The 114,357-nt window shown below is 44.5% G+C and carries 106 protein-coding genes, 5 pseudogenes and 1 riboswitch (2 of these 112 only partly in view); of the genes and pseudogenes, 81 read left to right on the forward strand and 30 right to left on the reverse strand.

Going from position 1 to position 114,357, the window contains the following annotated elements; translation table 11 throughout:
- Positions 1-177, forward strand: the 3' portion of a protein-coding gene (locus HMPREF9389_RS0111260; protein ID WP_032906328.1) for a GBS Bsp-like repeat-containing protein. It extends 1,779 nt beyond the left edge of the window; the window shows 177 of its 1,956 coding nt (coding positions 1,780-1,956); its start codon lies beyond the left edge, outside the window; the stop codon is at positions 175-177.
- Positions 178-261: 84 nt separating this feature from the next.
- Positions 262-1,362, forward strand: a complete 1,101-nt coding sequence (locus tag HMPREF9389_RS07235) for a DUF3114 domain-containing protein (protein ID WP_002929025.1) — start codon at positions 262-264, stop codon at positions 1,360-1,362.
- 20 nt (positions 1,363-1,382) lie between these two features.
- On the opposite strand, the gene tpx is transcribed toward HMPREF9389_RS07235, so the two are convergent.
- The 4 genes from tpx to HMPREF9389_RS07215 all read right to left on the reverse strand — a co-directional run bounded on the left by tpx (position 1,383) and on the right by HMPREF9389_RS07215 (position 4,544).
- On the reverse strand, positions 1,383-1,874 hold the full coding sequence (gene tpx, locus HMPREF9389_RS07230) for a thiol peroxidase (RefSeq protein ID WP_002929028.1): 492 nt from the start codon (positions 1,872-1,874) through the stop codon (positions 1,383-1,385).
- 151 nt (positions 1,875-2,025) lie between these two features.
- On the reverse strand, positions 2,026-2,955 hold the full coding sequence (gene ssaB / locus HMPREF9389_RS07225; protein WP_002929029.1) for a metal ABC transporter substrate-binding lipoprotein/adhesin SsaB: 930 nt from the start codon (positions 2,953-2,955) through the stop codon (positions 2,026-2,028).
- Between the two features lie 19 nt (positions 2,956-2,974).
- Positions 2,975-3,823 carry a metal ABC transporter permease subunit gene (locus HMPREF9389_RS07220; RefSeq protein WP_032906330.1) on the reverse strand — a complete coding sequence of 283 codons (849 nt, stop codon included), beginning with the start codon at positions 3,821-3,823 and terminating at the stop codon, positions 2,975-2,977.
- A gap of 1 nt (position 3,824) precedes the next feature.
- Positions 3,825-4,544, reverse strand: a complete 720-nt coding sequence (locus tag HMPREF9389_RS07215; RefSeq protein WP_032906333.1) for a metal ABC transporter ATP-binding protein — start codon at positions 4,542-4,544, stop codon at positions 3,825-3,827.
- 149 nt (positions 4,545-4,693) lie between these two features.
- On the opposite strand from HMPREF9389_RS07215, the gene HMPREF9389_RS07210 reads away from it, so the two are divergent.
- On the forward strand, positions 4,694-6,586 hold the full coding sequence (locus tag HMPREF9389_RS07210; RefSeq protein ID WP_002929032.1) for a M13 family metallopeptidase: 1,893 nt from the start codon (positions 4,694-4,696) through the stop codon (positions 6,584-6,586).
- A 231-nt stretch (positions 6,587-6,817) separates the two neighbouring features.
- A complete protein-coding gene (locus tag HMPREF9389_RS07205; RefSeq protein WP_002903651.1) occupies positions 6,818-7,714 on the forward strand; it encodes a PEP phosphonomutase in 897 nt (298 codons plus the stop codon).
- Between the two features lie 88 nt (positions 7,715-7,802).
- On the opposite strand, the gene HMPREF9389_RS07200 is transcribed toward HMPREF9389_RS07205, so the two are convergent.
- Positions 7,803-8,999, reverse strand: a complete 1,197-nt coding sequence (locus HMPREF9389_RS07200) for an ROK family protein (protein WP_002929037.1) — start codon at positions 8,997-8,999, stop codon at positions 7,803-7,805.
- A 204-nt stretch (positions 9,000-9,203) separates the two neighbouring features.
- Here HMPREF9389_RS07200 and HMPREF9389_RS07195 point away from each other — a divergent pair, with 204 nt between their 5' ends.
- The 6 genes from HMPREF9389_RS07195 (at position 9,204) to HMPREF9389_RS07170 (ending at position 15,460) form a co-directional block, all read left to right on the forward strand.
- Positions 9,204-9,521: a PTS sugar transporter subunit IIB gene (locus tag HMPREF9389_RS07195; RefSeq protein WP_004188921.1), complete on the forward strand. Its 318-nt coding sequence runs from the start codon at positions 9,204-9,206 to the stop codon at positions 9,519-9,521.
- Positions 9,522-9,529: 8 nt separating this feature from the next.
- The gene (locus HMPREF9389_RS07190; protein ID WP_002929039.1) at positions 9,530-9,847 is read left to right on the forward strand and encodes a PTS lactose/cellobiose transporter subunit IIA; all 318 of its coding nucleotides are present in this window, start codon (positions 9,530-9,532) and stop codon (positions 9,845-9,847) included.
- Between the two features lie 5 nt (positions 9,848-9,852).
- The gene (locus HMPREF9389_RS07185; protein ID WP_002929041.1) at positions 9,853-11,214 is read left to right on the forward strand and encodes a PTS sugar transporter subunit IIC; all 1,362 of its coding nucleotides are present in this window, start codon (positions 9,853-9,855) and stop codon (positions 11,212-11,214) included.
- Positions 11,215-12,993: a glycoside hydrolase family 35 protein gene (locus HMPREF9389_RS07180; RefSeq protein ID WP_002929043.1), complete on the forward strand. Its 1,779-nt coding sequence runs from the start codon at positions 11,215-11,217 to the stop codon at positions 12,991-12,993.
- 9 nt (positions 12,994-13,002) lie between these two features.
- The gene (locus HMPREF9389_RS07175) at positions 13,003-13,932 is read left to right on the forward strand and encodes an aldo/keto reductase (RefSeq protein ID WP_002929045.1); all 930 of its coding nucleotides are present in this window, start codon (positions 13,003-13,005) and stop codon (positions 13,930-13,932) included.
- Positions 13,933-14,050: 118 nt separating this feature from the next.
- Positions 14,051-15,460: an LPXTG cell wall anchor domain-containing protein gene (locus HMPREF9389_RS07170; RefSeq protein ID WP_002929046.1), complete on the forward strand. Its 1,410-nt coding sequence runs from the start codon at positions 14,051-14,053 to the stop codon at positions 15,458-15,460.
- 50 nt (positions 15,461-15,510) lie between these two features.
- Here HMPREF9389_RS07170 and HMPREF9389_RS07165 read toward each other — a convergent pair whose 3' ends face one another.
- Positions 15,511-16,482, reverse strand: coding sequence for a nuclease-related domain-containing protein (locus HMPREF9389_RS07165; RefSeq protein ID WP_002929047.1), 972 nt, complete (start codon positions 16,480-16,482; stop codon positions 15,511-15,513).
- Between the two features lie 210 nt (positions 16,483-16,692).
- Between HMPREF9389_RS07165 and HMPREF9389_RS07160 the strand changes: the two genes are divergently transcribed.
- Entirely contained in the window at positions 16,693-17,562 is an 870-nt protein-coding gene (locus HMPREF9389_RS07160) for a glycosyltransferase family 2 protein (RefSeq protein WP_002929048.1), read from the forward strand.
- Positions 17,563-17,633: 71 nt separating this feature from the next.
- On the opposite strand, the gene HMPREF9389_RS07155 is transcribed toward HMPREF9389_RS07160, so the two are convergent.
- Positions 17,634-18,410: a glycyl-radical enzyme activating protein gene (locus HMPREF9389_RS07155; protein WP_032906337.1), complete on the reverse strand. Its 777-nt coding sequence runs from the start codon at positions 18,408-18,410 to the stop codon at positions 17,634-17,636.
- 124 nt (positions 18,411-18,534) lie between these two features.
- On the opposite strand from HMPREF9389_RS07155, the gene HMPREF9389_RS07150 reads away from it, so the two are divergent.
- From HMPREF9389_RS07150 to leuS, 10 genes are all read left to right on the forward strand, one after another.
- The gene (locus HMPREF9389_RS07150; RefSeq protein WP_002929050.1) at positions 18,535-19,278 is read left to right on the forward strand and encodes a DeoR/GlpR family DNA-binding transcription regulator; all 744 of its coding nucleotides are present in this window, start codon (positions 18,535-18,537) and stop codon (positions 19,276-19,278) included.
- Positions 19,279-19,294: 16 nt separating this feature from the next.
- Positions 19,295-20,266, forward strand: a complete 972-nt coding sequence (locus tag HMPREF9389_RS07145; protein WP_002929052.1) for a sugar-binding transcriptional regulator — start codon at positions 19,295-19,297, stop codon at positions 20,264-20,266.
- A gap of 101 nt (positions 20,267-20,367) precedes the next feature.
- Positions 20,368-20,859 (forward strand): hypothetical protein, encoded by a 492-nt coding sequence (locus tag HMPREF9389_RS07140; protein ID WP_002929054.1) that lies wholly within the window; start codon positions 20,368-20,370, stop codon positions 20,857-20,859.
- Positions 20,860-21,187: 328 nt separating this feature from the next.
- Entirely contained in the window at positions 21,188-21,511 is a 324-nt protein-coding gene (locus tag HMPREF9389_RS07135; RefSeq protein ID WP_002907360.1) for a PTS lactose/cellobiose transporter subunit IIA, read from the forward strand.
- Between the two features lie 20 nt (positions 21,512-21,531).
- On the forward strand, positions 21,532-21,843 hold the full coding sequence (locus tag HMPREF9389_RS07130; protein WP_002929056.1) for a PTS sugar transporter subunit IIB: 312 nt from the start codon (positions 21,532-21,534) through the stop codon (positions 21,841-21,843).
- Positions 21,844-21,860: 17 nt separating this feature from the next.
- On the forward strand, positions 21,861-23,162 hold the full coding sequence (locus tag HMPREF9389_RS07125) for a PTS sugar transporter subunit IIC (RefSeq protein ID WP_002929057.1): 1,302 nt from the start codon (positions 21,861-21,863) through the stop codon (positions 23,160-23,162).
- A 168-nt stretch (positions 23,163-23,330) separates the two neighbouring features.
- On the forward strand, positions 23,331-25,772 hold the full coding sequence (locus HMPREF9389_RS07120) for a glycyl radical protein (protein ID WP_002929058.1): 2,442 nt from the start codon (positions 23,331-23,333) through the stop codon (positions 25,770-25,772).
- Between the two features lie 14 nt (positions 25,773-25,786).
- Positions 25,787-26,455 carry a fructose-6-phosphate aldolase gene (locus tag HMPREF9389_RS07115; protein ID WP_002929063.1) on the forward strand — a complete coding sequence of 223 codons (669 nt, stop codon included), beginning with the start codon at positions 25,787-25,789 and terminating at the stop codon, positions 26,453-26,455.
- A gap of 45 nt (positions 26,456-26,500) precedes the next feature.
- Entirely contained in the window at positions 26,501-27,595 is a 1,095-nt protein-coding gene (locus HMPREF9389_RS07110) for a glycerol dehydrogenase (protein ID WP_002929065.1), read from the forward strand.
- Between the two features lie 165 nt (positions 27,596-27,760).
- Positions 27,761-30,262 carry a leucine--tRNA ligase gene (leuS, locus tag HMPREF9389_RS07105; protein WP_032906343.1) on the forward strand — a complete coding sequence of 834 codons (2,502 nt, stop codon included), beginning with the start codon at positions 27,761-27,763 and terminating at the stop codon, positions 30,260-30,262.
- A 114-nt stretch (positions 30,263-30,376) separates the two neighbouring features.
- Here the strand turns inward: leuS and HMPREF9389_RS07100 are convergent.
- Positions 30,377-30,961: pseudogene (locus HMPREF9389_RS07100) on the reverse strand (low temperature requirement protein A); the annotation flags it as partial.
- Between HMPREF9389_RS07100 and HMPREF9389_RS07095 the strand changes: the two are divergent.
- The 15 genes and pseudogenes from HMPREF9389_RS07095 to HMPREF9389_RS07030 form a co-directional block, all read left to right on the forward strand.
- A pseudogene (locus HMPREF9389_RS07095) lies at positions 30,953-31,516 on the forward strand (helix-turn-helix domain-containing protein); the annotation flags it as partial. The pseudogenes HMPREF9389_RS07100 and HMPREF9389_RS07095 overlap by 9 nt on opposite strands.
- Before the next feature lie 154 nt (positions 31,517-31,670).
- Positions 31,671-32,387, forward strand: a complete 717-nt coding sequence (locus tag HMPREF9389_RS07090; protein ID WP_002929072.1) for an ABC transporter ATP-binding protein — start codon at positions 31,671-31,673, stop codon at positions 32,385-32,387.
- A 1-nt stretch (position 32,388) separates the two neighbouring features.
- On the forward strand, positions 32,389-33,471 hold the full coding sequence (locus HMPREF9389_RS07085) for an ABC transporter permease (protein WP_002929074.1): 1,083 nt from the start codon (positions 32,389-32,391) through the stop codon (positions 33,469-33,471).
- Between the two features lie 44 nt (positions 33,472-33,515).
- Positions 33,516-34,139, forward strand: a complete 624-nt coding sequence (locus HMPREF9389_RS07080; RefSeq protein ID WP_002929075.1) for a TetR/AcrR family transcriptional regulator — start codon at positions 33,516-33,518, stop codon at positions 34,137-34,139.
- A gap of 169 nt (positions 34,140-34,308) precedes the next feature.
- Positions 34,309-34,998 carry a VIT1/CCC1 transporter family protein gene (locus HMPREF9389_RS07075; protein WP_002929076.1) on the forward strand — a complete coding sequence of 230 codons (690 nt, stop codon included), beginning with the start codon at positions 34,309-34,311 and terminating at the stop codon, positions 34,996-34,998.
- Between the two features lie 245 nt (positions 34,999-35,243).
- Positions 35,244-36,440, forward strand: a complete 1,197-nt coding sequence (locus HMPREF9389_RS07070) for a phosphoglycerate kinase (RefSeq protein WP_002918189.1) — start codon at positions 35,244-35,246, stop codon at positions 36,438-36,440.
- A 314-nt stretch (positions 36,441-36,754) separates the two neighbouring features.
- Positions 36,755-41,320: an antigen I/II family LPXTG-anchored adhesin gene (locus HMPREF9389_RS07065; RefSeq protein ID WP_002929077.1), complete on the forward strand. Its 4,566-nt coding sequence runs from the start codon at positions 36,755-36,757 to the stop codon at positions 41,318-41,320.
- Positions 41,321-41,646: 326 nt separating this feature from the next.
- The gene (locus HMPREF9389_RS07060) at positions 41,647-42,312 is read left to right on the forward strand and encodes a COG3942 and LysM peptidoglycan-binding domain-containing protein (protein WP_002929078.1); all 666 of its coding nucleotides are present in this window, start codon (positions 41,647-41,649) and stop codon (positions 42,310-42,312) included.
- A gap of 177 nt (positions 42,313-42,489) precedes the next feature.
- Positions 42,490-43,014, forward strand: a complete 525-nt coding sequence (locus HMPREF9389_RS07055) for an FUSC family protein (protein ID WP_002929079.1) — start codon at positions 42,490-42,492, stop codon at positions 43,012-43,014.
- Between the two features lie 80 nt (positions 43,015-43,094).
- Entirely contained in the window at positions 43,095-43,460 is a 366-nt protein-coding gene (locus HMPREF9389_RS07050) for a MerR family transcriptional regulator (RefSeq protein WP_002896641.1), read from the forward strand.
- Positions 43,461-43,491: 31 nt separating this feature from the next.
- Positions 43,492-44,838, forward strand: coding sequence for a type I glutamate--ammonia ligase (gene glnA / locus HMPREF9389_RS07045; protein WP_002929080.1), 1,347 nt, complete (start codon positions 43,492-43,494; stop codon positions 44,836-44,838).
- Positions 44,839-44,892: 54 nt separating this feature from the next.
- Positions 44,893-45,297, forward strand: a pseudogene (locus tag HMPREF9389_RS0111265) (GNAT family N-acetyltransferase).
- A 104-nt stretch (positions 45,298-45,401) separates the two neighbouring features.
- Positions 45,402-45,821 (forward strand): VOC family protein, encoded by a 420-nt coding sequence (locus HMPREF9389_RS07040; protein WP_032906347.1) that lies wholly within the window; start codon positions 45,402-45,404, stop codon positions 45,819-45,821.
- On the forward strand, positions 45,814-46,401 hold the full coding sequence (locus HMPREF9389_RS07035) for a TetR/AcrR family transcriptional regulator (protein WP_002929084.1): 588 nt from the start codon (positions 45,814-45,816) through the stop codon (positions 46,399-46,401). Before HMPREF9389_RS07040 ends, HMPREF9389_RS07035 begins: the two co-directional genes overlap by 8 nt.
- Positions 46,385-47,131, forward strand: coding sequence for a DNA alkylation repair protein (locus HMPREF9389_RS07030; RefSeq protein ID WP_002929087.1), 747 nt, complete (start codon positions 46,385-46,387; stop codon positions 47,129-47,131). The genes HMPREF9389_RS07035 and HMPREF9389_RS07030 overlap by 17 nt, the downstream gene beginning before the upstream one ends.
- 28 nt (positions 47,132-47,159) lie before the next feature.
- Here HMPREF9389_RS07030 and rnjA read toward each other — a convergent pair whose 3' ends face one another.
- The 4 genes from rnjA to HMPREF9389_RS07010 all read right to left on the reverse strand — a co-directional run bounded on the left by rnjA (position 47,160) and on the right by HMPREF9389_RS07010 (position 51,625).
- Complete coding sequence (gene rnjA, locus HMPREF9389_RS07025) at positions 47,160-48,842, reverse strand: ribonuclease J1 (protein WP_002929089.1); 1,683 nt, start codon at positions 48,840-48,842, stop codon at positions 47,160-47,162.
- A gap of 3 nt (positions 48,843-48,845) precedes the next feature.
- On the reverse strand, positions 48,846-49,076 hold the full coding sequence (locus tag HMPREF9389_RS07020; RefSeq protein WP_032906349.1) for a DNA-dependent RNA polymerase subunit epsilon: 231 nt from the start codon (positions 49,074-49,076) through the stop codon (positions 48,846-48,848).
- A 232-nt stretch (positions 49,077-49,308) separates the two neighbouring features.
- Positions 49,309-50,346 (reverse strand): SDR family oxidoreductase, encoded by a 1,038-nt coding sequence (locus HMPREF9389_RS07015; RefSeq protein ID WP_002929091.1) that lies wholly within the window; start codon positions 50,344-50,346, stop codon positions 49,309-49,311.
- A 226-nt stretch (positions 50,347-50,572) separates the two neighbouring features.
- Positions 50,573-51,625: an SDR family oxidoreductase gene (locus HMPREF9389_RS07010; protein ID WP_002903702.1), complete on the reverse strand. Its 1,053-nt coding sequence runs from the start codon at positions 51,623-51,625 to the stop codon at positions 50,573-50,575.
- Positions 51,626-51,757: 132 nt separating this feature from the next.
- On the opposite strand from HMPREF9389_RS07010, the gene HMPREF9389_RS07005 reads away from it, so the two are divergent.
- The 8 genes from HMPREF9389_RS07005 (at position 51,758) to HMPREF9389_RS06970 (ending at position 57,103) form a co-directional block, all read left to right on the forward strand.
- Positions 51,758-52,219, forward strand: a complete 462-nt coding sequence (locus HMPREF9389_RS07005) for a MarR family winged helix-turn-helix transcriptional regulator (RefSeq protein WP_002929093.1) — start codon at positions 51,758-51,760, stop codon at positions 52,217-52,219.
- A 10-nt stretch (positions 52,220-52,229) separates the two neighbouring features.
- A complete protein-coding gene (tsaB, locus tag HMPREF9389_RS07000) occupies positions 52,230-52,916 on the forward strand; it encodes a tRNA (adenosine(37)-N6)-threonylcarbamoyltransferase complex dimerization subunit type 1 TsaB (protein ID WP_032906351.1) in 687 nt (228 codons plus the stop codon).
- On the forward strand, positions 52,913-53,365 hold the full coding sequence (rimI, locus tag HMPREF9389_RS06995) for a ribosomal protein S18-alanine N-acetyltransferase (protein ID WP_002929097.1): 453 nt from the start codon (positions 52,913-52,915) through the stop codon (positions 53,363-53,365). Before tsaB ends, rimI begins: the two co-directional genes overlap by 4 nt.
- Positions 53,355-54,365: a tRNA (adenosine(37)-N6)-threonylcarbamoyltransferase complex transferase subunit TsaD gene (gene tsaD / locus HMPREF9389_RS06990; protein WP_002929101.1), complete on the forward strand. Its 1,011-nt coding sequence runs from the start codon at positions 53,355-53,357 to the stop codon at positions 54,363-54,365. The genes rimI and tsaD overlap by 11 nt, the downstream gene beginning before the upstream one ends.
- A gap of 9 nt (positions 54,366-54,374) precedes the next feature.
- Positions 54,375-55,070, forward strand: a complete 696-nt coding sequence (locus HMPREF9389_RS06985) for an AzlC family ABC transporter permease (protein WP_002929104.1) — start codon at positions 54,375-54,377, stop codon at positions 55,068-55,070.
- Positions 55,060-55,398 (forward strand): AzlD domain-containing protein, encoded by a 339-nt coding sequence (locus tag HMPREF9389_RS06980; RefSeq protein WP_002914424.1) that lies wholly within the window; start codon positions 55,060-55,062, stop codon positions 55,396-55,398. Before HMPREF9389_RS06985 ends, HMPREF9389_RS06980 begins: the two co-directional genes overlap by 11 nt.
- A gap of 113 nt (positions 55,399-55,511) precedes the next feature.
- On the forward strand, positions 55,512-56,258 hold the full coding sequence (locus tag HMPREF9389_RS06975) for a class I SAM-dependent methyltransferase (RefSeq protein WP_002929106.1): 747 nt from the start codon (positions 55,512-55,514) through the stop codon (positions 56,256-56,258).
- A gap of 104 nt (positions 56,259-56,362) precedes the next feature.
- Positions 56,363-57,103, forward strand: a complete 741-nt coding sequence (locus tag HMPREF9389_RS06970) for a MerR family transcriptional regulator (protein WP_002929108.1) — start codon at positions 56,363-56,365, stop codon at positions 57,101-57,103.
- 31 nt (positions 57,104-57,134) lie between these two features.
- On the opposite strand, the gene HMPREF9389_RS06965 is transcribed toward HMPREF9389_RS06970, so the two are convergent.
- A complete protein-coding gene (locus tag HMPREF9389_RS06965; RefSeq protein ID WP_002919740.1) occupies positions 57,135-57,590 on the reverse strand; it encodes an 8-oxo-dGTP diphosphatase in 456 nt (151 codons plus the stop codon).
- A 44-nt stretch (positions 57,591-57,634) separates the two neighbouring features.
- Positions 57,635-58,810 (reverse strand): NAD(P)/FAD-dependent oxidoreductase, encoded by a 1,176-nt coding sequence (locus HMPREF9389_RS06960; RefSeq protein ID WP_002929110.1) that lies wholly within the window; start codon positions 58,808-58,810, stop codon positions 57,635-57,637.
- A gap of 300 nt (positions 58,811-59,110) precedes the next feature.
- Between HMPREF9389_RS06960 and HMPREF9389_RS06955 the strand changes: the two genes are divergently transcribed.
- Complete coding sequence (locus HMPREF9389_RS06955; protein WP_002896624.1) at positions 59,111-59,605, forward strand: DUF536 domain-containing protein; 495 nt, start codon at positions 59,111-59,113, stop codon at positions 59,603-59,605.
- Between the two features lie 90 nt (positions 59,606-59,695).
- Entirely contained in the window at positions 59,696-61,450 is a 1,755-nt protein-coding gene (locus tag HMPREF9389_RS06950; protein ID WP_002929112.1) for a glycerophosphoryl diester phosphodiesterase membrane domain-containing protein, read from the forward strand.
- 116 nt (positions 61,451-61,566) lie between these two features.
- On the opposite strand, the gene HMPREF9389_RS06945 is transcribed toward HMPREF9389_RS06950, so the two are convergent.
- On the reverse strand, positions 61,567-61,866 hold the full coding sequence (locus HMPREF9389_RS06945; protein ID WP_032906355.1) for a YbaB/EbfC family nucleoid-associated protein: 300 nt from the start codon (positions 61,864-61,866) through the stop codon (positions 61,567-61,569).
- A gap of 198 nt (positions 61,867-62,064) precedes the next feature.
- Positions 62,065-64,383 (reverse strand): Xaa-Pro dipeptidyl-peptidase, encoded by a 2,319-nt coding sequence (locus HMPREF9389_RS06940; protein WP_002929118.1) that lies wholly within the window; start codon positions 64,381-64,383, stop codon positions 62,065-62,067.
- Positions 64,384-64,487: 104 nt separating this feature from the next.
- On the opposite strand from HMPREF9389_RS06940, the gene gla reads away from it, so the two are divergent.
- The 8 genes from gla to fni all read left to right on the forward strand — a co-directional run bounded on the left by gla (position 64,488) and on the right by fni (position 72,415).
- Complete coding sequence (gla, locus tag HMPREF9389_RS06935; RefSeq protein WP_002929119.1) at positions 64,488-65,351, forward strand: aquaglyceroporin Gla; 864 nt, start codon at positions 64,488-64,490, stop codon at positions 65,349-65,351.
- A gap of 63 nt (positions 65,352-65,414) precedes the next feature.
- Positions 65,415-66,698, forward strand: coding sequence for a hypothetical protein (locus HMPREF9389_RS06930; protein ID WP_002929120.1), 1,284 nt, complete (start codon positions 65,415-65,417; stop codon positions 66,696-66,698).
- A 95-nt stretch (positions 66,699-66,793) separates the two neighbouring features.
- The gene (locus tag HMPREF9389_RS06925; protein WP_002929122.1) at positions 66,794-67,528 is read left to right on the forward strand and encodes a CppA N-terminal domain-containing protein; all 735 of its coding nucleotides are present in this window, start codon (positions 66,794-66,796) and stop codon (positions 67,526-67,528) included.
- The gene (locus HMPREF9389_RS06920; protein WP_002929124.1) at positions 67,525-68,460 is read left to right on the forward strand and encodes a serine hydrolase domain-containing protein; all 936 of its coding nucleotides are present in this window, start codon (positions 67,525-67,527) and stop codon (positions 68,458-68,460) included. The genes HMPREF9389_RS06925 and HMPREF9389_RS06920 overlap by 4 nt, the downstream gene beginning before the upstream one ends.
- Before the next feature lie 150 nt (positions 68,461-68,610).
- Complete coding sequence (gene mvk, locus HMPREF9389_RS06915; protein WP_002929127.1) at positions 68,611-69,489, forward strand: mevalonate kinase; 879 nt, start codon at positions 68,611-68,613, stop codon at positions 69,487-69,489.
- Entirely contained in the window at positions 69,471-70,418 is a 948-nt protein-coding gene (gene mvaD, locus HMPREF9389_RS06910; protein ID WP_002929129.1) for a diphosphomevalonate decarboxylase, read from the forward strand. The genes mvk and mvaD overlap by 19 nt, the downstream gene beginning before the upstream one ends.
- On the forward strand, positions 70,408-71,427 hold the full coding sequence (locus HMPREF9389_RS06905; RefSeq protein ID WP_002929131.1) for a phosphomevalonate kinase: 1,020 nt from the start codon (positions 70,408-70,410) through the stop codon (positions 71,425-71,427). The genes mvaD and HMPREF9389_RS06905 overlap by 11 nt, the downstream gene beginning before the upstream one ends.
- Positions 71,408-72,415, forward strand: a complete 1,008-nt coding sequence (fni, locus tag HMPREF9389_RS06900; RefSeq protein ID WP_002929134.1) for a type 2 isopentenyl-diphosphate Delta-isomerase — start codon at positions 71,408-71,410, stop codon at positions 72,413-72,415. The genes HMPREF9389_RS06905 and fni overlap by 20 nt, the downstream gene beginning before the upstream one ends.
- A gap of 49 nt (positions 72,416-72,464) precedes the next feature.
- On the opposite strand, the gene HMPREF9389_RS06895 is transcribed toward fni, so the two are convergent.
- The 5 genes from HMPREF9389_RS06895 to pflB all read right to left on the reverse strand — a co-directional run bounded on the left by HMPREF9389_RS06895 (position 72,465) and on the right by pflB (position 78,773).
- Positions 72,465-73,730, reverse strand: coding sequence for a hydroxymethylglutaryl-CoA reductase, degradative (locus HMPREF9389_RS06895; RefSeq protein ID WP_002929137.1), 1,266 nt, complete (start codon positions 73,728-73,730; stop codon positions 72,465-72,467).
- On the reverse strand, positions 73,727-74,905 hold the full coding sequence (locus HMPREF9389_RS06890) for a hydroxymethylglutaryl-CoA synthase (RefSeq protein WP_002929139.1): 1,179 nt from the start codon (positions 74,903-74,905) through the stop codon (positions 73,727-73,729). The genes HMPREF9389_RS06895 and HMPREF9389_RS06890 overlap by 4 nt, the downstream gene beginning before the upstream one ends.
- Before the next feature lie 144 nt (positions 74,906-75,049).
- Positions 75,050-75,517, reverse strand: coding sequence for a threonine/serine exporter family protein (locus HMPREF9389_RS06885; RefSeq protein ID WP_002929141.1), 468 nt, complete (start codon positions 75,515-75,517; stop codon positions 75,050-75,052).
- Between the two features lie 4 nt (positions 75,518-75,521).
- Positions 75,522-76,298, reverse strand: coding sequence for a threonine/serine exporter family protein (locus tag HMPREF9389_RS06880; protein ID WP_002901514.1), 777 nt, complete (start codon positions 76,296-76,298; stop codon positions 75,522-75,524).
- 159 nt (positions 76,299-76,457) lie between these two features.
- A complete protein-coding gene (pflB, locus tag HMPREF9389_RS06875) occupies positions 76,458-78,773 on the reverse strand; it encodes a formate C-acetyltransferase (protein ID WP_002896602.1) in 2,316 nt (771 codons plus the stop codon).
- 369 nt (positions 78,774-79,142) lie between these two features.
- Between pflB and dinB the strand changes: the two genes are divergently transcribed.
- The 6 genes from dinB (at position 79,143) to HMPREF9389_RS06845 (ending at position 84,148) form a co-directional block, all read left to right on the forward strand.
- Positions 79,143-80,207: a DNA polymerase IV gene (gene dinB / locus HMPREF9389_RS06870; RefSeq protein ID WP_002929143.1), complete on the forward strand. Its 1,065-nt coding sequence runs from the start codon at positions 79,143-79,145 to the stop codon at positions 80,205-80,207.
- 211 nt (positions 80,208-80,418) lie between these two features.
- Positions 80,419-80,745, forward strand: a complete 327-nt coding sequence (locus HMPREF9389_RS06865; protein ID WP_002929144.1) for a hypothetical protein — start codon at positions 80,419-80,421, stop codon at positions 80,743-80,745.
- Positions 80,746-81,042: 297 nt separating this feature from the next.
- Entirely contained in the window at positions 81,043-81,837 is a 795-nt protein-coding gene (locus tag HMPREF9389_RS06860; protein WP_002929146.1) for a CPBP family intramembrane glutamic endopeptidase, read from the forward strand.
- Positions 81,838-81,894: 57 nt separating this feature from the next.
- Complete coding sequence (locus HMPREF9389_RS06855; protein WP_032906701.1) at positions 81,895-82,689, forward strand: CPBP family intramembrane glutamic endopeptidase; 795 nt, start codon at positions 81,895-81,897, stop codon at positions 82,687-82,689.
- Positions 82,679-83,434 carry a CPBP family intramembrane glutamic endopeptidase gene (locus tag HMPREF9389_RS06850; protein WP_002929148.1) on the forward strand — a complete coding sequence of 252 codons (756 nt, stop codon included), beginning with the start codon at positions 82,679-82,681 and terminating at the stop codon, positions 83,432-83,434. Before HMPREF9389_RS06855 ends, HMPREF9389_RS06850 begins: the two co-directional genes overlap by 11 nt.
- Before the next feature lie 75 nt (positions 83,435-83,509).
- Positions 83,510-84,148 carry a TetR/AcrR family transcriptional regulator gene (locus tag HMPREF9389_RS06845; protein ID WP_002929151.1) on the forward strand — a complete coding sequence of 213 codons (639 nt, stop codon included), beginning with the start codon at positions 83,510-83,512 and terminating at the stop codon, positions 84,146-84,148.
- A gap of 53 nt (positions 84,149-84,201) precedes the next feature.
- On the opposite strand, the gene HMPREF9389_RS06840 is transcribed toward HMPREF9389_RS06845, so the two are convergent.
- Genes HMPREF9389_RS06840 through rnhC form a run of 3 tightly spaced genes read right to left on the reverse strand, consistent with a single transcriptional unit; the run spans position 84,202 to position 88,151 of the window.
- Positions 84,202-86,568: an ATP-dependent RecD-like DNA helicase gene (locus HMPREF9389_RS06840; RefSeq protein WP_002929153.1), complete on the reverse strand. Its 2,367-nt coding sequence runs from the start codon at positions 86,566-86,568 to the stop codon at positions 84,202-84,204.
- Positions 86,569-86,627: 59 nt separating this feature from the next.
- The gene (gene lepB / locus HMPREF9389_RS06835; RefSeq protein WP_002929155.1) at positions 86,628-87,257 is read right to left on the reverse strand and encodes a signal peptidase I; all 630 of its coding nucleotides are present in this window, start codon (positions 87,255-87,257) and stop codon (positions 86,628-86,630) included.
- Between the two features lie 3 nt (positions 87,258-87,260).
- Positions 87,261-88,151, reverse strand: coding sequence for a ribonuclease HIII (rnhC, locus tag HMPREF9389_RS06830; RefSeq protein WP_002929157.1), 891 nt, complete (start codon positions 88,149-88,151; stop codon positions 87,261-87,263).
- A 188-nt stretch (positions 88,152-88,339) separates the two neighbouring features.
- Between rnhC and HMPREF9389_RS06825 the strand changes: the two genes are divergently transcribed.
- From HMPREF9389_RS06825 to trxA, 5 genes are all read left to right on the forward strand, one after another.
- Positions 88,340-88,630 (forward strand): hypothetical protein, encoded by a 291-nt coding sequence (locus HMPREF9389_RS06825; protein WP_002896593.1) that lies wholly within the window; start codon positions 88,340-88,342, stop codon positions 88,628-88,630.
- A gap of 10 nt (positions 88,631-88,640) precedes the next feature.
- On the forward strand, positions 88,641-89,192 hold the full coding sequence (locus HMPREF9389_RS06820; protein ID WP_002929159.1) for a CvpA family protein: 552 nt from the start codon (positions 88,641-88,643) through the stop codon (positions 89,190-89,192).
- Positions 89,193-89,246: 54 nt separating this feature from the next.
- A complete protein-coding gene (locus tag HMPREF9389_RS06815; RefSeq protein WP_002929161.1) occupies positions 89,247-91,580 on the forward strand; it encodes an endonuclease MutS2 in 2,334 nt (777 codons plus the stop codon).
- 78 nt (positions 91,581-91,658) lie between these two features.
- On the forward strand, positions 91,659-93,077 hold the full coding sequence (locus HMPREF9389_RS06810) for a C69 family dipeptidase (protein WP_002929163.1): 1,419 nt from the start codon (positions 91,659-91,661) through the stop codon (positions 93,075-93,077).
- 84 nt (positions 93,078-93,161) lie between these two features.
- Positions 93,162-93,476 carry a thioredoxin gene (trxA, locus tag HMPREF9389_RS06805; RefSeq protein WP_002929164.1) on the forward strand — a complete coding sequence of 105 codons (315 nt, stop codon included), beginning with the start codon at positions 93,162-93,164 and terminating at the stop codon, positions 93,474-93,476.
- A 154-nt stretch (positions 93,477-93,630) separates the two neighbouring features.
- On the opposite strand, the gene HMPREF9389_RS06800 is transcribed toward trxA, so the two are convergent.
- A complete protein-coding gene (locus tag HMPREF9389_RS06800) occupies positions 93,631-94,149 on the reverse strand; it encodes a DUF4865 family protein (RefSeq protein WP_002929165.1) in 519 nt (172 codons plus the stop codon).
- A gap of 108 nt (positions 94,150-94,257) precedes the next feature.
- On the opposite strand from HMPREF9389_RS06800, the gene HMPREF9389_RS06795 reads away from it, so the two are divergent.
- The 3 genes from HMPREF9389_RS06795 to HMPREF9389_RS06785 all read left to right on the forward strand — a co-directional run bounded on the left by HMPREF9389_RS06795 (position 94,258) and on the right by HMPREF9389_RS06785 (position 97,264).
- Positions 94,258-95,016, forward strand: a complete 759-nt coding sequence (locus tag HMPREF9389_RS06795; RefSeq protein WP_002929166.1) for a LysR family transcriptional regulator — start codon at positions 94,258-94,260, stop codon at positions 95,014-95,016.
- 90 nt (positions 95,017-95,106) lie between these two features.
- Complete coding sequence (locus HMPREF9389_RS06790) at positions 95,107-95,514, forward strand: hypothetical protein (RefSeq protein ID WP_002916024.1); 408 nt, start codon at positions 95,107-95,109, stop codon at positions 95,512-95,514.
- Between the two features lie 234 nt (positions 95,515-95,748).
- Positions 95,749-95,841, forward strand: a riboswitch (glycine riboswitch).
- Between the two features lie 85 nt (positions 95,842-95,926).
- Entirely contained in the window at positions 95,927-97,264 is a 1,338-nt protein-coding gene (locus HMPREF9389_RS06785) for an alanine/glycine:cation symporter family protein (RefSeq protein WP_002929167.1), read from the forward strand.
- A 65-nt stretch (positions 97,265-97,329) separates the two neighbouring features.
- Here the strand turns inward: HMPREF9389_RS06785 and sstT are convergent, their stop codons facing one another.
- On the reverse strand, positions 97,330-98,547 hold the full coding sequence (gene sstT, locus HMPREF9389_RS06780) for a serine/threonine transporter SstT (RefSeq protein WP_032906358.1): 1,218 nt from the start codon (positions 98,545-98,547) through the stop codon (positions 97,330-97,332).
- Between the two features lie 143 nt (positions 98,548-98,690).
- On the opposite strand from sstT, the gene HMPREF9389_RS06775 reads away from it, so the two are divergent.
- The 4 genes from HMPREF9389_RS06775 (at position 98,691) to HMPREF9389_RS06760 (ending at position 101,712) form a co-directional block, all read left to right on the forward strand.
- Entirely contained in the window at positions 98,691-99,554 is an 864-nt protein-coding gene (locus tag HMPREF9389_RS06775) for a mechanosensitive ion channel family protein (protein ID WP_002929169.1), read from the forward strand.
- Between the two features lie 21 nt (positions 99,555-99,575).
- Positions 99,576-100,205 carry a DUF4352 domain-containing protein gene (locus tag HMPREF9389_RS06770; protein WP_002929170.1) on the forward strand — a complete coding sequence of 210 codons (630 nt, stop codon included), beginning with the start codon at positions 99,576-99,578 and terminating at the stop codon, positions 100,203-100,205.
- Positions 100,206-100,378: 173 nt separating this feature from the next.
- Positions 100,379-101,281 (forward strand): DUF2268 domain-containing protein, encoded by a 903-nt coding sequence (locus HMPREF9389_RS06765; protein ID WP_002929171.1) that lies wholly within the window; start codon positions 100,379-100,381, stop codon positions 101,279-101,281.
- A gap of 62 nt (positions 101,282-101,343) precedes the next feature.
- Positions 101,344-101,712 (forward strand): EXLDI protein, encoded by a 369-nt coding sequence (locus tag HMPREF9389_RS06760; protein ID WP_002929172.1) that lies wholly within the window; start codon positions 101,344-101,346, stop codon positions 101,710-101,712.
- Between the two features lie 56 nt (positions 101,713-101,768).
- Here the strand turns inward: HMPREF9389_RS06760 and HMPREF9389_RS06755 are convergent.
- The 3 genes and pseudogenes from HMPREF9389_RS06755 to gdhA form a co-directional block, all read right to left on the reverse strand.
- Positions 101,769-101,924, reverse strand: a pseudogene (locus HMPREF9389_RS06755) (NADP oxidoreductase); the annotation flags it as partial.
- Positions 101,925-101,939: 15 nt separating this feature from the next.
- A complete protein-coding gene (locus HMPREF9389_RS06750) occupies positions 101,940-102,425 on the reverse strand; it encodes a GNAT family N-acetyltransferase (protein WP_002929175.1) in 486 nt (161 codons plus the stop codon).
- Positions 102,426-102,456: 31 nt separating this feature from the next.
- Entirely contained in the window at positions 102,457-103,803 is a 1,347-nt protein-coding gene (gene gdhA, locus HMPREF9389_RS06745) for an NADP-specific glutamate dehydrogenase (RefSeq protein ID WP_002929177.1), read from the reverse strand.
- A gap of 352 nt (positions 103,804-104,155) precedes the next feature.
- Between gdhA and HMPREF9389_RS06740 the strand changes: the two genes are divergently transcribed.
- The 8 genes and pseudogenes from HMPREF9389_RS06740 to HMPREF9389_RS12370 all read left to right on the forward strand — a co-directional run bounded on the left by HMPREF9389_RS06740 (position 104,156) and on the right by HMPREF9389_RS12370 (position 112,627).
- The gene (locus HMPREF9389_RS06740; RefSeq protein WP_002929179.1) at positions 104,156-105,094 is read left to right on the forward strand and encodes a dihydroorotate oxidase; all 939 of its coding nucleotides are present in this window, start codon (positions 104,156-104,158) and stop codon (positions 105,092-105,094) included.
- A 163-nt stretch (positions 105,095-105,257) separates the two neighbouring features.
- Entirely contained in the window at positions 105,258-106,193 is a 936-nt protein-coding gene (gene msrB, locus HMPREF9389_RS06735) for a peptide-methionine (R)-S-oxide reductase MsrB (RefSeq protein ID WP_002929181.1), read from the forward strand.
- Positions 106,194-106,351: 158 nt separating this feature from the next.
- On the forward strand, positions 106,352-107,224 hold the full coding sequence (locus tag HMPREF9389_RS06730; RefSeq protein WP_002929182.1) for a MetQ/NlpA family ABC transporter substrate-binding protein: 873 nt from the start codon (positions 106,352-106,354) through the stop codon (positions 107,222-107,224).
- A 259-nt stretch (positions 107,225-107,483) separates the two neighbouring features.
- Positions 107,484-108,551: pseudogene (locus tag HMPREF9389_RS0111270) on the forward strand (methionine ABC transporter ATP-binding protein).
- Positions 108,551-109,243: a methionine ABC transporter permease gene (locus tag HMPREF9389_RS06725; RefSeq protein ID WP_002898357.1), complete on the forward strand. Its 693-nt coding sequence runs from the start codon at positions 108,551-108,553 to the stop codon at positions 109,241-109,243. Before HMPREF9389_RS0111270 ends, HMPREF9389_RS06725 begins: the two are co-directional and overlap by 1 nt.
- 137 nt (positions 109,244-109,380) lie before the next feature.
- Entirely contained in the window at positions 109,381-110,652 is a 1,272-nt protein-coding gene (locus HMPREF9389_RS06720; RefSeq protein ID WP_002929185.1) for a TRZ/ATZ family protein, read from the forward strand.
- 207 nt (positions 110,653-110,859) lie between these two features.
- Complete coding sequence (locus tag HMPREF9389_RS06715) at positions 110,860-112,242, forward strand: CapA family protein (RefSeq protein ID WP_032906361.1); 1,383 nt, start codon at positions 110,860-110,862, stop codon at positions 112,240-112,242.
- A 184-nt stretch (positions 112,243-112,426) separates the two neighbouring features.
- Positions 112,427-112,627, forward strand: a complete 201-nt coding sequence (locus HMPREF9389_RS12370; protein WP_002929187.1) for a hypothetical protein — start codon at positions 112,427-112,429, stop codon at positions 112,625-112,627.
- 151 nt (positions 112,628-112,778) lie between these two features.
- On the opposite strand, the gene HMPREF9389_RS06710 is transcribed toward HMPREF9389_RS12370, so the two are convergent.
- Positions 112,779-113,651, reverse strand: coding sequence for an AraC family transcriptional regulator (locus tag HMPREF9389_RS06710; protein WP_002929196.1), 873 nt, complete (start codon positions 113,649-113,651; stop codon positions 112,779-112,781).
- A gap of 105 nt (positions 113,652-113,756) precedes the next feature.
- Here HMPREF9389_RS06710 and HMPREF9389_RS06705 point away from each other — a divergent pair, with 105 nt between their 5' ends.
- Positions 113,757-114,357 carry the 5' end (the start) of a glycoside hydrolase family 1 protein gene (locus HMPREF9389_RS06705; protein ID WP_002929197.1) on the forward strand. Its footprint extends 845 nt past the window's final position, so only the first 601 of its 1,446 coding nucleotides appear in the window; the start codon lies at positions 113,757-113,759; the stop codon falls past the right edge of the window.

Raw genomic sequence — 114,357 nt, forward strand, 5'->3', positions numbered from 1 at the left:
TATCCAGTCACTCATGAGCTGGTTCTTAAAGGCTATGACAATGGAAAAACCTATGTCCGTGACCCTTATAATGCAGCTAATAATGGCTGGTACCCCGTAGACTATCTCTTTGGAGTCAAGAGTGTAGATCCGACGGATAATACAGAAGGATCACCCTTTATTGCCATCAAAGGATAAGAAATTCGTGAATAAGAAGACCGCTCGTTGCTTGACGAGCGGTTTTCTATGTAGGTATAATAGAAAAAAGAAAGGAGGGGAGCCATGTATCCAAAAGAAGGGAAAGAAGAGCTCTTTCAGCAATTGCAATCAATCGGTTGGTCTCAGTCAGCGCTGGAACAAGTTTTTGCAGGGTTCAATAACGGGCAAGGAAAAACAGTGTCAGAAGAAAGAAATTACCTGCAGGAGGCTCAGCTTTTTGGCAGTCCCTTCTTTCAAGAGCTTTGGCTGGCTGAGGATGCTCAGAACAGCAGGTTAGGAGCTCAGGAGCTGCTGGTTTTGGCTATGAATCTTGTTAATATGCCTGAGGAGTTGAGCGGGGACAAGGCAGAGACAGATTTTTTGCTGGCTCGGATTGCTCCAAACCTAACACCGCATGATTGCTTTTGGAAGATTTTTTCAAGCACCTTGCGCCAGGCTTTCCCGGCAGATGATTTTAGCCAAAGGGATGGCAATCAAAAGCTTAAGAGACAGCTACATCAGTTTCGCTATATCATTTCCTGCCAGCAGGCCCAGTGGGTCAGAGATCACTATCGTCAGACTGGTATGACAGATGCAGAAGCCTTTACCTCCTATCTAAAGGCTTTTCCAGCGCTGCCTTATAGCTTTCAAGAATCCTCTCGCTTGCACAATAAAGCCTATATTCATAAAAAGTCAGAGCAAGCTATCTATCCGGATGATCAAGTTAGTCAGGCCAATATAAAAATCCTGATTGATTTTCATACAGAGTTTATTCTGGATCAGACAGGTCGTTTTCTCAATATTATCGATCCAGAGGGGACTAGCCAAAATGGTATTGTGAATGGCGCCAGCTTTAACTACGGTGAGCGCAATCGTCCGGTCAATCAAGCTTCTCATACTCGCTACGATGTCAAAACGCCAGCAGTCTGGGATCCTCGCTTTCGCAAGCTTGCCATAGAAAATGGCGGCCGCAAGTTCAAATCACCTCAGAATAATCGTGGTCCGCTGGGCTATCGTTCGGCTAAGAGCCCTTATGCTCGAAAGGGGCAGAGTGCTTATAAACAGGTAAAGGCAGAGATTGCTCGATTCAAGAAATTGCTGAATCGACCATCCTTTCTCTTGCGTTCCTGGGCTTGGTTCCGTCAGTTTTGGAAGAAGTTTTTCGCACAAAAAAATACGGACTAGCAGGTCCGTATTTTTATCTCTTATAAACTCTTAACTGCAGCAATCGCTGCTTCAAAGTCTGGCTCGGTGTTGATATTGTCGACATATTCAGCATAGGTCACAGTGTTATTTTCATCCAGAACTAGAACTGCGCGGGCTAAAAGGTGCCATTCATTGATGAGGACAGCATAGTCACGGCCGAAAGAATGGTCGAAGTAGTCAGAGAGCATGACAGCATTTTCAATGCCTTCAGCAGCACACCACTTGCCTTGAGCAAAAGGCAAGTCAACTGAAACCGTGATAACAACGGTATTGTCCAAGTCAGAGAGCTCTTGGTTGAAACGGCGAGTCTGAGTCGAGCATACACCAGTATCGATAGATGGGATGATGCTCAGGACTTTCTTTTTGCCAGCAAAATCAGCCAGAGTTTTCTTTGAAAGGTCAGTGGTTGTCAAGCTAAAATCGTGGGCTGTGTCGCCGACTTGCAGTTGCTTTCCAGTAAAAGTTACAGGATTTCCGAGAAAAGTTGTCATAGGAAGTCTCCATTCATGTTTGATAGCTTCATTGTACAGCGAATAGTGATTTTTTTCGAATAATTTGACCGGAAATTTGAGAGCGACTCCATGTGGAGCTCCTTCTCCAAAAATAAAGAGGTTAGGATTTTGTCTTCCTAACCTTTTATCGTTATTTGGCCAATCCTTCAGAAATTTTATCCAGATTGTATTTCATCATGCTGTAGTAGCTGTCGCCTTCTTCTCCTTCATCAGCGATTGAGTCAGTAAAGATTTTAGCGTGGATTGGGATCTTGGTGTCTTTAGAAACAGTCTTCATCGGACGGTCGTCCACACTTGATTCGACAAAGAGAGATGGCACTTTGGTCTTGCGTAGTTTTTCAACTAAGCTTTTGATTTGATCTGGAGTTCCTTCTTCCTCGGTGTTGATTTCCCAAATGTAGGCTGATGGCACGTTGTAGGCCTTAGAGAAGTACTTGAAGCAGCCTTCGCTTGTCACAATCATTTTCTTTTCTTCTGGAATATTGTTAAATTTCTCCTTGGCTTCCTTGTCCAAAGCAGTCAATTTTTCCACATAAGCTTTGAGATTTTTCTCGTAAGTGGCCTTATTGTCAGGGTCTTTTTCGATCAAACGTTTGGCAATGTTTTGCGCATAGATAATGCCGTTTTCCAAGTTGAGCCAAGCATGGGGGTCTTCCTTGCCTTTTTCACTTTGCCCTTCTAGGTAAATGACGTCAACGCCATCGCTGACAGCATAGTAGTCCTTGTTTTCTTCCTTATTGGCATTTTTGACCAACTTGGTAAACCAAGCATTGCCGCCGGTTTCTAGGTTGATACCATTGTAGAAGATGAGGTCTGCTTGAGAAGTCTTTTTTACATCTTCAGGCAGGGGCTCGTATTCGTGGGGGTCTTTGCCGACTGGTACAATGCTGTGCAGGTCAATCTTATCGCCAGCTATATTTTTGGTAATATCAGCGATAATTGAGTTGGTCGCAACAACCTTGAGCTTGGACGAGTCACTGGACGCGTTCTTCTGACCGGAGCAGGCAAAGAGAGTGCAGACTGCTAGCAAAAGCAGGGATAAAAAACCTAATTTTTTCATGGGATTCCTCCATTGATTTTTATTTTAGTTTAGGTCGGTTTTTAAGTTTTAAATAGCGTTGCTTAGGGGCAATAAAGAAAGAGGTGAGAAAGATGAGGGCTGAGGTCAGGACAATGCTGGATCCTGCAGCAACATTAAAACTATAGCCAATAAAGAGTCCCAGCACAGAAGCCAGAGCTCCTAAACCCGAGGACAGCAGAATCATAGTTTTCAGACTGTTGGCATAGAGGTAGGCCGTTGCTGCCGGCGTTATCAAGAGAGCGACAATCAGAATGGTTCCCACGCTCTGCATAGCTGTCACAGAGACCAAGGTCAAGAGAATCATCAGTAAATAGTGATAGAAATTCACCTTCATCCCCATAGCCTGAGCTAGCAGCGGATCAAATGATGTAATTAGGAGCTGTTTAAAGAAAATGGCGATAACTAGTAGAACTAGAAGGGCTACTCCGATACTAATCCACATATCAATATCCTGTACAGCCAAGATATTCCCAAAGAGGATATGGAAGAGGTCGGTAGAACTTTTAGCAACACCAATCAAAATGACTCCCAAAGCCAAGAAAGAAGAAAAAGTTATCCCGATGGCTGTGTCACTCTTGATAATAGAATTTCCCTTGATGTAGGTGATAATAATTGAGGCCAAAAGTCCAAATGTGATGGCTCCAATGAAAAAATTAATCCCTAGAATATAGGACAGAGCCACACCGGGCAGAACCGCATGAGAGATAGCATCCCCCATGAGTGACATCCCCCGCAGTATAATAAAGCAGCCGACAGCCCCAGCAACAACTCCAATAACGATAGATGTAATCAAAGCGTTTTGTAGAAAGTGGAAGTCATGCAATCCTTGAATAAATTCTTGAATCATCTTAGGCACCTCCATTCATAAAGAGCTGGGCACCATAAGTTTTTTGCATATTCTCTTTAGTGAAAGTAGCCTCGGTTGGTCCAAAGGCAATGACCCTCTTATTGAGCAGGAGCACCTGATCGAAATAAGCCGTCACCTTGCTTAAATCATGGTGCACAATCAAAATGGTCTTCCCTTCTTCTTTTAGACGTCGCAAAGTCCCCATGATAATTTCTTCGCTGACAGAATCAATGCCAACAAAGGGTTCATCAAGGAAAATATATTCCGCCTCTTGTACTAGGCAGCGCGCAATCAAAACCCGTTGGAATTGACCACCGGATAGCTGACTGATTTGACGTTCAGCAAAATCTTCCAATCCAACAATTTTCAAGGCCTGCTTGACCTTGCCCCAGTCAGAAGTTTTTAATCTTTGGAAGAGTTTAATCTTAGGGTAAAGCCCAAGAGAAACACACTCTTTTACCTTGATAGGAAAGTTATAGTCAATATTAATTTTTTGTTCTACATAGGCAATTCGTTTTAGTTCTTTGTCTAAAGGCTGACCATCCAGTAAAGCTTGGCCTTGGTGGTCGACAATTCCCAATAAACCTTTAATAAGGGTGGATTTTCCAGCCCCGTTTGGACCGATAATTCCCGTAATAGTAGGGCCATTTATATTTAAGTTTGCCTTGTCTAATGCCAGCTGGCCCTGATAGCTGACAGTCAAATCTTTAATCGTAATCATCTCATACACCTCTATGATTTTAATATACATTAAAACAAAAATTAAGTCAAGTTAATTTTTAATAAATCTCTAAAATTAATATAAGAAATGTTTGAAAAAACAAGTAGATTTTGATAAGGTTATATCAAAAGCATGAAAGCGAGAAAAAGATGACAAGACTGCAAGATGATTTTTATGATGCGATAAATGGCGAATGGGCTAAGACAGCTGTTATTCCCGATGATAAGCCAGTTACAGGTGGCTTTATGGACTTAGCTGAGGAAATTGAAGACCTCATGCTCTCTACGACCGACAAATGGCTGGCTGGAGATAGAGTGCCAGAAGATGCCATTCTGCAGAACTTTGTTGCCTACCATCGCTTAGCAGCGGATTATGACAAGCGGGAAGCGGCAGGGATTGAGCCTGCGCGTGCTTACATTGATGAAATTCGCAACCTAACATCTTTTGAAGACTATGCTTCTAAGATTGCAGATTTTGAGCTGGCTGGTAAGCCGACTTATTTCCCCTTTGGTGTGGCGCCTGACTTTATGGACGCCCGAATCAATGTCCTCTGGGCAGATGGACCGGGAACGATTTTGCCAGACACGACTTACTATGCTGAGGACCATCCACAGAAGGAAGACCTGCTTGCAAAATGGCGCAAGGCTCAGGAAGATTTGCTGGCAAAATTTGACTTTGCTGAAGAGGCAATCAAGGATCTTTTGGATAAGGTTTTGGAGTTGGATGCTGTTTTTGCCCAGTATGTTCTGTCTAGTGAAGAAAGCTCTGAGTATGCAAAACTCTACCATCCTTATAAGTGGGAAGATTTCAAAGCCTTGGTACCGGAGTTGCCTCTGGCGGATATTTTCACCAAGTTGATCGGTCAAGAACCCGACCAAGTCATTGTGCCGGAAGAGCGTTTTTGGCAGGCAGCTAAGGATATCTATACAGCCACTAACTGGGACAAGCTCCATGCTCTGCTGATTCTGTCTGCGGTCCGCAATACGACACCTTATCTAACGGATGACATCCGTGTCTTGGCAGGAGCTTATCATCGTGCTCTATCAGGGACTCCTCAGGCTCAGGACAAGAAAAAAGCGGCATTTTACCTGGCCCAAGGTCCCTTTAATCAAGCTGTTGGTCTCTGGTATGCCGGTCAGAAGTTCTCTCCAGAAGCCAAGGCTGATGTGGAGCAGAAAGTGGCGACGATGATTGAAGTTTATAAAAATCGCCTGGCTCAGAATGACTGGCTGACACCAGAAACTCGGGACAAGGCTATTGTCAAACTCAATGTCATCAAGCCTTATATTGGTTATCCTGACGAGCTTCCTGAGCGCTATTCTCGCAAGGTCGTGGATGAAAAGCTGACTCTCTTTGAAAATGCTCAGAAGCTGAGCCAGATTGATATTGCTTACAGCTGGAGCAAGTGGAATCAACCAGTGGATTACAAGGAATGGGGAATGCCAGCCCACATGGTCAATGCCTACTACAATCCGCAGAAAAACCTGATTGTCTTTCCAGCGGCTATCCTGCAGGCGCCTTTCTATGATCTGCACCAGTCCTCGTCAGCAAATTACGGTGGTATCGGAGCGGTCATCGCCCATGAGATTTCCCATGCTTTTGATACTAATGGTGCTTCCTTTGATGAAAATGGCAGCCTCAACAACTGGTGGACGGAGCATGACTACCAAGCCTTTACCGAACGGACTCAAAAGGTCATTGACCAGTTCGAAGGGCAAGATTCTTATGGTGCTAAGGTCAATGGCAAGCTGACCGTTTCAGAAAATGTGGCAGATCTGGGCGGTATTGCAGCAGCCCTAGAAGCAGCCAAGAAAGAAGCGGATTTCTCTGCTGAGGAATTCTTTACCAACTTTGCCCGCATCTGGCGAATGAAGGGCCGGGAGGAATATATGAAGCTCTTGGCAAGCGTCGATGTCCATGCGCCAGCCAAGCTTCGGACCAATGTGCAGCTGCCTAACTTTGACGATTTCTTTACAACCTTTGATGTCCAAGAGGGAGATGGCATGTGGCGGAGCCCAGAAGAGCGGGTGGTCATCTGGTGATGTCGAGATAAGACGCTTATCGAATCTTGCTCAAATCAAAAATAATCGAGTTTATTTCAAGAGTCTGCTTTTGTTTGTGAAAGCAGACTATTTTGTTAAAGAAAATTAAAGCGTTTACATTTTTCTAGACTTGTGCTATACTGTAGTTGATAACAAAAAATAAACAAAATATCCAAATAGAATAGATTTCAAAGTGTTTATTAATGAATAATAAAGAAAAGAGATGTTCTTATGGTAAAACGATTCATTAGTTCAAATGCTTCAGAAATTTTAAGTATGACTGCGCCGGAGCTGAAACAGAGCATCAAGGCCAGTGAGGGCCGCGTTATCCTGTCTGAAAACGTAGCTTTCAAAGAATCTTATATCGGTGATGTGACCAATGCAGAGATTGCTCGGTCTTTTGGTGCTGACTTGATTCTGCTGAATGGGATTGATATCTTCCAGCCTTTTGTGGCTGGTCTGGATGCCAAGGAAGATTTTGTTGAGGAGCTGCACCGCTTGGTTGGTCGTCCTATCGGTATCAATCTAGAGCCGGTGGATAGTCAGGCCCAGATGGCGGGAGAGCGCCTGATCATCGATGAGGGGCGTCAGGCTAGTCTAGCAACCATTCAGAGAGCAGAAGAGCTGGGCGTTGACTTTATCTGTCTGACGGGTAATCCGGGGACTGGTGTCACCAATCAGGCTATTATCGACACCATTCGAGTGGTCAAGGAGAATTTTTCAGGCCTCCTGATTGCAGGTAAAATGCATGCTTCAGGTGTGGACGAGCCGGTAGCAGACCTAGAAGCAATCGCTCAATTTATCGAGGCTGGTGTTGATATTGTCCTAGCACCGGCAGTCGGCAGTGTGCCTGGCTTTGACGAGCAGGACTTGAAGCAGATTGTCCGACTGGCCCATCAAAAGGGGGCTCTGGTTATGAGTGCTATCGGTACCAGCCAGGAGAGTGCTGATGAGGATATCGTCAAGCAAATGGCCATCCGTAACAAAATCTGCGGTGTAGATATCCAGCATATCGGGGATTCTGGTTACGGCTGTCTGGCTCCGGTGGAAAATATCTTTGCCATGAGTAAGGCTCTCAGAGGACAGCGCCACACCATTTCCATGATTTCACGTTCGATTAATAGATAGTAAAATGAGACAGACTTTTAGGGGGTAAGCTCCTAGAAAGCCTGTCTCTTTTTTTGTGAAAGAAAGACCGAGATGGATTTCTCGGCCTTTATAGGTTTCCTTTTTTATCTAAAAATTCATGATAAACACAGAGGCTGACTGCAGAGCGGGCAATGCTGTATTTAGAGTAGGGGATAATGACAATCTCTGCTTGTTTTTGCTTGGGAAAGAGAGGTGCTTTCTGCTCTAACTGAGCCAGAACCTGCTCGGCAATCACCGGGTAGGAGAATATTTGGCCGTCCAGATAAATCCTTTCGCTATCAATAAGCTGGCAGAGGTTGGAAATAGAAATGGCCAGATAGCGGCAGGCAGTATGAATCAACTCAATGCTGCCCAAATCTCCTAAGCGATAGGCGGTCATCAGACTTGTTAAATCAATGTCATTGACGTCCTCTACAAGGGTCTTTAAGAGCGAGGTCTGGGAAGCCCGATACAGGATAGCTGCTTTATCAATCAGAGCACTCTCGCTGGCATAAACCTGCAGGCAGCCGTGCTTGCCACAAGGACAGCGCTCGCCTTCAGGATTGATGACGGTATGCCCCACCTCCCCGATAAGATAATTATCCTGACTGTAAATGCTGCCCTTGTACATGTAAGAGCAATGAATACCTCTGGCGACATGATAGACGATAAAATTACTGTCTGTAGGATGATAGCTAAAGAGGCGTTCAGCCAGTGTCAGGCAGTGGGACTTATTGGCAAAGTAGACAGGGAGGTCAAAGGCTTCTTGAATAGTCCGCAGGTTAATCTGTCCCCAGTGGGGATTTTTAGAAATGATAAAATCACTCTCAGAGAGATTCACATGCCCCGGCAGCCCGAGGGCAATCGCTGAGATAGAGTATTGGCTGTTCTTTTTCAGAAAATCTTGAATGAGTCGGATGATTTCCTGGTCAGACGGGCCGCCGGTCACCTCGACCTGATAAGTCCGAATACTGCTTTCTGCAATCTCACCGGTATTGTCAGCAATGACGATGGCTAGCTGTTTTTCAGAAATCTCAAAGCCCAGATAGTAGCGGCTATGAGGCGCAATGTCTAGCAGGGTTTTCTTGCGGCCTACGCTCTCGTCATTGAGCTCGCCCAGCTCCAGTACCAAGCCTTCCTTGATCAGTTCATTGATGATGCTGCCGGTCGTGGCTGGTGTAATTTGAGTTTCTTTTGAAATATCAATCCGGGAAATCGGTCGTTTGGCATAGAGCCGATCCAGGACAGTTGCCCTTAGCTCATTTTGTTTTCTAGTTCGTGTCATCTTATTTCCTCTGCTGCTATACTATCAAAAAAAGCTAGAAATCTCAAATGTAAGCGTTGACATAATACAGAAAAATAGTTATAATCTTTATAGAATATTAATAACATGGTTGAAAATATTCTTTTTTTGGATTTTTGTTTATATATTGAAAATAAATAGCAAGCGTCGTTGCAGGCTAGGTCAGATTCATAAAGGAGGATGCCGATGGAAACAAAACAGATTATGTTAGTCTGTGCGGCTGGGATGAGCACCAGTCTCATGGTCAATAAAATGCAGAAAGCTGCAGAGGAGCGAGGTTTAGCTGCGACGATATTTGCGGTGCCAGTATCAGAAGCAGAAGACTATCTAAGCGAGAAAAAGGTTGATGTCCTTTTGCTGGGGCCTCAGGTCCGCTATCTATTGGAGGATTTACAGGAAAAACTAGCTTCAAAAGGCATTCCGGTGGATGTTATCCCTATGACGGACTACGGAATGATGAAGGGGGATAAGGTCCTGGATCTGGCAGAGTCGCTCATGAAGTAGGTATTCTTATGGAAAATAAAGATTCCTTAGAGGTCGCTATGACCCTCATTATGTATGGCGGAGAGGCTAAGTCTTGTGCTATCGAAGCCATTGCTGCAGCTAAAAAGCAGGACTTTAATCGAGCTCAGGAGAGGCTGAGTCAGGCTCAAAAGGCCCTGCTGCAAGCCCATCACGCTCAGGCTGAAATGCTGAGCAAGGAGGCACAAGGAGAAAAGACAGAACTTAGTTTATTTATGGTGCATGGGCAGGATCATCTCATGACCAGTATCGCCTTTGTTGATTTGGCAAAGGAGATTGTTGATTTGCATAAAAAATTTGATGAATAGGAGAAATGCAGATGAGTAGTTTGGTTGATAAATGGCAAGCACGTCTCATGCCTATTGCCAATAAAATCGGCAACCAAAAATTTCTGGTTGCCCTGCGGGATTCCTTTATCGGGACCATGCCTGTGATTATGACGGGCTCTTTCGCCCTCATGGTCAACGCTTTTCTATCTGACTTGCCAGGACAGTTTGGCTGGACCTGGATTTCCTCTACCTTCCAGTGGCTGATTGATATTAACTGGCTGGTATTTAAGGGCAGTATTCCTATTGTTACCCTCTTGTTCCTCTTTACCTTCGGGGTCAATATTGCTAAGATTTACAATACTGATAAGGTATCTGCCGGTCTGGTAGCTGTTGCTTCCTACATCATTACCATTGGTGGATCAGTTACTAAAACCTTTGAGTTGGCTGGCAAAACACCAGGGCTGAGCAAGGCAATTTCAAAACTTCCAGAGCTAAAACTTGACGGCAGTGACCTGTCTGTGACGATTAACAGTGTCATTCCAGGTGACCAGATCAGTGCGCGTGGTTATTTTACTGCCATTCTGATTGGTTTTGTGTCTGTCATTATCTTCTGTAAGGTTATGAATCGTAACTGGACGATCAAGCTTCCAGATTCTGTTCCGCCAGCTATCATGAAGCCGTTCCTGTCTATCATTCCAGCTGCGATTGCCATGTATGTCGTGGGAATTGCGACCTATCTCTTTAATCTGGTGACAGGCGAGCTCTTGATTGACTGGATTTACAAGATTCTTCAGGCGCCGCTTCTCAGTTTGTCTCAAAGCTTCTGGGCTGTGCTGCTCATTGTCTTTCTCAATAAGATTTTCTGGTTCTTCGGACTGCACGGCGGTAATGTGCTAGCGCCAGTTATGGCCAGTCTCTTTGGTGTGACCATGCTGGCCAATCTGGAAGCTTATCAGGCTGGGCATGCGATTCCTTACATGTGGACGGATAATTCTTTTGGTGCTTTTGTCTGGTTTGATGCGATTGGGGTTGCCATTGCCATTCTCTGGCAATCTCGAAACAAGCACTACCGCGAAGTGGCCAAGTTGGGAATTTTCCCAATGGTCTTCAACATCGGTGAGCCGGTCATGTACGGTCTGCCAATCGTTTTGAATCCAATTATGTTTATTCCATACGTCCTGACGCCAATGGTCATGGTGACAGTAGCCTACTTTGCAACCTCTATGGGCTTAGTTGCGCCGGTTACTCAAAACGTCACCTGGGTAATGCCGCCGGTTCTCTACGGTTTCTTTGCGACAGCCTTCGACTGGCGGGCAATTATTCTTTCGCTGGTTAATATCGCTATTTCAACCGCTATATATCTGCCCTTTGTCAAGATGGCAGATAAACAGGAGGAGCTTGGATAGATGGCAAAATTTGAAATTAAAGAAGAATTTTACCTGGATGGCAAGCCTTTTAAGATTTTATCGGGAGCTATTCAGTATTTCCGGCTTCATCCAGACCAGTGGCGAGATACCCTTTACAATCTTAAAGCTTTAGGCTTTAATACGGTAGAAACCTATATTCCTTGGGCATTGCATGAACCTCAGGAAGGTCAGTTTCAGGCAGAGGGCATGCTGGATTTTGAAGCATACTTCAAGTTGGTTGAGGAGATGGGGCTTTATCTCATTGTCCGTCCGACGCCTTACATCTGTGCAGAGTTTGACTTTGGCGGCCTGCCGGCTTGGCTCTTGAGATATCCTTCAATGCGCCTGCGGGTCAATCATCCGCTTTTTCTGGAAAAGGTCAGTCATTTCTATGACTGGCTCTTTCCCAAGCTTCTGCCCTATCAGAGTGATCAAGACGGACCTATCCTCATGATGCAGGTGGAAAATGAATACGGTTCTTACGCCGAGGACAAGGCCTACATGCGTAGCATTGCGCAGATGATGAAGGTACGTGGAGTTACGGTTCCCCTCTTTACCTCTGATGGGACTTGGATTGAGGCCCTGGAGTCTGGCACCTTGATTGAAGACGATATTTTTGTGACGGGGAATTTCGGCTCTCAGCCCAAGGAAAACACGGATAATCTGCGAGCTTTCATGGAGCGGTACGGCAAGAAATGGCCGCTTATGTGTACAGAGTTCTGGGATGGCTGGTTCAGCCGCTGGAGCGAGGAAATCGTTCGGCGAGAGGCAGAAGATTTGGCTCAGGATGTCAAAGAAATGCTGCAGCTAGGCAGCATGAACCTCTTCCTATTGAGAGGTGGGACAAACTTTGGCTTTATCAGCGGCTGTTCGGCCCGCAAGACCAAGGATTTGCCGCAGATTACCTCCTATGATTTTGACGCACCCATTACTGAGTGGGGGCAGCCAACAGAGAAATACTACGCTGTTCAGCGGGTGACCCACGAGGTCTTTCCAGAGCTTGAGCAGATGGAGCCTATTAGCCGACAGGCTAAGGCCTATGGCAGTTTTCCGCTGCTTGGGACTGCAAATCTGCTGGATGTTGTAGCGGACATCACAGAGGAAATTCAGCTGGATTATCCGCAGCCTATGGAGCAGATTGGGCAGAATCATGGCTATATTCTCTACCGTTCCGATATCAAAAATCAATACCATGAGGAAAGGCTCAAGGCATTGGAGACTCATGATCGCTGCCATTTCTATGTCAATCAGGAGCACCTAGCTACCCAGTATCGGGAAGAAATCGGTGATGAAATGCTCTTCTCAGCTGACACCGAACGGATTCAGATTGATGTGTTGGTGGAAAATATGGGGCGGGTCAACTATGGTTACAAGCTGGGTGCACCCAGTCAATCCAAGGGAGTCAAGGGTGGTATCATGATTAACCACCAGTTCCGCAAGGGTTGGAAGCATTATGCGCTCAAGTTTGACCAGGAAATGCTGGCCAAGCTAGACTGCTACTCAGCTCCACCTGAAAGAGTTAAAGCACCGACCTTCTATCGCTTTGAAGCAGAGTTAGATGATATCGCTGATACTTTCATTGACTGCTCTAAGTATGGGAAGGGCTGTATTTCGGTCAACGGCTTCAACCTTGGCCGCTACTGGAATGAAGGACCAATTCACTATCTCTATGTGCCGTCTGGCCTACTTAAGGAAAAGAATGAATTTATCGTCTTTGAAACTGAAAATGTCAAGATTGAAGAGTTGACCTTGCTTGATCATCCGGTCTATAAGAAATGAGGTGTTGCGATGAAATATATGACAGTCGGGAATGAACTGAAAGAAGCCAGTCAGCTGATTTTGGGCTGCATGCGATTGGCAGAGCACGATCCTAAAGAGGTCGTTTCCGTTCTTGAAACAGCATTAGAAGTGGGAATTAATTTCTTTGACCACTCAGATGTTTATGCTGGTGGGCAATCTGAAGCCAAGTTTGCGCAGGCTCTTCGCTCAGCTAAAATTCCCCGAGACCGAGTTCTCATCCAGTCCAAGTGCGGACTGCGGGATGTTCACACCAACTACCATTTTGACTTTTCTAAGGATTATATCATCAGCTCGGTTGAAGGCAGCTTGGAGCGTTTGCAGACAGACTATCTGGATGTGCTCCTCCTACACCGGCCAGATGCTCTTGTGGAGCCGGAAGAGGTGGCTGAAGCTTTCTCACAGCTGCACCAAGCTGGGAAGGTCCGCTATTTCGGAGTCAGTAATCAAAATCCTTATCAAATCGAGCTGCTGCAGAAAAGTGTGGAGCAGCCTTTGATTGCCAACCAACTGCAGTTTGGTCCTGCCCATACTCCGATGCTGGATGCTGGGCTGAATGCCAATATGCTCAATCCTTTGGCAATCGTCCGGGATGGTAGTGTATTGGACTATTGTCGATTGCATCATATCACGATTCAGCCTTGGTCACCATTTCAGGTTGACTTGAACCAGGGACTTTTTATGGAGCATCCTAAATATGCTCCGCTTACAGAAACTCTGCATGCCTTTGCGTCAGACTATCAAGTTTCCTTTGAAGCCTTAGTTCTGGCCTGGATTTTGCGTCATCCGGCTCAGATGCAGCCAATTGTTGGCTCCATGAATCCACAGCGAATTCGCTCAATGGTGGCTGCTTTTGATATTGAGCTCTCTCGGGCTGACTGGTATAAGATATACAAGAGCGCAGGGAATCCTCTGCCCTAAGCTTGTTTTTGCAGGGAGATTATTTGTTATTCAGAATCAATGAAGGCTAAGAGCAGTGAATCGGTCTGCTTGTTTCATTGATTAAGCTAGATTCTGTGTCTTATGAAAGGAGAATGATATGAATAATAAGTTTTCTTGGCAAGGCCTAGCAAAATCTGCTTCTGCTGCCAAGTATGGAAGCGGCTTGCTGCTATGTGCTTCCCTCTTGTCCTTAGCAGCTTTGACGTGCGTCTCAAGAGTTAAAGCAGAAGATGTTGCGCCTGCCCCTGCCGCAGTAGCTGAAACGCCGGCTTCTCCAGCAGCCCAAGCAAGTCCTGAGGCTGAAAATCCAGCTGTGGTTGAACCCCAAGCAGCTCCTGCAAGTCAGGCCGAATCAGCTGCTAGTGAGTTGCCAGCTAGTCAGGTTATGTCCGATGAGCAGAAGCAGCGCGCCATTGCTCAGATGGGAGCCAATCAAGGGGATGTCTGGGTTTGGTCGGAGGAAAATGTCGTTGAAGAAAATGGGGAGCGTCAAAAGCGCGGTCCTAATGGCGGCCCCGGCCAATTTAATGGCGGAGCCGTCGTGTTAGGCGGTCGTCCGACTTATGACCCCGCAGCTGATTGGTACTACCTAGCTTATAAAGGCGAAGGGATGACCGACGAAGAAGCACAGGCTGTCTTTGACAAGGAACGCGGCAAATGGATGAATGAATTTGATCCTTGGGGTGTTGTGATGGAAATGACGGACAATAAGGCCAGCAATGCTTGGGCAGATGTTCGTAACATGCAGGCTTTCGTCCTTCGGAAGGACTCCAATGTCTGGGAGAAAATTGTGGATCACCCTCAAGGGGTTCAATGGGTTGCTCAGTTCAAGGGGAATATGTCCAGCTACGTAGGAGATGCGCGGCAGGAAGCCTTGGCTGGCGGGGGAACAGCTATTGAGGTATTACCTAAGCAGGATAGGGTTGCCCACTGGGGTTCTGATCAGGCTCGTGATATTCCGAATCCTCAGACCATTCGGGCTGTTCTGGTTTCTGTCGAAGCGCGTATTTCTGAAAAATCTGACCCAGATGCCAAGCTTGGTATTCAAGTTGGCGGTGACTGGAAATTTGCTGAAGAAGTGAGTAAGCCGCTCTGGTATCCAGGAGCTGGTTTGGCTGGTATTCAGCGACTGACCAAGGATTGGGCTCGTTACTATTTTGTTAGCCTCACTGGTATTCAAGATGCAGTCGAAGAAAGGGCCATTTCACAAGATGAGTTTATGAAGAGTATCGTGCCGCTGGCCGATATGGAGCAGGATCCCCAAAATCAAGCCCAGCAGCCAACTCCTGCAAGACCTGATCCAAAGGGGAGCCAAGTGGAAAATCTGACCTACAAAACAAGCGGCCAGACGGACCCTCAAGCAGCGTCTCAAGAGCCAACTCTTGAGCAAGCTTCTTCCAAACAATTGCCTAAGACCGGCAGTCAAAGCAGTCTATTGACCAATCTGCTTGGGCTCGGACTCTTAGGGCTGGGTGCTGGCTTCCTTGGCTTGAAGAAAAAATCTTAGGTTTTGCAAGCTAGAGGGGAAAATAATCTACAAAAAAGCAACAGCAGATTCTAGCTGTTGCTTTGTGTTTGATTTAGGTTTTGCACGACAGGCTGTCCAAAATTAGGTGCTTGCGCAGCAGGCGGACTGCAGACAGGTTTCTGGTATTTTTGAGTAAAGCGGCATCTTGGGAAGTTGGAGCAGCCCCAAAATTTCTGACCGGCCTTAGAACCTTTGGATGCTGTACGGAGCACCAATCCATGCTGGCAGCGAGGGCAGATCTTTTCTGCGTCTCTTCGTTGCTTATTCTGAGCAATACTGTTAATATGGCGCTCTTTGATGACCTGCTTTCGCTTGGTCAAAGGCAGGAGCATACGATAAAGGTCGTCAATCTGCTCGGGCGACAAGCAGACTGGACTTTGGCAGGCCTGTCGGTCAATTGCCCCAATCACTTGCCAGGTCTGAATAACCTTATGCCTGTCACTGTTTAGATGGATTTCCTTGAGCTGACAGTCATTGCCAAAGACGATATAGGAATACAGGTTTGGCGTGTATTGGTTGAGATAGTAGCTGAGCCATTTGAGATGGACTTTATTTTGAATAATGGGATTGAAAAAAGAATGCTTGTAAGATTTTCCGCGGCCACCGGAAAGAACCTGAGTCCAGTATTGCTGGCTTTCTGAGCCGAAAATCCAGCCCTTGTAGTTTTTGGACTCAAAAATGTAAATTCCAGATGGATGAATCAGCAAGGCATCAATCTCAGTGGTAGTGCCATCTTCTTTGAAGATGTAGAGATTGTATAAAATCTTTTTATAGCCATAGAGCTGGTTCAAGACCTGACCAAGCTGGTACTCTCCCTGTTTTCCCTTGTTGTATTTGAGTTCCCAAGGGGCAGTCTGGGTTTGCTGGAAATAGTCAGGCTCTGGGCTTTGGCTGGATGACCAATCCGAGTCCGTATCTTCCCTGTCTTCAAGTAGCTTATAACTGATAAAAAAGACGATGCCAAAGACAGCCACAAATGCGACGAAAAAGAATCCAAACATTTCCTAATCTCCCTTAAAATCCCTAATTCGAGTATAGCACAAAATAAAGAACGAAAGATTTTTATAAGTGTAAAAACACAGCAATTGAACAACTAACAAAAATGTGTCTAAAAAACGGAAACTATCCTTTAAAAACTTATTTTCTAAAAATACCTCACAAACCTAAAAAATCATGTATAATAAAAAGACAGGAAAAGAATAGGAGTTATTATGCCTCAGGAATTAATCAGTGTTATCATCCCTGTTTACAATGTTGAGCAGTATTTAGCAGAATGTGTGAACAGCGTCTGTCGTCAGACCTATCAAAATCTGGAAATTATTCTAGTCAATGATGGTTCAACAGATGCTTCTGGTCAGATTTGCCAAGAACTGGCAGACCAGGATGCGAGGATTCGTCTCATTCATCAGGACAATCAAGGCTTGTCCGGTGCCCGCAACACAGGGATTGAGCACTCTAGTGCAGACTATTTGATTTTTGTGGATTCGGATGACTGGCTGCCTGAGCAACATGTTGCCCGTCTTTATGAAAAGCTGAAAGAGTACGATGCAGATATTGCCATTGGTCACCACTGTAGCTTCCGTGCAGAGGATTCAGCTTTCCTCTACTATTCGACAGAGCATTTTGAAACCCTCTATACGCGAGAAGAGATAATCGAGGAGTACCCTAGACGGCGCATGGTAGATGGTGTCTTTCTCTGCGCTTGGGCCAAACTCTATAAGCGTAAGCTCTTTGATACAGTGCGCTATCCAGTCGGCCGAGTGGCCGAAGATGCCTTTACGACTTATAAGCTGTACCTTCAGTCAGAAAAGATTATCTACCTTAATGAACCGCTCTATTACTATCGCTTGCGGCCAAATAGCATCTCCATGACTTGGAATGAGCAGTGGTTCCGAGACTTGATTGTAGGTTTTGAGGAGCAGCTAGCCATTTTGGGTAAGCTGGGCTATGATCTCAGCTTCTACTACAAGTACTACACCTTCCTGCTCCAGTATTGTCGCGACAGCGCTGCAGCCGTCGGTATGCAGTCCAGTCGGGTCTATCAGGAAATTGAAAGTAAACTCAAACTATTTGGAGAATAAATAAAACAAGCTACCTTTCAATCATAGGACTGAAAGAGTAGCTTGTTTTTTAGTGTTTTAAAAATTAAAGACTAAAAATAACAATTAATGCCATGCTTCAAAAAGACATCTTGGTATTCAAATAAGTCTTCAGGGTGCAAGGCCTTGACATCTTCCATGGCATACTTTCGGCCGAGTAATTTGTATTTATTTTCGCCAAATTGATGGAAAGGCAACAGTTGGACTTGATTGATGGATAGTTCATTAAACAAAGTCGCAAACCGCTCTGCATCTTCTAAGGAGTCGTTAAAATCTGGAATGACAGGAATGCGGAGAACAATCGTCTTTTGATGAGTAAAGGCGTAGTGGATATTCTGAACAATTAATTCGTTTTTTACTCCAGTCACCTTGCGGTGGTTGACAGAGTTATAATGTTTCAGGTCTGTATAGATAAAATCAACGTACTGGATGAGATCCACGAATTTTTCATGTTCTACAAAGGCAGTTGTTTCAATAGCGGTATGAATCCCTTTTTCCTTAGCCGCTTTGAGAATGGCCTTGGCAAATTCAAACTGGGCGAAAATCTCTCCGCCAGATAAGGTTAGGCCACCGCCAGATTCTTCATAAAAATCTCTGTCCTTTAGGACTTCGTTGATAATCTCCTCGACACTTCTTTCCTCCCCCATAGTGATGCTTTTTTTGGTAGTGGCATCCAGCATAGGCTCGGGTCTGAATTGCTGTGATTCTGGGTTAGAGCACCAAGGGCAGCGCAGAGGACAGCCCTTGAGGAAAACCGTTGTACGAATCCCTGGTCCATCATGAATACTGAAATGTTGGATGTTGAAAATAATTCCTTTTGTTGCTTCCATACTCAGGCCTCCTTTGGATACAATCATTATAACTTATTTTAGAAAGAAAAACAATTACGAATGAAAGTTATTTTTATTTTATTTTTAAGGCGTCTTTTGTTACAATAATAGCAGAGGTGATAGAATGGAACGTTTAGATGAAATTGTTAAATTAGTATCTGAATTTGAACGAATCGATGTCAATACTTTATCTGACCGCTTAAAAGTGTCCAAAGTAACGATTCGCAAGGACTTGGATAAGCTGGAAACCAAAGGTCTGCTGCGCAGAGAGCATGGCTATGCTGTTTTAAATAGCGGCGATGATCTGAATGTCAGACTTTCCTTTCATTATGATACCAAACGTCGGATTGCCCAGGAAGCAGCAAAAATCGTTCAGGATAATGAAACCATTATGATTGAATCTGGTTCGACCTGTGCCTTGCTAGCTGAGGAAATCTGCCTAACGAAGAAGAATGTCAAGATTATTACCAATTCTTATTTTATTGCGGATTATATAAAACAAACTGATTCTTGTAAAATTATCTTACTGGGCGGAGAATTTCAGAAAGATTCGCAGGTGACAGTGGGGCCTCTTCTCAAGGAAATGATCCGCTTTTTCCACGTAGAACATGCTTTTGTCGGAACAGATGGCTATGATGAAAATCTAGGCTTTACAGGCAAGGATCTGATGCGGAGTGAGGTTGTGCAGTATATGTCAGATGCATCTGACCAGATGATTGTCTTGACGGACTCAAGTAAGTTTACCAGAAAAGGTACGGTAAAGAGATTTGGCTTCAAACAGATTGCCCAAGTGGTGACTGACAAGGCGATTCCGAAAGAGGCTGTTGAGCGCTTGAAAGCTGCCGATATCAAGCTGACTCTGATCTAGCAGAGAAGGAGATAAGATGAAAAATGAAAGAAAAAAACTATTGGCAAAAATTGCTTATCTCTACTACATAGAAGAAAGAAGCCAGTCTGACATTGCGGCTGAGACAGGGATTTATCGCACCACTATCAGCCGAATGCTGGCAGAAGCTAAAAAAGAAGGCATTGTGAAGATTGAGATTGAAGATTTCGATACCCGCTTGTTCCATTTGGAAAACTATGTAAAAGAAAAATACGGGCTCAAGGGAATAGAAATTGTCAGTAACTTAGTAGATGAATCTCCAGCAGACCTGGAAGAGAGGTTGGCTCAAGCTGCTGCAGGTATGCTGCGCGGCCTGATTAAAGACAATGATAAAGTGGGATTTTCTTGGGGAAAGAGCTTGAGCCTTTTAGTAGAGCACTCCAGCAGCAAGCATTTGACAAATGTTCATTTCTTTCCTTTGGCAGGTGGTCCCAGTCATATCCATGCACGCTACCATGTGAACACCCTCATCTATAGCATGGCTGGAAAATACCATGGGGACTGCCGTTTTATGAATTCCACGATTATTCAGGAGAACGAGCAACTGACAAATGGAATATTGGCTTCTAAATATTTTGAAGATCTGAAAAGTAGCTGGCAGGAGCTGGATGTGGCTGTGGTTGGTATTGGTGGGCAGGTTGACACGAGAAATCGTCAATGGCTGGACATGCTGACCTCAGAGGATTTTCTTGCTCTAGAGAGTCAGGATGCTGTCGGAGAAATCTGCTGTCGCTTCTTTAATAAAAAAGGGGGCATAGTCTACCAGCATTTGCAAAATCGAACGATTGCCATCTCTTTGGAAAATTTGAAAAAAGTGCCGCTTAGTCTAGCCTTTGCTTATGGCAGTCAAAAGTCTGCTGCTATATTAGCGGTGTTGCGAGCTGGCTATGTTAATCATTTGATCACAGATGAAGCGACTATTTTGAAAATGCTAGACTTGGACGGAGATAGGAGTTTCTTCACTTCTTGATGGCAGTAGAATCTCAGGTGAAATAAGACTTCCAAGACGGGATTCAGGGATCCTATTTTTTATAGTAAACTAGCACTTATATATGGAGGTGGATTGTTGACTTGAAAAAGCTTATGAAACAAAAATTGACTAGTTTAGCCACAGGAGAGCTAGTCGCTGTGCTAGTATTTTGGATGAATTTTTTCCTGCTCAAAAAATGGATTCTTACTACTGGAGCTTTGATTTCTATTTCTTTCTCCTTGTTTGTACTTAGTTTTATTCTGATACAGGGCTCTGTTTTCTGGTGGATTTTGATAAAAAGGATTTCCAATCCAGGATTTGCTGAAAGATATACAGGCAAGATTTACAGGATACTAAAGATTTTAGACCTTATTTTACTGGGTGTGGGAGCCCTGATAATTATTTTAAATTCCAGCGAATTTTCCACAGGCATAATCTCTTTAGCAATTTGGTTTTTTGCTGTCATCGAGTGGATTAATTATTTTAAATTGCAATTATCCTACAGTCTGAATCCTGCTGTTTTATTGAAATACATCTTCCAGAGGAAATTGCGGAAAAGTAAAATAGCAAAGGAAATTGAGAAAGCCGTTTAAAAAGATAAGTTTCGGTTTCTTAAAATAGCATATATGAGGAAGTAGAAGCAAATAGCTGCTGCTTCTTTTTTTGTGTCGAATCTGCTTATCGTTCGTATCTAATAGAGTGCCTTAGGTTCGCAGATGAATACAGCTGTATAGGAGTTGTTTTTTGTGGAGGCTCCTTTTTGCACAAATGTGCGAAAAAATATAAAAAAGCTAATTTGTTCTATAATATATTGACGGACTGAGCTAAAGGTGATACATTCTAATTACAAACAAAAATAAATCACTTTCAAACAAAAGAACAAGTTTTTGTTAATTATAAAGATAGGAGCGGTTGTAACATATGGAAATGATTGTAGCAGATCAAATTATCATGGGCCTTATCTTAGACGCTGGTGATGCCAAGCAGCATATTTATCAAGCTTTATCACTAGCTAAAGATGGTAAGTTTTCAGAATGCGATGAGCAGATTGAGCTTGCAGATAAGGCGCTGTTAGAGGCCCATAACTTGCAGACCAAGTTCCTAGCTCAGGAAGCTGGAGGAACGAAAACAGAGATCACAGCGCTGTTTGTTCATTCTCAGGATCATTTGATGACCAGCATTACAGAGATTAATCTCATCAAGGAAATCATCGACTTGAGAAGAGAATTACAAGGGAAAAAATAAATCATCAGGAGGATGAAAAGATGGTTAAGATTGGTTTGTTCTGCGCGGCAGGTTTTTCAACAGGGATGTTGGTCAACAATATGAAGATAGCTGCAGCTGAAAAAGGGGTAGAAGCTGAGATTGAAGCCTACTCTCAGGCTAAGCTGGCTGATTATGCAGCGGATCTGGATGTCGCTTTATTGGGCCCGCAGGTAGCCTATACACTAGACAAATCTACAGCTATTTGCGACAGCTGCCATACTCCGATTGCAGTTATTCCAATGGCTGATTACGGTATGCTAGATGGTAAAAAAGTGCTAAACCTCGCTTTGAGTTTGTTGGATAAACATTAAAATCAAGGAGCTTCGTTATGTCTAAAGTAGATACTCAAAAAATCATTGCGCCGATTATGAAGTTTGTCAATATGCGCGGGATTATCGCCTTAAAAGACGGTATGTTGGCAATTTTGCCTCTTACAGTTGTGGGAAGTCTATTCTTGATTGTAGGGCAATTGCCGTTTGAAGGTCTAAATCAAGCCATTGCTGGTGTATTTGGAGCAGACTGGACTGAACCGTTTATGCAGGTTTATTCAGGAACCTTTGCCATTATGGGGCTGATTTCCTGTTTTTCAATTGGTTATTCTTATGCTAAGAACAGCGGTGTGGAGCCTCTGCCAGCAGGGGTGCTGTCTCTTTCTTCCTTCTTTATCCTTTTGAAATCCTCCTACATACCAGAAAAGGGTGAAGCGATTGGAGATGCGATTGCCAAGGTCTGGTTTGGCGGTCAAGGAATCATTGGGGCCATTCTTATTGGTTTGGCAGTTGGTAGTATCTATACGATTTTCATTCAAAAGCATATTGTCATCAAAATGCCAGAGCAAGTCCCTCAAGCGATTGCCAAGCAGTTTGAAGCCATGATTCCAGCTTTCGTTATTTTCTTGCTGTCGATGGTTGTTTATATTATTGCCAAGATAGCGACTGGTGGCGGTACCTTTATTGAAATGATTTACGATGTCATTCAGGTGCCTCTGCAAGGTCTGACGGGCTCTCTGTATGGAGCGATCGGTATTGCTTTCTTCATTTCTTTCCTGTGGTGGTTCGGCGTCCACGGCCAGTCTGTTGTCAATGGTGTCGTAACAGCCTTGCTGCTGTCAAACTTAGATGCCAATAAGGCCCTGCTTGCTGCAGATAAGCTGTCTGTTAGTCAAGGCGCTCATATTGTGACCCAGCAATTTTTGGATAGTTTTCTTATCTTGTCGGGCTCTGGTATTACTTTCGGAGTGGTCGTAGCCATGCTCTTTGCTGCCAAGTCCAAGCAGTATAAGGCTCTAGGAAAAGTTGCTGCTTTCCCAGCAATCTTTAATGTCAATGAGCCAGTTGTCTTTGGTTTTCCAATTGTGATGAATCCGGTCATGTTCCTGCCCTTCGTTTTGGTACCGGTTCTGGCTGCTTTGATTGTCTACATGGCGATTGCGGTTGGCTTTATGCAGCCATTCGCAGGAGTGACTTTGCCTTGGAGTACACCGGCTATCATTTCTGGCTTTATGGTCGCTGGCTGGCAAGGGGCAGTCATTCAAATTGTCATCCTAGCCATGTCCGCCTTTCTCTATTTCCCATTTGTGAAGTTTCAGGATAAGATTGCCTACAATAACGAATTGGAAAATGAAGAATAATCTGGCTTTGATGAATAAAAACACAAAAGTTTCTTGGCTCAGTTGGCACAAATGTGCAAAAAATCTTTAATTCTGTAATCGCCTATAAATGATTGAATTCTAAGATTTTGCATGTTACAATAGTTACGAAAGAAATAAATTAAATTTCATAAGAAAGGTTGTGGCCAAATGATCCAAGTAAAAGAAGTAGAAAGAACAACAATAAAAACAGACTATTTTGGCAGCTTAACAGAGCGGATGAATAAGTATCGGGAAGATGTTTTAAATAAAAAGCCCTATATTGACGCAGAGCGTGCTGTCCTAGCTACTAAGGCCTATGATGAGCATAAGGAAAAACCAAATGTGTTGAAACGTGCTTACATGCTCAAAGAGATTTTGGAAAATATGACGCTTTATATCGAAGATGAAACGATGATTGTTGGTAATCAGGCTTCATCTAATAAAGACGCGCCTATCTTCCCAGAGTATACTTTAGAGTTTGTACTCAATGAACTAGATCTTTTTGAGAAACGGGACGGAGACGTCTTCTACATTACAGAAGAAACCAAAGAGCAGCTCCGCAGCATCGCTCCTTTCTGGGAAAACAATAACCTCCGTGCTCGAGCAGGGGCTCTACTTCCAGAAGAAGTTCAGGTTTATATGGAAACTGGCTTCTTTGGTATGGAAGGAAAGATGAACTCTGGGGACGCCCACTTGGCGGTCAACTATCAAAAACTCTTGGCCTATGGGCTGAAAGGTTTTGAAGAAAAAGCTCGTGCAGCTAAGGAAGCTTTGGATTTGACCGATCCAGCTAGTATTGACAAATACCACTTCTATGATTCCATTTTCATCGTTGTGGATGCTGTGAAAGCTTATGCGGAGCGTTTTGTGGCCTTGGCAAATCAGCTGGCTGAAAAAGCAGAGCCTAAGCGCCGTCAGGAGCTCTTAGAAATCGCTAGAATTTGTTCTAAAGTACCGTACGAGCCAGCATCAACCTTTGCTGAAGCTGTTCAGTCTGTTTGGTTTATCCAGTGTATCCTTCAGATCGAGTCTAACGGACATTCACTCTCTTATGGACGCTTTGACCAGTACATGTATCCTTATGTCAAGGCAGATTTGGAAGCTGGACGTGAGACAGAGGCTAGCATTGTAGAACGCTTAACCAATCTCTGGATTAAGACGATTACCATTAATAAAGTCCGCAGCCAGGCCCACACATTCTCATCTGCGGGCAGTCCCCTTTATCAAAATGTGACAATCGGGGGCCAAACGAGAGATAAGAGAGATGCAGTTAACCCACTTTCCTACCTTGTGTTGAAATCTGTAGCTCAAACTCATCTTCCTCAGCCGAATCTGACTGTTCGCTATCATGCAGGCCTAGATGCTCGCTTTATGAATGAGTGTATTGAAGTCATGAAGCTTGGCTTCGGTATGCCGGCCTTCAATAATGATGAAATCATCATCCCGTCCTTTATCGCCAAAGGCGTTTTAGAAGAAGATGCATATGACTACAGTGCTATCGGCTGTGTGGAAACTGCTGTGCCTGGTAAATGGGGCTACCGTTGTACAGGCATGAGCTATATGAACTTCCCTAAGGTACTCCTTATCACTATGAACGATGGAATTGATCCAGTATCTGGCAAGCGCTTTGCGCCAAGCTTCGGTCACTTTAAAGATATGAAGAGCTTTGCAGAGCTGCAAAGGGCTTGGGACAAGACCTTGCGCCACTTGACCCGCATGAGTGTCATCGTGGAAAATTCTATCGACCTGTCTCTCGAAAGAGAAGTACCGGATATCCTCTGCTCAGCTTTGACAGATGATTGTATCGGACGCGGTAAGCATTTGAAAGAGGGTGGAGCTGTCTATGACTATATTTCCGGTCTTCAAGTCGGTATTGCCAATCTATCAGACTCACTAGCGGCCATCAAGAAGCTGGTCTTTGAGGAAGGCAGGCTGACTCCGGCTGAACTCTGGCATGCACTTGAAACAGACTATGCAGGTGAGCGTGGTAAAGAAATTCAAGAGATGCTGATTCATGATGCACCAAAATATGGTAATGATGATGATTACGCAGATAAGCTAGTGACAGATGCTTACGATATTTATGTGGATGAAATCGCTAAATATCCAAATACCCGCTATGGACGTGGTCCAATTGGCGGTATTCGATACTCAGGAACATCTTCTATTTCAGCCAATGTTGGACAAGGTCGTGGTACCTTGGCGACACCAGATGGCCGTAATGCCGGAACACCGCTTGCTGAAGGCTGCTCTCCATCCCACAATATGGACAAGAACGGCCCGACCTCTGTATTAAAATCTGTTTCCAAATTGCCGACAGATGAAATCGTAGGAGGCGTTCTGCTCAATCAAAAAGTCAATCCTCAGACCCTGTCTAAGGAAGAAGATAAAGTGAAACTTATTGCCTTGCTTCGTACATTCTTTAACCGTCTGCATGGCTATCATATCCAATACAATGTCGTTTCTAGGGAAACCTTGATTGATGCTCAGAAGCATCCTGAAAAACACCGCGATTTGATTGTTCGCGTTGCAGGCTACTCTGCTTTCTTCAATGTGCTTTCCAAGGCGACGCAAGATGATATTATCGGACGTACGGAGCACACATTGTAAAAGAGGTCCAATTTATGGAATTCATGCTTGATACCTTAAATTTAGAGGAGATAAAAAAATGGTCGGAAGTCCTCCCCTTGGCGGGAGTGACCTCCAATCCGACCATCGCAAAAAAAGAAGGAGAAATAGATTTCTTTGAACGGATTCGCGCTGTTCGGGAAATCATAGGAGAAGGTCCATCTATCCATGTGCAGGTTGTTGCCAAGGATTATGAGGGAATCTTGAAAGATGCTGCTGAAATTCGAAAAAAATGCGGCGATGCTGTCTATATTAAAGTTCCAGTCACACCGGCTGGGCTGGCAGCTATCAAAACTCTCAAAGCAGAAGGCTACAAGATTACAGCGACAGCCATTTATACAACTTTTCAAGGGCTATTAGCTATTGAAGCGGGGGCGGACTACCTTGCTCCTTACTATAACCGCATGGAAAATCTCAATATTGATTCAGATGCTGTAATTAGCCAGCTGGCTCAAGCGATTGAGCGGGAACATTCCGTCAGCAAAATATTGGCAGCGTCCTTTAAGAATGTTAGCCAAATTAATCGTGCTTTTGCTGATGGGGCCCAAGCCATTACAGCCGGACCAGATATCTTTGCAGCAGCCTTTGCCATGCCGTCTATCGCTAAGGCAGTAGATGACTTTGCCGCAGACTGGTCAGCAATTCACAATCAGGAATACATTTAAAAGGCATGTATAATGCTCTATCTATAAAAAGGAAAGAGGTGCTCTATGAAAATTTTTGCAAGTCCGTCTCGTTATATTCAGGGAGAAAATGCTCTGTTTGAGAATGCAAAACAGATTCTTCAGTTAGGCAACCATCCAGTCTTGCTTTGTGATGATGTGGTTTACCAGATTGTTGGGGAAAAATTCAATGACTACCTTACCCGTTATGGCTTTCATGTGCTGCATGTCGCTTTCAATGGAGAAGCTTCTGACGCTGAAATAGATCGGGTCGTTGCTTTGGCTGAAAAAGACGGAGCGGATTTAGTTATTGGCCTAGGCGGTGGAAAAACGATTGACAGTGCGAAGGCGATTGCAGACATACTAGGACGTCCTGTGGTCATTGCGCCAACCATTGCCTCTACAGATGCCCCAACCTCAGCACTTTCTGTTATCTATACAGAAGATGGAGCCTTTGAAAAATACATTTTCTATAGTAAAAATCCTGAACTCGTCTTGGTGGATACGAAAGTGATTGCTGGAGCGCCAAAACGACTTCTGGCTTCTGGGATTGCAGATGGTTTAGCGACTTGGGTAGAAGCGCGTGCTGTCCAGCAAAAAAATGGCACTACCATGCTGGGACAAAGACAGAGCCTAGCTGGTGTAGCGATTGCGAAGAAGTGTGAAGAAACACTATTTGCAGATGGCCTGCAGGCTATCGCAGCCTGTGAAGCGAAAGTCGTGACCCCAGCTCTGGAAAATATCATTGAAGCCAATACCCTTCTCAGCGGTGTGGGATTTGAGAGCGGCGGTTTAGCGGCAGCCCATGCTATCCACAACGGCTTTACAGCTCTCACAGGCGATATTCACCACCTGACCCACGGCGAAAAAGTTGCCTATGGGACCTTGACCCAACTCTTCTTAGAAAACCGACCTAAAGAAGAATTGGAAAAATATATTCGCTTCTATCAAAAGATTGGTATGCCGACAACTCTGAAAGAAATGCATTTAGAAAATGCCAGCTATGAAGATTTGTTCAAAGTTGGTCAGCAAGCGACAATTGAGGGCGAAACCATCCATCAGATGCCATTTGAGATTTCAGCTTCTGACATTGCAGGTGCTATCCTAGCAGTCGACCAATATGTCAGGGATTTGGATAAATAAAAGCAAAATACAAAACAAGCCACCTTTCAACCGTAAGGCTGACAATGTGGCTTGTTTTTTGATGGAGAGCTTCCTTGTCTGATGTGTCTGGCAGTCATGAAATTCCGTCTTTCAAAATCCCTTGAAAATGGTATAATAGAAACAGTACAAAAAATGGAGAAAAGAATGGCTTATTATAATCACAAAGAAATTGAGCCCAAGTGGCAGAAATATTGGGCGGAGCACCATACATTTAAGACAGGTACGGACAAGGACAAGCCTAACTTTTATGCGCTGGACATGTTTCCTTACCCATCAGGAGCGGGGCTCCATGTAGGGCATCCGGAGGGCTACACGGCGACAGATATCCTCAGCCGCTACAAGCGAGCTCAGGGCTATAACGTCCTTCATCCTATGGGCTGGGATGCCTTTGGCCTGCCGGCTGAGCAATACGCCATGGATACAGGAAATGATCCGGCTGACTTTACAGCGGAAAACATTGCCAACTTTAAGCGTCAAATCAACGCTCTTGGCTTTTCCTATGACTGGGACCGGGAGGTCAATACAACTGACCCTAACTACTACAAGTGGACCCAGTGGATTTTTACCAAGCTTTACGAAAAAGGCCTGGCTTATGAAGCTGAAGTGCCAGTAAACTGGGTTGAAGAGCTGGGAACGGCTATTGCCAATGAGGAAGTCCTGCCAGACGGAACATCTGAGCGCGGTGGCTATCCAGTCGTCCGCAAGCCCATGCGTCAGTGGATGTTGAAAATCACAGCCTATGCAGAACGTTTGCTCAATGACTTAGAGGAGCTGGACTGGCCAGAGTCTATCAAGGATATGCAGCGCAACTGGATCGGCAAGTCAACCGGTGCCAATGTAACCTTCAAGATTAAGGATACAGACAAGGACTTCACCGTCTTTACGACTCGTCCGGACACCCTTTTTGGTGCGACCTATGCTGTTTTGGCTCCAGAGCATGCTCTCGTTGATGCCATTACAAGTGCAGAACAAGCCCAAGCAGTTGCAGACTACAAACATGCAGCTAGCCTCAAATCCGACCTAGCTCGGACTGATTTGGCTAAGGAGAAGACCGGTGTCTGGACAGGAGCTTATGCTATCAATCCTGTCAATGGCAAGGAAATCCCAATCTGGATTGCCGACTATGTACTTGCAAGCTACGGAACAGGGGCTATCATGGCCGTTCCTGCGCACGATGAGCGCGACTGGGAGTTTGCTAAGCAGTTTGATTTAGAGATTATTCCGGTTCTAGAGGGTGGCAATGTTGCTGAAGCTGCTTATACAGAAGACGGTCCGCATATTAACTCCGGCTTCCTAGATGGCTTGGACAAGGCTGCCGCGATTGACAAGATGGTTGCTTGGCTGGAAGCAGAAGGTGTCGGAAATGAAAAAGTCACCTATCGCTTGCGCGACTGGCTCTTTAGCCGTCAACGCTACTGGGGTGAGCCGATTCCCATCATTCATTGGGAAGACGGGACTTCAACAGCAGTTCCTGAAAATGAATTGCCGCTAGTCTTGCCTGTAACCAAGGATATCCGTCCTTCTGGTACCGGTGAAAGCCCTCTGGCTAATCTGACTGACTGGCTGGAAGTGACTCGGGAAGATGGTGTCAAAGGACGCCGCGAAACCAACACCATGCCTCAATGGGCTGGTTCTAGCTGGTATTACCTGCGTTACATTGACCCACACAACAATGAGAAATTAGCAGACGAAGAGCTGCTCAAGGCTTGGCTGCCAGTTGACATTTATATCGGTGGCGCAGAGCACGCTGTGCTCCATCTCCTCTATGCTCGCTTCTGGCACAAATTCCTCTATGATATCGGAGTGGTTCCGACCAAAGAGCCTTTCCAAAAACTCTTTAACCAAGGAATGATTCTGGGGACTAGCTACCGTGACAGCCGTGGTGCTCTTGTGGCGACAGATAAAGTAGAGAAACGCAACGGTTCTTTCTTCAACATCGAAACGGGAGAAGAACTGGAGCAAGCACCAGCCAAGATGTCTAAATCTCTGAAGAATGTGGTCAACCCTGACGATGTAGTAGAGCAGTATGGTGCCGATACACTGCGTGTCTATGAAATGTTCATGGGGCCGCTGGATGCTTCCATCGCTTGGAGCGAGGAAGGTCTGGAAGGCAGCCGTAAGTTCCTGGATCGGGTCTATCGTCTCCTTAACTCTAAGGAGCTGGTCTCTGAAAATAGCGGAGCTTTGGACAAGGTCTACCATGAAACAGTCAAGTCTGTCACAGAGCAGATTGAGGAGCTCAAGTTTAACACAGCCATTGCCCAGCTCATGATCTTTGTTAACGCAGCCAACAAGGAAGAAAAACTCTATGTCGAATATGCTAAAGGTTTCATTCAATTGCTTGCGCCTTTTGCACCGCACTTGGCTGAAGAACTCTGGCAGGCAGTAGCTCAAACTGGCAAGAGCATTTCCTACGTAGCTTGGCCAACTTATGACGAAAGCAAGTTGGTTGAGGCAGAGGTCGAAATCGTAGTGCAAATCAAGGGTAAAGTCCGTGCTAAGCTAGTTGTAGCTAAGGACTTGAGCCGTGAGGAATTGCAGGAAATCGCTCTGGCAGATGAGAAAATCAAGTCAGAAATTGCCGGCAAAGAAGTTGTTAAAGTGATTAGTGTGCCGAATAAACTAGTTAATATCGTGGTGAAATAATTAGTTTGTTTATTGCATTTGCAGGAGATTTCAATCAAGTCCTCATTAGACAACAAAATGCTATTGCTATCAACTACAAAGAAGACCTTGAGAAAATTTTCTCAAGGTCTTTTGTTAGAACAATTCCCAATTAGGTGTTGAGAATTTCTTGGTTTGGGTCATATAAAAATATGTGAAATGGATTTCCATTGCCAAGGTCATCAGGGTTGCGATAGCAATGACGATGGTTGGGTTGTCTGAGAACAGAAGGGAAAGAAGCAGTCCGATAAGGAAGAATGTAGCTTGTAAGCCATAATAGATTTTGTCATACTTGAGGTAACTCTTGTTGAAGCGACCATTTGACAAGACCGTAGCTTGGAAGAGCCCGATACCAGCATAGAAGAAGCTAGTCGCAAAGAGGTGGTGAGCTTCAGGATTGACCAAGAAACTCATAGAAACAGTGACCATAATCAAACCAATGAAAATCGGATAGTGGCTGTAAATCAAGAAGATTCCTTTATTCTCCCCTTCCTCATCAATAGCATGGTCAAACTGACCGAAATAGTTCATAAAGAGGTTGATCATGATGATGAAGTAAAGGATAGAATGAATGGAGAAATGTTCAAGGGTAAAGAAATCAGCTAGTCCCATAATCATCTCACCAAAAGTGATGATAACTAAAAGCGAAATGCGTTCAATCAGGTGGGGCAGGTTGATTTGATTCGGACGGGAACAGGCGAAGCGATTGTCCCAGTGCATGTCGGGACTCCTTATACTTATGAAGAAGCCGGCGCTAGTATTTTTGGATGCCAAGTGGAAGTAATGGAAGGGAATGAACTGGTCTTTAAAAAAGCTGACTTAGAGAAGCCTTTCCTCATGGCCAATAATGTCATGTTAGACTACCTAGAACCTCAACTCAAGGAACGCTTAGCAGAAGCAATGACCAGTGAAAGTTTCACAGGTATCGTCCAGCAGAAACTTTACCAGGCTATTCCAAGTGGTTCCTTTACCATCGAAGATATAGCAGCATCATTAGGTATTAGCAGTCGTACCTTACAACGGAACCTGACTGCAGAAGGAACCAAATTTAATCAAGAATTGCAAAATGTTCAAAAAATCCTAGCCTTTGGTTATTTCAAAAATCCTGACATGACAACGGATGATGTAGCCTATTTGCTTGGTTATTCGGAAGTATCTTCCTTCTCACGAGCCTTTAAAAAGTGGACAGGAAAGACGATATCGGAGTATCGAGAAGAGATTCAGAAGCAATCCTAAAATCAGAAATATTTTTAATAAGCATAAGATAATACCATCTGGTGTTTTTATTTTTTTAAAGAATTTCAACCTTTTTGCTTGACAAGTGAGTAATCACTCACTATAATAGGTTCATATTTAGTAAGTGAGTAATCACTCACAAAGGAGGAAGTAAATGAAAACATTACTACATTTACAAGATTTAGTAAAATCTTTTGACCATCAAATAGTTCTGAATCATGTCAGCTTTGAATTGCAGACAGGAGAAATTATAGGCTTAATTGGTCCGTCTGGTGCTGGTAAATCAACTATGATTAAGACCACGTTAGGAATGGAAAAGGCTGATGGAGGCGTAGCTTTAGTGTTAAATCACACTATGCCCAATCGCTATATTTTAGGAGATATTGGCTATATGGCCCAATCAGATGCCTTATATGAGGCTTTGTCAGGTCAAGAAAATCTGGAATTTTTTGGTCAGCTAAAAGGGCTATCCAAAAGAGATCTGACAGCTGAAATTGCCCATGTGGCTCAAGTTGTGGATCTGACAGAGCATTTGAATAAAACTGTATCCGGTTATTCTGGAGGGATGAAACGACGCTTGTCTTTAGCCATCGCGCTTCTGGGAAATCCTCAGCTCTTGATTTTGGACGAACCGACAGTTGGAATTGACCCTTCTCTTCGGAAGAAAATCTGGAAAGAATTATTCGCGCTTAGAGACAATGGGGTTGGGGTATTAGTTACTACCCATGTTATGGATGAAGCAGAGTTAACGGATAAGGTCGGCTTATTATTAGGTGGAAAAATCATTGCTTTTGATACACCGCAACACTTAAAAGAAAGTTATCAAGTTTCAAGTATTGAAGAAGTATTTTTGAAAGCAGAAGGAGAGTAAGATGAGAACCATTGCTATTGCTAAAAAAGTTATCAAAGAATTGCTTCGTGATAAACGAACCTTGGCTATGATGTTTGTAGCGCCGGTATTTATTATGTGGCTGATGAACCTCATGTTTTCAGCTAGTACAACCGTGAATGTCAAGTTAGCGACACAAGATCTACCAACTGGTTTGGTAACGAAAATGGATGAGCTCGATCATGTGGACATCGAGACTTATCAAGACTTATATCAGGCCAAAGAAGCGCTAGCAAATGAAAAAGTCGATGCTGTGATTTCTTATAAAGATGGTGAGTATCAGGTCGACTACGCAAATACAGATGCCTCCAAGACATCTATGATACGACAAGTGTTACGAACAAGTATCGCCAGTGAAGGCACCGATCAGTTACTATCTCGTGTCAAACAAGCTCTTCCACAATTGAAATTAGATGCAAAGGCGCCTGAAATCAAAGAATCTTACCAATATGGAGATAAAAATACTGGATTCTTTGCACGTATGATTCCAATTTTAATTGGCTTTGTGGTCTTCTTCTTTGTCTTTTTGATTTCTGGTATGGCACTTTTGAAAGAGCGCACAAGTGGAACCTTGGATCGCTTGTTAGCAACCCCAGTGAAACGTTCTGAAATCGTCTATGGCTATATGTTGTCTTATGGTATTATTGCGATTTTTCAAACGGCAGTTGTCGTCTTAGCAGCAATTTGGCTACTAGATGTAGAAGTTGTAGGAAATATTTTAAATGTTATAATAGTTAATGTGGTACTGGCTCTTGTAGCACTAGCTTTTGGGATTCTCTTGTCTACTCTAGCAAAATCAGAATTCCAAATGATGCAATTTATTCCTCTCGTGATTATGCCTCAACTCTTTTTCTCAGGGATTATTCCATTGTCATCCATGGGAGAATGGGCTCTAACTGTGGGAAGATTTTTGCCATTAACCTATTCTGGTGATGCAATAAGCCAGATTATTCTTTACGGACACAATCTTGGTGATATTTTGTCAAATCTTGGTGCTTTAATGATTTTCCTGATCATTTTAACAATTCTCAATATTGTTGGATTGCGTCGTTATCGTAAAGTATAATAAGTGATAGATAAGAACAAAAGAGGAAGACGTGAGGGAACGAAATGACTGAAAATATTTTTGACTCTTTTGAGGATTACTTAGAGGGAGCTGCCTACCCCAAGGGAAAAAAGAAAATCATGCAAGCAGCAGTTGATCTCATATCAACAAAGGGCTACAATGGAACTTCCACTCTGCAAATTGCGGAGTATGCTGGACTCAGTCAGGCGACTCTGTTCAAGTATTTTAAAACTAAGGAAGACCTTTTAACAGCTATTTTGCATCCTGTCCTTCCTAGTCTGTTTGGAAGTTTTTTAGACCAGCTGTTGATTTTACAGACAACCGAGGAGAAAATTCACTATTTAGTCCATGATCGAATGGCTTACCTCAAAACAAATCAAGCCTTGTTGAAAATAATTTTGCAGGAGATGTTATCAAATAATAAATTGAAGCAAGAACAGACACTTATTTGGAATCTTCTTCAGGATAAAATTATAGAGCTTCGTACTCAATTAGGGATCGATGCACGTGTCAATCCAGAAATCTCAATTGAACAAATGATTCGGATCTTTACAGGTCCTTTAATAGCTTACTTTGCTCAATTATATATCATTGGGGACAATGGCGAAATAAGGGAAGAAGACTTAGATTTGTTAGAAAAACAGATCTTAGGTGGCTTGTGGAGATGATACTTGCATTATATTAATGAAGTTTAAGATTTATCTTTGAGAAATATTTTTATTAATCTATTCTTTCTCTTAAATAGTAGAACTTTTCTCATTTTTCTATTTTCTCTTGTATTAGTTCTAGACTTTATTTATAATCATTATAAATAAAAAGAAAGAGAAAATTTAAATAGTGGAAGAACATAAAATTGATACGAACTTTAGTGGTCGGTTGAATATATTGCGGGCCGGGGTTTTAGGAGCTAATGACGGCATTATTTCCATAGCAGGTGTGGTTATTGGGGTGGCTAGTGCGACGGACGATGTCTGGATTATCTTTCTGTCTGGTTTAGCGGCAGTCTTTGCGGGTGCCTTTTCTATGGCTGGAGGAGAGTATGTTTCTGTTTCTACTCAAAAGGATACAGAGGAAGCTGCTGTTGCCAGAGAGCGGGAGCTTTTAGAGAAAAATCCAGATATTGCTAGGCAGTCTCTCTATGCTGCCTATGTTCAAAATGGCGAGTGTGAGACTTCTGCCCAGCTCATGACTAATCGGGCTTTTCTCCAAGATCCGTTGGAGGCTTTGGTAGAGGAAAAATATGGAATCGAGATTGAGGAGTTCACTAATCCCTGGCATGCTGCCGTATCAAGCTTTTTAGCCTTTGCTGTTGGTGCGCTTTTTCCTATGATTACCATTATCATGCTTCCAGCCAGCATTCGTATCTGGGCAACCGTACTAATCGTGGCCTTGGCCCTTTTGGGAACAGGTTATACCAGCGCTAGATTGGGCAAAGCACCACTCAAAAATGCTATGATTCGCAACCTCGTTATTGGTCTTTTAACCATGGCGGTCACCTATGCAGTAGGGCAGGTGTTTGCAATTTAGATAGTAGAAAAAATTGAAATCAGTAGTTTTACTGGCTTTTTGCATTATCGAATCTAGAGAAAAATCGAGCTTTAACTATTATCTGAATGAGTTTAGCGCCCTTTTTCCTATTCTCTAATTCCCAAGTTCGAGAGAAAGAAGTGCGTGGCACTTCTTTTTTGTGAAAATTTTCTTTATATCAAGAAAACTTTTGGAAAATATGATATAATAGGTGCGTATAAAATATGAAAAGGAGTTTTTGTAACATGGCAAAACTTACTGTTAAAGACGTTGATTTGAAAGGTAAAAAAGTCCTCGTTCGTGTAGACTTTAACGTACCATTGAAAGACGGAGTGATTACAAATGACAACCGTATCACTGCTGCTCTTCCAACTATTAAATACATCATTGAGCAAGGCGGTCGTGCAATTCTCTTCTCTCACCTTGGACGTGTCAAAGAAGAAGCAGACAAAGAAGGTAAATCACTTGCACCAGTTGCTGCAGACTTGGCTGCTAAACTTGGTCAAGACGTTGTTTTCCCAGGTGTCACTCGTGGTGCTGAATTGGAAACAGCTATCAATGCTCTTGAAGATGGACAAGTTCTTTTGGTTGAAAACACTCGTTTTGAAGATGTGGACGGCAAGAAAGAATCTAAAAACGATCCTGAACTTGGTAAATACTGGGCATCACTTGGAGATGGTATCTTCGTAAATGATGCATTTGGTACAGCTCACCGTGCACACGCATCTAACGTTGGTATCTCGGCAAACGTTGAAAAAGCTGTTGCTGGATTCCTTCTTGAAAACGAAATTGCCTACATCCAAGAAGCTGTTGAAACTCCAGAACGTCCATTCGTAGCCATTCTTGGTGGTTCAAAAGTATCTGACAAGATCGGTGTTATCGAAAACTTGCTTGAAAAAGCTGATAAAGTCCTTATCGGTGGTGGTATGACTTACACATTCTACAAAGCACAAGGTATCGAAATCGGTAACTCACTTGTAGAAGAAGACAAATTGGATGTTGCGAAAGCTCTTCTTGAAAAAGCAAACGGCAAATTGATCTTGCCAGTTGACTCTAAAGAAGCAAATGCTTTTGCGGACTACACTGAAGTACGTGATACTGAAGGTGAAGCAGTGGATCCAGGCTTCCTTGGCCTTGATATCGGTCCTAAATCTATCGCTAAATTTGATGAAGCCTTGACTGGTGCGAAGACTGTTGTTTGGAATGGACCTATGGGTGTATTTGAAAACCCTGACTTCCAAGCTGGTACAATCGGTGTTATGGACGCTATCGTGAAACAACCTGGCGTAAAATCAATCATCGGTGGTGGTGACTCAGCTGCCGCAGCCATCAACCTTGGCCGTGCAGACAAGTTCTCATGGATTTCTACTGGTGGTGGTGCATCAATGGAACTCCTTGAAGGTAAAGTATTACCAGGACTTGCAGCATTGACAGAGAAATAAGCAACAAGCTTAGAAACTTTGATTTTGTAGATAACAAGTACAAAACTGTAATAAGGAAAGACTAGTGAAAGCTGGTCTTTTTCTTGTATTCTCATTGTCCTGCTGTAGGGAAAAATCCTACAATAAAAATACGTTTTTCCTTGGATGTCTAAATCTGCATAAAGGTAAATAAAACGAGCATAAAATGCTTGCAAAACTGAGAAAAACTTGTTAGGATATAAGATATATATATTTATTCTGATGCTTAAAGAGGGTCAAAATGAGAAAGAAACTTCTGATTGGTGGTTTCCATTACTTTTTGATTTTCTGAAGGCATGAGAAAACTGCAGACTGTAAAAGTTAGCAGAGGGAGGAGAAAAATGAAGAAAAAAGAAGTTTTTGGTTTTCGGAAAAACAAGGCTGTTAAAACTTTATGCGGTGCTGTTCTAGGTGCGGCTTTTTTAACGTCAACGATGCAAGTAAGAGCAGATGAAGTGGTATCTGATACCAATAGTCCTGTCAATACTGAAATGGTGGGCACTGGAAATGCAGCGACTAATCTGCCTCAAGCTCAAGGGCCAGCCAGTCAGGCATCTAAAGAGAGTCAGGCGCGAGCAGGTCAGGCAGATGGCGGTGTGACAGTGACTGTTCCAACAGCTGGTTTAGATGAAAGCGTCAAAAAGGCTCAAGAAGCTGGACTGACAGTGGTCAAAGACCCAGCTGTTGACAAAGGAGTAGCTCAGACTGCTCAAGAAACTGCAGACAAAAAAGCGGAGATTGCAGAAGATTATCAAGCGCAAGTAACCGATATTGATGCCAAGGTCAAGGAGTACAAAGAAAAAGTATCAGCCTACGAGGCGGAAGTGGCTCGGATTACAGCAGAAAACAAAGCGGCTGCAGACCAATACGCTAAAGATTTGGCTGCTCATCAAGCAGAAGTGGCTCGGATTACAGCAGAAAATGCTCAGCTGAAAGCAGATTATGAAGCAGCACTGAGCAAGTACAAAACAGATTTAGCAGCGGTTCAAAAGACGAATGCGGATAATGCGGTAGCCTATCAAGCAGCTAAAGCGGCTTATGATGCAGAATTAGCTCGTGTTCAAAAACTGAATGCGGAAACAAAGGCTAATTATGATGCGGCTCTGGCGGCTTATGCTAGTGAGCTTGATCGTGTTCAGAAGGCGAATGCGGCGGCTCAGGCACGGTATGAAAAAGCTTTAGCGGATACTCAAACTGCAAATGCTAAGATTGCTGCTGATAATGAAGCTATTAAACAGAGAAATGCGGCTGCAAAAGCGGCCTACGAGGCAGCACTTGCCCAATATCAAACAGATTTAGCTACTGTCCGAAAGACCAATGCTGATAATGAAGCGGCATATCAAGCGGCTCAGGCGAATTATCAGGCAGAATTGGCCCGTATCCAAAAGGAAAATCAAGATAAAAAAGCTCAATATGAAGCAGATTTAGCAGCTTATGAAGCTAAAAAGACTCAAATTGAAGCTGAAAATGCGGCAGCTCAAAAAGAATATGAGCAAAAGCTGGCAGAGAACCAAGCTAAGAATGCCACTATAGCAGCTGAAAATGAAGAAATCAAGAAGCGTAATGCTCAAGCCCAAGCAAATTATCAAGCTCAGTTGGCCCAGTATAATGCTGATTTGGCTGTCTATAATACAAAATTAGCCAAGTATCAGCAAGATAAGGCTAAGTATGATGCTGAACAGGCCAAGATTAAGGCTGGACTGGCTATCGCAGAAGCAAAGAAGACTGAAGACGGGCATCTGAGCCGTCCAATTGCGCAAAGTCTGGTTTTCAAATCAGAACCTAATGCTGATCTGTCACTGACTACAACTGGTGAGTTTGTCAGCTATGCTGGCATGGAAGCCGCTGTGAAGAACACTGCAGAGTTTTCTAAGAAACTCTTCCAGTTGGACAACTTCAAAGTAACAGATATTCAAAATGCTAACTATCAGACCAATCAGCAGGAAAGCTTTGGTACGGTTGGCAAGTATGCAGACTATAGTTCTAACGTAACAAGTGGTAAAGGGCCGACTGAATGGTCTTCTGTTTTGCTGAGCCGCGGTCAGTCTGCTACAGCAACCTATACAAATCTTCAGGGAACTTATTATCGAGGGAAAAAAGTTTCTAAAATCGTTTATACTTATACTCTTGATCCAAGCTCCCAATTCCGCAATGATAAGGCTTGGTTAGGTATTTTTAAAGATCCAACCATGGGAGTGTTTGCTTCAGCTTATACAGGAAATTTTGAAGATGCAACCTCTCTCTTTGTGAAGACGGAATTTGTCTTTTATGATGATAAAGGCCAACCGATTAATTTTGACCAGGCCTTGATGTCCGTGGCTTCCCTCAACCGTGAAGCTAACTCTATCGAAATGGCCAAAGATTATACCGGAACTTTCAACAAGATTTCAGGTTCATCTATTGATGAAAAGAACGGCCAAATTTATGCGACTGAGTCTGAAAACTTCAAAAAAGGAGTTGGCGGATCTCGCTTTACCATGTATAAGAATGCTCAGCCGGACTCAGGCTGGGACACTACAGATGCTCCTAACTCATGGTATGGAGCAGGAGCGGTAGAAATTTCTGGCACAACCAACAGTATGACGATTGGAACAATTTCCTCTTCTGAAGTGTTAGGCCAGCCAGAGGCTACTGATCCACGTAGGGCTGACAAACTAGCTCCTAAGAAACCAAATATTTGGTTTGCGATTAATGGTGATGTTCGAGCGAATGATCTGCCAATCATCACAGTAGAAGAACCGGAAGCGCCGGTAGCTCCTACAGCTCCTGCAGTGCCAAGTGAAGAAGCTCTTAAGCCTTTGGATCCGGCTCCAACTACACCAACACCGAAGGCTCTTCCAACACCTCCGGCAGCACCGACTTATGAAAAAGATCCGACGCCACCGTCGCGTACACCGGATACACCAGAGCCTAGTAAGCCATCTGAGCCAAGCTATGAAGTGGAAAAAGCTGTCCGGCCAGCAGTGGTAGAACCGACCTATGAAAAGGAGCCAACACCTCCGGCAGCACCGACTTATGAGAAGGAGCCGGCAGCGCCAACTCCTACACCAGATACACCAGAGCCTAATAAGCCGGTAGCACCAACTTATAGCCCGCTTCCAACTACACCAGCGGAGCCTGTTTATCAAAAAGAGCCAGCAGCGCCCGTAGCTCCGACTGTGCACTATCATTATGCTCTTTTACAATCTCAGCCGCAAATTAACAAAGAGATTCAAAATGACCAAGGCACCAATATTGATAAGACTCTGGTGGCTAAGCAGTCCGTCGTTCAGTTTGCTCTAAAGACAGAAGCTCTTCCAGCTGGACGCAGTGAGACGACATCTTTTGTCATTGCTGATCCGTTGCCAAGTGGTTATGAAGTTGACTTAGAAGCAACAAAAGCTGCTAGTGCAGGTTTTGACGTCAGCTATGATAAGGCTAGTCACACAGTAACATTCAAGGCAACTGCAGCAACGCTAGCTACTTATAACGCTGATAGGACCAAAGAAGTTGCTACGCTCTTTCCAACAGTAGTTGGCCGAGTGCTCAATGATGGCGCAACCTATACTAATAATTTCACCCTGACAGTCAATGATGCCTATGGTGTCCGCTCAAATGTTGTACGTGTCACCACGCCAGGCAAGCCAGACGATTCAGACAATCCTAGCAATAATTACATCAAGCCAACCAAGGTCAATAAAAATAAGGAAGGATTGGTGATTGATGGCAAGGAAGTCTTGGCTGGTTCGACCAATTATTACGAGCTGACTTGGGATTTGGATCAGTATAAGGGTAACAAGTCATCTAAGAGCACGATTCAAAAAGGTTTCTACTATGTAGATGACTATCCGGAAGAAGCACTTGAACTTCGTCCGGAATTAGTCAAGCTAGTAGATGCGGATGGCAAGGCTGTGGCAGGTGTGACAGTGACCCACTACGAGAGCCTTGAAACAGCCCCTGCAGCAGTTCGAGAGCTCCTTCAAAAGGCGAATATCACTGTTAAAGGTTCTTTCCAACTCTTTGCAGCAGACGATGCCCAAGTCTTTTATGACCAATATGTCGTAACAGGTAAGTCTTTGACGATAACAAGCCCTATGGCTGTCAAAGAAGGAATGGGTCGCACAGGGGGCAAGTTTGAGAACCGGGCTTATCAAATTGACTTTGGAAATGGTTATGCGACAGACGTAGTCGTGAACAATGTTCCTAAAATCAGTCCTGAAAAAGATATTACCCTGAGCCTTGATCCGACAAGTGCAGAGAACTTGGATGGCAAGGAACTGACTTTGGGACAGCACTTTAACTACCGTCTCATCGGCGGCTTGATCCCTGCTAACCACTCTGAAGATTTGACAGACTATAGCTTTGTGGATGATTATGATCAACGAGGTGATGAGTACACGGGGGCTTACAAAACCTTTGCCAAAGTAGACATCACGCTCAAAGATGGTAAGGTGATAAAGGCTGGTACAGATTTGACTGAGTATACAGCAGCGAATATTGATCTTAAGAAAGGCTTGATTTCTATTCGTTTCAAGGAAGAATTCTTAGAGACTATTTCTCTGGATTCAGCTTTTCAGGCTGAAACCTATCTACAGATGAAGCGGATTGCTGCGGGTACTTTTGAAAATACCTACATCAATACTGTCAATCATGTAGTCTATGCTTCAAATACAGTTATAACAGTCACTCCTAAGGCACAGCATCTGCTTGTTTCGGATGTAAACGATCCAAGAAGAACCAATCCAACTCCAGTGGCTAAAAAGATTCCTGTTTCTCTTCTGCCAGAAACGGGAGCCAAAGATGCAGTCTATCTGCCATATCTAGGTTTAGCAGCCATTATTGGTGCTTTAGGTCTAGGAAAATTGAAAGGTAAAGAAGACTGATAATAGATGGAGGCTGGGACAAAAGTCCTAGCCTCTCAATTGTCTTTGGATTGTCGAGCAAGACGCAGTGGTTGAGTGGGCTCTACTACGCTGATTTCATCAGCTTTTACAGCCCTACTCAACTGTGCGGAGGTGGGACGACGAAATCGAATTCTAACGAATTACCGATTTCTGTCCCACTCTCTTTTATCTTTAAAAATACTGCAAAATCTCATGTAGCAAAAGTCTAAATCATTTGTAACATGACAAAAACATAACTCTAAAAAAACTGACATGTAAATGAGGTATGATTTTTTTATCATCAAATTATACGGAGAAAAACATTTATGAAAAAAACATTTGCTAAAGCAACTCTTGGTTTAACTTCTACAGCTTTTTTGGCGACAATCGGCGCTCAAGCTGTTCATGCAGATTCTTATGTTGTCCAGCAGGGGGACTCTTTTTTTGCCATTGCTAGCGCCAATGGGATGAATCCTTACGAACTTGCTGCCAATAATGGAAAATCAATTTTTGATACGATTAACCCAGGAGATGTGCTGCAAGTAAATGGTACAGCTTTGGCACAGACTTACAATCCATACAGTGCTCCAGCTTATGAAGCGACAAGCGATGCTGCTTTGGTATCTGATACCGAAGATGTTGTCTTAAATACACCAACTGACTATGGCAATTCTTACCCAATCGGTCAATGTACCTGGGGTGTGAAAGAAATGGCTCCTTGGGCAAGCAACTGGTGGGGCAATGCGAATACTTGGGCAATCAATGCTGGTGCTCAGGGTTATGCAACAGGAAATGTCCCAGTAGCAGGGGCTATTGCAGTTTGGGATGGCGGTGAATACGGACATGTTGCTTATGTGACAGATGTGCAAAGCGACAGCTCTATCCAAGTATTGGAAGCAAACTACAATCGCCAAAAGCAGATTAACAACTATCGTGGCTACTTTAACCCAAATGAATTTATGGGTGGCGTTACCTATATCTATCCAAACTAAAGATAATAAAAACGAGGCTGGGGCTGATAATGTCTCAGTTTTTAAATAGTCGATAGCTCTTGATGCGGTAGCTGATAGGGCTTTTTCTTTGTGCGGGAAAAGTCCTGAGCAGAAAGAGTTTTTTTGAGGCGAAATATGTTAAAATGAAGAGAGGGAGGATTTCCTGGAAGGAGACTAATGAGTTATTTCAATAAGTACAAGTTTGATAAATCGAAATTTCGTCTGGGCATGCGTACCTTTAAAACAGGTCTGGCTGTCTTCATCATTCTATTGCTCTTTGGCCTTTTTGGTTGGAAAGGGCTGCAAATCGGTGCTTTGACGGCTGTCTTTAGTCTTCGTGAGGATTTTGATAAGAGTGTCCACTTCGGAACATCGCGAATCTTGGGAAACAGCATCGGTGGTTTTTACGCTCTGCTATTTTTCATTGCCAATAGTGTTTTTAAGGAGCAGTATTGGGTCACCCTCCTTTTGGTGCCGGTTTGTACCATGCTGACAATCATGACCAATGTCGCTATGAACAACAAGGCGGGAGTCATTGGCGGAGTATCTGCCATGCTGATTATTACCCTGTCCATTCGGCCGGAAGATACCATCTTGTATGTCTTTGCCAGAATCTTTGAAACCTTCATGGGAGTCTTTGTTGCGATTCTGGTAAACTCTGATATAGATCGGCTGCGAGCCATCTTTGAAAAGAAAAAATAAAATCCGTGTAAGAAAATCTGACATTATTTCTTGACATAAGATTTATTTCGTCCTATAATAGTGCGTAGAGAGGAATTTGAATGAAGGAAAAAGAGTTTCGCCGAAACATGGCAGTCTTTCCCATCGGCAGTGTTATGAAACTGACGGACCTATCTGCCCGTCAGATCCGTTATTATGAAGACCAGAATCTGATTACCCCTGCTCGGAATGAGGGCAATCGTCGGATGTATTCTCTGAATGACATGGACCGCCTTTTAGAAATTAAGGATTATATTTCAGAAGGTTATAATATCGCTGCGATTAAGAGGAAATATGCCGAGCGTGAAGCCAAGTCCCGCAAGACTATTAGTGACAAAGATGTCCGCCGTGCCCTGCATCATGACATCTTGCAGCAAGGCCGTTTTGCTTCTTCTCTGCCAACCTTTGGTCAGATGCGTCGACCATAGCTATTTTGTTTGAATTACAAGGAGAAATTTAATGTCTATTACAGCAGCTGATATCCTTCGCGAAGTAAAGGAGAAAAATGTTACCTTTATTCGTCTTATGTTCTCTGATATTTTAGGGACTATGAAGAATGTGGAAATTCCTGCCACGGATGAACAGCTTGACAAGGTCTTATCCAATAAAGCCATGTTTGATGGTTCTTCCATCGAAGGTTTTGTTCGTATCAATGAATCAGATATGTATCTTTATCCTGATCTAGATACTTGGACAGTCTTTCCCTGGGGAGATGAAAACGGTAGTGTAGCGGGTCTGATTTGCGATGTTTATACGACAGATCATGTACCGTTTCTAGGGGATCCACGGAGCAACCTCAAGCGTGCCCTCAAGCATATGGAAGAGCTGGGATTTAAGTCCTTTAACCTCGGACCAGAGCCAGAATTTTTCCTCTTTAAGCTGGATGAAAATGGTGATCCGACGCTGGAAGTAAATGACAAGGGCGGTTATTTTGACTTGGCGCCGACAGATTTGGCAGACAATACTCGTCGGGAAATCGTCAATGTCCTGACCAAGATGGGCTTTGAAGTAGAAGCTAGTCACCATGAGGTAGCAGTCGGCCAGCACGAGATTGACTTTAAGTATGACGAAGTGCTTCGGGCTTGTGACAAGATTCAGATTTTCAAGCTGGTTGTGAAAACTATTGCTCGTAAGCACGGTTTGTATGCAACCTTTATGGCCAAGCCTAAGTTTGGCATTGCAGGATCTGGTATGCACTGTAATATGTCTCTCTTTGATCAAGACGGCAATAATGCCTTCTTCGATCCAGAAGATCCAAAAGGTATGCAGCTGTCAGAAACAGCCTACCATTTCTTGGGTGGTTTGATTAACCATGCTTATAACTACACAGCTATCATGAATCCAACGGTCAACTCATATAAACGTCTGGTTCCTGGATATGAAGCACCAGTTTATATTGCTTGGGCAGGACGTAATCGTTCACCGTTGGTGCGCGTGCCAGCCTCTCGTGGTATGGGTACTCGCTTGGAGCTGCGTTCGGTTGATCCGATGGCCAATCCATATATTGCTATGGCAGTTCTCTTGGAAGTTGGCCTGCACGGTGTTGAGAATAAAATCGAAGCTCCAGCCCCAATCGAAGAGAATATCTATATCATGACTCCAGAGGAGCGTAAGGAAGCTGGAATTACAGACCTACCATCAACTCTTCACAATGCCTTGAAGGCATTGACAGAAGACGAAGTCGTTAAAGCGGCTCTTGGCGAGCATATCTATACAAGCTTCTTAGAAGCTAAGCGCATCGAGTGGGCAAGCTATGCAACCTTTGTCTCCCAATGGGAAGTGGATAATTATCTGGATTTATACTAAACTTAGAGCAGGAGGATTGGCATATCCCCTGCTTTTTCGTGGAGGAGGAGAAAGATGGGAAAATTTCATGATTTTATTAAGCGTGTTTTTGATGAGCAATATGAAGCCTATTTTGGTCCAGATATGCTTGAAAAACTTGGACCTCAAGATTATTATTTAAGGCGGGAGGAAGATGGCCAGTTAATTGCCTTGCTCCATGCCCGGCAGGTGTTGGAAAATATTCATGTCAAGGCTTTGGTGGTGGATAAAGAACATCAGAAAAAAGGTTTGGGAGCCAGTCTGCTGGCAGAATTAGAAGAAAAGGCTGTAGAAGCTGGAGTAACTAGCATTACCTTGTCCACTAAATCTTATCAGGCCAGGGATTTTTACATCAAGTAAGGCTATGAAATCTACGCCAGTCTAACAGATGTCCCACAAAAGGGCATTACCAAATATCATTTTATCAAGCGATTTAAGTGAGCCATTCTCAAATAGATGGAAGTCAATTTTGCTTCTGTTTTTTAACATTTATTTGCATACATTCAGTATGTATGTTAAAATTAAACTTAAGAAAAGGAGAACAAATGATTACCAGTTTATACCCCGTTTTAATGAGCGAAGCTATCCATCAAGCGGCACAATTTTTCATTGAGCATTTCCAATTTCAGGAAACCTTCCGTTCAGATTGGTATATTAGTTTAAAGAATATTGAGAGTGGTTTTGAGCTTGCTTTTATTGATAGTAAGCATGGGACAGTACCACAAGCCTACCAGTCTAAGGCGAGTGGCCTAATCATCAATATCGAAGTTGACAATGTGGATTGTTTTTATGAAGAATTGCGTCAGCAAGAAGAAATGGAGTTCCTTCTTCCTATTAAGAGTGAAGATTTTGGTCAGCGCCATTTCATTGTGGAAGCGCCGGGTTCTGTTTTGGTTGATGTAATTCAAGTAATTCCACCTAGCGCTGAGTTTGCGGCAAATTATTTGGAGAGTGAAGATGAATAAAAAGCAGCAGGCTTCTCTAGAGACAAGTAAGAAAATATTAGCTATCGCCCGGAAACATTTTTCTTTAAAGGGTTATGCAGAAACTTCCTTGGAAGAAATTGTAGATGAATTGGGAATGACAAGAGGCGCACTTTATCATCATTTCGGGAATAAGAAAACTTTATTTACCGCCGTACTGGCACAAATTCAGTCCGAACTGGGGTCTTATGTAGAAAAAAATGCCCTGGAAGCACATGATTCTTGGGAGCAGTTGGTGGAAGGCTGTGTTGCTTTTGTTCGTTTTGCGACCTTGACCGAAAATAAACGTATTCTCCTGCTTGATGGTCCCAATGTCGTTGAGTGGAAAGAGTGGCGTCGTCAGGACGAGGCTAATTCTTTCTTTCATTTGAGAGAACAATTAGACATTTTATCTAAAGAAGGGAAACTTATCTCTATTGATTTGGATATGGCAGCTCATATGATTTCAGGCGCCTTGAACGAGTTGTCTCTTTTTCTGGCTGAGAAAGAGGAAGAAGCAGAAGTCAGAGGAGCAATGAGAAGTCTGTTAAGGGGATTTAAAAATCATGGCGAAAAAGGTTAAAGATTATTATGATATGGTTTATGCGGAGGACTTGAGCCGTCGCTTGCAAGAAGTCACAGATAAATTTGATGCTCAGCATTTTATGTCTCTAGTTGAAAGCGACTTAGAGGCTTTGGAATTTACTCAGCGTCAGGAGCTGCTGGCAAAGAGTATCAAAGAATGCTTGCCGCTTTCTTATGCTGATTCTCTGAAGGTTTTTGAGCAGATACTTGGTCCGGAGTTAGAGGGCGGCTTGGGGATGTTCTCAGAAGGTTACTGGTTGTGGCCGATTGGCAAATACGTAGAACGTTATGGAGGTCAGGAATTCGAGCTGAGTGCAGCCTTCAGTAAGGAATTAACCAAGCGATTTACTGGAGAATTTTCCATGCGGCCCTTGCTGGCTAATTATCCTAAAGTTACGATGGATTTACTATTAGAGTGGAGCCGAGATGAGAATATGCGCGTCCGCAGGTTAGCTAGCGAGTGTATGCGTATCCGACTGCCCTGGGCTAAGAAGCAGACTGTGGTTTTAGATTATTTTGATGAGTTTACCGCTATTCTAAAGAATCTAAAGGATGATGCGGATAAATCAATCCAAAAAAGTGTCGCTAATAATCTGAATGATTTATATAAAGAAGATCCTGAAAAATTCGAGAGGGTGATTAGGACTTGGCAAGAGGAAAAACTGAGTCCGAGTTGCGCTTGGATTATCAAGCATGCTTCGCGAACAAAAAATAAAGCAATAAAATAAGCTTTGCTAGACTAGCAAAGCTTATTTTTTAGTTGTCTTCGTCTGGTGTAAGCACCATCGGAATAATAATAGGTTCGCGCTCGGTACTTTCGTAGAGGAAAGGACGCAAGGCGTTGACGATAGCGCCGCTAACAGATTGGACGCTGGCATCTTTATTCTTAAGGGCAATGCGAATGGCATTGAAGAGGATGCGCTGGCTTTGGCGAATGAGGTCGCCTGATTCGCGCATGTAGATAAAGCCGCGGCTGAGAATATCTGGACCGGCTAAGATCATCTTGGATTCAAAGTCAACCGTCGCGACAGCCAGGACAACACCGTCCTCTGACAGGTCTTTACGGTCGCGCAGGACTGCAGCTCCGATTTCACCAATGCGGTTCCCATCAACATAGATATCTTGAGCGTTGAAGCTACCGGCAATACGAGCTGAGTCAGCTGTCAGAGCCAGCACGTCACCATTGCTCATGATGAAGATATTGTCTTTTGGTACTCCAGTATCAACGGCTAGACCTGCATGGACTTTCTGCATACGGTATTCACCATGGACTGGCATGAAATATTTTGGCTTAATCAAGCGGAGCATGAGTTTCTGCTCTTGTTGGCCACCGTGTCCAGAGGTGTGGATGTTGTTAATCTTACCGTGGATAACCTCTACACCGGCCTCGGAAATGATGTTAATCAATTTGTTAACGCTGGTCGTATTACCAGGGATAGGACTAGATGAGAAGATGACCGTATCTCCAGGCTGCAGCTGAACTTGACGGTGGGTACCATTGGCAATCCGAGACAGGGCTGCCATCGGCTCACCCTGACTTCCAGTACACATAATCAGCACTTCGCCAGCTGGATAGTCCTTGAGTTCATTTGGCTCGATGAAGGTATCTTTGGGAACCTTGATATAGCCCAGCTCAATCCCATTGACAATAGCCTTTTCCATGGATCGGCCAAAGACCGCAATCTTACGGCCAGTCTTAACAGCAGCATCTGCGGCTTGCTGAAGACGGAAGATATTAGAGGCAAAGGAAGCGAAAATAATCCGTCCATTAATGCCTTCAATAATCTTCATGATAGATTGCCCAACAACTTTTTCGGAATTGGTAAAGGTCGGAACTTCAGCATTGGTCGAGTCAGATAGGAGACAGAGCACACCTTCTTCGCCCAGAGCAGCCATGCGGTGCAAGTCTGCCGGCTCACCGACTGGTGTAAAGTCAAACTTGAAGTCACCTGTACAGACAATCTTACCCTGCGGCGTATGAATGACAATTCCCAAGGGCTCAGGAATAGAGTGGGTTGTCCGGAAGAAAGTAGCTTTCAGATGCTTGAACTGCAGTTCTGTGTTTTGATTGATTTCATAGAGCTTGGCATCGCGCAAAAGGCCATGCTCTTCTAGCTTGCCGCGAATGAGTGCCAGCGCCAAAGGACCAGCATAGATAGGAACATTGGCTTGCTTGAGCAGGAAAGGAATACCGCCGATATGGTCCTCGTGCCCGTGGGTGATGAGGACAGCTTTTACGCGGTCGATATTTTCAACGATATAAGAGTAGTCGGGAATGACATAGTCAATTCCTAGTAGGTCGTCTTCTGGGAACTTGATACCGGCATCCACGATGATGATTTCATTTTGGTATTCAATCCCGTAGGTGTTTTTACCGATTTCGCCTAACCCACCAATCGCAAAAACGCCAACTTCTTTGGGTTTTAAGGTATATGCCATGGGTTAGAACTCCGTCAATTCAAAAGTGCCTGACTCTTTTTCGTATTCGAGGTGTTTGTCAGACAAGAGCTCAATAAATTCAATATTGTAAGGGGTATTTTCTTCGACTAACTTACGAGCCTGAATGCGGCCTTCCAATTCATTAGCTGCTTCGACATCTAAATAAAGGGCACGTGTCTTTTCACGGCGCGGACTGCGCTCTTTTGTTTCTTGATAAAAAACTTTGTAAATCATTACATTTCCTTTCATATTTTCATGATTAACCTGCAGAAAACAACAGCTGATTAGCTGTTTTCTTTTATTCAATTCTGAGTAGTAGATTAATCCTGATTCGTTACAATTATAATGATTATAACATAAAATAAGGGAATAGTAAAAGGTGGAGATAAGAAAATGTAAGAGTGATTTAGTCTGAAAGCATTCGGATTCCATATTCCTGAAATGCCTGTTCTGGATACTTTTAATCTTATGATAGGTAGCCGTGCTCTTTGTACCAAGCTAGGACATCTTTGAGAGTTTCTTCAAAGGGACGGAAATGGGCTCCCAACTCATTTTGAGATTTTGCAGAATTGAAATGTGTTCGGAGATATTCCTCTTCAGTAGAGGTCACAGCAGCCTTACTCAACAGAATAGGACGTTTTGTTAGACGATGATATAGTTCATTGTATTGAGCAATTATCTTTAGAAGAAAAAGAGGAATCCGTCTAGTTGGAGCGGCAACTCCGCTGACCGCTTCTAGGTTCTTCAATAATTCTTCCATCGTCATATGCCTACCAGCTGCTAAATATCGTTCTCCTTGTCGGCCATACTGCATAGCTAGGATTTCGCAGTCTGCGACGTCTCGGGCATCTACGACGCTGTAGCTGCCGGGAATGATTCCAGGCAGTTTTTTATGAACGAAGTCGAAAATCAACTGTCCCGCAGAGGTAGGACCGATATCGCCTGGGCCAAACATAAATCCAGGCAGGACAAAACTAACAAAAAAATCAGGATGTTTTTTTGAAAAATCTAAGAGAACCTCTTCGCTTAATATCTTACTGCGGTAGTAGTCATTGCTTGTATTCCTGCTGCGTAACATGCTTTCATCAATCAGTTGATTTTGCTCACCATAGAGAACTGCAATCGATGAGGTATGGACCGCCTGACGAATGCCAGCTTTATAAGCGGCTTCAAAAAGTTCCAAACTACCCTTCACATTGGTATTATACAGTTCTTGCCAGTGCTGACCGCCTTTCAAACTATCTCGAAAGAAAGCAGCTGTGTGAAAAAGACTATCACAATCTTGCATATGATTTTGATAGCTGTCTGGCTGGCAAATATCTCCTTCAATGAAATGGATCGGCAGATTGCCAAACTGCTCTAAGGCTTTCTGTCGAGAGCGTACTAAAGCAGTCACCTGAATTCCTTTTTTTAGAAGGGATCGCACCAGATTATTTCCTAGTAAACCTGTTGCGCCAGTAACGAAGGCGTGGTGAATACTTCGGCTTTGGTGTTTTGGGGGCATGGCTCTTCTCCTTAAATTATATTTAGATGACATGTCATCTATTCTCTTATTTTATATTTTGCAAGATTAATTGTCAACAATTAAGGGAATTAGTGTAAAATAGATACAGAAGAAATTTGCAAAGGACGGGAATAGAATGTCATCTTTAGGAGACCGTTTTAGATATTTATTCAGAAGTGCGGAAAATCAAGCGATGAACATTTGGTCACTTGATTTTGAGGGCTGCTTATTTGGCGAAATAGCCGTGCTTGCGGTACCAATCTACCACGTCAGCTAAGCTTTCTTCGAGAGGGCGATGCTGTCCGCCTAGCTCGCTCTCGGTTTTGGCAAAGCTAAAATTACTTTTGAGATATTCTTCGGCCATGAGATGAGCGAGCTCATTGGTAACCAAAATTGGTTTTTTGGTGAGCCGGTGGTAGAGCTCACTTGCTTGGGCATAGATTTTGACGAAAAGAGGGGAGATCTTGCGCTTGGGGGCGGGAACGCCAGTGATTTTTTCCAGTATTTGGTACAATTCTGTCATGGTCACTTGCCGTCCAACTGCCAGATAGCGCTCCTTTGAGCGTCCGTATTTCATGGCGCGGAGATGAATATCTGCTACATCTCTAGCATCCACCATATTATAGCTAGCCTTTAAGATACCTGGAAGTTTTTGCTCTACAAAATTGATAATCAGCTGCCCACTGGAGGTCGGACCAAGGTCTCTAGGACCCAACATTACACTCGGCAAGATAAAGCAACCGAAAACATCTGAATGCTTGTCCAAGAAATCACGAACGGCCTCTTCACTCAAAATCTTGCTGCGATAGTAATCAAAAGGAGTATCTTTTGAGCGAGACATGCTTTCATCGATTAGCTGATTGGCCTCACCTTCCAGTACGACACAGGAGGAAGTATGGACAAATTGGCGGATACCAGCCTCGTAAGCAGCTTCTAGGAGGTTATTTGTGCCTATAATATTAGTGTCGTAGAGCTCCTGCCAGTGCTTGCCGCCTTTATAATTATCGCGGAAAAAAGCAGCGGTATGAAAGAGGCTGTCGCAGCCTGCTAGATAGTCACGATAGCTTTCGGGCTCTAAAATATCCCCCTTGACAATCTGGATAGGCAGGTCGGCAAATTGTTTGCGCGCTTTTTCCTCGGAGCGAACGAGAGCGGTCACTTGAATGTTTTCTTTTAGCAGAGCACGCACGAGATTATTTCCTAAAAGACCGGTCGCACCAGTCACAAAAGCGTGGGTCATTGTTCTAGCTGGTTTTTGATTTGTAGGGTTTGGGGTCATCCGTTTTTCCTCCTTTTGCAAATAGATGATATATCATCTATTTAAGATTTTATATTTTTAAACTAAAATTGTCAACAATTTACCTAATCTAGTGTAAAATAGTATAGAAGTGATTTTTGAAAGGAGAGCAGCGTGGTAGCAGAAGGAATTCGATTTGGCTATTTGTTTAGAAGTGCAGAGAGCTTAGCGACGAGAGAATATGGGAAGTTGCTAGAGCCTTTGGGAATTACGCCCAATCAAAGCGAGGTCTTGCTCGTTTTGGGGGAACATGCTCCGCTGTCTCTCAAGGGCTTGGGGGAATCCCTGATTTGTGAGGAAAAAAGCCCTAGTCGCTTGGTGCAGGCTTTGATTAAAAAAGGCTTGGTCAAGAAGGAAATTTCTAGCAAGGACAAGCGCAGTTCTCGCTTGAGCTTGACTGCTGCTGGAGCGGATTTGCTGCCCAAGATTGCTGAGCAAGAAGCGATTTTTGGAAAACACTTGGCGCAGCAAGTGCCTAATTTGGAGGCTTTTAGCCAGATTTTAGAGGAATTTTTGGTAGATAGTTTCTACGAAGACAAATTAAAACGCCGCTCACTTTGGTACAGTGAAGAATGAGAGGATTTTTATGAACATTTTAGCGATGGATACGTCCAACAAAGCCTTGTCCTTGACCCTTTTGCAGGATAAGGAGGTCTTGGGGCAGGTGACGCTCAATATCAAGAAAAATCATAGTATTACCCTTATGCCGGCTATTGATTTTCTCATGAATAGTCTGGATATGAAGCCGACGGATTTGGATCGTATCGCGGTGGCGCAGGGGCCAGGCAGCTACACAGGTCTGAGAATTGCGGTGGCGACAGCCAAGGCCCTGGCGCATACCCTCAAGATTGAGCTGGTCGGTGTGTCTAGTCTGCTGGCTTTAGTCCCAGAGCAGGTGGAAGGTTTGGTCATTCCTGTCATGGATGCCCGCCGAAATAATGTCTATGCTGGTTTTTATCAGTCTGGTCAGACTGTGCAGCCGGAAGCTCATCTGCCTTTGGCAGAGGTTTTAGAAATAGCTGGCGCTGCTAATCAGCCAGTCACTTTTGTCGGAGAGACAGCAGCTTTTGCGGAGCAGATTGGAGCTGCTCTTCCTCAGGCTGCCATTCAGCCAAGCTTGCCAGATGCGGCAGCTATTGGTCGTCTCGGTTTAGACCTGCCAGCCCAGTCCATTCATGACTTTGTTCCTAACTATCTCAAGCGGGTAGAAGCCGAGGAAAATTGGCTCAAGAATCACAAGGAATCCAGCGATTCTTACATTCAGCGCCTATGATTAAGTTGAGAAAATGGAGCGACAGCTCGGATGTGGACGCGGCCGCTCTCGCCAAAGAGCTGGAACAGCTCTTACTTGCAGTCTATGAGGTCAGCCCTTGGACAGCTATACAGGTGGAAGAGGTCCTGCGTTCGGATGTGAACAGTTGTGCACTAGCAGCAGATGAGAGTCAGCTTGTCGGCTTTTTAGTCTGGCAGGAGACAGACTTTGAAGCAGAAGTCCTGCAGATTGCTGTATTGCCTGGTTATCAGGGACAGAAAATCGCGACAGCCTTGTTCGACTTTTTGCCTGCCGACAAGGAGATTTTCCTCGAAGTTAGGGAATCGAACAGGTCAGCTCTGCTATTTTACAAAAAAGAAAAATTTGAAGAAATCGCGCGGCGGAAGGCCTACTACCATGCGCCGGTGGAAGACGCGATAGTCATGAAAAGAGAGATCCATGAAAGATAGATATATTTTAGCTTTTGAGACGTCTTGTGACGAAACCAGTGTGGCGGTTCTAAAGAATGAAATCGAGCTTTTGAGCAATGTCATTGCCAGCCAGATTGAGAGCCACAAGCGTTTTGGCGGAGTGGTACCAGAAGTGGCCAGCCGTCACCATGTGGAGGTCATTACGGTTTGCATTGAGGAGGCCTTGGCAGAAGCAGGCATTAGCGAGGAGCAGGTCACAGCGGTGGCCGTCACCTATGGTCCTGGTCTGGTTGGGGCGCTTTTGGTCGGCTTGGCAGCGGCCAAGTCCTTTGCTTGGGCTCACGATATTCCCTTGATTCCGGTCAATCATATGGCTGGGCACCTGATGGCAGCCCAGAGCGTGGAGTCTTTGGAGTTTCCCTTGCTAGCTCTTTTGGTCAGTGGCGGCCATACTGAGCTGGTCTATGTTAGTCAGGCTGGTGACTATAAGATTGTGGGGGAAACTCGCGATGACGCAGTCGGTGAAGCCTATGACAAGGTTGGTCGAGTCATGGGCCTGACCTATCCAGCAGGCCGAGAGATTGATCAGCTGGCTCATGAGGGACAGGATATTTATGATTTCCCTCGTGCCATGATCAAGGAAGACAATCTGGAGTTTTCATTCTCAGGTTTGAAGTCTGCCTTTATCAATCTTCACCACAATGCTGAGCAAAAGGGAGAAAGCTTGTCTACAGAGGATTTGTGTGCTTCCTTCCAAGCAGCTGTTATGGATATTCTCATGGCTAAAACCAAGAAAGCCCTAGATAAATACCCTGTTAAAACCCTTGTTGTGGCAGGTGGTGTGGCGGCCAATCAAGGCCTGAGAGAACGCTTGGCAGCTGAGATTCAGGATGTTAAGGTGATCATTCCGCCTCTGCGCCTTTGTGGTGACAATGCTGGTATGATTGCCTATGCCAGTGTCAGTGAGTGGAATAAGGAGAATTTTGCCAGTTTGGACCTCAATGCTAAGCCAAGTCTGGCTTTTGAAACGATGGAGTAAAGGAGAAGAATGCGCGGACAGACATTTAAACAGGGAGCACAAGCGGCAGTGCCAACGGCTCTTGGTTATATTGGGATTGGCCTAGCCTGTGGCATCATGGCGGCGCCTTATATGAATCCCTTGGAGATGGGGCTGATGAGTATTCTGGTTTATGCTGGCAGTGCCCAGTTTGCTATGATTGGTTTATTTGCCCAGCAGGCGCCGGTCTTGGCTATCGCACTGACCGTTTTTCTCATCAATATCCGCCATCTCTTGCTCTGTCTGCATGCATCGACCCTTTTTCGTAAGGCTAGCTTGATGCAGAATATTGTTATTGGCTCTTTTTTGACGGACGAATCCTATGGGGTCTTGATGGGAGAGCAGGTGCATACAGAAGAGATTGCGGCTAGCTGGATGATGGGTAACAATTTCATGAGTTATACTTCTTGGATTTTGGGTACTATTTTAGGAACTGCACTCGGCGCCCTTCTGCCCAATCCTGAGAGCTTTGGCCTAGACTTTGCCCTAGTCGCCATGTTTATTGGTATTTTCTCCTCTCAATTTACAATCATGCTGCGACGTGTTAAGCTAAAGAAGCTCTTTTTCGTCTTGGGCGTGGTGGGCCTTGCCTACTTAGTCCTAACTATGCTACTTCAAAATTCGCTGGCGGTGCTTTTTGCAACCTTGCTAGGCTGTATGGTGGGGGTGATCTTGGATGATAAGTAAGTATATTTTGCTGGCCATTCTTTTGTCAGCCCTGGTCACTTGGATTCCGCGGATTTTGCCCTTTATCCTAGTTAAATACAAGGGGCTTCCGCCCATGGTAGAGCGTTTTCTCAAATATCTGCCAGTTTCCATTATCTTTGCCCTTATCCTGTCTAGTGTTACCAATGCTAAAACAGGTCAGCTGCCGAGCTTTAAATGGCTGGATTTAATAGCCGTTTTTCCGACTAGCTATGTAGCTTTTAAGTATAAAAACTTAATTGCAACTGTTGTATTTGGTGTAGTCTTGGTGGCCTTGCTGCGCTATCTGGCTGGATTTCTTGGGCTGTAAAGAGATACAAGACAGATTGAATCGGTCTGTTTTTTTGTTAAATTCTAAGAATTATCTGAAAATATAATATTTTATGCTATAATGGAAGCAATAAAAATCATGGAGGTTCGGAAATGGCAGAAGCAGGTCATAAATTTTTAGCAAAATTAGGAAAGAAACGCCTTCGTCCCGGTGGCAAGCTGGCAACGGACTGGCTGATTGAGCAGGGGCATTTTTCCAGCGATAAGAAAGTTCTAGAGGTTGCCTGCAATATGGGGACCACAACAATCGAGCTAGCTAAAAAATATGGCTGCCAAATTACTGCAGTTGATTTGGATAAGGCTGCGCTGGCTCAGGCTAAGCTTAATGGAGACAAGGCTGGTGTGAGTGAACTCGTCACATTTGAGCAGGCTAATGCTATGAAGCTGCCTTATGATGACAATTCTTTTGATATTGTTATCAATGAAGCCATGCTGACCATGCAGACGGATAAGGGGAAGGCCAAATGTATGGATGAGTACTACCGGGTGCTGAAGCCAGATGGAGTGCTCCTCACCCACGACGTCATGCTCAAGCAAAAAGATGAGAATGTCCGAGAAGAGCTATCTCGTGCGATTAATGTCAATGTGGGGCCTCTAACCGAGGGCTCTTGGATTCAGCTGGCACGTTCTCATGCTTTTGACCGTGTGGACACCTTTGTCGGTGAAATGACCTTGATGAGCCTTCAAGGGATGATATATGACGAAGGGCTGGGTGGCACTCTGAAAATCTGCTTCAATGCCCTTAAAAAAGAGAACTACGGCCAGTTTATGAAGATGTTTAAGATGTTCCAAAAAAATCAGGAAAAACTGGGCTTTATTGCCATGGTTTCTCGCAAATAAATACTAGCCGCTTTGGAAACTCTAAGGCGGTTAAAAAAATTTCTAAAAAAGCTTGACCCTGACCTTTGGTCAGGGCTTATACTATAGTGGTAAGGAGGTCTATCATGTACCATATCAAAGAAGCTGCGCAGCTTTCGGGAGTCTCTGTCAAAACCCTGCATCATTACGACAAAATCGGACTTTTAGTACCCGCCAAATCAGAAAATGGCTATCGGACATACAGCCAAGATGATTTGGAGCGGCTACAGGTCATCCTTTACTATAAGTATCTGGGCTTTTCCTTAGAGAAAATAGCAGAGCTGCTGAGTCAGGACGATCAGGCCTTATTGCCGCATCTGGTTAGGCAGTTAGAGTATTTGCAGCAAGAAAGAGATCGCTTGGATACCTTGATTTCTACCTTACAAAAAACCATCCAAGAAGAAAAAGGAGAAAGAAAGATGACAATGAAAGAAAAATTCGCAGGCTTTACCTACGAAGATAATCACAAATACCATCAAGAAGCGGTAGAAAAATACGGTCAAGAAGTTATGGCGGAAGCATTGACGCGTCAAAATGGACGGGAAGAAGAAGCTGCCGCAGCCTTCAATCAAGTTTTTCAAAGTCTGGCAGAGAATATGGGACAAGGCTTGCCGGTTGAAGCAGCAGAAAATCAAGAGCAGGCAGCGCGTCTCTTACAAGCCATTCGCACTTACGGCTTTGACTGCTCACTGCAAGTCTTTGCTTACATCGGTCAGGGCTATGTCCACAATCCAGAGTTTAAGAAGAATATTGACAAGTTCGGATCAGGGACTGCCCAGTACACAGCAGATGTGATTGCGGCTTATGTGCGGACAAATGCGAAATAAATAGGCTAGGAATTTCCTAGCCTATTTATTTCTACTTCAAGTCATAAAGCCAGTCGTCATCGTCTTTATAGTAAAAGAATTCACTTAAATCGTCTTCTAAAAAAACACGCAGCATATCAGACATGTCACTGGTTGCCAGCTTTAAATGGGACAGATTTTTAAAATCTTCCCACCAGACCTTTCCTTCATTTGAGGATTGCAGTACACCAGAATAGTGCCTTGTCTTATAGAGCAGGACGACATAACGAAAATCTTTATCATCATACCAATCCTTTATGCCGCAAAGTTGAGGCTTGGATATGGTTAATCCAGTTTCTTCTTTGACTTCTCTGATAACTGCATCGGTAAAAGATTCTCCACGCTCTACATGCCCGCCAGGAAAAGTGATGCCTGGCCAGTCAGACTTCACTCGTTCTTGGACGAGAACTTTTTCTCCGTCATAAATCATGCACATATTGACGAATTCTACATTTTCCAGTCGATTCATTTGTTTCTTCCTTTTGTTTTAGATGAATGGTGGAATCTAAACAATCACTCATACTGCAAGCTTCCTGCTACCCAGCCGGTGCAGAGGGCAGATGTGATGTTGAAGCCACCCGTGTGGGCATTGATGTCTAGGACCTCTCCAGCAAAGTGGAGGCCGGGAACGAGCTTGCTTTCTAAGGTTTTAGGATTTATTTCTTTGAGGCTGACGCCGCCCTTGGTAACAAAGGACTTGGCCAGGGACATTTTGCCAGTGACAGGGATTGCTAGTTCTTTGATTTGCTTGATGAGCGCATCTTTTTCGCTGATATGAAGTTGTTTGCCTTTCTCGGGAAAGGGCTGGGCAAAAAAGTCTGCCATTCGCTCGGGTAGGAGGATTTTCAGGCAGTTCTTCAGCGATTTTTCCCGATGTTCTTCTAAAAAGTCTGTCAAATCCTGCTGACTCATCTGAGGAAGGATATCCAGATAAATGATTTCGCCGCCCTTGACAAAGCTAGACAAGCGCAGGGCTGCTGGCCCTGACAGACCAAAGTGGGTAAAGAGCAGGTCGTGGGTAATGATATGCTTGCCGTAGCTTAGGGTCACATCATCCAGCGAAATCCCCTGAAGCGCTTTGTGAGGAAAGTCAGTCAAAAGAGGACTTTCAGCAGCTTCCAGGTCAGTCACCGTGTGCTTGAAGTGTCGGGCAATATCATGACCGAAGCCAGTCGAGCCAGTTGAAGGGTAGGACTTGCCACCAGTCGTCACAATTAATTTCTGGCAGGTCCAAGTCTGGTCGCTGGATCTGACAGTAAAAAGATCATCAGTTTTTTTGACGGAGACGATTTCAGTATTGGTGATGACAGTGCCGCCCAGCTCTGCAATTTTCTTTTCCAAAGCTTCGATAATGGTGCGGGACTTGTCTGTCGCTGGGAAAACACGGCCGTGGTCTTCGACCTTGAGTTTGACGCCGTTCTCTGTAAAAAAGTTGATGATATCATGGTTGTCAAATTGGGAAAAAACGCTGTAAAGAAAGCGCCCGTTGCCAGGAATGCCAGCCATGAGGTCATCCAGGTTTCCGTTGTTGGTCACATTGCAGCGACCACCACCCGTTCCGGCTAGTTTCTTGCCTAGTCGTTTATTTTTCTCGAGGAGCAGGGTCTTCTGTCCGTAGAAAGAACTGGAAATGGCAGCCATCATGCCAGCCGGTCCTCCGCCGATGATGATTGTGTCGAAATGGTTCATTGGTCTTTTCCTTTCGTAGGGAGTGGTTTCTATCAGTTAGTCAGAAATCTTGTGCTTCCTTGGTGAGCCGGCTTTTGCTGTCTTGTAGACGTTCTTGGAAGCCTTTAGCTCAACATCTCTAGCTTCTAAATTCATTCGATTTTTTCATTTCTCTTACTAGACTAATCTGTCTCATTGTATCATAAAAAAGGGCTAAAAAGATAGGAGTCAGGCTCAAAAAATATTGTGAAATTTGACAGTTAAGGCTTGATATGATAAGATTTAGGTATCTACAAACTAGAAAAAGTTTTTGAGGAAATTATGGCAATTGAAAAGACAGTCAGCGAGTTAGCCGAGATTCTTGGAGTTAGCCGCCAGGCGATTAACAATCGTGTCAAGGCACTGCCGCCAGAAGATACGGAAAAGAATGAAAAAGGAGTCACGGTGGTGACCCGCAGCGGCTTGATTAAGCTGGAAGAGATTTATAAGAAAACTATTTTTGAAGATGAACCTGTCAGCGAAGATGTGAAGCAACGCGAGTTGATGGAAATCTTAGTGGACGAAAAAAATGCTGAGATTGTGCGTCTCTATGAGCAGCTTAAGGCCAAGGACAGCCAGCTAGCTAAGAAAGATGAGCAGCTGCGCATTAAGGATGTCCAGATTGCTGAAAAGGACAAGCAGTTGGACCAGCAGCAGCAGCTAACAGCTAAGGCTATGAATGAGCGTGAAACCTTGCTGTTGGAGTTGGATGAAGCCAAGGAAAAGGTGCAGGAGCAGGAAAGCAAGGGCTTCTGGGCACGTTTATTTGGAAAATAACAATAAGGTTGGGACATCTGTCTCAACCTTGTTTTAAATAAGAATCGCTTTTTAGCAAGTTTTGTATTATTCACAACATAAAGGAAGAAAATGAAATCACAAAGACTAGGGCTTTTACGTCTCTATCGTAATCTTGATAAAATTTTGTTGCTCTTTTTCACGGTCTTTATGCTCATGGAGCTGGCTTGGGTGCCTTTCAACTCCTTTGCAGCAGAGACTCTGCTCAAGCAGACAGGCTACCTCTTCTTATCTTATACGAATGCCCTGAAGGTTCTGACTTCAAATGTCTGGGTTGGCTTGGCCTTTCTAGCGCTTTTTGCAGCCAATCTCTTTGTCGCTTATTTTCAGATTGGACTGATATTTATGGGGCTCCGCAATCTTTTAGATGAGGAAGAGCGAAGCGCTTTTCAGTTTATCAAGAAAAGTTTCAAAGACAGCGGCTCGCTGATTCGCTACGCCCGACCCAGCAAGGTCCTCTTCATTGCACTGTATATGGGCTTTATCTTTCCCTTTTTGCGGCAAATTCTTAAAATCTACTACTTGAATAAAATTCTGATTCCAGAATTTATCGTGACCTATCTCAAGACGGCCTTATGGATGAAATTATCAATCTATGCTTTAGGTTTTCTGCTTTTTTTGATAGCGGTTCGCCTGATGTTTGCCCTGCCCAAGCTCTTTTTTGAGCATTTCCGCCTACGAGATGCGATTAGGTATAGTTTGGAGAAGACCAAGGGGCACTTGATTCGCTATACTTGGCAGCTCTTTTGGATATTGGCTAAGAGCTTTCTCTTCTTTCTTTTAAGCAGCATTCCGATTTTAGTGTTGCAGCAGTATGCGGATGGCCAGTCCAATCAGATAGCCTTGATAGCAGCGGTTGTTAATTACTGCCTCATCAAGCTGGCTTATTACTTTATGGTAGCCTACTTTCTGATTAAGTTTGTGGCTTTTCTGACAGATAGCAAGCTGTCTGAATACCGCTACAGAAAAGGCCTGCCTCTCATGCGCTGGTTTATCCTTTTGGTCACTAGCTCTGTCTTTGCCCTTGAAGGCTTTGTCTATCTCAATCTGCCCTTGGAAAACGTCCCTCTGACCATCTCCCACCGCGGAGTTTCGCAGGGAAATGGGGTCCAGAATACGGTTGAGTCGCTAGAGAAAACTGCCCTGCTCAAGCCAGATTATATCGAAATGGATGTACAGGAGACCAAGGACGGACAGTTTGTCATGATGCACGATGCCAATCTAAAAGCCTTGGCTGGCCTTGATGCTAAACCGCAAGAGTTGACTCTGCAAGAGCTGACGGCTTTAGATATTTCGGAAAATGGACACACTGCCAAAATTTCCAGCTTTGATGCTTATCTCAAACGAGCCAATCAGATGGGCCAGAGACTCTTGATAGAAATCAAGACCAGCAACTTGGACTCAGCTGATATGATGGACCGTTTCCTGAGCCAATACGGAGCCAACATCAAGGTTTATGGCCACCAGATTCAGTCCTTGGACTACCAGGTTATTGACAAGACAGTCCAGTATGATGAGAGCATACCGACCTTCTTTATCCTGCCCTACAATACTATTTTTCCACGGACACAGGCTTCTGGCTATACGATGGAGTACTCAACCCTCGATGAAAACTTTGTCGATAAGCTATGGACGACAGATAAGCAGCTCTATGACTGGACCATCAATGATGCAGACAGCATTGGCAAATCCTTCCGCTTAGGTGTTGACGGCATGATTACCGACGATTTAGAGCTGGTTCAGAGCTCTATCAAGGAACTGCAGAATAATCCTGACTATGCCCTGCTTTTGATGAGCAAGGCAGCGGATTTGCTTAATTTTGTCTAGTGGGCTAGTGAGGAAACGACTATAAATCAAAAAGACTGAGATTCTTCAGTCTTTTTTTGCTGGTTCGAGTATCTCTTGACTTATGTTTAGTCAAGAGATAAGGTTATTTATCTTGCTTAAAATGGCAATTTGCCTGCGAAAGCGCCCATTTTCTTCTGAGTGGCCTCATCAATCTGAGCCAGCGCGTGATTCAGGGCTTGTGCAGTCATCTCTGACAGAGTTTCCAAATCTTCAGGATCCACAACGGCTGGATTGAAGTCAATGCTGACTACTTTTTTATCACCAGTCAGTTTAGCAACGACTAAATCTTGGGCTGATTTGCCGGTGAATTCTGTTGCAGCCAGTTCTGCTTGGCCTTTTTCCATTTGTTTTTGAAGCTTTTGTGCTTGCTTCATCATGCTTTGCATGTTCATCATAAGATTTTCTTTCCTTTCTCTCGCAAGGGCTAAGCCCTCGGTAATCTTCACTCTTCAAATTATATCATTTTTTGAAAAAGTGGCAAGAAGCAGAGCCAGAGTTTTTCCATAATGAAAAGCAGGCTATGCTCTTATAAGAGGAATGTGTATCGTATTGAGAATTTTTGATGAAACATAGTTGACGCGAGCCGTGCTCTTTTAATCGCTTGTCTCGTCCAAATCTTCGTTCATATTAAAGTTCATGGTCGGCAAATCCAGACTAGATTGCTCCAAATCTACCGTCAGCTGATAGTCAGTCTTATCACGAACGGTATGCTCAAAGTCTGTAGTGTAGAGGACCAGGCGCAGTTGGTCGCCTTTTTTCATTTTATAGATGGTTGGTTGCAGTTCAAAGGAAAATTCCAGCCATTGGTCAGGAGTGACTTCTTCGACAGTCAGTAGGTTGGTCCGGTTTTGCAGGTTGATGAAGCCTTTGGTGATGACGCGATGAGGCGTTTCGGCAAAGGGCAGTTCAACCAGATTGTCCAGCATATAGTAGCGGCCGTTGTCCATGACTCTAGGCTCAATAGGCGTAGGAATTGGTGTGAGGCGCTTAGCTGGTCCGAAGTCCAGCAATTGGGCAGAAATCAATCCCTTATCGGTGCTGGATTTGAGTCGAAGATTGAGCTGGCTTGCTCCGTTGAGAAAGAGGTCCTTTTCCAAGGTCCAGTCCAGAGTAATCTGGTTGACCTTACCTTCAAAAAGCTCAGTTTTAAAGCTTTGGTAGTTTTTGGCAAAACGATTATAGTCTTCTTCTGGGTATTGATTTTTGATAGATTGGTAGTCTTGGCCTAGTTGGAGATGAAGTTTCTGTTCTTGTCCACCGAAGTTTTCCAAGGTAAGCCAGTTTTGAGCTTGGCTGTTGTCCTGCCAGATGACTGCTGGCAGTTCGAAGTCTGATTCACATCCCAGCAGTTTTTTGCTCAGCAGAGCATTGATAGACTCACGGAAGTCGATGGATTGCCAGTTGTTCATGTAAACATGGGCGCCGTTATGGAAGAAAAGATGCTTTTTGATGTAGGGCGGTAAGGCCCGAAACATATTATAGACATGGAGAGGCTTGACATTCCAGTCTTGAGAGCCGTGGGTGAAGACGACTTCGGCCTTGACCTTATCTACGTGGAGCAGGTAGTTGCGATCATGCCAAAATTGATTGTAATCTCCGGTTTGCCGGTCTAGATCTTTGCGCTGTTGCTCTAAGCTTCGCTGATAAGTATCATTATGACGCAGGTAGTCACCAGCCCTCAGATTGCGGGAGTAGGTCAGTTCGGTCAGAGATTCAAAGTCCTCTCCTGGATAGCCGCCAGGGCTTGTGACAAGTCCGTTTTCGCGGTAGTAGTTGTACCAAGAAGAAATCCCAGCTTCAGCGATAATGACTTCCAACCCATCTACGCCAGTCGTAGCCAGCCCGTTGGACATGGTGCCCAGATAGGAGAGACCGGTCGTAGCCACTTTTCCGTTGGACCAAGTGGCCTTGATTTCCCACTGGCGAGTGTGGTCGGTGAAGGCTTGGCAGCGGCCGTTGAGCCAATCAATAACGTTCTTATAGGCTTCGATCTGCTGATAGTCACCACTGGTCATCAGGCCTTCAGAGTCTTTAGTTCCTACGCCAGAAACATAGAGATTGGCAAAGCCGCGGGGCAGCAAGTAATCATTGAGTGTGTAGGTATTGATATGGCCTAATTTTTCCTCGGCTTCAGAGACTTCTTGGGCAGGAGCTGGCGAATCCAGTTGGAACAATTTGAGCTCAGGATCTTGTACTATGATTTGATGAGGTTCTTTTTTTACTAAGTCCACATTCATATCATGGAGAGCTTTGTCGCTGGCGGGGTCATTGGTTCCTTGATGATAAGGAGAAGCGGTCATAACTGCAGGAATTTGTCCTTGATAGCGGGGCCGGATAATGCTGACCTTGATGAGGTCTGGACGGCCGTCTCGATCAGTATCCACACGTGATTCCACATAGACTACCTCACGGATAGCATCATGGCTGGAAAAGGTTGCCAGGCTCTTGCCGTTGAAGTAGTGGTGGGTATTGTCCTCAGGAATCAGACCCTCGCTGACTAGCTTATCAACTAAGAGGTTGCCATTTTTTGTTCGAGTGTTGAGCAGCTGGTAGAGATTTTCCAACAAGTCTCCAAATGTAATGGGAAAGTCTGTCTCTTTGCGAAAGGCCTCAACATCTGTAAAATCAATAAAGGGGGAGAATTCAAGCAGCTGAAAAGCCACATTGTAAAAGACAGACGCCGTCAGTTCTCTGTCAGACTGGAAAAAGCTCAGCAGGTCGGTTTGGCTGTCAGCAGCCCAGGATTTTAAGGGATAATCTGTATTTTTATAAGTGAAAAAGCTGGTGCGGAGAAAATCTTCAAGATTTTCCTTATCAGAGCGATTGCTGTCATAAAAAAAGCCTAATTCAGCTAATTCTATCAACATATTTTCCCGTTTCGTTCTTGCATAACTATACTGATTAAAACGCATATTCTTCCCTCATTTTCTTATTTTTATTAAAAATGACCTTTACATTATCCATTATACTTGATAAAATAGACTTTGTCTAAAAAATATTTAAGGAGTATCATTAAATGGATTTCGAATGGGTCGTTAAATACGCCACAGAATTTTTAGGAACAGCTATCCTCATTGTCTTGGGGAACGGAGCTGTTGCCAACGTTGAATTAAAAGGAACTAAGGGACACCAGAGCGGTTGGTTGGTCATCGCTGTCGGTTACGGTATGGGGGTCATGATTCCAGCTTTGATGTTTGGTAATGTGTCCGGTAACCATATCAACCCTGCCTTTACTTTGGGACTTGCTGTCAGCGGGTATTTCCCTTGGGCACAGGTTGCGCCATACATTGCAGCACAGATTTTGGGAGCTATCTTCGGACAGGCCTTGGTCGTTGCGACCCACCGTCCTTACTATCTGAAAACAGAAAATCCTAACAATATCTTAGGTACTTTCTCTACTATCTCTAGCCTAGACCATGGCACACCTGAATCACGTAAAGCTGCCTTGTTCAATGGTTTTATCAATGAATTTGTTGGTTCTTTTGTTCTTTTCTTTGCTGCTCTAGGCTTGACTAAGAACTTCTTTGGAGCAGAAGCGTTACAATATTTGAAACCATTTATTGAGCAATCTGGTCAGCAGTTGACAGATGCAGCAGTGAAAGCACAAGTGGCTCCGCATACTGCAGCTGGTCTTTCAGTCGCTCACTTGGCACTTGGTTTCTTGGTAATGGCTTTGGTAACCTCACTGGGAGGCCCTACTGGACCAGGACTGAACCCAGCTCGTGACCTTGGACCTCGTATCCTCCACTTCATCCTGCCAGAAGCTGTTTTGGGTAAACACAAGGGTGATTCAAAATGGTGGTATTCTTGGGTTCCAGTTGTGGCACCGATTCTTGCAGGTATCACAGCAGTCCTCTTGTTTAAAACAATCTACGGATAAGCACATAAGATCAGAGTTGGGGGATTTCCCCAGCTCTTTTTTCGAACGATAGAGGAGGCAAAGATGGAGATGCAAGTGTCAAAATTTCATAAGATCAGTGGCCGTAGAACCTTACTCTTTGGTCTTTTAGCCCTTGTTTTCGGCCTGATTATCATTGTCAACGGCTTCAGTTTTACCCAGCTGGGCTTCGATTTTATTTCGCTTTATCTGACGGTTGTTGGCTTGGTAAATATTGTTCTTCATGTTTTTACGCGCAAGAAAGAAGGGACTGTCTGGCCTAGTCTGCTTCAGATTACAGTCGCTATGGGTATCAGCTGGCTCAACCGAATCAGTGATGTGCCTGTCAATATTGTGATTATCAGTTTGGGTAGCTACCAGCTCTTGACTGCCGGTATTTACGGAGTGACCTATCTCCTTTATCGGCAAAATCATGTCAAGGGCGGCTTGCGCTATCTATTTGATACCGTTCTCTATGGTGGAATTGGGCTGACCAGTATTCTTTCGCCTGCGACTGACGGACATTTGCAGTTTTTGATTTTGGGAATCTATTTGATGATGCTGGGAATGTCCAATATTCGGGATGGCCTCTTTTTTGATAATGACCGGGAAAAACATCGGCTGCGTAGGCAAATTCGTATTAACCTACCTATTATTTTTGCAGCCTTTATTCCGGTAGAAAATCTGAAGCACTTTAATCGACTGATTCAGGGAGAAGTAGCTTCTGATTGTAAAAATGTTTATAGTCTTGTTAAGGATGGAGAGAAAAAGACGGACTTAGAGGTCTTGGTTCATACTTCAAAGACAAGTTTATTAGGAGCCATTGGTCATGTAGATATTTGCTATCAGGGACAAGTGATTTCTTATGGTAGCTATGATGTTTTTTCTGAGCGATGCAAAGGTATGATTGGAGACGGTGTTCTCTTCAAGGTTCCTAAAGACGCCTATATTGAGCTTTGCAAAAAAGAAAGTAAGAAAACACTCTTTGGTTATTCTTTGGCTTTGACGGATAAGGAGAAGGAGTCGGTTGAAAAGCGCTTGGCTGAAATCGATCAGCTGTTGGTGGAATGGGAGCCACCAGCAGAACTGAAAAATGGTCAGCCAACATACTCCTACAAGTTGAAGCATGAACTAGGAGCGCAGCTATATAAGTTTAAAACGAGTCGTTTCAAGACTTATTTTGTCCTGTCGACCAACTGTTGCCTGCTAGCAGATTCGATTATTGGGCAGGCTGGGACAGATATTCTGGATATTCGCGGGATTATTGCGCCCGGTACCTACCAGTCCTATCTGCAGTATGAGTTTGAGTCCGCTAGAGGTTTGGTCATTGCTCAGACCATTTACCAATAAATCCAAGGCCTTCTTGTTTTAAAAATTGTTTATTTGCGCATAATTTCTTGTCAAAAAGATGAAAATCCATTACAATAAAATGGTTTGGAGGAATTATGAGCGCGAATCATATTATTAGAATTATCCCTGTATTAAAGATAAATAATCGTCATTTAAATCAAGAGTTTTTTGTAAATCAGCTAGGCATGAAGGCCCTTTTAGAGGAAGCTGCTTTTCTGTCTTTAGGAGATCAGACTAAGACTGAGAAACTGCAGCTGGAAGAATCACCCAGTATGCGGTCTCGGCGAGTAAAAGGTCCTAAAAAATTAGCCAGAATCGTTGTCAAGGTTGCAGATGCTAAAGAAATCGAGTCTCTATTGGCTCGAAAGCCTGCTTGGACTAGGCTGTATCAGGGAGAGAAAGGCTATGCTTTTGAAGCCCTGTCGCCAGAAGGAGACCTAGTTCTCCTGCATGCAGAAGAGAATAGAGCAAGTCTGCAAGAAGTGGCGGAGGCTCCTGCCTTTGAAAAGCAAGAGGACTTCATCGGTCTTAGCCAATTTGAGATAGAGACGGTAGAAATTCGTGTGCCTAACGCCAATGCAGCCCAAGAATTTTACAGCAAGATTGAAAATGCGCTGGATTTTCTGACCTTTACAGAAGCAGAGGGACAAGACTTGCAGGCAGACAATGCCCTAACTTGGGACTTGACCATGCTCAAAGCTCAGGTCAATCGTTTAGAAACCGCTGCGCTGCGTCCTATCTTTGAAGGACGCGAGGTCTTTGTATCCAAGTCAGATAAGTTCTTGCTGAGTCAGGATTCTAGCAAGATTGAATTGTGGTTTGAAGCATGACTCTAGAAAAAATCATCAGTAAAATCAAAGAACAGCTGAAAGCTGGTATCTATCCCGGTGCTAGTCTGGCCTTGTACCAAGCTGGCAAGTGGCAAGAATTCTACTTTGGTCTAGCTGATCCGCAAGAAAAAAAGCCCACTCAAGCCGGTTTAGTCTATGACTTGGCTAGCGTCAGTAAGGTGGTCGGAGTTGGTACTCTGGCAGCCTTTTTGTATGAACAGGACAAGCTGGAGCTGGATTTGCCCTTGCAGCATTACTATCCGGCCTTCCATCGAGAAGATGTGACCTTGCGTCAGCTCTTGACCCACACATCAGGGTTGGATCCTTTTATTCCCAATCGTGATGAGCTGACAGCTCCTGAGTTAAAAGCAGCGCTCAATCATTTGATGGTTCTTGAAGATAAGACCTTCCGCTATACGGATGTGAATTTTCTGCTCTTGGGCTTTATGCTGGAAGAGATCTACGGTCAGTCTTTGGATCAGGTTTTTCAAAGTCAGATTTTCCGGCCTTGGGGCTTGGCTGAGACAGGTTTTGGACCAGTTCCAGGAGCTGTGCCGACCGTTCGCGGTGTCCAGGATGGGCAAGTCCATGATCCCAAAGCGCGTGTTCTAGGCATCCATGCTGGCAGTGCTGGCTTATTTTCGACTCTCAGAGATTTGGAAATATTTCTGGAACATTATCTGCAGGATGACTTTGCGGATCATCTGACTCAGAATTTTTCTAAAGAGCCGGGTAAAAGGCGTAGTCTAGCCTGGAATCTGGAGGGCAGCTGGCTGGATCACACTGGCTACACGGGAACCTTTATCATGTATAATCGCAAGGAGCAAAAGGCGGCTATTTTCCTGTCCAACCGGACCTATGAAAAAGACGAGCGGGCTCAATGGATCTTGGATCGGAACCAGCTGATGGACCTGATAAGAATAGAACTTTAAAAGACTCCGGCTGCAAGCTCCGGGGTTTTATCATGTGTGCCTATATAAATATCGGTCTCTAGCCCCAGTGATTTTCTCTTAATAAAAATCGCTTTTTTTGCCAAAGTATATTAAAATAAGATAGAGAGAATCTACAGACAAGAGAAGAATATGACAAAAGAAATCGGTGTCGGCAAGGCACACAGTAAAATTATTTTAATGGGAGAGCATTCGGTGGTCTATGGCTATCCGGCTATTTCCCTGCCTCTTAATCGTATCGAAGTGACCTGTCAGGTCTTTCCGTCTGAGCGGGCCTGGACCCTCTACGCTGAGGATACGCTGTCCATGGCTGTTTTTGCCTGTCTAGAACATCTAGGCAGGCAGGGAGCTAAGATTCGCTGTCAGGTGGAGTCCATGGTCCCTGAGAAGAGAGGGATGGGCTCTTCAGCCGCGGTCAGTATTGCGGCCATTCGGGCGGTCTTTGACTACTTTGAGGAAGAACTGGATGACCAGACACTGGAGATTCTAGCCAATCGGGCAGAGATGATTGCCCATATGAATCCCAGCGGGCTTGATGCCAAGACCTGCCTCAGTGATGTAGCTATCAAATTCATTCGCAACTTTGGTTTCAGTGAAATTGATCTGGATCTGGATGCTTTTTTAGTGATTGCAGACACGGGCATTCACGGTCATACCCGCGAAGCTATCCGTGCTGTAGAGAGTCAGGGTCAAAAGGCTCTGCCCTTGCTTCAGGAATTGGGGAATTTAACGAAAATCCTTGAGAAGGCCATTTCTATCAAGGACCTGATGACTATGGGTCAAGCTATGACCAAGGCTCATGAGAAGCTAGCCAAGCTAGGAGTGTCTTGCCAGAAAGCGGATGAGCTAGTAGTGGCAGCTCTTGAAAATGGAGCCTTGGGAGCTAAAATGAGCGGCGGCGGTCTGGGTGGCTGTGTCATTGCTCTTGTAGGAGAAAAAAGTCAGGCGGAGGCCTTAGCCGCCTTATTGAGAGAGAAAGGGGCCATTAATACATGGATCGAAAGCCTGTAAGTGTCAAATCCTATGCCAATATTGCAATTGTCAAATATTGGGGGAAGAAAGATGCAGAAAAGATGATTCCGTCTACTAGCAGTATCTCGCTGACACTGGAAAATATGTATACCGAGACGCAACTGAGTCCTTTGCCGGATACAGCGACTGGAGATGAATTTTATATTGACGGTCAGCTGCAAAGCCCAGCAGAACATGCTAAAATCAGTAAGATTATTGACCGTTTTCGCTCTCCAGAAGATGGTTTTGTCCGAGTTGATACCAGTAACAATATGCCAACAGCAGCGGGTCTGTCTTCCAGCTCCAGTGGTCTATCAGCCCTAGTCAAGGCCTGCAATGCTTATTTTCAGACGGGCTATCAGACGGAAGAACTGGCTCAGCTGGCCAAATTTGCTTCAGGGTCCTCTGCTCGGTCTTTCTTTGGCCCGCTAGCAGCCTGGGATAAGGACAGTGGGGCCATTTATCCAGTCAAGACGGATTTGAAATTAGCTATGATTATGCTAGTTCTGCACGATGAGAAAAAGCCTATTTCCAGCCGCGACGGTATGGAGCTCTGTGCTAAAACTTCCACGATTTTCCCCGATTGGATTGCCCAGTCTGCCTTGGATTATCAGGCCATGCTAGGCTATTTGCAGGACAATGATTTTGCCAAGGTTGGTCAGCTGACGGAAGAAAATGCTCTTCGGATGCATGCCACGACAGAAAAAGCTTATCCGCCGTTTTCTTATCTGACGGAGGAGTCTTACCAGGCTATGGATGCTGTCAGAAAGCTGCGGGAGCAGGGCGAGCGTTGCTACTTTACCATGGACGCGGGGCCCAATGTCAAGGTGCTCTGCTTGGAGGAAGACCTAGACCATCTGGTGGCCATTTTTGAGAAAGACTACCGGATTATCGTCTCCAAAACAAAGGACTTGTCAGATGAAAGTTAGCGCAAGAGTCCAAACCTGCGGCAAGCTCTATCTGGCGGGTGAATATGCAGTGCTGACGGCCGGTCAGCCAGCCATTATCAAGGCCATTCCTATCTATATGACGGGGGAAATCCAGGCGACACCTGACTATCGCTTGACATCAGATATGTTTGAACACAGCGCTAGCCTAGAGCCAGATCCTGATTATGCCTTGATTCAGGAGGCGATAGGGGTTATGAACACTTATTTGCTAGCAGTAGACTACCAACTTCAGCCTTTTTCTCTGAAGATTAGCGGCAAGATGGAAAAAGATGGCAAGAAGTTCGGGATTGGCTCCAGCGGTAGTGTGGTTATTCTGACTCTTAAGGCCATGGCGGCGCTTTATGAGCTGGACTTAGCGCTAGAGATACTCTTTAAGCTGGCTTCTTACGTCCTCCTCAAGCTAGGAGACAATGGCTCCATGGGAGATCTAGCCTGCATTGTCTATGAAAATCTGATTTATTATCGATCTTTTGATAGAGAGCTGGTCCGCAAGCGCATGGACAAAGTTGATTTACAGCAATTACTAGCAGAGGATTGGGGTTTTGAAATTCGCAGTATTAAGCCTTGCTTAGCCATGGATTTTCTAGTTGGCTGGACTAAGCAGCCGGCGATTTCTAAGGACTTGGTCAATCAGGTCAAGTCAGCTATTTCAGAGTCCTTTTTGACAGGCAGTAGGACGCAGGTTGATGCTTTGGAGAGAGCTTTATTAGCAGGAGAGAAGTTCGCTATTCAGTCCAGTTTGGAAAAGGCTAGCCAGCTCTTAGAAAGGCTCAGCCCAGCTATTTATACAGACAGGCTGACAGTCTTAAAAGAAGCGGCAGAGGGACTGAACTGTGTGGCTAAGAGCAGCGGTGCCGGCGGTGGCGACTGCGGGATTGCTCTCAGCTTTGATGCCGCATCTAGCAACCAACTGATTCAAGCCTGGCAAGAAGCTGGCATTGAGCTATTATACAGAGAAAGGGTGGGTCATGATGAGCCAGAATCGTAAGGATGACCATATCAAATACGCTTTAGAGCAGCGTCCAGGTTATAACAGTTTTGATGAAATGGAACTGGTTCACCGTTCTCTGCCCAAGTATGATTTGGCAGAGATAGACCTATCTACTCACTTTGCTGGCCGTGACTGGGAGTTTCCTTTTTACATCAATGCCATGACTGGCGGCAGCAAAAAAGGCGGTCAAGTCAATGAAAAGCTGGCTCAAGTAGCTGAAAGTTGCGGCCTTCTTTTTGTAACTGGCTCTTACAGCGCAGCCTTGAAAAATCCTTCTGATCCTTCCTATCGGGTGGCGGCTGGTCGGCCTAATTTATTGCTGGCTACCAATATCGGCTTGGACAAGCCTTATCAAGCAGCCCAACAGGCAGTAGCAGATTTGCAGCCCCTCTTTTTGCAGGTCCATGTCAATCTCATGCAGGAATTGCTGATGCCAGAGGGCGAGCGGGAGTTTCGCTCTTGGCACCAGCACTTGACTGATTATGGTCAGCGATTAGAAGTCCCTCTAATTCTTAAAGAAGTTGGCTTTGGCATGGATCGCTCTACTGTTGAAGAAGCGCGCTCCTTGGGGATTCAGACTTTTGACCTTTCTGGCCGGGGCGGCACTAGCTTTGCCTATATTGAAAATCAGCGGGGTGGCAATCGAGACTACCTCAATGATTGGGGACAATCTACTCTGCAGAGCCTGCTAGCTCTTCAGCCACTTCGCGATGAGGTCGAGCTCTTGGCTAGTGGAGGTGTCCGTCATCCTTTGGATATGATTAAAGCCCTGGTCTTAGGAGCCAAGGCGGTTGGCATCTCTCGTACCATGCTGGACTTGGTAGAAAATCACTCAGTGGAAGAAGTTATTGATATTGTAGAAGGCTGGAAATCGGATCTGCGCCTCATCATGTGCGCCCTGTCCTGCCGAAACTTGCAAGAACTAAAGAATGTTCCCTATCTACTCTATGGGCGGCTGAAAGAAGCTCAGGAACAGATTGAATGAATAGCATAAAGACATACAAAAAAGGCCATCAATGGCCTTTTTACTTGTCCTAATTTCGTAAGTCAGCTAGGATTTCCTGAGCAGCAGCTAAGTTGAAAGTCTTCTTGGCTGTTAAGCGACTGGCTACAGCAGCAATTTCTTCGTCTTGGGCTCCAGCTTGCAATGCTAAAGATTTGGCTTGCAATTTCATGTGACCAGCTTGGATGCCAGTGCTGACCAGGGCTTTGAGAGCAGCGAAATTTTGTGCCAATCCGACTGATACGATGAGGGAAGCTAAGCCCTTGGCCTGTGGTTGCCCTAGTAAGTCAAAGCTGGCTGCCACTGCTGGATTGAGGCCGATGGAGCCTCCCTTAGTTGCAATGGGCATGGGCAGAGTCATCTGACCATGAAGCTGGCGTTTGTCTGGGTCTGCCATCCAAGTAGAGAGGCCCCGGTAGCTTCCTTCTCGGCTGGCATAGGCATGAGCACCGGCTTCCACAGCCCTCCAGTCATTTCCAGTAGCCAGCACCAAAGCATCAATGCCATTAAAGATGCCTTTATTGTGGGTAGCTGCCCGGTAAGGGTCGACCTGGGCTAGCTTGCTAGCCAGCTGCATCTTATCCGCAAGAAGCTCCGCCTCAGCCTTATCTCGGCTGAGAAAGCGATAGTCGATGACACAGCGGGTTGTTACTAGACTATCTGTTGCATAGTTTGACAGGATAGCCATCAGGCTCTTACCGCCAGTCAGCTCTTCAAGAGAAAGGGTGAGAGCCTCCAGCATGGTGTTGAGCATATTGGCTCCCATAGCCTCCTGTGTATCCACAGATAGATAGAAAATAAGGAAGTCTTCCTTTGGCTCCAGCCAGAGATCTCTAGCACCGCCACCACGAGCAACAATTGATGGATAGGCTTGGTTGGCCTGTTCCAGCAACCCTTTCTTTTTTTTGAGAACATCTTTGATGGCTTGGTCGACCTTCTCAATCTGATAGAGGGCAATCTGCCCAATCATCTGGCGTTTGTGAATCTCGGTTTCAAATCCGCCTGAATGTTTGATAATCTTAGCGGCAAAGCTAGCAGCTGCTACCACAGATGGCTCTTCAGTCACAAAAGGAACTTGATAGCTTTTGCCATCCACCAGAAAGTCTGGCACCAGAGAGTAGGGCAGGGCCAGAGTGGCCAGTACATTTTCGCTCATCTGGTTGGCTGTTTCCAGAGGCAAAGTCTCTTGGCTTTCTAGCAGCTGCCAATGTTCATCTTGTAAAAGCCCCTTTTCTTTCAACATCTGCAGCCGTTGAGCAGGAGTTTTTTTGGAAAATCCAGTCCAGTTTACTTTCATGATGATTTCTCAACTTTGATATACTTACGCTGATGCTCTGCAATTTCCGCCAGAGCAAAGCTTTGTTCCTCATAGCCAGAGAAGCTGGCATTGCCTTCCGCATCCAGCTCAGCTTCTTCAAAAAAGATGCGCTCGTAGTCTGCGATGGAAAGAGCCTGACGCTGGTCTAATTCCTCTAGGCGTGTCTTGGATAGATGCTTTTCATAGCCTTCTACCAAATTGGCACTGAAGATTTCAGAGACAGCTCCGCTGCCATAGCCGAAAAGAGCAATCCGATCTCCGGCTTTGAGGTTGTCGGAGTTTTCTAAAAGAGACAGGAGGCCTAGGAAGAGGGAGCCTGTATAGATATTTCCAACTTTCTGACTGTAGAGAATAGAGGCTTCAAAATTCTCTCTGAGCTGGTCTTGCTGCTCTTGAGGCAGGCTTTTATCCATGATTTTATTGAGGCCTTTAAGGGCCAATTTTGGATAAGGCAGGTGGAAGCAGTAGGCTGCAAAATCTTTGAGAGCCAGCTTGTGGCGTTTTTGGTACTCCGCCCAAGTTGTCTTTAAGCTATCCAGATATTGCTGGGTTGAATAGAGCCCGTTGACATAAGGCGTTGTCGAGTAATTTGGGCGCCAAAAATCCATGACATCGCGTGTCTGAGCTACATTATCATCATTAAAAGCGAGGATACGAGGATTGCTGCTAATCAGCATAGAAATAGCTCCCGCTCCCTGCGTTGGTTCACCCGGTGTATGAATGCCATACTTGGCAATGTCGCTAGCTAACACCAAAACTTTGCTGTCTGGATGTTTTTCGATATGGAGCTTGGCATAGTCCAGTGCAGCAGTTGCTCCATAGCAGGCTTCCTTGATTTCAAAGCTGCGGGCAAAAGGCTGGATGCCCAAAAGGCCGTGGACAAAAACGGCTGCCGCCTTACTCTGGTCAATCCCTGACTCAGTAGCCACGATGACCATATCAATCTTTTCTTTGTCCTCTGCTGTCAGGATGGGCTCTGCTGCCGCCGCTCCCAAGGTAACAATATCCTCAGTCAGAGGAGCAATGCTTAGTTCCTTGAGTAAGAGTCCCTTACTAAGCTTTTCTGGGTCAGTCCCTCGGGCTGCCGCTAAATCATTTAATTTTAAGACATAATTACTGGTCGCAAAACCGATTTTGTCGATTCCGATTGTCATTATAAGACCTCTTTAAATCCTTTTATTCTAGTATATTCCGAAGACTATTTTACCATACTTAGGAATAAAACTCTTACAAAAACATCTAAACACAGCTAAATCAGGCTTAAGATGTATTTTCCAAAATAAAAACAGCAGATGGTTCTACTGTTTATCAGCTGTGAGTTTGGTTTGGCGCTTTTTTAAGTAGTGGTAGAGCTTGAGTACGACAGTGCCACTTGCCATGCCAATCGAGATGACCAAGGCCAGAATGACTACCAGAGTGGCGTGGATCATAGCCTGGCTGTAGTCACCAGTGACAAAAAAGGCAGTCGTCCGATAGGAAATATAGCCTGGGACCAGAGGCGCTAGAATGGCCAAAATAAAAACAACAGCGGGCGTTTTATAGATGATGCTGAGGATTTGGCTGACGCAGGAACCAATGATAGCAGCCACAAAGGTTGCAATGATGACGTTGGTCGGTCCTTTGAGCAGGAGATAGAGCAGCCAAATAGCCATGCCCAGCACTCCGCCGGGGATCAGCATACTGCGCTGAACATTTAAAACGATTAAAAAGGTAATGATGGCCAGTAGGCTGGCAACTGCTTGCAATAAGAAAGTCAAGATTGTCATAGGCTTATTTCATAATAAGGAGGGCGACAGAGGTACCTGCACCGAGAGCAAGAGTGATGAGGAGCGATTCAAAGAGCTTGCTCATCCCAGAGTTGATATGGTTGGTCATGATGTCACGCACAGAGTTGGTCAGAGCAATGCCGGGCACAAAAGGCATGACAGAACCCGCAATAATCAAATCATCTGTGGAATTAAAACCAGAATAGCGTGTCCAGATATGAGCCAGCAGTCCGAAGACAAAGGCTCCAGCAAAAGCTGTCACAAAAGGGATACGGATATATTTGTCAACATACAAAGAGAAGGCAAAGCCAAAGAAGGTAGCAATGGCCGCCCCCAAAGCATCGTAGAAATTTCCACCAAACATGATGGAGAAGAAGGGAGCACTGAGCGTTGCTGCTGCAATCAGCTGCTTGTTGTTATAGGGCAGCTCCTTAACTTTGAGGCGATTCAGCTCATCAAAAGCCTCTTGAAGGCTGATTTCTCCTGTAACCAACTGACGGGAGACCTGATTGACATCGCAGACCTTCTCAATGTTGTAGTTGGTCTTGAGATTGCGCTTCATCCGTGAAACATTTGTATTTTCAATCGAAAAGAAAATAGCCACTGGCATTGCTAAGGCATTGCAGTCGATTATCCCTTGCGAATGAGCGATACGAATCATGGTATCTTCCACCCGATAGGTCTCGGATCCGCTCTGCAGCAGCAGTGTCCCAGCCAGCATGATGACATCTACCGCCAGATTGAAATCTTTGGCTTCTTCCCTGATACCTTTCTCTGTCATTTCCCCAGTCCTTTTCCTAGTATAGCAATAGAACCATTATACCATAAAGCCTCTGAAAAATATCATCAAGTTGGCAGTCACATGAAGTCTGAAATACAAAAAAGAAGATTGGGGATTTCCAATCTTCTTTCAAATGGTTTGTAAGTCCTTGGTCGTTTATTAGCTCAAAGCATCGTCCATAGAGAGTACTTCGTGGAAGACACGTTGAGTCAATTCAGTCTTTTGTTCTGGAGTCAAGTACTTAGTGTTTACACAGTAACCTGAGATACGAACGATAACGTCTTCGCCAGACATAATCTTGTCGTAAACATCCTTCAAGTCCATAACGTTCAAGTTAACGTGTTGACCACCGTTTTCGAAGTAGCCATCCAGGATAGTAACCAAGTTGTCTACTTGTTCGTCGTGAGTCTTACCAAGCGCACGAGGTGAAACTTGAGTTGTCAATGAGATACCGTCAGCTGCGTAACTGAAGTCCAGACTAGCAAGTGAGTTCAAGTTTTGCAACCAGCCACCTTTTGCCTTGTTAGATGGGTTAGCACCTGGTGAGAAGAATTCCAATTTAGACAAGTTCACGCTGCCATCTTCGTTGAGGTACACTCCTTTATGGACTGGTGAGTTACCAGTTTGTTTAGAGTAAGCAACGTTAGATGTGATAGTCAGAAGAGACACAGTAGCTTCTGCATTCTTATAGAGTTTGTGGCTACGCAGACGAGTTGTGTAAGCTTCAACCAACCATTCAGCCAGTTCGTTTGAGCGAGGATCATCTTCACCCCAACGTGGGTATTCTCCGATTGTTTCATAGTCGTAGATATAGCCATTTTCGTCGCGGATTGGCTTAACAGTTGCGTACTTGATAGCAGACAAGGTATCAACAGTGTTGGCAAATCCACAGATACCGAATCCCATGTTAGCACGTTGGTAAGTTGGCAAGAAGGCCATTTGAACAGCTTCGTAGTTGTACTTGTCAGTCATGTAGTGGATGATGTTCAAGGCATCTACGTAAGTGTCAGTCAACCAGTCCAGAGATTTTTCAAAGTTCGCTTTAACTGATTCGAATTCAAGAACTTCGTCACGGATAGGCTCGATGTCAAATACCTTGTAGTCTTTATGAACATCGTCGTAACCACCGTTGAGACCTGTCAGAAGGGCTTTCAGCACGTTTACACGAGCACCAAAGTATTGGATGTTGTGGCGTTGTTCTTCATTTTCAGGGTCAAGCGGAGACACACAGCAAGAGATACAGCTCATTTCACCGTAGCCGTCTTTAGCCATAGTTGTTACACCTTCGTATTGGATAGAAGAGTGCTTGTGGCTCATGTGCATACAGTAGCGACGGAATGAGTATGGAAGTTTGTCAGTCCAGAGAACGGTCAAGTTTGGCTCTGGAGAGTTACCAATGTTGTCAAGTGTGTTAAGGAAACGGTAGTCCATCTTTGTAACACGGTGACGACCGTCGTTACCCATACCTGCCATAGAAGTAGTGATGAAGGTTGGGTCACCAGAGTAAAGTTGGTCGTAAGCTTTCGTACGAGCAAACTTCACTGTACGAAGTTTCATAACGAAATCATCAACAAATTCTTGGATTTCTGATTCAGTGTAAGTACCGCGAGCCAAGTCACGTTCAGCATAGATGTCAAGAACGATAGGCACACGTCCAAGGGAAGTAGCAGCACCGTTGATGACACGGCAGACAGCCATGAAGGCGATGTTAGTCCATTGGATAGCTTCTTTAACGTCAAAGGCAGGACGGCGAACATCTACTCCGTAAAGGTCACCAAGTTTTACAACTTCACCAAGTGCTTGGTATTGCAGGTTGATTTCTTCGCGCAGACGGATTGTTTCTTCGTCAATATCAGTCAAACCGTTCCAGTCGCGAACTTTTTCAGCCATGAGGTAGTCAGCTCCATAAAGAGCAAGACGTGCGTAAACCCCGATAATACGTCCGCGTGAGTAAGCATCTGGAAGACCAGTTACAGTGTGGGCGTGACGAGCACGGCGGATGTTAGAAGTGTAGGCACGGAAGATACCGTCATTTACTGTAGTAACATACTTAGTAAAGATTTCATGAACAGCAGGATCTGGTTCGTATCCATTTTCTTTCAAAGTAGTTTCAGCCATGCGGATACCGCCTTTTGGCATGAAGTTCAATTTGAAGAGTTCGTCATTTTGGATACCGTAAATCAGTTCGTTGTCCTTGTCAATGTAACCAGCATCGATATCAGCGATAGATGCCGGACGAGTGTCCATTGGGAAACGAGTTTCTTCGTAGTGAGCTTTCGTTTCTTCTACGATTTTCTTGATGTGGAGTGAGCGCTCAGTAGGACCTGCCAAGAAGCTTTCATCTCCATCATAAGGTGTGTAGTTAGCTTGAACGAAGCGAGAAACACTTGCTTTCTCTTTCCAGTCTTCACCTTTGAAGCCTTCCCAAGCTTTGTCAAAAATATCTTGAGCTTCAACAACTGTTTTTACAACCATTTGATTTTCCTCTTTATTCTAGCAACATAAACTGTTACATTTATAAGTAAAGTATATCATACGGTAATCGGTTTCACAAACCATTTTCGGCAGAAAGAAAGACTTTCTTTTATAATACAGAAAGTAAAAAGTCTCGGATGTGTACTATAGATTTGAAAAACATAACTCTTTTCAAATATTTTGGAAAAATGGGTAAAAAAGTTATAATAAAAGTAATTAAAATGTCATATAAAAATTACTGGCGAAGAATCTTACGTTTAAAATACTTTTTACAAGAATGAAAAACTGTTTCAGATTTATTTGAGCAAAAAGGGCCGACTTTGTGAAAGCCTGTAAGCTGAGATTGATGGCAGGAGAAAGGAGGAGGGCATGCTGATTTTTCCACTGATTAACGATACATCTCGGAAGATTATCCACATTGATATGGACGCTTTTTTTGCTTCGGTGGAAGAGCGGGATAATCCTAAGCTAAAGGGACATCCGGTCATTATCGGCAGCGATCCCCGTTTGACTGGTGGTCGTGGTGTTGTCTCCACCTGCAATTATGAGGCCAGAAAGTTCGGAGTTCATTCGGCTATGAGCTCCAAGGAAGCCTATGAGCGTTGCCCTCAGGGGATTTTTATATCGGGGAATTACGAAAAATATCAGGCAGTCGGCTTGCAGATCCGAGAAATTTTCAAACGCTATACGGACTTGATTGAGCCAATGAGTATCGACGAGGCTTATCTGGATGTAACGGAAAACAAGCTTGGGATTAAATCCGCAGTCAAAATAGCCAAGCTGATTCAGCACGATATCTGGAATGAGCTGCAACTGACGGCTTCGGCAGGCGTTTCTTATAATAAGTTTCTGGCCAAGATTGCCAGCGACTATGAGAAGCCTCATGGCCTGACTGTTATTCTACCTGAGGAAGCTGAGGCCTTTCTGGCGCCTATGGATATCGCTAAGTTTCATGGGGTCGGCAAGAAAAGCGTTGAAAAACTGCATGAAATGGGAGTTTATACTGGCGCAGATCTACTCAAGATACCGGAAATGACTTTAATTGATAAGTTTGGTCGCTTTGGTTTTGATCTTTATCGTAAAGCGCGTGGCATCAGTAATAGTCCAGTCAAGTCCAATCGCATCCGTAAGTCTATTGGGAAGGAGCGGACCTATGCCAAACTGCTCTATAGTGAGGAGGATATCAAGAAAGAGCTGACCCTGCTGGCACAGAAGGTAGAAAATAGCCTGACTAAGCATGATAAGAAAGGACGAACCATCGTTCTGAAAATCCGCTATGCCGATTTCTCCACCTTGACTAAAAGGAAAAGTTTGAATCTAGCCACTCAAGACAAGGAGCAAATCGAGCGAACGGCTCATGAGATTTACGATAGCTTGGAAGAGCAACCACGAGGTATCCGTCTGCTAGGACTGACAATGACGGGGTTTGAATAAAGATAAAAGCTTGGTTCGTTACCGGGCTTTTTTAGATATAGCTTTTAGTATGAGAGAGTTGCTTGTGACTAGCTTCTAAGTTGTCTGATGATTTTCATTGACTAAAAATAATCTTTTTTGAAAAAATACTGGACAAAGTTTTCTGTGTCTGTTATACTGAGTCTATAAAACAAAAACCGCCTGGTCGGTTTTTAAAAAGAAAGGAGCAGAAATGAAGAAATCTGTAGTAGAAAAAACAAGCGAGCACATCCTTAAGTTGAATCAGGAGATGGATCGGCAGCGGGAAGCTCAGAAAGAGTTTTTGCAGCAGCAGGCAGAAAAACGTAAGGTACAGCTGGAAAAGATGACACAGGGTGAGAATGGCATACGCTATTCTAAGTGGGGAGTCAAAGCTGGATATGCTGTCCTTGCTGGTGGCTTGCTGACTACTGTCTTTAGCCCATGGCGAGGACTGGGTATTATGGCAGTAGGCGGTCTGAGCCTTGCTTCCAATCTCTGGCATATCCGGCGATTGCAAAATCAAGAAAGGAGCAAGTAGCAGAGAAATAGCCTGTCTTAAGCATCAGAGTCAGGACAACTTAGAAACTAAAAGCAGCAGTCAGTAGCTAAACGGTGCTGACATAGCTTTTAGCATTATTTAGTCTATATTTGCTTTTTATTTTAGGCAAGGAGTAAAAGACTATGTTTTCTATTTGGCGCAGGTCTTTATTTTTTATAATAAAACAAACCGAATGGTCGGATTTTAAAAATCTGCGTTTCAAAACAGGCAATCATCTGAAAGACTGAGAGTAAAGGATGCCTTTTCACTATTCTACATTTGATAAGGAGTTATCGTATGAACACACAAACACATGTAGGGCCAGAACCCAAGCATATTTGGCCTTTCTTAGCTTGGACCTTTGGTATTAGCTGGGGATCCTGGCTGATTCTGTATATTTTAGCCGCCCTGAAGCTGACCAGCGGGGCTGAGCCTTTGGGCTATGCTCTCATTATCATCGGTGGCTTCGGACCGGCCTTGGGAACTTTTCTCAGCCTCAAAATTTCTCATCCTAAGAAGATGCTGGACTTTATCTTTTCTCATGCTAAGGGCTGGTGGATTTATATGCTGGCCTTCTGTCTGGTTCGGGTTTTGACCCTTTTTATCGCCAATCCTGTATTACCGCCGCTCAATGCCATGCTCATGTTTCCTCTGGGCTGGACCTTTATCACCTTTGTTGGAGGCGGGAACGAAGAGTTGGGCTGGCGGGGAGTGCTGCAGCCGGCTCTGGAGAAAAAATTCTCTTTCCCTCTGGCAACTGTCATCACGGCTCTGGTCTGGGTGGCCTGGCATCTGCCCCTCTGGCTGATTCCGGGAACGAGTCAAAGTCAGGTTTCTTTGCCCTTCTATATTTTCTTTTGTATCCTGCTCAGTTTCTGTCTGGCGGTTCTCTACAAGCAGACGGCCTCTGTCTTTGCCTGCATGGTCTTTCACGGCTGCATTAACTTTGCTCAGGCGACGATTGTCGGCAGTGCTACAAATGGCGGAAGGTATCTCAGCTTCCAGGCTGCTAATCTGGTCATGACCGCCTTGCTGGTCGGCTGGTGGTATTGGAAGGGCAACCGGAAAGGAGTTCAGAAAGATGCAGGCTAAAAATCTTGGTAATCGCTCTTCTGTCAAAGAAAAAGGAGTAATCATATGAAAACACAAATGAAAACACAAACACATGTAGAGCCAGAGACAAGGCATATCCTGCCCTTTCTGGCCTGGACTTTTGGCATCAGCTGGTCTGCCTGGCTGATTCTGTATATTTTAGCCGCCCTGAAGCTGACCAGCGCGGCTGAGCCTTTGGGCTTTGCTCTCTCTTTCATCGGTGGCTTCGGACCGACCTTGGGAACTTTTATCAGCCTCAAAATTTCTCATCCTAAGAAGATGCTGGACTTTATCTTTTCTCATGCTAAGGGCTGGTGGATTTATATGCTGGCCTTCTGTCTGGTTCGGATTTTGACTCTCTTTATTGCCAATCCTGTATTACCGCCGCTCAATGCCATGCTCATGTTTCCTCTTGGTTGGACCTTTGTCACCTTTGTTGGAGGCGGGAACGAAGAGTTGGGCTGGCGGGGAGTGCTGCAGCCGGCTCTGGAGAAAAAATTCTCTTTCCCTCTGGCAACTGTCATCACGGCTCTGGTCTGGGTGGCCTGGCATCTGCCCCTCTGGCTGATTCCGGGAACGAGTCAAAGTCAGGTTTCTTTGACCTTCTATCTCTCCTTTGGTATCTTGCTCTGTTTCTGTATGGCGGCTCTCTACAAGCAGACGGCCTCTGTCTTTGCCTGCATGGTCTTTCACGGCTGCATTAACTTTGCTCAGACGACGATTGTCGGCAGTGCTACAAATGGCGGAAGGTATCTCAGCTTCCAGGCTGCTAATCTGGTCATGACCGCCCTGCTGGTCGGCTGGTGGTATTGGAAGGGCAATCGGAAAGGGGCTGAGAAAGATGCAAGCTAGAAGCTATAAAGATTCCTCATCTGTCAAGCAAATTCTAATGTTTCTGCTTAGGACTTTTGGTATCACTTGGTCTGCGTGGATTCTCTCAGCTGTGCTGAAAGAACGAGTGCCGCTGCTTTATCCGCTTCTCATGATAGTGGGAACATTTGGTCCTGCTATAAGTGCCAAGCTTGTCTTAGGTAAGTCTTTGAAAGAAATGCTGGCTTTTATCAAGTTTACTAGGAAAAGAAGCTGGCCTTATCTATTGATTTTTGTGGGGCTATACACGATTTCCATTGCCTTTGTGACCAGGCCGCTGCCAGGTTTGAATCTTTTGAATGTCTTGGTTCTGGCTCTGGTAACGACTCTTCTGACAGGCGGCAATGAAGAGATTGGCTGGCAGGGCTTCCTGCAGCCAAGTATGGAGAAGATCCTGCCCTTCCCTTTGGCAACTGTAGCAACTGGGTTAATCTGGGCTGTCTGGCATCTGCCCCTCTTCTTTATGCCCGGCAGCAGTCAGGCGGGGACCTCCTTTCTGGTCTTTACAGCCGCTTGCCTGCTCAGCCGTTTCTGGCTGGCAGCTCTTTACAAGGTCAGTCAGTCTGTCCTCTATTGTGTCCTCTTTCATGGGCTCATTAATACTATTGGCGAAGCCATCTTTGTAGGCAAGGGAACGGAAAATCCCGTCTTTTTCCTAGGCTATATCTTGATGGCGGCTTACAGTATCTATCTTTGGTATCAAAGGGATCAGCAAGACAAGGCTTAAAGATATTTTTATGATTTTGTATTTCTCCGGCTTTTTTGGTAGAATAAAGCTATATTAGAAACAAAGGGGAACAGAATGGCGCAGCGAAAAGACAAATCCCAGGCCATGAGAGAAAAAATTTTAAATACAGCAACCCAGCTCTTTATCCAAAAGGGGTCCGAAAAGACCAGTATGCAGGACATCGCCCAGACGGCGGGCATCTCCAAGGGGGCTATCTACCATCATTTCAAGTCAAAAGATGAGATTGTCCTTGCGGTGATTAGGAGCCGGCAGGAGCTGATGGAAGAAGAGATGAAGCAGTGGTTCAAGGCTACGGAAAATCTGACCGGCAGGGAGCAGCTGCAAGCCATCCTCAAGTCCAATCTGGAAAGTCAGACAGCCCGGGCCATAGACGGCATTGTGGATGAGTACGAGCAGGATGCAGGTTTTATTTTGACCATGATGCGGGACAATCTGCGGATAGGCGCCCCTCTGGTCAGCGATATTATCAAAAAAGGCATGGCAGATGGGTCTATCCAGACTCAGTATCCGGACCAGACTGCGGAAGTCTTTCTGCTGCTGGTGAACTTCTGGATGAATGAGACCGTTTTTGAAAGCGATCCTGAAAAACTGCCAGAACGCTTCCATTTTCTGCAGTTTATGATGACCTCGGTCGGCATGGATATCTTTACTGACGAGCTCCTGCAGCTCTTTAGCCAGAAAAATAAGGCATAAAAAAAGGCGATAGGACAGAACTAAAAAATTTAATTCTGTCCCAGCCTTTTTATTTATGTGCTGAATATACTGTGGATATCTTCCTCGGTCAGGCCGATTAGGGGGTCGATTTTCAGGAAATTTTCCTTAGTCAGGACATAGTTTTCCACAGGCGCTTTCATTTTATCCACAGGATTGTGGATATTAGTTTCAGCTTGCGGGAGGTCGCCAAAGCGCTCGATGAGATAGGTTTTTCGGGCGGTTCCAGTATTTTTTGCGGCATAGTCAAAGGCTGCTTTTTCCCCAAGTAAGATCAACTTGCTCTTGGCGCGGGTGATAGCGGTGTAGATGAGGTTGCGCTGCAGCATCCGATGACTGCTCTTGGTGATAGGCAAGATGACAACCGGAAATTCACTGCCCTGAGACTTGTGAATGCTCATGGCGTAGGCTAGGCGAATCTTGTACCACTCACTGCGCTGATAAACAAGTTCATTGCCATCAAAGTCAATGGTCAGCTCGTCCTGCTTGGAGTCGGTGTACTTAGCAGGCAGCAGGTCGCTGATGTAGCCTAAGTCACCGTTGAAGACATTGCTTTCAGCATCATTGACCAAGTGAATAACCCTGTCTCCTTGGCGATACTGACAATCAGGAGCTTCAAAGGTCAGCTCATCTTTCGCGACAGGATTGATGAGATTTTGCATAAGATTGTTAATCTGGTCAATGCCGGCTGGCCCCCGATACATAGGTGCCAATACCTGAACATCTTGAGCTGGGATACCGCTGCGAATGGCTGCGCTAGCGATTTTCTCAATCATAGGCGGGATATGCTCATTTCTAGCTTCAAAATATGAGCGATCCGCTTTTTTCTCTGTAAAGTCTGCTGGTAAAATGCCCTTCTGAATCTGGCTGGCCAGTGTGACGATTGTAGACTCTTCGCTCTGCCGATAGATGGTTTCCAGCTTGGTCTGTGGGATAGTCGGTATCTGCAGCAAGTCTGCCAGAACCTGACCTGGACTGACAGACGGAAGTTGATCCGCATCTCCGACAATCAAGAGCTTGGTTTGAGAGGAGATATTGCTGAGGAGCTGATTAGCTAACCAAGTATCTACCATGGAAAATTCATCCACAATAATAAAATCAGCATCCAGATAATCATCCAAATGGCTGGTGTCATCATCTCCAGTCATCCCCAAGTGGCGGTGGATAGTGGCACTAGGAAGACCAGTCAATTCGTTCATGCGCCGAGCAGCACGTCCAGTGGGTGCTGCTAGCAGAATAGGCAGATCATTGACCTTTCGCAGATCCAAACCGCGAAGCTGGGCGTAAATTGAGATGATACAGTTGATAACGGTAGTTTTTCCAGTACCCGGTCCGCCGGTTAGGATAAAGACCTTCTGATTGATAGCCTGACGGATGGCTTCTTTTTGGATACTGTCATAGGAGATGCCGGAGTTCTCCTCCACTTGCTGGATGGCCGCAGTAATGTTATCTGCGGCAAAACAGTCTTGCTCTCCTTTTTCCAGCAGACGGATCAGATTATTTTTTATTCCTTCTTCAGCAAAGAAGAGGCTGTTTTCAAAGATCTTGGTCTCTACATTTTGGACCTTATCTTCCTCAATCAGATGAGCCAGCTCATCAGCGACTAGACTAGGGTCCAGCTCCACTTGGCGTGAGCTTTCTAAGAGCTCGATGGTATGTTCGAGTAAATCACGAGCTTCAACATAGGTATCTCCCCGCTCTATGGACTGGGTCAGCAAGGTGTGGACAAGGCCAGCCCGAAATCGCTCAGGGGCATCACTTTGAATACCCAGCTCTTCTGCCAGATGGTCAGCGATTTTAAAGCCGATTCCCTGAATATCCTCTACTAGCTGATAGGGATATTTTTCGACAATATCCAGCGTTTCTTCCTTGTAGGTATCCTGGATTTGAAAAGCCAGCTTATTGGGAATGCCGTAGGCTGCCAGCTTGGCTAGTACCATCTCAGTTCCGTAGTTTATTCTGAGCTTGGAGACAAAGGCCTCGCGGTTCTTAGCTGCTAAGCCGTTTATCTGGGTCAGCTTTTCCGGCTCTGCTAAAATCTTGTCAATGGTGTCCTCAGTATCTTCTCCATAGAGTTGGACGATTTTTTGAGCTGTCTTGACCCCGATGCCCTTGAAATGGTCGCTGGAGAAGTATTTTACTAGGCCTTTACTGCTGGGTTTTGCTCGCTCATAGCGGGAAATTTTCAGCTGCTGGCCATATTTGGGGTGCTGGACGAGACTGCCCCAGAAAGTGTAATCTTCGCCTTCCATGACATCTGCCATAGATCCGGTGACAATGATTTCAAAATCTTCAAAATCCTCGGCATCCGTATCCTCGATATCTAAGAGCAGGATGCGGAAAAAGTTGCTGGGATTTTCAAAAATAATCCGTTCAATCGTTCCTGAAAAGTAAAATTCCATAGTTTATAGGTTCTTCTTTTAAAACGAACCCAGCTGACGTTCAACTGAGTTCGATATGCTTAATAGGTCTTAAAAGGCAGCAGCGGCCAGAAGCGGAACTTAGCTTCGCCCTGGATTTGTTCTGCTTTGAAGGCACCAACCTGTCGGCTGTCCTTGGAAACAATCCGGTCGTCACCCAGAAGCAGGTATTCATCATCCAGAAGCTTGATGGTGAAGACAGGACTGCCATCTTTGTCAACAGTGAAGGCTTGAGCCTGAGCAGCGAGTTTCCTGAAAAACTCACCATTGTCATCATAATCATCCCCAGTGTAAGTGGATTGGAGCTTTTCTTCTTTAAATTTCTTGATGTAGTCCGTCAGGTAAGGCTCGTCTGTTTTTTTGCCGTTGATATAGAGAGTATCATTTTCATACTGAATAGTGTCACCTGGCATACCGATGACCCGCTTGACAATCTCCTTGGTCGTTCCGTCATCGTCTGTCTCAGTAGCGACGACGATATCAAAGCGGTCAATAGACTGATGTTTGAGGACAAGTAGGTATTCCCCATTGGCCAGCGTAGGGTCCATAGAGTGGCCATCTACCTTTACAGGGGACCAGAGAAAGAGCCGTGACAGGATAATGACAGAGATAAAGAAGAGAAAGAGGCCCCATTCTTTGAGAAATGAGAGGACAGGATTTGATTTTTTCATAGGTTACCTTTCTAGAAGTTTTTGTGCTTTTTCAGTATTTTTAAAGTGGAGTTTAGCAGTATGCTGCAGACCGGCCATTCCGTAGGCTTGAAGAATCTGGCTGGCAACTTGGTCGCTCTTACTTCCGGCTCCGCTAGGCAGGGTATAGCCTAACTCTTGACTGAGATTTTCTAGATTTTCCAGAAAGAGGTCACGAGCGATAATAGAGCTGACCGCAACAGCTAGGAACTTTCCTTCAGCCTTTTCAATCAGACTTACCGGATTTGGAAAATGATTTTTTTCCTGCTTTAGGTATTTATTGTAGTTTTGCTGGCTGGTAAAGGCATCGATGACGATTTTTTCGGGATTTAGACCTTTTTGCAGCAGTAGATAAATAGCTTGATTATGTAAGGCTACCTTGACAGAGACGGCGTTGTAGCCAGAAGCGATGACTTCATTGTACTTCTCTGGCGATAGGAGCAGAGCTTGATGGGCAATCTTTTCTTTCAAGACAGGTGCCAGTTGGCGAATCTTGCTATCGTTCAAGGTTTTAGAATCACCAACGCCCAGTTTTCTCAGAAAGTCGTGCTGATTTGGAGTGACGAAAGAAGCTACGACGGCTAGACCTCCAAAGTAAGAGCCGTTTCCAACCTCATCTGTCCCAATGAGGGCAAAATTCTGAGAAGCAGGACTAGAACTGGATTTTTCTGGTTGATGGCCAAAAAAGCTAGCGTAGTGAGCAGCTTTTGCCCCTTGAAAGAGAACTTTTCCGGAGCTAAAGACACTGACCGTCGCCTGATTCAGCCGGAAGAAATATTGAATATGTGGGTTATTGCTGGGAGCCAGCTGGCTCTGATATTTCTCAACAAAAGCCTGAATTTCTTGCTGTTTGGGACTGAGGGTGATACTTTCCATACCCCCTATTGTACCATAAAAAGGAAAAGTCGAAAGCCATAAGATTGAAAATACTACAAAAATTTTGTAGGAGAGCACCGCTGTTTACAATGTCAAAAAAGATGAAAAAGAAAGTCCCAGTCTAGTTCCAAGTGTTTTAATAACTGACAAAGGGCTTCTTTTTTGATATAATACAATGAGGTGATTTTATGGCAAATTTGAATCGATATAAATTTACATTTGGAAACAAGACCTTAACTCTAACAACAGAACACGATAATCTCTTTATGGAAGAAGTGGAACGGGTAGCAAAGGAAAAATACAAGGCTATCAAAGAGCAGATGCCTGCGGCAGATGATGAAGTCCTGGCGATTTTGCTGGCTGTCAATAGCCTATCTACCCAGCTCAGCCGCGAAATTGAGTTTGACGACAAGGAAAAAGAACTAGAAGATTTTCGTCACAAAATGCTCAGTGATTTGAGAGAAAAGTCAGGTAAATAGAGGAGAAATAATGTTTTCTATTGTTATTTTACTAATATTGGCCTGGAGCTTTTATATTGGCTACTCGCGAGGCATTGTTCTGCAGGGCTATTATGCTGCTGCAACCATGGTTTCTATGCTGGTGGCTGGAGCTTTTTATAAGAGCTTGGCTAAGTTTATCAGCCTTTGGGTGCCTTATGCCAGCGCGACTCAGGGCTCTTCGACCTATTTTTTCCCTAGCTCCCAGCTCTTTCAGCTGGACCAGGTTTTTTATGCTGGTTTGGCCTATCTCATTATCTTTACGGCTGTCTACATCCTTGGGCGCTTTTTTGGGATTTTTGCCAATCTGATTCCCTACCCCAATAAGCTGGATACCAAATGGTACAATGTGACCAGCGGAGCCATCGCTGTTTGCATCTCTATTTTTGTTTTGGGAATGTGCCTGACTATTTTAGCGACGGTGCCGATGGAGATGGTTCAGGAGCGGCTCAACAGCAGCTTCATGATTCGCTTTATTGTCAAGTATACCCCTATCACATCCAATATCCTCAAAGATCTCTGGGTGAATCAAGTTATCGGATAAAAGACGACTCAGTTGGCCTACTAGCTGGGTTCTTTTTTACTAGAAAAGAAAATTATGAACACAAAAATTTTAGAAACCTTAGAATTTAAGAAGATAAAAGAACTTTTTGCTCCCTATCTTTTGACAGAGCAGGGGCAGTTGGAGCTGGGCCTGCTTTTGCCGACCAGTAAGAAGGAGACAGTGGCCTCGGCTTTTCTTGAAATGACAGATATGCAGCAGATTTTTGTGCAGCATCCGCACTTTAGTCTGGCCGCGACTCAGGATATTACTGCCTTGACCAAGCGCTTGGAGCTGGAGAGCGACTTGAATATTGAGGAGTTTTTGGCTCTCAAGCGCGTCTTGGCTGTGACTCAGGAGCTCAAGTCCTTTTATGATGACTTGGAAAATGTGCACTTGGAAAAGCTGGACCGTCTGTTTGAGAACCTAGTTGTTTTCCCTAAGCTGCAAGGAAGTCTGCAGGCTGTGAATGATGGCGGCTTTATTGAAAACTTTGCCAGCGAAAGTTTGAGCCGCATCCGTCGAAAAATTCAAGAAAATGAAAACCAGGTGCGGGAAATTCTGCAGGAGATTCTCAAAAACAAGGGAGAGATGCTGGCGGTTCAGGTAGTGGCCAGCCGGAATGGCCGCAATGTGCTGCCTGTGAAAAATACCTACCGCAACCGCATTTCTGGTGTGGTTCACGATATTTCAGCCAGCGGCAATACCGTCTATATCGAGCCTAGAGCAGTTGTCAATCTCAACGAAGAAATTGCCAGCAGTCGGGCGGACGAACGATATGAAATTCAGCGGATTTTGCAGGAATTATCGGACCTCTTCCGTCCCCATGCAGCTGAAATTGCCAACAATGCTTGGATTATCGGACATCTTGACCTGGTGCGTGCCAAGGTCCGCTTCATGCAGGAGACAGGAGCGGTGGTGCCAGACCTGTCGGAAGAGCAGGATATCCAACTGCTCAGTGTCCGCCATCCCCTGATTGAGAATGCAGTGGCTAATGACTTGCATTTCGGGCCAGACTTGACAGAGATTGTCATTACCGGGCCTAATACCGGTGGTAAGACCATCATGCTGAAGACCTTGGGCTTAGCTCAGATCATGGCCCAGTCAGGTCTGCCGATTCTGGCGGACAAGGGCAGCCGCGTCGGGATTTTCAGTCAGATTTTTGCAGACATTGGTGATGAGCAGTCCATTGAGCAGAGCCTGTCAACTTTCTCCAGTCACATGACCAATATCGTCTCTATTTTAGAGCAGGTTGATAGCGAGAGTTTGGTTCTGCTGGATGAGCTGGGAGCTGGGACTCACCCGCAGGAGGGTGCAGCTCTGGCTATTGCTATATTGGAAGATTTGCGGCTAAGACAGATTAAAACCATGGCGACGACCCACTATCCTGAGCTCAAAGCCTATGGGATTGAGACGGACTGGGTGGAAAATGCCAGCATGGAATTTGATACAGATAGTTTAAGACCAACCTATCGCTTTATGCAGGGAGTCCCTGGACGCTCCAATGCCTTTGAAATCGCTCGACGTTTGGGCTTGGCAGAAGTTATCGTTGGCCATGCCCAAGAGCAGACCAACACAGACAGTGATGTCAATCGAATCATTGAGCGCCTAGAGGAGCAGACGCTGGAGAGCCGCAAGCGTTTGGACAATATCCGCGAGGTTGAGCAGGAAAATCTCAAATTTAACCGAGCCCTCAAAAAGCTATATAATGAGTTCAACCGAGAAAAGGAAACCGAGCTCAATAAAGCACGCTTGGAAGCCCAGGAAATCGTTGATTTGGCTCTGTCAGAGAGTGAGAGCATTCTCAAAAATCTCCATGACAAGTCCAGTCTTAAACCGCATGAGATTATCGAAGCCAAGGCTCAGCTTAAAAAGTTGGCACCAGAAACGGTTGATTTATCAAAGAATAAGGTGCTCAAACAAGCCAAGAAAAATCGGGCGCCCAAGGTGGGAGATGATATCCTAGTCACCAGCTATGGTCAGCGGGGAACCTTGGTCAAGCAGCTCAAAGACGGCCGTTGGGAAGCTCAGATCGGTCTGATCAAGATGACTCTAGAAGAGCAGGAGTTTAACTTGCTCAAGGCTGAAAAGGAGCAGCAGCCTAAGCGCAAGCAGGTTAATGTGGTCAAGCGGGCCAATACTGCTGGCCCCAAAGCCAGACTGGATTTGCGCGGCAAACGCTATGAAGAGGCTATGGAAGAGCTTGATGCCTTTATCGATCAGGCCCTCCTCAATAACATGGCTCAGGTGGATATCATCCACGGTATCGGGACCGGCGTCATCCGTGAAGGGGTGACAAAATACCTCCGCCGCAACAAGCACGTTAAGTCCTTCGGCTATGCTCCGCAAAATGCCGGCGGCAGCGGCGCGACGATTGTGATATTTAAGTAAGAAAGATAAAGAAAAATGGCTGGTTAAGCCATTTTTTGTGCTATAATGTAGGCGTATAATAGATTGGAGAGATAAGCCATGAAATTTAATTATTTATCAGATTCCTGCACGACTATTTTGGTGGGCAAGAAGGCCAGTTACGACGGTTCAACCATTGTGGCTCGTACAGAGGATTCACAAAATGGGGTCTTTACACCCAAGAAATTTATCGTAGTGGAGCCACAAGACCAGCCCCGCCATTATCAGTCTGTCTTGACGTCCTTTGAGATGGATTTGCCGGATAATCCAGTCCGCTATACGGCGGTGCCTGATGCAGTTCCTAAGGACGGGATTTGGGGAGCAGCTGGAATTAACAGCTACAATGTTGCTGTCAGCGCGACGGAAACCATTACCACTAACAGCCGTGTCCTGGGTGCTGACCCACTGGTCGAATCAGGTATCAGCGAGGAAGATATCCTTACGCTAGTTCTCCCCTATATCAAGACGGCACGAGAAGGAGTTCTTCGTCTAGGGAAAATCTTAGAAGAATACGGTACTTATGAGTCCAATGGGATTGCCATTTCAGATATTAATGAAATCTGGTGGCTGGAAACCATTGGCGGCCACCATTGGATGGCGCGGCGAGTGCCGGATGATGCCTATGTGACCAATCCAAATCAGCTGGGCAGCGATTATTTTGAATTTGACAATCCTGAGCATTTCCTCTGCCATCCAAATCTCAAAAACTTCGTCAAGGAACATCATCTTGAACTTAATTATTCGAATGAGGGCTTCAATCCACGCTATGCTTTTGGCAGCCAGAAGGATAAGGACCGCCATTACAATACACCACGTGCTTGGGATATCCAGCGTTTTCTCAATCCAGAAGTGGAGCAAGATCCAAGGAGTTTCTTCATTCCTTGGTGCCGCAAGCCTTACCGCAAGATCACGATTGAAGATGTCAAGTATGTCTTGAGCAGTCACTATCAGGATTCGCCTTATAATCCTTACGGAGCAGAAGGGGACCAGCACAGCAGACGAGCCTTCCGGACCATTGGCATCAATCGGACCAGTCAGACAGCTATCTTGCAGCTGCGCCCTAATCAACCGCAGGCAACGACGGGTATCCAGTGGCTATCTTATGGCTCCATGCCTTACAATACAGCTGTTCCTTTCTTTACTCAAGTCTCAACAACGCCAGATTACTTTGCCAATACGACGGACAAGGTTTCGACAGATTCCTTCTACTGGGCCAATCGCTTGATTGCTGGTCTGGCTGATGCTCATTTTAGCAGTCATGTCGGTGATTTGGATGATTACCAAGAGAAGACGATGGCTTGGGGACATGAAATGATTGGTCGGGTAGACCGAGCTCTGGCCAAGGGCGAGGCAGTGGACTTTGAAGCTGAAAATCAAGCCATGAGCGACAAGGTGCAAGAAGCGACAGACCAGCTCTTGGAGAAGATTCTCTTGGATGCCAGCAATCTCATGACCAACCATTTCTCACTAAGTGACTGAGGTGCTACCCGTAGCAAATATTTTTCTTTCTGATGTTTTTGGTGTAAAATGTTATCAAAAGTAAGCAATAAAAGGAGAAGATTTATGGTAGCAGCAGTTACAGATGCAACATTCGCAGAAGAAACAAAAGAGGGATTGGTTCTGATTGACTTTTGGGCAACTTGGTGCGGTCCATGCCGCATGCAGGCGCCTATCTTGGAGCAGTTGGCAGGAGAAGTCCATGAGGATGAATTAAAAATCCTTAAAATGGATGTGGATGAAAATCCAAATACTGCCCGCGAATTTGGCATTATGTCCATTCCGACCCTTCTGTTCAAGAAAGACGGTCAAGTCGTTAAGCAAGTCGCAGGTGTTCACACCAAAGACCAGCTCAAGGCAATTATCGCTGAATTAAGTTAATATCATAGCTAAAAAAATCGTTACATGGCGTAACGATTTTTTCATTTAGCTGATGACAGTAAAGGTCATACAGAAGAGCAAGTATACTCTCAGAGTGTGCAAAATAGCAAGAAAGTATTTGCTCAGGCGTTTCCCTATTACTTATCATAGGCGCTTATTGTGAAATGTGCAAAATTTCAAATGTTGGTAGTTGTGTATCGGGTTTATTGGTATAAAAAGTAAAAATACATTTTTTCCATTTATCAGGATTGAAAATAACGACTTTGCCGCTTTCGTTGTTTTGCATTTGCTCGTGAATGGCAAAGGATTTTAAACTTTCAGATGCTTCTATATCAATGATTTCCAATGTAGCATATTTACTTGAATTAAAATGATCAGATATTTCGACTGATGAAGTCACTCCGATTTCAATATTCTGCCAGCCAAAAGAATTTAAAATATGATCAAAGTAACCATCAAATATGAATTTTGTCATTCCGTTGGTATTTTTCCAAACATATAGCGGACAGTAACTGTTAAATAATTGGCCTTCAGACTTTTCAGAGATTAAATAAACTTTGAAAAACAAATCGTCGAATCCATCCATTAAATGACCTGTATTTTGGACACGTTGTCTAATTATATCCATGTCATAATCTGATGGTAATTTTATAGTATATTGCATTGCTTGCATTGCAGTACCTCTTTTCTAATTAACTATTGACAGTATAAATGATTTATATCATATTGAATAATACTTAAAAATGATATAATTATCATAAAAAGTGATAAGGTGTTTTAAATGAATTTTAATGATATGAGCATTTTTGTGACAATCTATGAGACAAGATCAATAAACAAAAGTTCAAAGATCTTACAATATGCGCAATCTAATCTCAGTGCTAGATTGAAGGTGCTTGAAACTGAATTAGATACGAAATTATTTTACAGAAAATATAATGGTTTAATTCCGACAGAAAGTGGAGACTTATTTTATCAATTTTGTAAGGAAACTTCTAACAATTTGGAGAAATTAAAAAAGAAATGTGAAACTTCGAAAATATCCATCTTAATTTCAGAATTGTTATTCAATCACGATATTAATAATTCGCAAACAATTGATTTGGATAAAAGTGAGATTAATATCCAAAAAACTTCGGATATACCAATCATTGCTCATCAGGAAGACTTTGATAAAATTTTTTGCTTTCAAAAAATTGAAAATTTAAAGCATTATGATGAGACTATCGGACATATTGAGTCAGTTTATGCTTGTTCGAGTATCATAAAGTCTAGTGAGGGAATGCCCATATTCGTTAATAAAGATGAAAATTGTCCTTTTAGAAAACAAAGCTTAAAGAAGTTTGCTCATTTAAAATCAGTTGTAGAAATTGATTCTTTTGAAAACATTATCAGCTTAGTTGAGAACGGGAAAGGAATCGCACTATTGCCTAAATGGTTAAACAAGAGAGCGAATATCAAGCCATACGACCAAGATATCGTTCTTATCCCATTTTATCAGTATGAAAAGCAGAACCAAAACAAGTATAGACTATTTTAGAAGAAATACTAGTGCTAGAAAGAAAAAACGTTTGACAAATATTATAAATACACTTATAATAAGTATACATATTATAAAGGAGTTATTGTAATGGAATTTAGTTTCAGTTTAAGCATGAAAGTAGCAAAAGAAGATGTATGGTCCTACTATGAAAATATTGAAAAGTGGTATGAATGGGAAGAAGATTTAAACAATATTACATTAAATGGTGGATTTAAGACAGGTTCTTGTGGGATGATGGAACTCGAAGGAATGCCCCCAATGGAATATCAGCTGACACTTGTCAAGCCCTTTGAGGAATTTTGGGATAAAACAGCGACTCCGTTTGGAGATATCCTTTTTGGTCATCAAATCATTGAGAACGATGATGGCACTGTAAATGTCAAGCACACCGTAGCTTTAGATAGCAAAGATCAGCAACATTTGGAATTTTTAAGCCAAGTTTTCTCAGATGTTCCTCAATCTATTTTTATTTTAAAAAATTGTTTGGAAAAATAAAAATTCTCTACTTAGCTAGAGAATTTCAGACCGAAGACAAACACCATTTGGAATGTTTGTCTCCGATCTGAAAGAAGCCTGAGGGCTTCTTTTTTGTATCAAAAAACGTTTACATGCTCAAAAATTTTCATAAAATATTGACAAAAGGCGAATGTTCTTTTAGAATAATAGAAAATTAATAATCAACACCGAACGAAGTTTTTCAGAAAGAGGCGGCGCTTCTGACTGTGAAATGGACGGAACTCTGGAGAGACCATGAATGGCACCGAAGGGGCAAGGCGGTTTGGAACCGCTCAAACTCTCAGGTAAAAGGACAGAGCGAAGAGGCAGGGATTTCCCTACTCCAGCACATCCAGAGTACATGTTTTTCATGTGCTCTTTCTTTTTCTCGGTGTGAAAAGGAGCTTATATCATGTTGGAAATATTGAATCGTCTGGATTCTTTGGTTTGGGGTCCGCCCCTGCTCATTTTGCTGGTTGGTACCGGTATCTATCTCAGTCTGCGTCTGGGCTTGCTGCAGATTTTTCGACTTCCGCGTGCCTTTCGGCTAATTTTTGTATCAGACGAGGAGCATCAGGGCGATGTCTCTAGCTTTGCGGCTCTTTGTACTGCTCTAGCTGCGACGGTGGGAACGGGAAATATCATCGGAGTGGCAACAGCCATTAAAACCGGTGGACCGGGTGCTCTCTTCTGGATGTGGGTAGCTGCTTTCTTTGGAATGGCGACCAAGTATGCCGAAGGCCTATTGGCTATCAAGTACCGCCGCAAGGATGCTCATGGAGCTATGGCGGGCGGTCCCATGCACTATATCTTACTAGGGATGGGCGAGAAGTGGCGCCCGCTGGCCATCTTTTTCGCGATAGCTGGTATCTTGGTGGCTCTCTTGGGGATTGGGACCTTTACGCAGGTCAATTCCATCACAGAGGCCATGCAGAATACCATTCAGCTGCCTCCAGCTGTGACAGCTTCTATCTTGGCTATTTTAGTAGCTCTGGTTATTTTCAGCGGCATCCAGTCTATTGCTCGAGTATCGACCAAGGTTGTGCCCTTTATGGCAGCTATTTATATCTTGGGGACTGTGACTGTCTTAGCGGTCAATCTAGACCGTTTGCTGCCAACTCTCCAGCTGGTCTTTACCTCAGCTTTTAGCCAGACAGCTGCTGTCGGTGGCTTTGCCGGTGCGACTATTCAGATGGCAATTCAAAATGGGGTCGCGCGTGGAGTTTTCTCCAATGAATCTGGTTTGGGTTCAGCACCCATTGCAGCGGCGGCAGCTCGGACCAAGGAACCGGTAGAACAGGGCTTGATTTCCATGACCGGAACCTTCATCGACACCCTGATTATTTGTAGTCTGACAGGATTAACGATTTTAATCACAGGGGTCTGGGATGGCAATCTCAATGGTGTGTCCCTGACTCAGGCAGCCTTTGCGACTGTTTTTGCTAATTTTGGTCCGGTCCTGCTTTCAGTCTTTCTAGTTCTCTTTGCCTTTACGACTATCTTGGGCTGGAACTATTATGGTGAGCGCTGTTTTGAGTTTCTCTTTGGGGTTCGCTATATCCGCGTTTATCGTCTGCTCTTTGTCCTGATGATTGTCCTCGGTGGCTTTGTGGGTCTGGAGGCGGTTTGGATTCTTGCAGATATTGTCAATGCCCTCATGGCCTTGCCAAACTTGATTGCCTTATTAGTCTTGTCTCCAATTGTCATTAGTGAAACAAAGAAATATTTTGACAAGCATCGAAAGAACTAACTTTCGCACATAAAAAAGCCTCTAGCTTCCCGTAATGATGGAAGTCTAGAGGTTTTTTGTCGAAATTAATAGCGTTTTTCTTTTGGCCAGCTGCTCATCTCGGCCACAGCTGTAAAGAGAACGTCAGTAGAAGAGTTGAGAGCTGTCTCGCAGGAGTCCTGAATGACACTAATAACGAAACCGACGCTGACTACCTGCATGGCCAAATCATTGGAAATCCCAAAGAGGCTGCAGGCGACCGGAATGAGCAGAAGAGAACCGCCAGCTACGCCGGAGGCCCCGCAAGCAGAAATTGCCGCTACAATACTGAGAACTAGAGCTGTGCCAAAGTCAACCCGGATACCCAGCGTATTGACAGCAGCCAAGGTCAGGGTGTTGATAGTGATGCCAGCCCCTGCCATATTGATAGTAGCTCCCAGAGGAATAGAGACCGAGTAGGTCTCTGGATTGAGTCCCAGATCCCGACAGAGTTTCATGTTGACGGGGATGTTAGCCGCTGAACTGCGCGTGAAAAAGGCAGTCACACCACTGACTCGTAGACAGCGCCAGACCAAGGGATAAGGATTTTTCCGCAGCATGATAAAGGTAATTAAAGGATTGATAATCAGAGCGACAATCAGCATGCTGGCTATCAAGACCAGCAGTAGGATGCCATAGCTTTTTAGAGCCTGGAAGCCCTTCCCGGAAATGGTCGTGTAGACCAGGCCTAAAATACCAAGAGGGGCTAGATTGATAATCCACTCGACAATCTTAGAAGTGATATCTGCCAAGATCTGCAGCAGTTCCTTGCTGTGGTGGCTAGCTTCTCGCATGGCAATTCCAAAGATGACAGCCCAGGACAGGATACCAATGTAGTTAGCGGTGATGAGGGCGTTGACGGGATTGTCCACCAGCTGAAGCAGAAGATTGCTGAGGACTTGTCCGATTCCATCTGGCGGAGAAACCTTTTGGGAGGATGAAGCCAACTCTATACTAATGGGAAAGAAAAAGTTGACCAGGACCGCTACCAGGGCAGCTGCAAAGGTTCCCAGAAGATAGAGCAAGATGACTGTTTTCATATTGCTTTTTTGCCCTTTCTGCTGCTGAGACAGGGCATTTGCCACCAGAGCGAAGACCAGGAGCGGAGCGATGGCCTTGAGGCCGCCAACGAAGATTTGACCCAGAAGTCTGATGGCTTGTGCTTGGGGGAAGATGATAGCCAGCAGGACACCAATGCCAATCCCGATGGAAATCCGCTTGATTAGATTGGTTTTATTCCAAATTGTGATGAAGCGATGGAGAATGTAAGTTCCTTTCTTGTCTTAGATACTTATTTTATTATACGATAGAAAGAGGGTGAAAGCAATGCTAGGCCGGGCTATCCATTCTATGTTCGCGCTGATTGGTCTTTGTGGTATAATGGTAGTAATCTTTTTGGAGGTAGCCTATGTCTAAGACCGGAAATGTCTTTTCCCGCTATATCCAGCAGTTTGACTGGAGCAAGATTGCAGATGACCTTTTTTCCAAGCTGGTCTCTTTACTTCTGCTTTTTATCTTATTTTACATCGTTAAGAAAATCCTGCATTTGTCAGTGACCAAAATTATTGCCCCTTCTCTCAAGCTATCCAAGCAGGATGTAGCCAGACAGAAAACCATCACTCGTCTGATTGAGAATCTGCTTAATTATGTCTTGTATTTTCTCTTGATTTACTGGGTTTTATCCATCTTGGGACTGCCGGTTTCCAGCCTTTTGGCTGGTGCCGGGATTGCTGGGGTGGCTATCGGGATGGGAGCTCAGGGCTTCCTGTCGGATCTGGTCAATGGCTTCTTTATCCTTCTCGAGCGACAGTTAGATGTCGGTGACAATGTCCGCCTGACTAACGGTCCTATCAACATCGCTGGAACAGTAATCAGTGTCGGGATTCGGACGACGCAGGTACGGGACGCGGACGGAACGCTTCATTTTGTGCCCAACCGCAATATTATGGTTGTCAGCAATCTTTCCCGTGGAGATATGCGTGTTCTAATTGACATTCCCATTTATGCCCAGACGGATTTGGACGAGATTTACCGCATCATTTCTAAGGTTAATGAAGAAGCCGTGCCAGAACATCCAGAGATTCTTAAAGAGCCGAATATTTTGGGGCCGCAGATGGCTTCAAATGGCCAGTTTAACTTCCGTATCAGCATGATCGTACAGGGTGGCATGCAGGTTTCCATTTACCATATCTTCTATCGTCTATACCATGAAGCGCTTTTGCGAGAGGGGATTGAACTTCCGACGCTTGGGCCTCTTACAAAAGGCGAGTAATTATTGATTAGAAAGGTCCATATGAATCAGCGAATTCAGCAGGAGATTGTCAGTGAGGACAATCTTGTTTACCGTTTAAAACGCCCTCTCCACAAGCAGGGGCTCTTTTGGGCAGCTCTGGTGTCTGGTATTATCATCTTTCTTCTGGCCTTACTCAGCATTCTCCTCGTCATCACCACGATTGGCCTTATGGAGGAAAATGACCATCTCAAGTCCCTCACAGGCTACCATAACTCGCCTTTAGAGTCCTATAACAGCCATGCTTTTGAAAAAACAGTTGAATTTTCCAGTGGACTTAAGGTGACCGTTCATTCAGCAGTAGAAGACAGCAAGAAAGTCATGAGTGATGAGTCAACTGGTGTAGCTGTCGTTGCGACAATCACGGTTGAAAATACTTCTAAAAAGCCCATTCTGGTTAGTCCTTATGATTTTGGACTCTATGACAAGAAGGAAAATGTCTACATTTTGGATGGCTCAACCTTTGACAATACACAAATCGGCACCAATCTGGCGCCAGGCAAGTCCATCCGCTTTGACCTAATCTTTGACGGTGAAGGCGGCGATGAGGATACCTATACCGTGACCTACGAAAATGCTAAGTGGCAAAAGGAGAAAAACAAGACACAGAAAGAGAAAAAGAAGGAGCAATAGGGGAAATTAACCTATTACTCTAATGTCTTTGCTACTTTCCGTACTAGATTTGAAAATGGAGGCAGCAAATTGAATAGATAAAAGAAGATTTGAGGCGAAAGTTTCAAATCTTTTTCTTGACTCTGACCTTAGAGGAGGGTGTATACTGGTGAAAATTAGAAAAGGAGATTACCATGCAAGTCAATATCATTCGTTCTGATAAAGTTTATCAAGAGATGCTCGAGCTACCTTTAGAAAAGAGAGAAGGTTGTTTTCGAGCTAAGATTTTAGCACCTTTTGCAACAAAATATCAAACACAACACATTCCTCTGAAAGCGAAGTATCCCGGAGGATTTGATGCTCTTTTCCTACTTGGCTTTATGAATCAGCTACCCAGCACTCTGTCAGAAAAGGATAGGCCGGCTATTGATGCTCTGAGCTCTGATCAACTCTGGCAAAATTGTCAAGATACCATCAAGAGGAGTATCGGTCTTTTTGAGCAAGCTGGCTATGATTTAGAGGTTGAGGATTACCATTTTACTATTTTGTTAGGCAATCCAGAAAAGCCCATGCTACAGCTCAATAAGGGTTACAGCGGAGATGGAGGAATTCCAGGCTACCTCATGCTTAGTCTACTACCAAATGACTATACTTTGCCACGTGTACAGGCTGCGTTAGCCCACGAGTGCAATCACAATGTCCGTTTCCAATTTATCAAATGGAACCAGCAGACGACACTAGCAGACTGGGTAGTCAGTGAAGGATTGGCAGAGTCTTTTGCTGCTGAGCTCTATGGCAAAGATCTCATTGGGCCTTGGGTTACTTCAACCAGTCCAGAGCAGTTAGAAGAGATTAAGCCTATCATCTCAAGTCAGCTTCAGCTAACAGGGATGGCGGAAATGGCTCCTTATCTCTACGGTGATGAAATCGCTGAGATTCAGGGTCAAATACCAGTCGGTATGCCTTATGCTGCGGGCTATGCTTATGGCTATCATCTGATACAAGCCTATCTGAAAAATACTGGCAAGAGCATTATTGAGGCCACAGTAACACCGACGGCAGAGATTTTAGAAGCTACTAAAGACTTTTGGAAATAACACTTTTGCTTGAAAATCTGTCAAAACTTGATATAATGTAGGTGATTTCTGGAGGTATCAGTATGCATTATAAAAGAATTGAATTAAAAGTCACAAATCAAGGTATCCATGAGCGCAAGATTTTTCAAGGTGTCAAAATTTTCAGCCGTAGCAAGCTCTCCAAAGATCAGAAAAGCATTTTGACACAGAAGATTTACCTGACACCGAAGCAAAATATTGTTTATTATCAACGGACAGATGTCAACTATGACCAGAACTGGCATCATAAGAAGGATTATTATGAACTAGCTTATGGCCAGTTGGACAGAGAAACTGTCTTTAAGGTTTGCCAAGATTTTGACGAACTAAGTCCTTTCCTGGAGAATAAGCTGTTAGAGAAGCTAAAAGAAAAGCAGGTAGCAGGCAAATTTTTTGAAAAATTAGATATATAAAAATCCGACTGCTTTTATAAGCAGTCGGATTTCTTAGAATTTTAGTTTGATAGTGCTTATACCACACCCACACCTTGTGCAATCATAGCGTTGGCTACGTTTTCGAAAGCAGCAATGTTAGTACCAGCCAAGTATTTTTTGCCAAGTCCGTAAGTTTCAGCGGTAGTTTTAGCTGTGTTGAGGATGTTGGTCATGATGTTCTTGAGACAGCCAGAGTATGCCGGCATCTATTCATCTGATACGAGGGATTTTATCATCCAGATATTCATAGCTGGGTGGCCGGCAGCGTTAGAAATTGGTTGTTGCAGTGATGTAAAACCATAGTGTTGATAGACGGCCACGGCCGTAGCCAGTTCAGTAGTGGTTTCTAGATAAAGCTGTTCATAACCTGCTAGGCGGGCTTCTTGGAATATCTGCTTTATCAGCCGACTGGAATAACCTTTGCCACGACTGTTTTTAGTGACATACAGTTTTTGTAATTCAGCAATTTTATCAGACACAGGTGCAAAACCACCGCAGCCAACGAGCTGACCTTCATCTTCCAGAACAAAGTAAGCTGCCCTCTCTTGATGTTGATAATAGTCGGCCAAATGATCTAGATGAGAATCAAAGTAGACAGTTCCTGGTTTGTCAAGCCCGAATTCTTCTAGACTGGCTCGAATGAGCTGCGCTACAGCTGGATTGTCTCTCACTTCCATTGGCCGTAAGTTCATGATTTGTCCTCCGATAGGATGTATCGACTAGTTAAACAATACCTTGGGCGATCATAGCGTTGGCTACGTTTTCGAAAGCAGCAATGTTAGCACCAGCCAGGTAATCTTTGCCAAGTCCGTAAGTTTCAGCGGTAGTCTTAGCTGTGTTGAAGATGTTTGTCATGATGTCCTTGAGGCGGCCGTCAACTTCTTCGCGAGTCCATGACAGACGAAGACTGTTTTGGCTCATTTCCAGAGCGGATACAGCTACACCACCAGCATTGGCAGCTTTGGCAGGTCCGTAGAAGGTACCATTTTCTTTGTAAACAGCGATAGCATCCAGGTCGCTCGGCATGTTGGCACCTTCAGATACACAGATAACACCTTGAGCAACCAAGCGTTTAGCAGCTTCGTCATTGATTTCATTTTGAGTCGCACATGGCAGAGCAATATCATAGTTACCAGCGTAAGTCCATACAGAACCTTCATGGTAAGTAGCAGTTGGTTTCTCAGCTGCATATTCAGTCAAACGAGCACGGCGTTTTTCTTTAACATCAACCAAAAGATCAAAGTCAATACCGTTTTCATCGATGACATAACCGTTTGAGTCAGAAACAGAGATAACAGTTGCTCCTAGCTCAGTTGCTTTTTGAAGAGCATATTGGGCTACGTTACCAGAACCGGAAATAACCACCTTCTTTCCAGCAAAGCTTTGGCCGTTGGCCTTGAGCATTTCTTCGGTATAGTAAACCAAACCGTAGCCAGTTGCTTCTGGACGGATCAAGCTGCCGCCAAATCCAAGGGGTTTACCAGTCAAGACACCAGCGTCGAATTGATTGAGGCGTTTGTATTGGCCGTAGAGGTAGCCGATTTCACGTCCGCCAACACCAATATCACCAGCTGGAACGTCAAGAGATGGGCCAATGTGTTTTTGCAATTCAGTCATGAAGCTTTGGCAGAAGCGCATCACTTCAGCATCTGTCTTGCCTTTTGGATCAAAGTCAGATCCACCTTTACCACCACCGATTGGCAGGCCAGTCAAGACGTTTTTGAAGATTTGCTCAAAGCCGAGGAACTTCAAGATCCCTTGGTTTACAGTTGGGTGGAAACGAAGTCCGCCTTTATAAGGACCAACTGCTGAGTTAAATTGTACGCGGTAACCACGGTTAACTTGTACTTTGCCTTCGCGGTCTACCCAAGGAACACGGAAGCTGATAACGCGCTCAGGCTCAGTAATACGCGCTAGGATGTTTTCCTCAATGTATTCTGGGTGTTTTTCAAAAACAGGCTCCAGAGTATTGAGAAACTCTTCAACAGCTTGGAGGAATTCTGCCTCGTGTCCGTTGCGGGCTTTTACGGTCTCGAAAGTGCTTTGGATATATTCTTTAGCAGTTGTCATCTGTCATTCTCCTTTAAATAAAATAGTAAACCATCCTGCCGGAAGCTGCTTGCAGCTTATGTGACGAGGATGTGTTTAAATTTTTAAAACAGGCACCTTTTAGATGTCATATTTTATTACATGGAACATTATAGCAGACTTTTTTTCTCTTGTAAAGAAAAAAGTTGAATTTTCTAAAAATTTCCACAATTTGTTTTCTGAAATATTCCAGAAAATAGCTGAGCGAACTTGATGTTTTCCGAACGTTAGTCAGGAATTGCTGGTTTAAAAAACGAAAAAGCGGAGTTTGGTGATATAATAGGGGAAATGAGCTAAAGGCACTCGCCTTCAGAAGAAAAAGGAGCGTTTTACTATGGTTTTGACATCTACACAGATTGCTGGTTTTGCATTTGACAACTGCCTGATGAATGCAGCTGGGGTTGCTTGCATGACAAAAGAGGAACTGGCAGAAGTCAAAGATTCTGCTGCAGGAACGTTTGTGACTAAGACGGCGACGCTGGAATTTCGTCAGGGAAACTCAGAGCCACGATATCAGGATGTTCCGCTTGGCTCTATCAACTCCATGGGCTTGCCCAACAATGGTTTAGACTACTATCTTGACTATCTGCTGGAACTTCAGGAAAGCGAACCAAATCGCACTTTCTTCCTCTCTTTGGTCGGTATGTCGCCAGAAGAAACCCATACCATTCTTAAGAAAGTGCAGGTAAGTGACTTTAAAGGTATTACTGAGCTCAATCTTTCCTGTCCCAATGTCCCTGGCAAACCGCAGATTGCCTATGACTTTGAAACGACGGAAAAAATCTTGTCAGAAGTTTTTTCTTATTTCACCAAGCCCCTAGGCATCAAACTGCCTCCTTATTTTGACATCGTGCATTTTGACCAGGCCGCTGCGATTTTTAACAAATATCCGCTCAAGTTTGTCAATTGTGTAAACTCTATCGGAAACGGCCTTTATATAGAAGATGAGTCAGTGGTTATTCGTCCGAAAAATGGTTTTGGAGGTATCGGAGGTCAGTACATCAAGCCGACCGCTCTGGCTAATGTCCATGCTTTTTACCAACGCCTTAAACCGGAAATTCAAATCATCGGAACTGGGGGTGTCCTGACGGGGCGCGATGCCTTTGAGCATATCCTCTGTGGAGCCAGCATGGTGCAGGTAGGAACAACCCTTCATAAAGAAGGAGTGGCAACCTTCGAGCGCATCACCGCAGAACTCAAGGCTATTATGGAAGAAAAAGGCTATGAAAGTCTGGAAGATTTCCGAGGAAAATTGAAGTATATTGAGGGGTAATCTTCTATACAAGAGTTGTTGTGACTTAAAATGATGGAGAAGTCTGGGTTGATGTTGATTGCATCCCAGCTTTCTCATATCATTCTGAAGAAAGTTCTAATCAAATCGCTATAATTTCCTTTTCTTTTATGAGAAAATAGACGCAAAGAAATGAGGTGTTTTTATGGCAGAAATTTATCTAGCAGGCGGGTGCTTCTGGGGTTTGGAAGAGTACTTCTCCCGCATTGAGGGTGTTGAGGAGACGTCAGTAGGCTATGCCAATGGACAGGTGGAATCAACTAACTACCAGCTGATTCACCAGACGGACCATGCAGAGACGGTTCATCTGATTTATGATGAAGAGCGGGTCAGTCTGCGAGAAATCCTACTTTATTATTTCCGAGTTATTGATCCTCTGTCAGTCAATAAGCAGGGAAATGATGTAGGGCGTCAGTATCGGACGGGCGTTTACTATACCAATCAAGCCGACAAGACAGTCATTGAGCAGGTCTTTGCTGAGCAGGAAAAGCAGCTGGGCCGAAAGATTGCTGTTGAGCTAGAGCCTTTGCGCCACTATGTCCTAGCTGAGGACTATCATCAGGATTATCTCAAGAAAAATCCCGGTGGCTACTGTCATATCAATGTCAATGATGCCTATCAGCCCTTGGTCGATCCAGGCCAGTACGAGAAGCCTACAGATGCGGAACTGAAAGAGCAGCTGACGGAAGAGCAGTACCAGGTGACTCAGAATAGTGCTACAGAGCGTCCTTTCCATAATACCTACAATGCCATTTTTGAAGAAGGAATTTATGTAGATGTGACGACTGGAGAGCCCCTCTTTTTTGCTGGTGACAAGTTTGAGTCTGGCTGCGGCTGGCCTAGCTTTAGCCGGCCTATTGCCAGAGAAGTTCTGCGATATTATGAAGACAAGAGTCACGGCATGGAGCGGATCGAAGTGCGCAGTCGTTCTGGCAATGCTCATCTAGGCCATGTCTTTACTGACGGTCCAGAAGCAGCAGGCGGCCTACGTTACTGTATCAACTCAGCAGCTCTGCGATTTATTCCAAAAGAAAAAATGGAAGCAGAAGGATACGGCTATCTGCTGACTTTCATGCAGTAAAAGGGTATAAAATCAACTCAAATGCTTCAATCAGTCATATAAATTTTTTATCACGGCGATAAATTATTTATATAAGCCAAGTCTTCTTTAACATGGTAAAATGAGAAGTAATCTTATAAAATAGAAGATTTAGAATTTTATCCATCAAAGGAGAATAAATGATGAATTTGAAAAAAATCTTTTCAGTCGGCTTAGTAGGCCTTGCAGCCTTGGGTTTGGCAGCTTGCGGAGCTTCTTCTAGTAAGGAGAGCAAATCAGCAGACGGACCTGTAACCGTCAAGGTTGGGGTGATGAGCCTGAGTGATACAGAAGAAGCGCGCTGGAACAAGGTTCAAGAGATCCTTGACAAAGAAAATGCAGGCGTCAAATTAGAATACACACAGTTTACCGACTACTCTCAGCCTAACCAAGCTCTGCTTGACGGTGATGTGGATATCAACGCTTTCCAACATTACAACTTCCTTGAAAACTGGAACAAAGAGAAGGGAGCAGACCTTGTGTCTGTTGCGGATACCTATATCGCTCCTATTCGTCTCTACTCTGGTACAAAGGACGGCAAAAATAAATATACAAATGTGAAAGACATCCCAGAAAATGGTACGATTGCCGTTCCAAATGATGCGACAAATGAGAGTCGTGCTCTTTATCTTCTTGAATCAGCTGGCTTGATCAAGCTTGATGTTAAAGGTAAGGAACTTGCGACTGTTGCCAACATCAAAGAAAACAAGAAGAATCTGACAATTTCTGAGTTGGATGCTTCTCAAACACCAGCTTCTCTGACTTCAGCAGATGCTGCAGTTGTCAATAATACTTTCGTTCGCGAAGCAGGCATTGACTACAAGAAGGCCCTCTTCAAAGAAGAAGCCAATGAAAACTCAAAACAATGGTATAACCTGATTGCAGCGAAAGCAGATTGGAAGAAATCAGACAAGGCTGACGCGATTGAAAAAATTATCAAGGCTTACCACACTGATGAAGTGAAAAAAGTTATCGAAGAATCATCAGATGGTATGGATCAGCCAGTGTGGTAATTTTTACCAGCAGAAGGTCATTGTATTGAATAAATGAAATGATTAAGAAGGGCGGAGATTAGCTTCTCCAGCCCTTTATCTGCTATTATGGTCATTTAGTTTTTCTTTGATCAGGTCGTTATCTAGTGTTGCGGTAGCTTAGTACAGCTTACGAATCGTGGTAGCACATTTCCCTAGTCAAGCGACAGGCGAAATCAAACAAAAAAGGCTATAGTGGCTAAATCTCATATTGGACAAATCAAGGAGTGAATCGGAAATTATGGGCAAAGAAATTATCAAATTGGATCACATTGATGTTGTTTTTAATCAAAAAAAGCAAGACATTAGGGCAGTAGAAGATGTGACCATTCATATTAATCAGGGAGATATTTATGGAATTGTAGGTTATTCTGGTGCCGGGAAATCTACTCTGGTCCGTGTCATTAACTTGCTGCAGGTGCCGTCTGCCGGTAAGATTACGGTGGATGATACGGTTTTCTATGATCATCATCAGGTTCAGCTTACTGCGGCTGAGCTACGCCAAAAGCGTAAGGATATTGGGATGATTTTCCAGCATTTTAACCTCATGGCATAGATGACAGCCAAGGAAAATGTTGCCTTTGCGCTCAAGCATTCTCCTTTATCAGCTGCTGAGAAAGAGAAGAAAGTTCATACGCTTTTAGACTTGGTAGGCTTAGCAGATCGGGCGGACAATTATCCTGCCCAGCTGTCTGGCGGTCAGAAGCAGCGGGTGGCGATTGCGCGGGCCTTGGCCAATGATCCCAAAATCTTAATCTCGGACGAGTCCACATCCGCTCTGGATCCTAAGACGACCAAGCAGATTCTGGCTTTATTGCAGGATTTGAATCAAAAATTGGGCCTGACTATTGTCCTCATTACCCACGAAATGCAGATTGTCAAGGACATTGCCAACCGTGTAGCGGTTATGCAGAATGGCCGACTGATTGAAGAAGGCTCAGTTCTGGATATTTTCTCTAATCCCAAGAATGAGCTGACCCAAGACTTCATTACGACAGCAACGGGTATCAATGAGGCCATGATCAAAATCAACCAGCAAAAGATTGTGCAAAACCTGCCGGAAAATTCCATTCTGGCACATTTGAAATACTCAGGTGTGGTAACAGACACAGCCATTATAAACGACATTTACAAGCAGTATCACATATCTGCCAATATTCTTCACGCCAATATTGAGATTTTAGACCATGTACCGGTCGGAGAAATGGTCGTTATCTTATCTGGAGAGACCAAGCAACTGGCGGCGGTGCAGGAAAGTCTGCGCGAAGCAGGAGTAGAGCTGCATGTTTTGAAAGAAGGGAGTAACTAATGCTACAGCTGATTCAACAATTTATGCCCAATGTTTATAGAATGGGCTGGTCCGGTCAGGCTGGCTGGGGAACAGCTATTTACCTGACTCTGTATATGACCATCATTCCTTTCTTTATCGGAGGGATTTTAGGCTTTATAGCTGGTCTCTTGCTTGTCTTGACAGGGCCGAGAGGTATTTTGGAAAATAGACTTGTCTTTTTCGTCTTGGACAAGGTTACCTCTATCTTTCGGGCTATTCCGTTCATCATTCTCCTGGCCCTTATCAATCCTTTTACTCGGATTATTGTGGGAACTGGGATTGGACCGACAGCGGCCTTGGTACCTCTTTCGCTGGCTGTTTTTCCTTTCTTTGCCCGTCAGGTTCAGGTGGTCTTATCCGAACTAGACCGAGGAGTTATTGAAGCAGCGCAGGCTAGTGGAGCAACCTTCTGGGACATTGTCGGTGTTTACCTGCGGGAAGGTCTGCCGGACTTGATTCGAGTGACGACTGTTACGCTGATCTCTCTGGTTGGTGAGACTGCTATGGCCGGAGCGATTGGTGCTGGTGGACTGGGAAATGTTGCCCTGACCTATGGTTATCAGCGTTTCAACCATGATGTGACTATTCTTGCGACCATTCTTATTTTGCTGCTCATCTTCTTTATTCAGTTTGTTGGGGATTTCCTGACACGGAAGATTAGTCATAGATAATGATTGACAACTAGGGCCTCAGCTGGGGCTCTTTTTTATGCCATGATTTTATTAAAAGACTTGCACAATTAGATTAGGCTTGTTATAATAGCTAAAATCTTTTGAAACCAAGTGTTGGGAAAGTGAGGATAGGGCGGATGAAAGCTTATACAAATGTCAATCTGGTGACCTGTGACAGCGCATTTTATGTTTACCGGGACGGGCTGCTAGTGGTTGAGGACGACCGCATTGCCTACTGTGGTCCCTATGAAGAAAACTGGCTAGGGAAGTGCAGTGAAAGAGTAGATTATGAAGGTGCTTGGATTATGCCAGGGCTGGTCAACTGTCATACTCACTCGGCCATGACCTTGCTGCGCGGGATTCGTGATGACAGCAATCTGCATGAATGGCTGGAGGACTATATATGGCCAGCAGAAAGTCAATTCACAGAGGATCTAACGACCCAGGCTGTCCAACTGGCTCTGGCTGAAATGCTGCTGTCAGGAACAACGACTTTTAACGACATGTATAATCCTCAGGGAGTGGAGATTGACCGGATTTATCATACTGTGCGGCAGTCTGGTATGCGTTGTTATTTCTCACCAACACTCTTTAGCTCAGAGGCGGAAGCAGCAGAAGAGACTCTGGCACGTACTCGGACCATTATTGAGAAAATTCTCTCCTACAATGATGAAGATTTTCAGGTCATGGTGGCGCCTCATTCTCCTTATGCCTGTGACGAAGATCTGCTCAAGGGCAGTCTTGAGCTAGCGCGTGAGCTGGATTTGAAGCTTCATATCCATGTAGCGGAGACACAGGAAGAAAATAAAATTATTCTGGAGCGCTATGGTAAACGGCCTCTGGCTTTCTTGAAAGACCTAGGTTACTTGGAGCAGCCAGCCATTTTTGCTCACGGAGTTGAACTGAATCCGTCAGAAATTGCGGATTTAGCGGCTTCACCAGTCAGCATCGCCCACAATCCTATCAGCAACCTCAAGCTGGCTTCTGGTGTAGCTCCAGTGACAGACTTACTAGCCGCTGGGGTGACCGTTGGCCTAGCTACAGACTCTGTCGCTTCCAATAATAATCTGGATATGTTTGAAGAGGGGCGGACAGCTGCCCTCCTTCAGAAGATGCGGGCTGGAGATGCGACTCAGTTTACGATTGAGCAGGCCTTGAAAGCTTTGACCATTGAGGGAGCCAAGGCGCTGGGCTTAGAGAAGAAAATAGGCAGTCTGGAAACGGGCAAACAAGCCGATTTCATTGTCATTCAACCTAAGGGACGACTTCATCTTTATCCTTTGGAAAATATGCTGTCGCACCTAGTGTACGCAGTCAAAGGCAGCGATGTTCAGGATGTCTACATTGCAGGGCGGCAGGTTGTCCGAGATGGCCAAGTGCTGACGGTTGATCTAGGAAGTTTTGGGTAAGAATGAAAGCCGAGTTTCAGCTCGGCAATCAACTCTTAGAATTGAAAAATAGAAAATGAAGCAGGAGAGTGGGAAAGATTGCCGCAATTTGAAGATTGTAGCATGCTTCTCCCAGTTCCTGCTTTCCTTTTCTTTTGGCAGTAAAAATAGTACAATATAGTAAAGATTGATGTGCTGTTACTAAGCAAGAAAAAGCGGAGAGATGCGATGGATAAAAAATTTCTTTGGGAGAAGATTCAGACTTTTTTTCAGGAACTTTGGAAAAAGATATCGGGTTTTGCTGCAGAGCATACTCTCCTGCCAGATGCCTACCAAGCTTGGCGGGATTGGATTAAGAAGTTGCCGCTTCCTCGTCCTAAGTTCTTTCAAAAACAGCTTAGCAATCGGCAGTTTGTCGGAGTGCTTTTGACAGTTGTTGGGCTGTCAGCCGGCTTAATTCTGCTGTCAGAGCATGTGCAGGATTTCTCTTTTTTGATACCTAGTAAGAAAGAGCAGCAGACGGATCCCTCTCGGAATCAAACGGTTCGTATCATGGCGACTGGGGATTTGCTTTATCATGACGGCCTTTATCTGAGTGCTCAGAAAGAAGATGGAACTTATGATTTTTCTGAGAATTTCCACTATGCCAAAGAATGGCTTCGGCAGGGAGACTTGGTCTTAGGGGACTTTGAAGGCACGATTCGGCCGGACTATCCCTTAAATGGCTATCCGCTCTTTAATGCTCCGGAAGCCGTAGTTCCATCCATCAAGGCTGCCGGCTATCAGGTGATGGACCTGGCTCATAATCACATTTTAGACTCTGGTCTGGAGGGAGTTTTTACTACAGCTCAGGCTTTTGAAAAAGAGGGAATCACTCCTATCGGTGTTTATCCGCATGAAAGCCGCAGTCAAGCACCGCTCTTGATAAAGGAAGTCAAAGGAATTAAGATTGCACTGCTGGCTTACTCCTATGGCTACAATGGCATGGAGGGGCTTCTCAGTCAGGAAGATTATGATGATCGCTTGTCCGATCTGGATGAAGAAAAGATGCGATCCGAGATTGAGCGGGCAGAAAAGGAAGCAGATATTACAGTCGTCATGCCTCAAATGGGGATAGAGTACCAGCTAGAGCCAACAGAGGAGCAGATGACCCTCTACCATAAAATGGTTGACTGGGGAGCAGATATCGTCTTTGGAGGCCATCCGCATGTGGTTCAGCCGGCGGAGATTTTAGAGAAAGACGGCCAGAAGAAGCTGATTATGTATTCGATGGGGAATTTTATTTCCAATCAGCGCATTGAAACCATGGAGGAAATTGAAAATGCTCATTGGACTGAGCGCGGAGTGCTGATGGATGTTACCATTGAAAAGACACCAAAGGGCACGCAGATAAAAAGTGCTCAGGCTCATCCGAGCTGGGTCAGCCGAGTTGAAAAGGGCGCTACTTCAGCAGACGGTCTACCTTTATACACTTATCAGACTTGGATTTTGGATGACTTTGTCGAAGGTGGCAAGTATCGAGACAAACTGGATCAAGAAACCAGAGCACGGATTGATACCGCCTATCAGGAGATGAAGTCGCATGTTGGTTTGAACTGGCCGGGGCAATAAATTGCTTGAATATGAGTTTAGCCAGATTGGATTTTCCAATCTGGTTTTTGCTGTTTTAAAATTGAGGACTTTGTTATAATTAAAAAGGATTATAGAATTGTTAATGAATGAAACTGACCGCTTTCGAGCTCGTCTATTATTTTGACTTATTTTATTAGAAAGAAAATGAAATGCATCTTGGTTTGTGGCTACTTTTGTATGTTATACCCATGTTTATCTTGTTTTTGTTGCTAGTGTGCTCCTTGGTCTTGCTGGTTTTCTGCCTGTTTCTGAGAAGAAATTTCTTCAAGGAAGAGCAGGGACGCAATTTGTTGCTAGCTATCTTTTGGTTGGGTATCTTCAATCTCCTGCTGAACTTGCTAGTATAGAAACGATGAGGTCGTAAGGACAACAATCGAAAGACTTAGGTCTTAGCTGACTTATATGTAAAAACATACTATTATTTCTGTCTTTCTTGTGAAATCAGCATAAAAAAACGAATACCCTCAGCATATTTTGGTTAGCAGGTATTCGTTTTTATTGTCTATTTTAGCGCTTCATTTCTTCCGATACTGGCTTGGTGTCATTTGGTAGTATTTTTTAAACTGGCGGTTGAAGTTGGACAGGTTATTAAAGCCTGCTTGGCTGGAGATTTCCAGTACAGAGAGATTGGAGTGCTGCAGGAGTTCGGCCGCCTTGCGCAGGCGGAATTGGATCAGGTACTCAATGCAGGAAACGCCCAGATGCTTCTTGAAGAAGTTCATGAAATGGGTCGAACTATAGCCACAGATGCCAGCCAATTGGTCAATATTTAGGTCTTCTTGGTAGTGGGCATTGATGTAGTCGATGATGGAGCGAATTTTTTCTTCCTTGCGATAGCCTTCGGGTGACAGGTCTTTGGAAATGACATAGCCGTTCTCAAAGAGCAGGTAGAAGAGTTGGTTGAGTTGGGCTTTGAGCTGAAACTCGTAGTGAGATTTGCGGAAATAGCCTGTTTCCATAGCTGCTAAGAGGCACTGACGAATCTCCGCATAGGCTCTATCATTGGACTTGATAACATGAGTCAAATCCAGCTGACCATTGTAGAGGGGCTGCAGATAGTTGATGCTGGCTTGGTCCATGGCAGAGTAGCCCATCAAATCTAGATGAAAATTAATGGCGTCCATATAATGGCGCTCGTCGTTGATGGGGTGGATGGAGTGCAGGGCATTGGGACGAATCAGGATAATATCACCTTTTTCGCTGTTAAAGTAGTCGTCGTCAATATGAAATTGTGCTTTTCCTTCGTGGACATAAATCATTTCAACATCGGTATGCCAGTGGAAAAGAATATCTGGATGACCATTCTCAGTGATGGTGCGGGTCAGAGAATAAGGGGTTCCTTGGTTTTTAAAAACGGTATTTTTATGTAGTTGGCCTAAATCAATCATGGGGACACTCTTTCATAGAATAGTACAATTTGTTAAGATAATTGTGTTAGAAAATATGTTTGACAACTATTATAATATAAATACAAAAAAAACGAAAGCGAGAAAATGCAAATGGGTAAATTTCCGCAGAATTTCCTCTGGGGCGGTGCAACGGCGGCTAATCAATATGAAGGTGCCTATAATCTAGATGGAAAGGGCCTGTCTGTTCAGGATGTGACTCCAAAAGGCGGATTGCCAGCTAAGGCAGGCAATCCCAATCCTTTGATTACCGAGGGGCCGACAGCAGATAATCTCAAGCTGGAAGGGATTGATTTCTATCATCGCTATAAGGAGGACGTTGCTCTCTTTGCTGAGATGGGCTTCAAGGTCTACCGGACTTCCATTGCCTGGTCTCGGATTTTCCCAAACGGAGACGAGCTGGAACCCAATGAAGCTGGTCTGCAATTTTATGACAATCTTTTTGACGAACTGGCCAAATATGGCATTGAGCCTCTGATTACCCTGTCTCACTATGAAACGCCCCTGCATCTAGCTCGTCATTACAATGGCTGGGCAAACCGTGATTTGATTGGCTTCTACGAGCGCTATGTCCGCACGGTTTTTACCCGCTACAAGGATAAGGTCAAGTATTGGCTGACCTTTAATGAAATCAACTCTGTTCTCCATGCTCCCTTTATGAGCGGCGGCATTGCCACGCCAGCTGAAG

Origin of the sequence: Streptococcus sanguinis SK355, assembly GCF_000212855.1 — a bacterium.
In the GTDB taxonomy this organism is placed as follows: domain Bacteria; phylum Bacillota; class Bacilli; order Lactobacillales; family Streptococcaceae; genus Streptococcus; species Streptococcus sanguinis_A.

Excerpts from the sequence above, each read along its gene's own strand:
- HMPREF9389_RS07210 (WP_002929032.1), top strand. The coding sequence starts at position 4,694 with ATGACAAGACTGCAAGATGATTTTTATGATGCGATAAATGGCGAATGG.
- HMPREF9389_RS06955 (WP_002896624.1), top strand. The coding sequence starts at position 59,111 with ATGGCAATTGAAAAGACAGTCAGCGAGTTAGCCGAGATTCTTGGAGTT.
- gdhA (WP_002929177.1), bottom strand. The coding sequence starts at position 103,803 with ATGACAACTGCTAAAGAATATATCCAAAGCACTTTCGAGACCGTAAAA.
- HMPREF9389_RS07050 (WP_002896641.1), top strand. The coding sequence starts at position 43,095 with ATGAAGGAAAAAGAGTTTCGCCGAAACATGGCAGTCTTTCCCATCGGC.
- HMPREF9389_RS06885 (WP_002929141.1), bottom strand. The coding sequence starts at position 75,517 with ATGACAATCTTGACTTTCTTATTGCAAGCAGTTGCCAGCCTACTGGCC.
- HMPREF9389_RS07155 (WP_032906337.1), bottom strand. The coding sequence starts at position 18,410 with ATGGAAGCAACAAAAGGAATTATTTTCAACATCCAACATTTCAGTATT.
- HMPREF9389_RS06775 (WP_002929169.1), top strand. The coding sequence starts at position 98,691 with ATGTCTAAGACCGGAAATGTCTTTTCCCGCTATATCCAGCAGTTTGAC.
- HMPREF9389_RS07235 (WP_002929025.1), top strand. The coding sequence starts at position 262 with ATGTATCCAAAAGAAGGGAAAGAAGAGCTCTTTCAGCAATTGCAATCA.
- HMPREF9389_RS07015 (WP_002929091.1), bottom strand. The coding sequence starts at position 50,346 with ATGCCCCCAAAACACCAAAGCCGAAGTATTCACCACGCCTTCGTTACT.
- rnhC (WP_002929157.1), bottom strand. The coding sequence starts at position 88,151 with ATGGAAAGTATCACCCTCAGTCCCAAACAGCAAGAAATTCAGGCTTTT.
- HMPREF9389_RS07110 (WP_002929065.1), top strand. The coding sequence starts at position 26,501 with ATGAAAATTTTTGCAAGTCCGTCTCGTTATATTCAGGGAGAAAATGCT.
- HMPREF9389_RS07150 (WP_002929050.1), top strand. The coding sequence starts at position 18,535 with ATGGAACGTTTAGATGAAATTGTTAAATTAGTATCTGAATTTGAACGA.
- fni (WP_002929134.1), top strand. The coding sequence starts at position 71,408 with ATGATGAGCCAGAATCGTAAGGATGACCATATCAAATACGCTTTAGAG.
- rimI (WP_002929097.1), top strand. The coding sequence starts at position 52,913 with ATGATTAAGTTGAGAAAATGGAGCGACAGCTCGGATGTGGACGCGGCC.
- HMPREF9389_RS06725 (WP_002898357.1), top strand. The coding sequence starts at position 108,551 with ATGCTACAGCTGATTCAACAATTTATGCCCAATGTTTATAGAATGGGC.
- HMPREF9389_RS06845 (WP_002929151.1), top strand. The coding sequence starts at position 83,510 with ATGGCGCAGCGAAAAGACAAATCCCAGGCCATGAGAGAAAAAATTTTA.
- HMPREF9389_RS07090 (WP_002929072.1), top strand. The coding sequence starts at position 31,671 with ATGAAAACATTACTACATTTACAAGATTTAGTAAAATCTTTTGACCAT.
- HMPREF9389_RS07215 (WP_032906333.1), bottom strand. The coding sequence starts at position 4,544 with ATGATTACGATTAAAGATTTGACTGTCAGCTATCAGGGCCAGCTGGCA.
- HMPREF9389_RS07170 (WP_002929046.1), top strand. The coding sequence starts at position 14,051 with ATGAATAATAAGTTTTCTTGGCAAGGCCTAGCAAAATCTGCTTCTGCT.
- leuS (WP_032906343.1), top strand. The coding sequence starts at position 27,761 with ATGGCTTATTATAATCACAAAGAAATTGAGCCCAAGTGGCAGAAATAT.
- HMPREF9389_RS06820 (WP_002929159.1), top strand. The coding sequence starts at position 88,641 with ATGTTTTCTATTGTTATTTTACTAATATTGGCCTGGAGCTTTTATATT.
- HMPREF9389_RS07040 (WP_032906347.1), top strand. The coding sequence starts at position 45,402 with ATGATTACCAGTTTATACCCCGTTTTAATGAGCGAAGCTATCCATCAA.
- HMPREF9389_RS07135 (WP_002907360.1), top strand. The coding sequence starts at position 21,188 with ATGGAAATGATTGTAGCAGATCAAATTATCATGGGCCTTATCTTAGAC.
- HMPREF9389_RS06890 (WP_002929139.1), bottom strand. The coding sequence starts at position 74,905 with ATGACAATCGGAATCGACAAAATCGGTTTTGCGACCAGTAATTATGTC.
- ssaB (WP_002929029.1), bottom strand. The coding sequence starts at position 2,955 with ATGAAAAAATTAGGTTTTTTATCCCTGCTTTTGCTAGCAGTCTGCACT.
- HMPREF9389_RS06905 (WP_002929131.1), top strand. The coding sequence starts at position 70,408 with ATGAAAGTTAGCGCAAGAGTCCAAACCTGCGGCAAGCTCTATCTGGCG.
- rnjA (WP_002929089.1), bottom strand. The coding sequence starts at position 48,842 with ATGGCATATACCTTAAAACCCAAAGAAGTTGGCGTTTTTGCGATTGGT.
- HMPREF9389_RS07190 (WP_002929039.1), top strand. The coding sequence starts at position 9,530 with ATGGAAAATAAAGATTCCTTAGAGGTCGCTATGACCCTCATTATGTAT.
- HMPREF9389_RS07060 (WP_002929078.1), top strand. The coding sequence starts at position 41,647 with ATGAAAAAAACATTTGCTAAAGCAACTCTTGGTTTAACTTCTACAGCT.
- HMPREF9389_RS06880 (WP_002901514.1), bottom strand. The coding sequence starts at position 76,298 with ATGACAGAGAAAGGTATCAGGGAAGAAGCCAAAGATTTCAATCTGGCG.
- HMPREF9389_RS07205 (WP_002903651.1), top strand. The coding sequence starts at position 6,818 with ATGGTAAAACGATTCATTAGTTCAAATGCTTCAGAAATTTTAAGTATG.
- HMPREF9389_RS07180 (WP_002929043.1), top strand. The coding sequence starts at position 11,215 with ATGGCAAAATTTGAAATTAAAGAAGAATTTTACCTGGATGGCAAGCCT.
- HMPREF9389_RS06730 (WP_002929182.1), top strand. The coding sequence starts at position 106,352 with ATGATGAATTTGAAAAAAATCTTTTCAGTCGGCTTAGTAGGCCTTGCA.
- HMPREF9389_RS06855 (WP_032906701.1), top strand. The coding sequence starts at position 81,895 with ATGAAAACACAAACACATGTAGAGCCAGAGACAAGGCATATCCTGCCC.
- HMPREF9389_RS06800 (WP_002929165.1), bottom strand. The coding sequence starts at position 94,149 with ATGCAAGCAATGCAATATACTATAAAATTACCATCAGATTATGACATG.
- HMPREF9389_RS06720 (WP_002929185.1), top strand. The coding sequence starts at position 109,381 with ATGAAAGCTTATACAAATGTCAATCTGGTGACCTGTGACAGCGCATTT.
- HMPREF9389_RS07030 (WP_002929087.1), top strand. The coding sequence starts at position 46,385 with ATGGCGAAAAAGGTTAAAGATTATTATGATATGGTTTATGCGGAGGAC.
- HMPREF9389_RS06810 (WP_002929163.1), top strand. The coding sequence starts at position 91,659 with ATGAAATTTAATTATTTATCAGATTCCTGCACGACTATTTTGGTGGGC.
- HMPREF9389_RS06895 (WP_002929137.1), bottom strand. The coding sequence starts at position 73,730 with ATGAAAGTAAACTGGACTGGATTTTCCAAAAAAACTCCTGCTCAACGG.
- HMPREF9389_RS06785 (WP_002929167.1), top strand. The coding sequence starts at position 95,927 with ATGTTGGAAATATTGAATCGTCTGGATTCTTTGGTTTGGGGTCCGCCC.
- HMPREF9389_RS07165 (WP_002929047.1), bottom strand. The coding sequence starts at position 16,482 with ATGTTTGGATTCTTTTTCGTCGCATTTGTGGCTGTCTTTGGCATCGTC.
- HMPREF9389_RS06980 (WP_002914424.1), top strand. The coding sequence starts at position 55,060 with ATGATAAGTAAGTATATTTTGCTGGCCATTCTTTTGTCAGCCCTGGTC.
- tsaD (WP_002929101.1), top strand. The coding sequence starts at position 53,355 with ATGAAAGATAGATATATTTTAGCTTTTGAGACGTCTTGTGACGAAACC.
- HMPREF9389_RS06860 (WP_002929146.1), top strand. The coding sequence starts at position 81,043 with ATGAACACACAAACACATGTAGGGCCAGAACCCAAGCATATTTGGCCT.
- gla (WP_002929119.1), top strand. The coding sequence starts at position 64,488 with ATGGATTTCGAATGGGTCGTTAAATACGCCACAGAATTTTTAGGAACA.
- HMPREF9389_RS07020 (WP_032906349.1), bottom strand. The coding sequence starts at position 49,076 with ATGATTTACAAAGTTTTTTATCAAGAAACAAAAGAGCGCAGTCCGCGC.
- HMPREF9389_RS06715 (WP_032906361.1), top strand. The coding sequence starts at position 110,860 with ATGGATAAAAAATTTCTTTGGGAGAAGATTCAGACTTTTTTTCAGGAA.
- HMPREF9389_RS06760 (WP_002929172.1), top strand. The coding sequence starts at position 101,344 with ATGCATTATAAAAGAATTGAATTAAAAGTCACAAATCAAGGTATCCAT.
- HMPREF9389_RS07065 (WP_002929077.1), top strand. The coding sequence starts at position 36,755 with ATGAGAAAACTGCAGACTGTAAAAGTTAGCAGAGGGAGGAGAAAAATG.
- HMPREF9389_RS06930 (WP_002929120.1), top strand. The coding sequence starts at position 65,415 with ATGGAGATGCAAGTGTCAAAATTTCATAAGATCAGTGGCCGTAGAACC.
- HMPREF9389_RS06925 (WP_002929122.1), top strand. The coding sequence starts at position 66,794 with ATGAGCGCGAATCATATTATTAGAATTATCCCTGTATTAAAGATAAAT.
- HMPREF9389_RS06840 (WP_002929153.1), bottom strand. The coding sequence starts at position 86,568 with ATGGAATTTTACTTTTCAGGAACGATTGAACGGATTATTTTTGAAAAT.
- HMPREF9389_RS06825 (WP_002896593.1), top strand. The coding sequence starts at position 88,340 with ATGGCAAATTTGAATCGATATAAATTTACATTTGGAAACAAGACCTTA.
- HMPREF9389_RS07195 (WP_004188921.1), top strand. The coding sequence starts at position 9,204 with ATGGAAACAAAACAGATTATGTTAGTCTGTGCGGCTGGGATGAGCACC.
- HMPREF9389_RS07115 (WP_002929063.1), top strand. The coding sequence starts at position 25,787 with ATGGAATTCATGCTTGATACCTTAAATTTAGAGGAGATAAAAAAATGG.
- HMPREF9389_RS07120 (WP_002929058.1), top strand. The coding sequence starts at position 23,331 with ATGATCCAAGTAAAAGAAGTAGAAAGAACAACAATAAAAACAGACTAT.
- HMPREF9389_RS06740 (WP_002929179.1), top strand. The coding sequence starts at position 104,156 with ATGGTTTTGACATCTACACAGATTGCTGGTTTTGCATTTGACAACTGC.
- msrB (WP_002929181.1), top strand. The coding sequence starts at position 105,258 with ATGGCAGAAATTTATCTAGCAGGCGGGTGCTTCTGGGGTTTGGAAGAG.
- HMPREF9389_RS07145 (WP_002929052.1), top strand. The coding sequence starts at position 19,295 with ATGAAAAATGAAAGAAAAAAACTATTGGCAAAAATTGCTTATCTCTAC.
- HMPREF9389_RS07070 (WP_002918189.1), top strand. The coding sequence starts at position 35,244 with ATGGCAAAACTTACTGTTAAAGACGTTGATTTGAAAGGTAAAAAAGTC.
- trxA (WP_002929164.1), top strand. The coding sequence starts at position 93,162 with ATGGTAGCAGCAGTTACAGATGCAACATTCGCAGAAGAAACAAAAGAG.
- HMPREF9389_RS06710 (WP_002929196.1), bottom strand. The coding sequence starts at position 113,651 with ATGATTGATTTAGGCCAACTACATAAAAATACCGTTTTTAAAAACCAA.
- HMPREF9389_RS06945 (WP_032906355.1), bottom strand. The coding sequence starts at position 61,866 with ATGATGAACATGCAAAGCATGATGAAGCAAGCACAAAAGCTTCAAAAA.
- tpx (WP_002929028.1), bottom strand. The coding sequence starts at position 1,874 with ATGACAACTTTTCTCGGAAATCCTGTAACTTTTACTGGAAAGCAACTG.
- mvaD (WP_002929129.1), top strand. The coding sequence starts at position 69,471 with ATGGATCGAAAGCCTGTAAGTGTCAAATCCTATGCCAATATTGCAATT.
- HMPREF9389_RS07200 (WP_002929037.1), bottom strand. The coding sequence starts at position 8,999 with ATGACACGAACTAGAAAACAAAATGAGCTAAGGGCAACTGTCCTGGAT.
- HMPREF9389_RS07035 (WP_002929084.1), top strand. The coding sequence starts at position 45,814 with ATGAATAAAAAGCAGCAGGCTTCTCTAGAGACAAGTAAGAAAATATTA.
- HMPREF9389_RS07185 (WP_002929041.1), top strand. The coding sequence starts at position 9,853 with ATGCAGATGAGTAGTTTGGTTGATAAATGGCAAGCACGTCTCATGCCT.
- glnA (WP_002929080.1), top strand. The coding sequence starts at position 43,492 with ATGTCTATTACAGCAGCTGATATCCTTCGCGAAGTAAAGGAGAAAAAT.
- HMPREF9389_RS06920 (WP_002929124.1), top strand. The coding sequence starts at position 67,525 with ATGACTCTAGAAAAAATCATCAGTAAAATCAAAGAACAGCTGAAAGCT.
- HMPREF9389_RS07130 (WP_002929056.1), top strand. The coding sequence starts at position 21,532 with ATGGTTAAGATTGGTTTGTTCTGCGCGGCAGGTTTTTCAACAGGGATG.
- HMPREF9389_RS07080 (WP_002929075.1), top strand. The coding sequence starts at position 33,516 with ATGACTGAAAATATTTTTGACTCTTTTGAGGATTACTTAGAGGGAGCT.
- HMPREF9389_RS06950 (WP_002929112.1), top strand. The coding sequence starts at position 59,696 with ATGAAATCACAAAGACTAGGGCTTTTACGTCTCTATCGTAATCTTGAT.
- HMPREF9389_RS06940 (WP_002929118.1), bottom strand. The coding sequence starts at position 64,383 with ATGCGTTTTAATCAGTATAGTTATGCAAGAACGAAACGGGAAAATATG.
- HMPREF9389_RS06790 (WP_002916024.1), top strand. The coding sequence starts at position 95,107 with ATGGAATTTAGTTTCAGTTTAAGCATGAAAGTAGCAAAAGAAGATGTA.
- HMPREF9389_RS06815 (WP_002929161.1), top strand. The coding sequence starts at position 89,247 with ATGAACACAAAAATTTTAGAAACCTTAGAATTTAAGAAGATAAAAGAA.
- HMPREF9389_RS06865 (WP_002929144.1), top strand. The coding sequence starts at position 80,419 with ATGAAGAAATCTGTAGTAGAAAAAACAAGCGAGCACATCCTTAAGTTG.
- HMPREF9389_RS06795 (WP_002929166.1), top strand. The coding sequence starts at position 94,258 with ATGAATTTTAATGATATGAGCATTTTTGTGACAATCTATGAGACAAGA.
- HMPREF9389_RS06975 (WP_002929106.1), top strand. The coding sequence starts at position 55,512 with ATGGCAGAAGCAGGTCATAAATTTTTAGCAAAATTAGGAAAGAAACGC.
- mvk (WP_002929127.1), top strand. The coding sequence starts at position 68,611 with ATGACAAAAGAAATCGGTGTCGGCAAGGCACACAGTAAAATTATTTTA.
- HMPREF9389_RS06850 (WP_002929148.1), top strand. The coding sequence starts at position 82,679 with ATGCAAGCTAGAAGCTATAAAGATTCCTCATCTGTCAAGCAAATTCTA.
- HMPREF9389_RS07085 (WP_002929074.1), top strand. The coding sequence starts at position 32,389 with ATGAGAACCATTGCTATTGCTAAAAAAGTTATCAAAGAATTGCTTCGT.
- lepB (WP_002929155.1), bottom strand. The coding sequence starts at position 87,257 with ATGAAAAAATCAAATCCTGTCCTCTCATTTCTCAAAGAATGGGGCCTC.
- HMPREF9389_RS07055 (WP_002929079.1), top strand. The coding sequence starts at position 42,490 with ATGAGTTATTTCAATAAGTACAAGTTTGATAAATCGAAATTTCGTCTG.
- HMPREF9389_RS06965 (WP_002919740.1), bottom strand. The coding sequence starts at position 57,590 with ATGAATCGACTGGAAAATGTAGAATTCGTCAATATGTGCATGATTTAT.
- HMPREF9389_RS06750 (WP_002929175.1), bottom strand. The coding sequence starts at position 102,425 with ATGAACTTACGGCCAATGGAAGTGAGAGACAATCCAGCTGTAGCGCAG.
- HMPREF9389_RS06960 (WP_002929110.1), bottom strand. The coding sequence starts at position 58,810 with ATGAACCATTTCGACACAATCATCATCGGCGGAGGACCGGCTGGCATG.
- HMPREF9389_RS07125 (WP_002929057.1), top strand. The coding sequence starts at position 21,861 with ATGTCTAAAGTAGATACTCAAAAAATCATTGCGCCGATTATGAAGTTT.
- HMPREF9389_RS07010 (WP_002903702.1), bottom strand. The coding sequence starts at position 51,625 with ATGACCCCAAACCCTACAAATCAAAAACCAGCTAGAACAATGACCCAC.
- dinB (WP_002929143.1), top strand. The coding sequence starts at position 79,143 with ATGCTGATTTTTCCACTGATTAACGATACATCTCGGAAGATTATCCAC.
- HMPREF9389_RS06985 (WP_002929104.1), top strand. The coding sequence starts at position 54,375 with ATGCGCGGACAGACATTTAAACAGGGAGCACAAGCGGCAGTGCCAACG.
- HMPREF9389_RS07220 (WP_032906330.1), bottom strand. The coding sequence starts at position 3,823 with ATGATTCAAGAATTTATTCAAGGATTGCATGACTTCCACTTTCTACAA.
- HMPREF9389_RS06765 (WP_002929171.1), top strand. The coding sequence starts at position 100,379 with ATGCAAGTCAATATCATTCGTTCTGATAAAGTTTATCAAGAGATGCTC.
- HMPREF9389_RS07160 (WP_002929048.1), top strand. The coding sequence starts at position 16,693 with ATGCCTCAGGAATTAATCAGTGTTATCATCCCTGTTTACAATGTTGAG.
- tsaB (WP_032906351.1), top strand. The coding sequence starts at position 52,230 with ATGAACATTTTAGCGATGGATACGTCCAACAAAGCCTTGTCCTTGACC.
- HMPREF9389_RS07175 (WP_002929045.1), top strand. The coding sequence starts at position 13,003 with ATGAAATATATGACAGTCGGGAATGAACTGAAAGAAGCCAGTCAGCTG.
- HMPREF9389_RS06970 (WP_002929108.1), top strand. The coding sequence starts at position 56,363 with ATGTACCATATCAAAGAAGCTGCGCAGCTTTCGGGAGTCTCTGTCAAA.
- HMPREF9389_RS06770 (WP_002929170.1), top strand. The coding sequence starts at position 99,576 with ATGAATCAGCGAATTCAGCAGGAGATTGTCAGTGAGGACAATCTTGTT.
- pflB (WP_002896602.1), bottom strand. The coding sequence starts at position 78,773 with ATGGTTGTAAAAACAGTTGTTGAAGCTCAAGATATTTTTGACAAAGCT.